Genomic DNA, 113,946 nt, shown 5'->3' on the forward strand with positions numbered 1-113,946 from the left:
CAGGTCGCGCAGCAGCGCGCCGCCGCCGGTCAGGGCGATGCCCTTGTCGGTGATGTCGGCGCCCAGTTCGGGAGGCGTCTGCTCCAGCGCGATCTTCACGGCCGAAACGATCTGGTTCAGCGGATCGGTCAGCGATTCCAGGATTTCGTTGGAGGAAACCGTGAAGCTGCGCGGCACGCCTTCGGCCAGGTTGCGGCCCTTGACCTCGATCTCGCGGACTTCGGAACCCGGGAACGCCGAGCCGATTTCCTTCTTGATGAGTTCGGCGGTGGGCTCGCCGATCAGCATGCCGTAGTTGCGGCGGATGTAGTTGACGATGGCTTCGTCGAACTTGTCGCCGCCCACCCGCACGGAACCCTTGTAGACCATGCCGCCCAGCGAAATCACCGCCACCTCGGTGGTGCCGCCGCCGATGTCGACCACCATGGAGCCGCTGGCGTCGGAGACGGCCAGGCCGGCGCCGATGGCCGCGGCCATCGGTTCCTCGATCAGGAAGACGTGGGACGCGCCCGCGCCCAGGGCCGATTCGCGGATGGCGCGGCGCTCGACCTGGGTGGATCCGCAAGGCACGCAGACGATGATCCGGGGGCTGGGCGCCAGCATGTTGCGGGGGTGCACCATGCGGATGAACTGCTTGAGCATCTGCTCGGTGACCGTGAAATCGGCGATCACGCCGTCCTTCATCGGCCGGATGGCCTCGATATTGCCGGGAACGCGGCCGAGCATCTGCTTGGCCTCGTGGCCGACGGCCTGGATGATCTTCTTGCCGTGAGGCCCGCCTTCATGACGGATTGCGACCACGGAGGGCTCATCGAGCACGATGCCCTTGCCGCGGACGTAAATCAGCGTATTGGCGGTACCGAGGTCGATCGCCATATCGCTGGAAAAATAACTGCGCAGGAATCCGAACATGGGAGCTCAGCTAAATTCTGGGGGAATTGGGTTCATGCCGCGGGGCGTAGGGCCCGGTAAAGGACGGGTCCGCCTGTCATCACGGCGATTAAACCGTGAATCATAACTTATAATTTCCCCGGAAATAGCGCATAAATGCAGGCTATTCAAGCTTTGTAACGGGTTCGGCATATGCATACTGCCTTGTCCCGCCCTTCAGCCTCCGCTTATCGATTTTGCAATCCCCATGGCGCTCAACGACACAGATGTGGCCCGCATTGCCCGGCTGGCCAGAATCGAACTGACCCCCGAACAGCGCGCGCTCGCGCAAGCCGAACTCAACGGCATCCTCCACCTGATCGAACGGCTCCAGTCGGTCGACACCCAGGGCGTCGACCCCCTGGCCCACCCTCTGTCCGCCCACGAGGACATTGTGCTGCGCCTGCGTGAAGACGCCGTGACCGAAACCAGCTCGGAAGCGCGCCGCCAGGAACTCCTGGCCAACGCCCCCGACGCCCGGGACGGCCTGTTCCTGGTTCCCAAGGTCCTGGACTAAGCCATGACGAAACCCGCCCTGCACACCCAATTCGAAGGGATCGCCGGCCTGCGCGCGGCCCTTGCGCAACGCCAGGTCAGCGCCGTCGAACTCGCCCAAAGCGCCCTGGCCGCAGCCGAAGCGGCCAGCGGCCTGAACAGCTTTTTACATATTGACGCCGAATTGACGCTGGCCCAGGCCCGCGCCGCCGACGCGGCGCTGGCCGCCGGCTCGGCCGGCCCGCTGGCCGGCATCCCGATCGCCCACAAGGACGCCTTCGTCACCCGCGGCTGGCGCACCACCGCCGGCAGCAAGATGCTCGACGGCTACGTCAGCCCCTTCGACGCCACCGTCGTCGAACGGCTGGAACAGGCCGGCGCCGTGTCGCTGGGCAAGCTGAACTGCGACGAATTCGCCATGGGTTCCGGCAACGAGAACTCCGCTTACGGCGCCGTGAAGAACCCCTGGGACCACGCCGCCGTGCCCGGCGGCTCCTCGGGCGGCTCGGCCGCCGCCGTGGCGGCCCGCCTGGTGGCCGCCGCCACCGGCACCGACACCGGCGGCTCGGTGCGCCAGCCCGCCGCGCTGTGCGGCGTCAGCGGCATCAAGCCCACCTACGGCACGGTATCGCGCTACGGCATGGTCGCCTTCGGCTCCAGCCTGGACCAGGCCGGCCCGCTGGCCCCCAGCAGCCGCGACCTGCTCGAACTGCTCGATCCCATGAGCGGATTCGACCCGCGCGACGCCACCAGCCTCGAAAAATGCGATGGCACCGTGAACGAACCCGGCCGCGTCCGGCGCGATTTCGACGCCGCGCAGGGCCGTTTCGACGCCGCGGGCAGCCAGCCGCTCCAGGGCCTGCGCATCGGCGTGCCCGACGAATACTTCGGCGCCGGCCTGGCGCCGGACGTGGCCGCCGCGGTCGAGGCCGCGCTGGCCCAGTTCGAAGCGCTGGGCGCCGTGCGCGTGCCGGTATCGCTGCCGCGCACCGAACTGGCCATTCCGGCCTATTACGTGATCGCCCCCGCCGAAGCGTCCAGCAACCTAGCCCGCTACGACGGCGTGCGCTACGGCCACCGCGCCGCGCAGTACGGCGACCTGAACGAAATGATCAGCCGCTCTCGGGCCGAAGGCTTCGGCGACGAGGTCAAGCGCCGCATCCTGATCGGCACCTACGTGCTGTCCCACGGCTACTACGACGCCTACTACCTGCAAGCCCAGCGCCTGCGCCGCCTGATCGCCCAGGACTTCCAGCGCGCCTACGCCGGCCAGTGCGACGTGATCATGGGGCCGGTGACCCCCACGGTCGCCAAGAACATCGGCGACAACCGCGACGATCCCACGGCCGACTGGCTGGCCGACGTCTACACGCTGGGCGTGAGCCTGGCCGGCCTGCCGGCCATGTCGATCCCCTGCGGCTTTGGTGGAGCGGGCAACCAGCGCCCCGTCGGCCTGCAAATCATCGGCAACTACTTCGACGAAGGCCGCCTGCTGGCCATCGCCGACCGCTACCAACAAGCGACGGATTGGCATACGCGGTGCCCGCTTTGATGAAGCCCCCACGCTCGCTTCGCTCGCTGCCCCCCAAGGGGGCTGCCAGCGCCTTGGGGCGGCCCGGCGGCGCTGGCGCCGCTCCGCTGCGCACTACTGATTGGAACTACAGATAATGAACTGGGAAATCGTCATCGGCCTGGAAACGCACACCCAGCTTTCCACCGGCTCCAAGATCTTCTCGGGCAGCAGCACCCAATTCGGCGCCGCGCCCAACACGCAAGCCAACGAAGTCGACCTGGCGCTGCCGGGCAGCCTGCCGGTCATGAACCGCGGCGCCGCGGAACGCGCCATCCGTTTCGGCCTGGCGGTGGGCGCCGAAATCGCGCCGCGTTCGGTCTTCGCCCGCAAGAACTACTTCTACCCCGACCTGCCCAAGGGCTACCAGATCAGCCAGTACGAGTTGCCGGTGGTCGTGGGCGGCACGCTGTCGTTCTTCGTCGGCGAGGAAGAAAAAACCGTCAACCTGACCCGCGCCCACCTGGAAGAAGACGCCGGCAAGTCCCTGCACGACGACTTCAACCTGGCCAACGGCGCCCCCGCCAGCGGTATCGACCTGAACCGCGCCGGCACGCCCCTGCTGGAAATCGTGACGGAACCCGAAATGCGCTCGGCCGCCGAGGCCGTGGCCTATGCCCGCGCCCTGCACAGCCTGGTCGTGTGGCTGGGCATCTGCGACGGCAACATGCAGGAAGGCTCGTTCCGCTGCGACGCCAACGTGTCGGTCCGCCCGGTGGGCCAGAAGGAATTCGGCACCCGCACCGAGATCAAGAACGTCAACTCGTTCCGCTTCCTCGAACGCGCCATCACCTATGAAGCGCGCCGCCAGATCGAGCTGATCGAAGACGGCGGCACCGTGGTCCAGGAAACCCGCCTGTACGACGCCGACCGCGACGAAACCCGCAGCATGCGCAGCAAGGAAGACGCGCACGACTACCGCTACTTCCCGGATCCCGACCTGCCCACGCTGGTGATCTCCAGCGCCTGGGTGGACGAAGTGCGCGCCGCCATGCCCGAACTGCCGGCCGCGCTGCGCGTCCGCTTCGAGTCCGACTACGGCCTGACCGCCTACGACGCGGCCCAGCTCAGCGCCAGCCGCGGCCTGGCCGCCTACTTCGAGGCGGTGGCCCAGGCCCTGCCCGCCGGCCAGGCCAAGCTGGCCGCCAACTGGATCATGGGCGAAGTGGCCGCGACGCTGAACAAGGAAGAAAAGGACATCGCCGACTCGCCCGTGCAGGCGCCCGCCCTGGCCGCCTTGATCGGCCGCATCATCGACGGCACCATCTCCAACAAGATCGCCCGCGAAGTCTTCGGCGCCATGTGGGCCGGCGAAAACGGCGGCCAGCCCGACGCCATCATCGAGGCCCGCGGCCTGAAACAGATCAGCGACACGGGCGCCATCGGCGCCATGATCGACGAGGTGCTGGCGGCCAACCCGGCCATCGTGGAAGAGTACCGGGCCGGCAAGCAGAAGGCGTTCAACTCGCTGGTCGGCCAGATCATGAAGGCCGCGCGCGGCAAGGCCAACCCGCAGCAGGTGAACGACCTGTTGAAGCAGAAGCTGGACGGCTGATCATCTGCGGAGCGCGCCCTTCAACGGCTGCGCTCACGAGGTATCAGACGAAACGAAGGGCCGCGGCATCTTGCCGCGGCCTTTTGTTTGGCCAAGAATGATTTGTTCGACTCTCGATCAGAGGCTTGGCCATGAATTACCTCGAAATCAGCAGCAGCGACCTCCTGCACCGGTTTTCCGACCACCTGCAAGCCGTCCGCCAGGGGCAGCACTTCATCATTTCGGTTGACGGCGTGCCCTGCGCCAGGCTGACCCCCGCCCTGCCCACGACGTCGCTGGATGCCCACAATGCGCTCGAAGCGATGAAATGCTTCACGCCAGCGCCGGCCGTTTCCCACGAAGTCATCCGATCCTGGATCGAAGAAGGCCGGGAATGAATCCAATCCGCCTGATACCGGATGCATCGGTCGTCCTGGCCTGGCTGCTGGGCCGCGTCGACGCCCACGAGTCGCTGCTGGCCCGGCATCTGCTGGAAGTCGCCCATGGGTCGAACAACACCGTGCCGCACATCTGGCGGGTCGAAGTCGCCAACGGCATATTGCGCGCCGAACGCAGCCAACGCGTCTCCGAAGACCAGCGGTCCTCGTTCAACCAGCTTCTCGAACGGCTGCCCATTTTCCCGGATCCACGCCACCCGTCTTCCAGCATTCCCCGCAGCTATCAACTGGCTCGCACTCACGGATTGACCGTCTACGATGCCAGCTACCTGGAACTCGCCCAGAGAAGCAAGGCGTATCTGGCCACCTTTGATCGCAAGCTGGCGGATGCGGCCCGGGCCAGTGGCGTTGCCGTCTTCGGCCAGCCCCACGGCATCGCCGAGCCCGCGGCAAGCTACGGCTAAAAGGGCGGCACCAGGCCGCCCTCTGTCCGCGCCGCTGTGAACGGGCGTTTGCTACACCCCGTACTTCGTCCGGTAGGCCAGCACCGCGTCGCGGTGTTCGGCAAACGACGCGTCGTCCTGCAGCAGGGCCAGGATGTCCGACAGCGAAGCGATCGACACCACCGGGATGCCGTAGGTCTTCGCCACGTCCTGCACGGCGGAATGGGCCGACAGGGCGTCGTCCGGGCCCGCGCGTTCCATGCGGTCCATGGCGATCAGCACGGCGGCCGGCTCGGCGCCCGCGGCGCGGATGATTTCCACCGACTCGCGCACCGAGGTGCCCGCCGTTATCACGTCGTCGATGATGACGACCTTGCCTTGCAGCGGCGCGCCCACCAGCGTGCCGCCTTCCCCGTGGTCCTTGGCTTCCTTGCGGTTGTACGCGAACGGCACGTCCCCGCGGCCCTGCATGCCGGGATGGACGGCCAGGGCGACGGCCGTCGCCGTGGCCAGCGGGATGCCCTTGTAGGCCGGCCCGAACAGCATATCGAAGGCCACGCCGGAATCCAGCAGCGCCTGGGCGTAAAACTGCGCCAGCTTGCCGACCGAACCGCCGCTGTTGAACAGGCCCGCGTTGAAGAAATAGGGACTGATGCGACCCGACTTGACCTTGAAGCTGCCGAAGCGCAGCACGCCTTCGTTCAAGGCGAAGCGGACGAAATCGAGGGCGGTGGCGGAGGAATGGGCGGCGGTCATGCGAGAGGATCCGGTAGGTGGCAAACGCTGGCATTTTATCCGTTGTCAGGGCTATTCCCGGGCATCGGCGCCGAGTCGGTTAAATTCCTGGCATTGTCCGGCCCCTCAAGGCCGCCCTACAGGAGTTTCGCTTTGCTGCGCATTACGTCGCTCAATCTCAATGGCATCCGGTCCGCCTTCCGCAAGGGCCTGCAACCCTGGATGGAGAAGCACGCCGCCGACGTGCTTTGCCTGCAGGAAATCAAGGTCTCGCACGACGACCTGACCGAGGACCTGCGCCATCCGCCGGGCTACACCGGCCATTTCCACCATGCCGTGAAGAAAGGCTACAGCGGCGTCGGCATCTACCTGCGCAACGCGGCCGAACGCGTGCACACCGGCCTGGGCTGCGAGGAATTCGACCCCGAGGGCCGCATCATCCGCGCGGACTGGAAGAACCTGTCGGTGATCAGCGCCTACCTGCCGTCGGGCTCCAGCGGCGACGAACGCCAGCAGGCGAAGTACCGCTTCCTGGACCGCTTCGGCCCCTGGATCGACAGCCTGATGCACGAGCACCGGACCACCGGCCGCGAGTTCGTCATCTGCGGCGACTGGAACATCGCGCACAAGGAAATCGACCTGAAGAACTGGAAGGGCAACATGAAGAATTCGGGCTTCCTGCCCGAAGAGCGCGCCTGGCTGACGGACGTCTTCGACAAGCGCGGCTTCGTGGACGTGTTCCGCACCATCGACGACCGGCCCGACCAATACACCTGGTGGAGCAACCGCGGCCAGGCCTGGGCCAAGAACGTCGGGTGGCGCATCGACTACCAGATCGCGACGCCGGGCATCGCGGCGCGCGCCCGCAACGTAGCCATCTACAAGGACGAGCGCTTCTCGGACCACGCTCCGCTGACGATCGACTACGACACCACGCTCTGATCCGGGCCGGCGCCGGCGGCCCCTGCTTCCCGCAGCGATGCCGCCGCCTCCCGCCGCAGCCAGCCCAGGAACGCCGCCGCCCGGGGATCCTCGGCGCAGGGCCGCGGCGACAACAGGAAATAGGCCGAACCGTCGCGCACGAAACCGCAGGGCGCCGCCAGCCGGCGGTCGCGCACGGCGTCGCACGCCATCAGCGCGGACCCGATCGCCACCCCCAGCCCCGCGGCGGCGGCTTGCAGGCTCAGGTAGAAATGTTCATAGACCGGCCCCGCGCGCCTCGGGGGCTTCATGCCCGAGGCCTGGGACCATTGCCGCCAGGCCTGCGGCCGCGTCGCGCTGCCCAGCGCCGGCGCACCGCCCCAGGCATCGCCGGCCGGGTCGGCGGTTGCGGCCTCGGACAGGCCCGGGCGGCATACCGGCCCCGTCCATTCCTCGCACACGCGCTCGGCATGCAGCGCGGCATCCCACTCGAAGTCATTGCGGCGCAGCGCCACGTCCACGCCCTGGGCGGCGAAATCCAGGGGGCCGCCCGCCGCGTACAGGTGCACCTGCACGCCAGGGTGGATCCGCTGGAATTCGGGCAGCCGCGGAATCAGCCACATCATGGCGATCGTCGGTTCGCAGGACAGCACCAGCGGCGCGTCGGCCGCGGGCGGGCTCAGCTTCGCCAGGCCCACCGCCAACTGTTCGAACAGGGCGCGGGTGAGGTCGAATAGCTGCCTGCCCGGATCGGTCAGGAAAACACCCCGGTTCCGGCGTTCGAACAAGGCCAGCCCCAGGCTGTCCTCAAGCAGCCTGACCTGGCGGCTGACCGCGCCATGGGTCACGTGCAGTTCTTCCGCCGCCTTGCCGAACGCCTGGTGGCGGGCGGCGGCATCGAAGACGCGCAAGGCATTGAGCGGCGGCAGCTTCATGGCAATCGGTGATTTTTTCTGACGGATAGCCGGCATTAAAAATCGTTTTTGCGATACGCGCCAGCGCCGCACAATGCCGGCTCCGTTCACCGCCAGTCCCGCCCCGCCATGACCGAACTGATCGCCGTCGCCCTCATCACTATTCTCGCCGTCGTCAGCCCGGGACCGGATTTCGCCATGGTCACGCGGTACAGCTACCTGTACGGCCGGCGCATCGGCCTGATCTGCGCCGCCGGCATCGCGCTGGGCGTGCAGGTGCACGTGTTCTATACGATGTTCGGCGTGAGCCTGCTGGCCCGCCACGCGCAATCCGTGCTGCAGGGCGTCAAACTGGCGGGCGCCTGCTATCTGGCCTACATGGGCTGGAAGACCTTCTTCAACCGCACGCCGGTCGACCGCGACCTTTCCGCCCGCCCGGCGCTCTCGGGCCGGCAGGCGCTGTACAGTGGCTTCCTGACCAACGCGCTCAATCCCAAGACCACCTTGTTCGTCGTCAGCACCTATACCCAGCTTGTGTCGCCCGGCACGCCGCTGGCCTGGCAGTTCGGCTATGGGCTCTTCATGTCGTTCGCGCATTGGCTCTGGTTCAGCGCCGTGGCGTGGTCGATCTCCTCGCCGCTGCTGCGCCAGACCCTGCTGGACCACCAAAGGACGGCCGACCGTGTGGTGGGGGCCGTTCTGATGGCGCTGGGCGGCGCCCTGGCCGTCGCGCAGATATGAACTGTCTCCGGGGCGTGATCTTTCTCAAATAAATAAATGGGGACGTATAATTTAGAATTGCCGGCTCGACCAGTGCCCCGAAGGCCTCCCCCAACCCGATTTCGACCTTGGCGGTCACCTGGCGAGCCAATTCTCCATAGGAGAATTAATTGGGGACAAATTAATTTCCCCAGTAAATTCAAGCCAATTCATGAAAAACCCATGGCTTTCAGACGCCAAGGCGTTTTTCGCACATAAATATGTCCCTAATTATCAGACTGCAAAAAGAGCTTTGATATCAAGGTGATGGCGCAATTTCCGCCTTTGCGCAGAGCAACAATTTAGCCCTACAATTCCGCACCATACAGGTGCGACCTTGCACCAAAACCGTGTCTTTCGCGCCCCAATACGGCGCAGCCCGCACCTATTCGAAGCACCCCCAAGGAGATCATGTTGAAAGTGCAGAGTCTGGACGACTTCCTGCGTGGCGTCGCCGCGCGCGACCCGCAACAGCCTGAATTCATGCAAGCCGTCCAGGAGGTGATGCTGAGCCTGTGGCCTTTCATCGAACAGCACCCCCATTACGCCGAGCACGCCCTGCTGGAGCGCCTGGTGGAACCGGAACGCGTGATCCAGTTCCGCGTGTGCTGGACCGATGACCAGGGCCGCGCCCAGGTCAACCGCGCTTTCCGCATCCAGCACAGCTCGGCCATCGGCCCGTTCAAGGGCGGCATGCGCTTCCACCCCTCGGTGAACCTGTCCATCCTGAAGTTCCTGGCCTTCGAACAGACCCTCAAGAACTCGCTGACCACGCTGCCCATGGGCGGCGGCAAGGGCGGTTCCGATTTCGATCCCAAGGGCAAGTCCGACGCTGAAGTCATGCGTTTCTGCCAGGCCCTGATGATCGAGCTGTACCGCCACCTGGGCCCGGACACCGACGTGCCGGCCGGCGACATCGGCGTGGGCGCGCGCGAAGTCGGCTTCATGGCCGGCATGATGAAAAAGCTGTCCAACTCCACCGCCAGCGTGTTCACCGGCAAGGGCCTGACTTTCGGCGGCAGCCTGATCCGCCCCGAAGCCACCGGCTACGGCACGGTGTACTTCGCCGAAGAAATGCTCAAGCGCGTGGGCCGCTCCTTCGATGGCCTGCGCGTGTCCGTGTCGGGCTCGGGCAACGTCGCGCAATACGCGATCGAAAAAGCCATGGCGCTGGGCGCCAAGGTCGTCACCGTGTCGGACTCGAACGGCACCGTCGTGGACGAAGCCGGCTTCACGCATGAGAAGCTGGTTGCGCTGATGCACATCAAGAACGACCTGCGCGGCCGCCTGGACACGTACGCCCGCCAATTCGGCCTGAAGTACGAAGAAGGCAAGCGTCCGTGGCACGTGCCCGTGGACGTGGCCCTGCCCTGCGCCACCCAGAACGAACTGGAACTGGACGATGCGCAGACGCTGATCAAGAACGGCGTGATCTGCGTCGCCGAAGGCGCCAACATGCCGGCCACGCTGGAAGCCGCCAAGGCCTTCATCGCCGCCCGCGTGCTGTACGCCCCGGGCAAGGCCAGCAACGCCGGCGGCGTGGCCGTATCCGGGCTGGAAATGGCCCAGAACTCGGCCCGCCTGTCCTGGACGCGCGAAGAGGTCGACACCCGCCTGCATGCCATCATGCGCGACATCCACGAAAACTGCGTGCGCCACGGCCACACGGAGCGCGAATACGTCAACTACCTGGACGGCGCCAACATCGCCGGTTTCGTGAAGGTGGCCGACGCCATGCGCCAGCAAGGGCTGTACTAGTCCCCCCCCGAAGCGCTGCGCGCTTCCCCCCCAGGGGGGCGCCGCTGCGGACCGGCGGAGCCCGGCTCCGCGCGGCCCCGATCGGGGCAGGTCTTGCCTCGTGGGTAGATGCCGGTCAAAGCGGGCGATCTAGCCCGGTGTCTGCCAGGTGTCTGACACCCATGTGAGACATGGCTTCAGCATGCGCGGGCGTGCCCTGGGTGTCAGACACCACCCGATAACGCCGACAACGCAGCGGCAGCCTAGTGCTTCATCATGCCGTGGTCCATGCCGCCGTGGCCCATGCCCGGATTGTGCGACGCGGGCTTGACCTTGAACTGCACGGCCACTTCGCCCGCCTTTTCGAACTTCAGCGTGGCCGGCACCGTCGCGCCCTCGGCGAACGGGGCCTTCAGCTTGATGAACATGACGTGGTAGCCGCCGGGGCTCAGCTTGACCTCGGTATCGGCCGGCAAGGCGATGCCGCCTTCCACCTGGCGCATCTTCGACACACCGTTTTCGGTCTGCACCGTATGCAATTCGACGCGCTCGGCGGCATCCGACGCGACCGACAGCAGGCGATCCGCGGCCTTGGCGTCGTTGTCGATATCCATATACCCCGCGCCGTTGGACTGGCCCGGCGCGGAGGCGCGAACCCAGAGGTCGTCGATCTCGACCTCGCCAACCTTGTAGTCCTTCGCCCAGGCCGTCCCGGCCGTGCACAGGCCCAGGGCGGCGATGACAGCGAGCTTGCGGATGTTCATGGGTTGTTCTCCTAAGGGGTTAACGCCGCCGGACCAGGCTGCGGGCGGCTGACAGAACCGAATCGGTCAGGGCTTCCATCGCTTCGGAGTTTACCCGCCAATGCTGCCAATACAGCGGCACGTCTTCCCATGCGCGCCCCCGAAGCAGCATCAACTGACCTGCGTCAAGATGCTCCTGCACCAGCGGCAGGGGATTCATGGTCCAGCCCAGGCCGCCCAGCGTGGCCTGCACGAACGCGCGGGTGGACGGCACCCACCAGACCGGCGGCTGCCAGGGCGCGGGATCCGCGATCTTGTGCGCGAAGCGGGCCTGCAGGGCGTCCTTGCGGTTGAATACCAGCACCGGCGCCTGCGCCAGCGTTTGCGCGTTCACGCCCTGCGAGAAATAGCGCTTGTGGAACGCCGGCGTGCACGTCGCCACGTAGCGCATGCTGCCCAGCGCGTGGATGCGGCAGCCCTGGACCGGCTCCGCCAGCGCGGTCACGGCGCCCAGCACCGAACCGTTGCGCAGCAACGCGGCCGTGTGGTCCTGGTCTTCCGACTGCATGTCCAGCGTGGCCCGGGTGCGCGCCGAGAACTGCACGGCCGCCTCGACGAACCAGGTCTCCAGGCTGTCGTGGTTGACCGCCACAGGGATGCTGGCGTAGGGCACGTCGTCGTCCGCGACCCCCAGCCGGTTCAGGGCGTCGTGTTCCAGCAGCGCCGTCTGCTCCGCCAGCCGGACCAGCACCTGCCCGTCCGACGTGGCCGCCGCCGGCACCGTGCGCTGCACCAGCAGGCGGCCCATGCGGTCTTCCAGCGCCTTGATCCGCTGCGACACGGCGGACGGCGTGACGCTGAGGGCCAGCGCGGCCCGCTCGAAACTGCCTTCGCGCACCACCGCGGCCAGGGCCCGCAGGTTCCCGTGATCGATTTTCATAAGATTAGTTTTACTTAATATAGTGAAGAAAAATTAGCTTTATTTCATTCACTTGGCAAGGGAAAATAGCGCATCGCCGGTACTCCTCCCGTGGCCGGCGCGATTATCGAAGCGCCGCCACAGGCGCAGCAGTCATAGGTGTTTGCATCATGTTCGCCACGTTGTCCTCCCCCCTTTTCTTCACTGCCTGGGCCAGCGGAACGGCCACCGGGCTGGGCCTGTTCGCCGTCGTGGGCGCGCAAAGCGCATTCATCCTGCGCCAGGGGCTGATGCGGGCGCATCTGCTGAGCGTGGTCGCCATTTGCGCGCTGATCGACGCCGTCTTCATCTTCGCCAGCGTCTCCGGGCTGCAGGCCCTCACGTCCTGGTTCCCCTGGCTGACGACCGCCGTGCTGTGGTTCGGGGTCGCCTTCCTGTCCTGGTACGCCCTGCAATCGGCGCGCCGCGCCTGGACCGCCACGGGCGGGCTGGCCGCCGCGCGCGACGTGGTCCCCTCGCGCCGCGCCGCGATGCTGGGCGCCCTGGGTTTCTCGCTGCTGAACCCGCACTTCTGGCTGGACATGGTGGTGGTCGGCTCGCTGGCGCACGGCTTCGAGGACGCCCGCATGGCGTTCGCCGCCGGCGCGTTCACGGCCAGCCTGCTGTGGCTGGCGGTGCTCGGCATCGGCTCGCGCGTGTTCGCGCCGTTCTTCGCCAGCGCTTCCGCCTGGCGCGTGCTGGACGGCGTCATCGCCGCGGTCATGGCCGCGCTGGCGGTCAGCCTGGCCTTGAAGGGCGTGTAAGCGCGCGAGGCCCCGATCCGGCGTTCCGCCCGCCTGGCGCCCGCGTCCTTATAATCGGTCCGTTGCCACTTTTTCGTCGGGCGCAGCCGGCCCTCCAGACGATCATGCGCGGACCTTCCCCCAAAGACGTGCGCCTGCCACCGCTGGCCGCCATCCAGGCGTTCGAAGCGGCCGCGCGCCTGGGCTCCTTCGAACGCGCCAGCGAAGAACTCTTCGTCACCGCCAGCGCCATCGGCAAGCGCATCGCCGCGCTGGAAGCCTTGCTGGACGTCTCCCTCTTCATCCGCAGCAGCCGGGGCGCGACGCTGAGTTCGGCCGGGCGCGAATACCTAGAACAGGTGCGCACCGCGCTGGACCTGCTGTCGGACGCCTCGCTGCACAAGCGCGGCGAGCCCAAGCCCGAACCGCTGCGCGTGGTGTCCACGCCGACCTTCGCCCGGCAGGTCCTGATCCCCTACCTGCCGGGCTTCACCGCCGCGCACCCCGACGTAGAGCTGGAGATCATGCTGTCCATTCCCTACCTGGACATCATGCCGCCCAACGCGGACGTCTGGATCCGCTTCGGCAGCGGCAAGCACCCCGGGCTGCATGCGCGCCCGCTCACCCAGGACCCGGTATTCGCGGTCTGCGCGCCGGGCTACCGCGATGCGCGCGGCCCCTTCAGGCGGCCCGCGGACCTGGCCCGGGCGCAGTTGCTGCGCTGCCCGATGGAGCCCTGGCGCCCCTGGCTGGACGCCGCGGGGCTGGACTGGCCGGAACCCTCCCGCGGCGTGTGGCTGGTCGACCTGGGCATGATGCTGGCGGCCGCGCGCGCCGGCCAGGGCATCGCGCTCACGCGCCGCACGCTGGCCGCGGAGTGGCTGGACGAAGGCAAGCTGGTGCGCGTGCTGGACATCGAAATCCCCGGCGAATCCCAGTACTACTTGTGCACCGAAGCCTCGCGCCCGCCTGGCGGCGCGCGCCAAGCGTTTTCCCTATGGCTGGAAGATGTCTGCAAACGGGCATCCCAATGGCCATGCGGCCTGCGGGCCGGTCAGGAATAAATTTCCAGCCCGGGGCGGAACGAAATTCCGCGCAGCGCGCCGCCACGCTGGCTAGGATGCGGCCAACGCAACTGTCCCATTGCCCCCACGGCGCGCTCCGGGCCCATACCTTTCGTTCCACCCCGATGCTGCATTGCAGCGCATGACCGGGGACCCCGTGCGCCCGTACTAGGTATTTACGCGGAAAAACCCCGCCGGGTCAGATTCGCGTAAGCGATTGGGCAGACAGTCACGACACGCAGCACAGGAGAAGCGCCGCCACACCCCGGCGCAGGCATAAGGTTTTCCACGCAGTTCTACCAATTACAACGGAGACATCCATGGATTTTCGTTTGAAGGTGCTAGCAGGAGCCCTCGCATTTGCCGCAATGGCCGCAAGCCACGCCGCCGACCCGATCAAGATCGGCGTGGCCGGCCCCTACACCGGAGGCTCGTCCTCCATGGGCGTCAGCATGCGCGACGGCGTGCGCCTGGCCATTGAAGAAATCAACAAGAACGGCGGGGTGCTGGGCCGGCAACTGGTCGCCGTGGAACGCGACGACGAAGCCAAGAACGAGCGCGGCGTGCAGATCGCCCAGGAACTGATCAACAAGGAACAGGTCGCGGCCACCGTCGGCTACATCAACACCGGCGTGGCGCTGGCCTCGCAACGCTTCTACCAGGACGCCAAGATCCCGGTGTTCAACAACGTGGCCACGGGCAGCGTCATCACGCACCAGTTCAAGGCCCCCGAATACCCGGACAACTACGTGTTCCGCAATGCGGCGCACGACAGCATCCAGGCCCCGATGATCGTCGAGGAAGCGATCACGCGCCGCGGCTACAAGAAGGTCGCCATCCTGGCCGATTCCACCAACTACGGCCAACTGGGCCGCGAGGATCTGGAAAAAGCCCTGGACAGCAAGGGCATCAAGCCCGTGGCGGTGGAGAAGTTCAACATCAAGGACGTCGACATGACGGCCCAGTTGCTGAAGGCCAAGTCCGCCGGCGCCGAAGCCGTGCTGACCTATGGCATCGGCCCCGAACTGGCCCAGATCGCCAACGGCATGACCAAGCTGGGCTGGAAGGTGCCGATCATCGGTAGCTGGACGCTCTCCATGGCCAACTACATCGACAACTCCGGCGCCAACGGAGAAGGCGCGCGCATGCCGCAAACCTTCATCCAGGACCCGGACACGCCCAAGCGCAAGGCGTTCATCGATGCCTACCTGGCCAAGTTCAAGCCCAAGAACAACCGCATCGACTCTCCGGTGTCGGCGGCCCAGGGCTATGACTCGATCTTCCTGCTGGCGGCCGCCTTCAAGCAGGCCAACTCCACCGACGGCCCGAAGGTCCGCGAAGCGCTGGAAAACCTGCAAACGCCCGTCGAAGGCGTGGTGATGACCTACAACAAGCCGTTCAACCACGACAACCACGACGCGATCACGGCGAAGGAAGTGGTGATCGGCGAGGTCAAGGGCGGCCGTGTAGTCAAGGCCAACTAGGTCCCGCAGCGCACTTGGCGGCGGCTGCCCGGCCGCCGCCGTCCGCGTCCTGCCCGCCAGGACGCGGGCATGCCGCCGCCTGAAAACAGCGTTCTGCCCACGGGGGTTGGGACGGAACCACAGCGCTTCAAGACACACACCATGATTCTTCTACAGCTCATCTATAGCGGTATCGCGCTGGGCATGATCTATGCCGTCATCGCGTTCGGATACCAGCTCACCTTCTCCACGTCGGGCACGCTGAACTTCGGCCAGGGCGAAGCCCTGATGCTGGGCGCGCTGGTCGGCCTCACCCTGGTCGGACTGGGCGTGAACTACTGGGTGATGATTCCCATCGTCTGCATCTTCGGCTTCGCTCAGGGCGCGCTGGTCGAGCGCGTGGGCGTTCGGCCCGCCATCAAGACCCGCTCCGAATTCGGCTGGATCATGGCCACCATCGCGCTGGGCATCATCTTCAAGAACGTGGCCGAGAACATCTGGGGCCGCGACGACCTGCGCTTTCCCTCGCCGCTGCCCGAAGCGCCGATCCAGGTGCTGGGCGCCAACGTCCTGCCGATGGAGCTGCTGGTGGTGTTCGGCGCGCTGGCGATGATGCTGCTGGTGGAAATCTTCAACCGCAAGTCCATCTACGGCAAGGCCTTCGTCGCCACCTCGAACGACCGCGACGCCGCCGGCCTGATGGGCATCAACACCGGCATGGTGATCACGTTTTCCTATGCCCTGTCGTCGCTGACCGCCGCATTCGCCGGCGTGCTGGTGGCGCCGCTGACGCTGACCGGCGCCACCATGGGCGCGGTGCTGGGCCTGAAGGCCTTCGCGGTCGCCATCATCGGCGGCCTGTCCAGCGGCATGGGCGTCGTGGTGGGCGGGCTCATCCTGGGCATCGCCGAAACGACCACCGGTTTCTATCTTTCCACGGGATACAAAGACGTGCCTGGATTGGTCCTGCTGCTGCTCGTCCTGACCTTCAAACCCGCCGGCCTGTTCGGCAAGACCGCGATCAAGAAGGTGTGACGATGAAACCCCTGCACCTCCTGCTCTCCATCCTGGCCGTGGCCTGCCTGGCCGCGGTGCCGCTGGGCGTCACCAACACGTATTACCTGCACCTGATCGAAACCATCATGATCTACGCGATCCTGCTGTTCGGGCTCGATATCGTGGTGGGCTACACCGGCCAGGTCTCGCTGGGCCACGCCGGCCTGTTCGGCATTGGTTCCTATGTGGCCGGCGTGCTGTTCTTCCATCTGCAGATGCCGATCTGGATCATCCTCCCGGCCGCGATCCTGATCGCCGCGGCCTTCGGGGCGGTGCTGGCGCTGCCGGCGCTGCGGGTCACGGGCCCGTACCTGGCCATGGTGACGCTGGCGTTCGGCACCATCATCCAGATCCTGATCAACGAGATGACCTTCCTGACCGAAGGCCCCCTGGGCATCAAGATCAACAAGCCGTCCATCGCCGGCCACATCCTCACCAAGAGCGAGTACTTCTGGCTGGTGGGCGCGCTGCTGGTGCTCTCCCTGATCGTGGTGCACCGCATCCTGAAGTCGCACCTGGGACGCTCGTTCGAGGCCTTGCGCGACAGCCCGATCGCGTCGGACTGCATGGGCGTGTCGGTGTACCGGCACAAGGTGTTCGCCTTCGTCATCAGCGCCGGCTTCGCCGGCCTGGCGGGCGCGCTGTATTCGTACTCGGAACAGTACATCTCGCCCAATACCTACAACTTCGAACTGACCATCCTGTTCCTGCTGGCCATCATCATGGGCGGGCGCAAGAGCCGCACGGGCGCGCTGCTGGGCGCCTCCATCATCGTGCTGCTGCCCAAGATGCTGGACGACATTTCGACTTTCAGGCTGATCGCGCTGGGCGTGGCAATCCTGGTGACGGCGGGCAGCGCGGTCGCCGTGTCCAAGGGCCGCGCCGACCCCCGCCGGGTCGCCGTGCCCGTCGTCGGCACCATCCTCCTGGCGATCTTCTCGTTCTGGCTGGAAGCCGTGACCGACTGGCGCCTGACGATCTTCGGGGTCATGATCCTCTTCGTCGTGTACTACCTGCCCGACGGCATCGTGGGTTTCGTGCGCAACCTGTTCTTCTCCAGCCGCCGCACCGCGCTCGCGGTCAAGTCGGACCTGGTGAAGGCGCAGGAGGCGGTGCCCGACGCGGCCAAGGGCAAGGGCGAGACCCTGCTGGCGGCCAAGGGCGTGCTGATGCAGTTCGGCGGCCTGAAGGCGTTGAACGAGGTGGACCTGACCGTGAAGCGCGGCACCATCCATGGCCTGATCGGACCCAACGGCTCCGGCAAGAGCACCATGATGAACGTGCTGACGGGCATCTACGTGCCGACCGCCGGCGCGGTGGAGTTCTCGGGCAAGTCGCTGGTGGGCCTGGCGCCGGCGGACATCGCCGAGGCGGGCATTGCGCGGACCTTCCAGAACGTGCAGCTCTTCGGCGAAATGACCGCGCTGGAGAACGTGCTGGTCGGCCTGCACCACACCTTCACCACGGGGCTGGCCGGCATCGCGCTGCGCACGCCCAAGTGGAAGGGCGAGGAACAGGGCGCCCGCGCGCGCGCCATGGCGCTGCTGGAATTCGTGGGCCTGGAATCGCTGGCCAGCGAAGAAGCCCGCAACCTGCCCTACGGCAAGCAGCGGCTGCTTGAAATCGCCCGCGCCCTGGCCCTGGACCCGCAACTGCTGTTGCTGGACGAACCCGCGGCCGGCCTGACCGCGCCCGACATCGTCGAGCTGCTGGCCATCATCCGCAAGGTGCGCGACCACGGCATCACGCTGATTCTCATCGAGCACCACATGGACGTGGTGATGGGGGTCTGCGACACCGTGTCGGTGCTGGACTTCGGCCAGAAGATCGCCGAGGGCCTGCCCAACGAAGTGCAAAGCAACGCCAAGGTCATCGAGGCGTATCTGGGCGGCGCGCCCGCCTGACGCCAAGGGGACGACAAGATGCTATCGATCAAGAATCTGGAAGCGGGCTACGGCAAAGTCAAAGTGCTGCACGGTATCAGCATGGAGGTGCCCAAGGCCAAGGTGGTGACGCTGATCGGCTCCAACGGCGCCGGCAAGACCACCACCATGCGGGCGCTGTCGGGCATGATCCGCCCCACCGCGGGCGAGATCACGCTGGGCGGCAAGCGCATAGACGGGCTCGAATCCCACCGCATCGCGCGGCTGGGGCTGGCGCACTCGCCCGAGGGACGGCGGGTGTTCCCGACCCTGTCGGTGACCGACAACCTGCTGCTGGGCGCCTTTCCGCGCCTGACGGGCAGCCGGCCCAAAGGCGACGTGCAGGCCGACCTGGGCCGCGCCATGGACCTGTTCCCGCGCCTGAAGGAACGCCGCGACCAATTGGCCGGCACGCTGTCCGGCGGCGAACAGCAGATGCTGGCCATGGCCCGCGCCGTGATGCTGAATCCTGAACTGGTGCTGCTGGACGAGCCGTCGATGGGCCTGGCGCCGATCCTGGTGGAAGAAGTGTTCAGGATCATCGCGCGGCTGAAGGACGAAGGGGTCACGATGCTGCTGGTGGAGCAGTTCGCGGCCGCCGCGCTGAACGTGGCGGATTATGGATACGTGCTGGAGAACGGCCGGATTTCCGTGCATGGCAGCGCGGATAAGCTGAAGCACGATCCCGCCGTGGTCGCGGCGTATCTGGGCGGATCGCACTGAAGGCAACCGGCAATAAGCAGGTGTCAGACACCCGTCGCCGGAGCAAGTGTCTGACACCCGTACGAGTTGGCCGTCCGTCTGAGGCGGAACTTCCCGGGTGTCAGACACCCACGCGTTGCATGCTTTCGTTGGTGTCAGACACCCGGGCAGCGTCGGAGCAAGATGGAGAACGTCTCGTACGGGTGTCAGACACTTAGAGCCGCATCCCGTACCGGTGTCAGACACTGGAACGGGCGCTCCGCAGGCGCCTGACACCGAAGCCGCCCCTCAGACTATCGTCAACGTCACATCGATGTTGCCGCGCGTCGCGTTCGAGTACGGGCATACGATATGCGCGGCCGCGACCAGTTTTTCGGCCTCGGCGCGCTCCATGCCCGGCAGCGAGATCTTCAGTTCCACTTCGATGCCGAAGCCGGTCGGAATGGGGCCGATGCCCACCGAACCGTCGATCGCCGCATTCGTCGGCATGGCGATCTTGTCGCGGCCTGCGACGAACTTCATGGCGCCCATGAAGCACGCCGAGTAGCCCACGGCAAACAACTGCTCGGGGTTGGTGCCGGCCGCGCCGGCGCCGCCCAGTTCCTTGGGCGTGGTCAGCTTGACGTTCAGGTTGCCGTCGTCGGTGGCGCCCGTGCCTTCACGGCCGCCGGTGACATGCGCGTGGGCGCGGTACAGCACTTTTTCGATAGACATGATGCGTTTCCTTGGAAAGATAAAGGGGAACTGCCGGGCCTGGCGGGATCCTTCCCGTTTCGGCCTTACCAACAAAGTAGTACACAACTATATCGTGCACTACTTAAATGACCGGACGATGGCAGGCGCCAACGTCCGCCTCAAAGACTGGCGACCAGCTTCTCGCGCAGCGCGTGCAGGGCCTTCATGGTGTCCTGCGCCTCGTCCAGCGTGCATTGCGCGGCCGTGGCGACGGCCTGCGGCACGGCCTGCGCCTTGCCGCGCAAATCGCGCCCCTGCCGGGTCAAGGCCACGATCACCTGGCGCTCGTCGTCCTGGGCGCGCTGCCGCGTCACCAGTCCGGCCGCTTCCAGGCGCTTGAGCAACGGCGTCAGCGTGGCCGAATCCAGGAACAGGCGCTCGCCGATGTCCGTCACCGTGATTTCGTCGCCTTCCCACAGCACCAGCATCACCAGATACTGCGGATAGGTCAAGTCCAGGCCGCGCAGCAGCTTGCGGTACACCTTGTTCATCGCCAGCGAGGTCGAGTACAGGGCGAAGCAAAGCTGGCTGTCCAGCAGCAGCGGGTTGAAAGCGCCTTTGGGTTTGGATCTGGATTTCATTGCGCAATATTAAATAGCGCACTATTTATCGTCAAGCTTTTTTTTCGGCACGGCACGCGCTAGGCGCCCGCCTGCTCCCCTTCTCCCGTGGCGCGATCCGACCCGTATTGCTTCAGCCCTTCCAGGTCCAGCACCCGGACCGCGCCGTACTCCACGTTCAGCAATCCGGCTTCTTCCAGCTTGCGCAGCGCCTGGTTGGCCCGCTGGCGCGACACCCGGGCCAGATAGCCGACTTCTTCCTGCGTAATCGTCAGGCGCATGCCCATGCCGGGATACAGCAAAGGATTGAACAGCTCGGCCAGACAGCGGGCCACGCGCGCATCCGGGTCCAGCAGACGGTCGTACTCCGCCTTGCCGATGAACTGCGCCACGCGCTCGTTCAATTGGTGGAGCAGATAGCGGTTGAACGGGATGCTGGTGTCCAGCAGCCAGTCGAAGGTGGCGCTGGGCAGGCGCGCCACCACGGAATCCCGCAATGCCACGATGTCGTACTTGCGGATTTCGCTCTTGAGCAGCGACCCCTCGCCGATCCATCCGCCGGCGGGCACGCCGGTCAGCGACGCCACTTTGCCTTCGGCGTTGCCCACCGATACTTTGACCAGCCCGGCCAGCACGCCGATCCAAGCCTGTGCGAGTTCGCCTTTGCGCTCTATGATCGATCCGGCGGCCACCTGCTGCACGGTGAGGTCCCGCTCGACGCGCATTTGCTGTTCGCGGTCGAGCACGCGAAACCAGGCCGCGGCAAGTTGCAGGGAATCGGATAGCTGCATCGGGAATACCCTAAAAGGTCCTTGAATGTCGCGATGGTGACAGTTGGTAGCAACCCAACCTTATACCTTAACTCCTGCCGTAAATCTAAAACCAACTGGTCAAGCACCTCATCGCCATCGCCGCCCGCGCGGACTCCTGGCCCGAAGCGCCCAAACCGGAGGAGACAACGTGGCACATACATCGCCCGCATCCGCACGGATGCCGGCTGCGTCGGACACCTTTCCGGCGCTGCTGTTCACGCATGCCAAGGTTCGTGGGTCGCGGCCCGCGATACGCGAGAAAGATCTGGGGATCTGGCAAACCCTTACGTGGTCCGAAGTCGCGGAGCACGTCCGCCACGTCGCCCACGGCCTGGCCGCGCTGGGCATCCAGCCCGGCATGCACGTGGCCGTGGTCGGCGAGAACCGTCCCCGCCTGTACATGGCCATGATGGCCGCGCAATCGCTGGGCGCGATTCCCGTGCCGCTCTACCAGGACGCCGTCGCCCAGGAAATGGTCTACGTGCTGCAGGATGCCGAGATCAGCGTGGCCATCGTCGAGGACCAGGAACAGGTCGACAAGATGCTCGAGATCAGCGAACAATGCCCCGCCCTGAAGCGCGTGGTGTTCGACGATCCGCGCGGCCTGCGCCACTACACCGACGCGATGCTGATGTCCTATGAAAAGCTGGAAGAGCTGGGCGCCGAATACGCCGCGCAGCACCCCGGCTTCCTGGATGGCGCCATCGCCGCCGTGCAGCCGCAGGACGCGGCCGCCATGTTCTATACGTCGGGCACGACCGGCAAGCCCAAGGGCGTCGTGCTGACGCACCACGCGCTGATCGACCGCGCGCGTGCCGTGTCCGAACTGGAAAACCTCACCGACCGGGAAGACGTGCTGGCCTACCTGCCGCCCGCCTGGATCGGCCAGAACATGTTCTCGTACACGCAGTTGCTGGTCACCGGCTTCACCGTGAACCATCCCGAATCGCCCGACACCGTGGCGATCGACATGCGCGACATCGGCCCCACCTATTACTTCGCGCCGCCGCGCGTGCTGGAAGGCCTGCTGACCCACGTGATGATCCGCATGGAAGACGCGGGATTCATCAAGCGCAAGCTGTTTGCCGGCTGCATGAAACTGGCGCGCCGCGTCGGCACGAAGATCCTGGACGGCGAATCGGTCGGCGCCTGGGACCGCCTGCGCTACGCGCTGGGCAACGCGCTGATCTACGGCCCGCTGCGCAATGCGCTGGGCATGAGCCGGGTGCGGGTGGCCTATACGGCGGGCGAGGCCATCGGGCCCGACCTGTTCGTGTTCTACCGCTCGATCGGCATCAACCTGAAGCAACTGTACGGTTCCACCGAAACCTCCGTGTTCGTTTGCGTTCAGCCGGACGGCCACGTGCGCGACGACACCGTGGGCCCGCCCGTCGAGGGCGTGGAGATCCGCGTGGCCGACAACGGCGAGATCCTGGTCAAGAGCCCCGGTCTTTTCAAGGAGTACTACCGCAACCCCGAAGCGACTGCCGAGGCGCGCAGCGCCGACGGCTGGTTCCATACGGGCGACGCGGGCTATCTCGACACCGACGGCCAACTGAAGATCATCGACCGCGCCAAGGACGTGGGCAAGCTCGCCAACGGCAGCCTGTTCGCGCCGAAGTACATCGAGAACAAGCTCAAGTTCTTCCAGCACATCAAGGAAGCGGTCGCCTTCGGCGCCGACCGCGACGACGTGTGCGCCTTCATCAACATCGACCTGGAAGCGGTGGGCAACTGGGCCGAGCGGCGCGGCATGCCCTACGCCGGCTATACCGACCTCGCCTCCAAGGACGAGGTCTACCAACTGATCGCGGAATGCGTGGAGCAGGTCAACGCCGACCTGGCCACGGATCCCAAGCTGTCGGCCTCGCAGATCAGCCGCTTCCTGATCCTGCACAAGGAACTCGATCCCGACGACGACGAGCTGACCCGCACCCGCAAGGTGCGCCGCGCCTTCATCGCGCAGAAGTACGGTGTGCTGATCGACGCCCTCTACGGCGGAAAGCAATCGCAGTACATCGAGACCGAAGTGAAATTCGAAGACGGACGCACCGGCAAGATTTCGGCGGACCTGAAGATCCGACCGGTAAAGACGTTTCCCGCCATAACCGCCCGAGCCGCGTAGAGACCATGAGCCACAACGACCGCGACCAGCGCATCGGCGACGTCATGCTGGACATGCAGAACATTTCGCTGTCCTTCGGCGGCGTCAAGGCGCTGACGGATATTTCCTTCAACGTGCGCGAACACGAGATCCGCGCCATCATCGGCCCCAACGGCGCGGGCAAGAGCTCGATGCTCAACGTCATCAACGGGGTCTATACGCCCCAGCAAGGCGGCATCGCATTCCGCGGCGAGCGCTTCTCGCGCATGAACCCCCGCCGCGCCGCCGAGATGGGCATCGCGCGCACGTTCCAGAACCTGGCGCTGTTCAAGGGCATGAGCGTGCTGGACAACATCATGACCGGCCGCAACCTGCGCATGAAATGCGGGCTGCTGTCGCAGGCGTTCCGCCTGGGCCGGGCCGAGCGCGAAGAGATCCAACATCGCGAATTCGTCGAGAACATCATCGACTTCCTGGAGATCCAGGCCTATCGCAAAACGCCGGTCGGCCGCCTGCCCTACGGCCTGCAAAAGCGCGTGGACCTGGGCCGCGCGCTGGCGATGGAGCCGCGCCTGCTGCTGCTGGACGAGCCGATGGCGGGCATGAACATCGAAGAGAAGCAGGACATGAGCCGCTTCATCCTGGATGTGAACGACGAATTCGGAACCACCATCGTGCTGATCGAGCACGACATGGGCGTGGTCATGGACATCTCCGACCGCGTGGTGGTGCTGGACTACGGCAAGAAGATCGGCGACGGCAAGCCGGACGAAGTCCGCGCCAACGAAGACGTCGTAAAAGCCTATCTAGGCGTGTCGCACTAAGGCGGACAGACATGGGATTTTTTCTAGAGACCTTATTCGGCGGCCTGATGAGCGGCATGCTGTATGCCCTGATCGGCCTGGGCTTCGTCCTGATCTTCAAGGCGTCCGGCGTCTTCAACTTCGCGCAGGGCGCGATGGTGCTGGTGGCCGCGCTGTCCATGGCGCGCTTCTCGGAGTGGCTGCCGCGCTGGTTCGGCTTCGACAACATGATCCTGGCCAACGTGCTGGCGTTCATCGTCAGCGCGGCCGTGATGTTCGTGCTGGCGGTCGCCATCGAACGGTTCGTGCTGCGCCACCTGGTCAACCAGGAGGCCACCACCTTGCTGATGGCCACGCTGGGCATCAGCTACTTCCTGGACGGCCTGGGCCAGATCACGTTCGGCAGTTCGGTGTATTCCATCAACGTGGGCATGCCCAAGGATCCGCTGATGATCCTGGAGTCCGTCTTCGAAGGCGGGCTGCTGATCAACCTGGAGGACCTGACCGCGGCGGTCATCGCCGCCCTGCTGGTGGCGGCGCTGGCCCTCTTCTTCCAGTACACCTCGACCGGCCGCGCCCTGCGCGCGGTGGCCGACGACCACCAGGCCGCGCAATCCATCGGCATCCCGCTCAACCGGATCTGGGTGATCGTCTGGAGCGTGGCGGGCCTGGTGGCGCTGGTGGCCGGCATCATCTGGGGGTCGAAGTTCGGCGTGCAGTTCACGCTGTCCACCGCGGCGCTGCGGGCGCTGCCGGTGGTGATCCTGGGCGGCCTGACCTCGGTGCCGGGCGCCATCCTGGGCGGCCTGATCATCGGCGTCGGGGAAAAACTGTCCGAGGTCTACCTGGGGTCGCTCGTGGGCGGCGGTATCGAAATCTGGTTCGCCTATGTGCTGGCGCTGGTGTTCCTGCTGTTCCGTCCGCAAGGGCTGTTCGGCGAGAAGATCATCGACCGGGTCTGAGGAATAAAACATGTTCTATCGCGAAAACGGCCAATTCAAGACCAGCTATCGCGCTGACCAGCAGATCTTCCCGATCCGCCAGGACCGCATCTTCATCTGGCTGCTGCTGGCGGTGGCGTTCGTCGCCATCCCGGCGATGGCCAGCGACTACCTGCTGCGCGCCATCCTGATCCCCTTCCTGATCCTGGCGCTGGCCGCCGTGGGCCTGAACATCCTGGTGGGCTATTGCGGCCAGATCTCGCTGGGCACAGGCGCCTTCATGGCCGTCGGCGCCTACGCGGCCTGGAACTTCGGCGTGCGCTTTCCCGGCATGCCGCTGATCGTCCAGATCCTGCTGGGCGGCTTCTTCGCCACCATCGTCGGCGTGATATTCGGCATTCCCAGCCTGCGGATACGGGGCCTGTACCTGGCGGTGGCCACGCTGGCCGCGCAGTTCTTCGTGGACTGGGCGTTCCTGCGCATCCCCTTCTTCACGAACTACTCCTCGTCCGGCAGCGTGTCGGTGCCGCCGCTGACCGCCTTCGGCCTGCCCGTCCAGAGCGCCCTGGAAAAGTACCTGTTCGTGCTGATCCTGGTGGTGGTGTTCAGCCTCCTGGCCAAGAACCTGGTGCGCGGCGCGATCGGCCGCCAGTGGATGGCGATCCGCGACATGGACGTGGCGGCCTCCGTCATCGGCATCCGCCCCATGTACGCCAAACTGACGGCATTCGCGGTCAGCTCGTTCATCGTCGGCGTCGCCGGCGCCTTGTGGGGCTACATCCACCTGGGCTCCTGGGAACCGCTGGCGTTCGACCTGACGCGTTCGTTCCAGTTGTTGTTCATGGTGATCATCGGCGGCCTGGGATCGATCATCGGCAGCTTCTTCGGCGCGGCCTTCATCGTGCTGGTGCCGGTGGCGCTCACCAACATTCCGCACATGCTGGGGCTGCCGCTGTCGGTGGACACGGCGGCGCACGTGGAACACATGGTGTTCGGCGCGCTGATCGTGTTCTTCCTGATCGCCGAACCGCATGGGCTGGCCAGGCTGTGGAGCATCGGCAAGGAGAAGCTCCGCATCTGGCCGTTCCCTCACTGATTTCGCATTGATTTCCGCGGTCCGGAGCGGCACGAGCGTTCCGGATCCGCCCTGAATACCCGGCTCAAGACCGGGCCAATCCCGGTGTCCCAGGGTTTATAGACCCAAGCACCACGCAGGAGGTAAATGGAGATGAAGCGTCTTAACCTGAAGTTGGCGGCAGCCCTGGTGGCCGCAGCGGGCGCCGCCGGCGCCGTGGCCACGCCGGCGATGGCGGCCGAAGAGCAGTTCGTTCCGTTGCTGGTGTACCGCACCGGATCCTTCGCTCCCCTGGGCATCCCCTGGGCAGATGGCAAGCTGGACTACCTGAAGCTGGTCAACGAACGCGATGGCGGCGTCAACGGCGTCAAGATCACGTACGAGGAATGCGAAACCGCCTACGCCACCGACCGCGGCGTGGAATGCTACGAACGCCTGAAGGGCAAGGGCACCGGCGCATCGGGCTTCGACACCCAGTCCACCGGCATCACCTTCGCCGTCAGCGACAAGGCCATGGTCGACAAGGTGCCGGTCGAGACGATGGGCTACGGCCTGTCCCAATCGGTCGACGGCAGCGTGTTCGAATGGAACTTCCCGTTGCTCGGCACGTACTGGACCGCGGCCGACGTGATGATCCAGGACATCGCCAAGAAAGAAGGCGGCATGGACAAGCTCAAGGGCAAGAAGATCGCCCTGGTCTACCACGACTCGCCTTATGGCAAGGAGCCCATCCCGCTGCTGCAGAAGCGCGCGGCCAAGGAAGGCTTCGAGCTGCTGCTGTATCCCGTGACCGCCCCCGGCGTCGAACAGAAGTCCACCTGGCTGCAGATCCGCCAGGCGCGCCCGGCCTACGTGCTGCTGTGGAGCGCGGGCATCATGACGCCCACCGCCGTCCGCGAAGCGCAGGCCAGCGGCTATCCGCGAGACAAGATGTACGCCATCTGGTGGGCCGGCTCCGAAGGCGACGTGAAAGACCTTGGCGACGTCGCCAAGGGCTACAACGCCATCACCGTGCACAACAGCGGCGCCGAGCACGACAAGGTCTACGACGACCTGAAGAAGTTCGTCTACGACAAGGGCCAGGGCGCGGACAAGACGGGCAAGACCACGCTGGGCACCGTCGCCTATACCCGCGGCCTGATGATCTCGATGCTGCAGGTGGAAGCGATCCGCACCGCGCAGGAAAAGTTCGGCAAGGGCAAGGCGCTGACGCCGGAGCAAGTGCGCTGGGGCTTCGAAAACCTGGACCTGACCCAGGAGAAGCTGGACAAGCTGGGCTTCGGCCAGATCATGCGCCCGGTCAAGACGGCTTGCGGCAACCACATGGGCGACGACTGGGCCCGCATCGTGCAGTGGGACGGCGCGAAGTTCAAGGTCGCCTCCGACTGGTACCAGTCGGACAAGACCATTCTCGATCCCATGGTCAAGGAAGCCGCGGCCAAGTACGCGAAGGAGAAGAACATCACTCCTCGAACGTGCAATTGATCCCCCCGAAGCGCCTTTGGCGCTTCCCCCCCAGGGGGGCGCCGCTGGGGACCGGCGTAGCCGGATCCGCCGCGGCCCCGCTTGGGGAGCGTCGGCTGCATGCGGCGCGGGTGCCGTAGGCGAGCCAAGGATGTTGATATGAACCGGCGATCGGCCCAGGGGGCCGGTCGCCACCACGCAGCAGGAACGATCATGACCGCCACTACTACCGCCGCCGCCGCGGACACGCCCAAGGTGCTGCTCGACGTGAACGGCATCGAGGTGATCTACAACCACGTGATCCTCGTGCTCAAGGGCGTGTCCCTGCAAGTTCCGGAAGGAAAGATCGTGGCGCTGCTGGGCGCCAACGGCGCCGGCAAGACCACCACGCTGCGCGCCATCTCGAACCTGCTCAAGGGCGAGCGCGGCGACGTGACCAAGGGCTACATCCAGTACCGCGACCAGCGCATCGAAAGGCTGTCGCCCGCCGAACTGGTCAAGCGCGGCGTGGTGCAGGTGATGGAAGGGCGCCATTGTTTCGCGCACCTGACCATCGAGGAAAACCTGCTGACCGGCGCCTATACGCGCAACATGGGCCGCGGCGACACCGCCTCGGCCCTGGACCGGGTCTACCAGTACTTTCCGCGCCTGAAGCAGCGCCGGACCAGCCAGGCCGGCTACACCTCGGGCGGCGAGCAGCAGATGACCGCCATCGGCCGCGCGCTGATGGCCAATCCCAACATGATCCTGCTGGACGAACCCTCCATGGGGCTGGCGCCGCAGATCGTCGAGGAGATCTTCGAGATCGTGCGCGACCTGAACCAGCGCGAACGCGTCAGCTTCCTGCTAGCGGAGCAGAACACCAACATCGCGCTGCGCTATGCCGACTACGGCTACATCCTGGAAAACGGGCGCGTGATGATGGACGGCGCGGCCTCGGACCTCGCCGAGAACGAGGACGTGAAGGAGTTCTACCTGGGCATTTCCAGCGGCGAACGCAAGAGTTTCCGCGACAACAAGTTCTACCGCCGCCGCAAACGCTGGCTGGCCTGATTCCTGGAGCGGCGAAGCCGGCGCGGTCCGGCCTGCCGCCGGCAACGACACCGCAGTACGGCACACGAGAGGGTGCGATCCCATGTCCGAGTTTTTCGATGTTCTGGAAACCCGCGCGCCCGAGCAGCGCGAGCGCGACCTGATGGCCGCCCTGCCCGGCGCGATCGCCCGGGCGATGGCCCGCGCGCCGGCCATCGCCGAGCAATTGCGCGGCATCGACCCCGCGGCCATCGCGTCCCGCGAGGCCCTGGCGCGCCTGCCCGTGCTGCGCAAGCATGAACTGCTGGAACGGCAGCAGCACAGCCGCGACGACGCCGCCGCGCCCGCCGGGCCGCGCAAGGCGTTCGGCGGCTTCTCGGCCATCGGCTGGGGAGAGGCGATGCGCGTCTTCGCCTCTCCGGGCCCCATCTATGAACCGGAAAGCGCGCGCGCCGACTACTGGCGCTTCGCCCGCGCGCTGCACGCGGCGGGTTTCCGCGCCGGCGAACTGGCCTACAACTGCTTTTCCTACCACTTCACGCCCGCCGGCTCCATGATGGAGACTGCCGCGCACGCCGTCGGATGCACCGTGTTCCCGGGCGGCACCGGACAGACCGAGCAGCAGGTCCGCGCCATCCAGGACCTGGCGCCCACCGGCTACACGGGCACGCCCAGCTTCCTGAAGATCATCCTGGAGAAGGCCGACGAACTGGGCGTGAAACTGGATTCGCTGCGCCGCGCGCTGGTGTCCGGCGAAGCCTTCCCGCCGTCCCTGCGCGACTGGCTTGCCGCGCGCGGCATCGAAGGCTACCAGGCCTACGGCAGCGCCGACCTCGGCATGGTGGCCTTCGAAACGCCCGCCCGCGAGGGGCTGGTGCTGGGCGAGGACATCATCGTCGAAATCGTCCGGCCCGGCACCGGCGAACCCGTGCCGGACGGAGAAGTCGGCGAAGTCGTGGTCACCACCCTGAATCCGGACTACCCGCTGGTGCGCTTCGGCACCGGCGACCTGTCGGCCGTCATGCCCGGCCTCTCGCCCTGCGGGCGCACCAATACCCGCATCAAGGGCTGGATGGGGCGCGCGGACCAGACCACCAAGGTGCGCGGCATGTTCGTGCATCCGTCGCAGGTCGCCGACGTGGCGCGCCGCCATCCGGAAATCCTGCGCGCGCGGCTGGTGATCAGCGGCAGCATGGGCTCGGACCGCATGGTGCTCAAGGTGGAATCGCAGGCGCGCAGCGACGAACTTGCCAAGCGCATCGCGGAATCGGTGCGCGACGTGACCAAACTGCGCAGCGACGTGGAATGGGTGGACGCCGGCAGCCTGCCGAACGACGGCAAGGTCATCGACGACGTGCGCACCTACGAATGAACGTCGCGGCCGCCCGCCGCGTCGAGACCGCGTCGGCCTTGTTCCACGCGCGTGCGTGCCCGCGGGCCGGCCTACCGGCTTCTGGCTCTTTCCAGGATTGAAAATACCGCCATGCCGGCAAGCATGGCGGCCACGAACACCAGCGCCTGGGACACGCCGGCGGACGCCGCCACCAGCGCCGGGCCCGGGCAGAAGCCGGCCAGCCCCCAACCGGCGCCGAACGCCAGGCTGCCGAGCGCCAGGCGCGCGTCGATGCCGGCCGCGGCAGGCCAGCGCAAAGGCTCGCCCGACAGGCTGGTTCGGCGCCGCCGCAACACGGCGAAACCCGCGGACGCGGCCAGCACGGCGCCCCCCATCACGAACGCGAGCGACGGATCCCAGTCGCCGGCGAGGTCCAGGAAGCCCAGCACCTTGGCTGGGTTGGCCATGCCGGAGACGATCAGCCCCAACCCGAACACCAGGCCCGACGCGAAGGCGAACAATGCGTTCATGTCAGCCCGCCGCCAGATGCCGCATGGCGTAGACGACGCCGAAGCCCGCGGCCATGAACAGCGCCGTCGCCGCCAGCGAGCGGGGCGAGCCGCGCGCCACGCCGCAGACACCGTGGCCGCTGGTGCAGCCCGATGCATAGCGCGTGCCGATGCCCACCAGCAGGCCCGCGGCGATCAGGCGGGCCGTGCCGGCCTCGACCGCGATGACGGGCAGCGCGGCGCCGATGCGGTACAGCCAGGGCGCCGCGAACAGACCCAGCAGAAAGGCCGGCCGCCACGAACCGCCGCGCTCCATCGGCCACAGGCCGCCCAGGATGCCGCTGATGCCCGCGATGCGGCCCGCGCCGGCCATCAGCAGCACGGCCGCCGCGCCGATCAACAAGCCGCCCAGGGCGGACGGCGCGGGAGTGAAGGCGGACCAGTCCAGATTCACTTGAGTGACTCCATCGCGCGGCCGCAGTACAAACTCGATAGCGTCTTCATGACCTGGCTGACCTCGAAGCTGGCCATCTGGTAGTAGACGTACTTGCCCTCGCGCCGCGTCGCCACCAGCCCTTCATCGCGCAACACCCCCAACTGCTGGGACAGCGTCGGCTGGCGGATGCCGGTCAGGGCTTCGAGTTCACCCACGTTGCGTTCGTTCTGCACCAGTTGGCAAAGCAGCAGCAGGCGGTCTTCGTTGGCCAGCGCCTTGAGCAGGGCGCAGGCCTGGGAGGCGGATTCGCGCAGGACGGCGGCCTCGCACTCGGTCAGGACTTCGTTCATTTGGGCAGCATCGATCAGCCTAGGAAAGATTGATCATTATATTGACCAATAGAATATTCAACAATATTATTGAAATATATATATTGTTTTGAGCGCGCAGCGATGCGCCGCCAGGCGAGCGTCCATGTCCCCCCAGATCCAAGGCTTTTTCGATCCCGTCACCGCCACGATCACCTACGTGGTCCATGAACCGGCGCCGGGCGGCGCTTGCGCCATCATCGATTCGGTCCTGGACTACGACCCCAAGTCCGGCCGCAGCGGCACCGGCAGCGCCGACCGCGTGGCCGACTACGTGCGCCAGCATGGCTTGAAGACCGAATGGCTGCTGGAAACCCACGCCCACGCCGACCACCTGTCGGCCGCGCCCTACCTGCAGCGGCAGTTGGGCGGAGTCATCGCCATCGGTCAAAGCATCCAGACCGTGCAGGGCGTGTTCAAGAAGATCTTCAACCTGGAACCTGAGTTCCAGTTGGACGGATCCCAATTCGGCCATCTGTTCGCCGACGGCGAAACCTTCCGCATCGGCGGACTGACGGCGCGGGCCCTCCACGTGCCGGGGCACACGCCGGCCGACATGGCCTACCTGATCGGCGACGCCGCCTTCGTGGGCGACACGCTGTTCATGCCCGACGTGGGCACCGCGCGCTGCGACTTCCCCGGCGGCGACGCCCATCAGCTATACCGCTCCATCCAGCGCCTGCTGAGCCTGCCCGCCGGCACCCGGCTGTACATGTGCCACGACTATCCGCCCGCCAGCCGCGACGCGTCCTGGCAGACCACGGTGGCCGAACAGCGCCGCGCCAACATCCATGTGCGCGACGGCATCGGCGAAGACGATTTCGTCGCCATGCGCACGCGGCGCGACGCCACGCTCGCCATGCCCACCCTCATCCTGCCCGCCATCCAGGTGAACATCCGCGCGGGCCACTTCCCGCCGGCCGAAGACAACGGCGTGCGCTACCTGAAGATACCCGTCGACGCGCTCTGACCCCCGGGGCCGCCCCCGCCCGGACCGCATGTGCCGGGCTTGCGTGCCCCGCCCTTATCCCGCAAGATCGTCCGATCGCAGAATTGCCGACCAGACGGATCTCTCCATGTTCGCCGAAGCCGAAGCCGACCCCAGCCTCTCCAAGGAAGAATTCAAACCGCTGGAGGCGCGGCTGCGCGTCGCCCTGCTGAACGCGCAATACCAGCGCCTTGCCAGCGCCGAGAAGACGCTGCTGGTGGTCGTGGCCGGGATCGACGGCGCCGGCAAGGGCGCCACGGTCAACCTGCTCAACGAATGGATGGACCCGCGCCACATCAAGACGCTGGCCTATGGCCCGCGCGAAGGCGAAGCGCTGGAACGCCCGCCGCTGTGGCGCTACTGGAAGGACCTGCCGCCCAAGGGCAGCACCGGCATCGTGTTCGGTTCCTGGTACGCGCCGCTGATCCTCGAAGCCACGCGCAAGAAGCCCAACCAGGACAGCCTCGAGGCGCAGGCCGCGGTGATCCGGCGCTTCGAGGCGATGCTGGCCGCCGAAGGCGTGCAGATCGTCAAGCTCTGGTTCCACTTGTCGGCCGACGCCCAGAAGGCGCGTGCCAAGCGTCTCCTGGCCAGCCCGGAAACGTCATGGCAGGTCAGCCCCGTCGACCTGAAGGTCTACAAGAAATACGACCGCATCCGCGCCGCCGGGCAGTCGGTGCTGAACCGCACGGACAGCGGCCACGCGCCCTGGGTCGTGATCCCCAGCGCCGACGAGAACATGCGCGCCGCCCGCACCGCGGAGGCGGTGCTGGCCGCCATGCGCCAGCGCGGCGTGCCCCGCATCCCGCCCTCGTTCGTGGCCCATTCCCGGCCCATGCGCGTGGTCGACCGCCTGGGGCAACTGGACTACGACGCCAAGATCGACAAAGACGATTACGAATCCGAACTGGGCCTGCTGCAGGGCCGGCTGGCGCGCGCCGCGCGTTCCCGGAAGTTCCTGGACCGGTCCCTGGTGCTGGTCTTCGAAGGCCAGGACGCGGCCGGCAAGGGCGGCGCCATCCGGCGCGTGACGCATGCGCTGGACGCCCGCCAATTCGACATCACCCCCGTCGCGGCGCCCAACAGCGAAGCGCTGGCCCGCCCCTACCTGTGGCGGTTCTGGCGCCAGGTGCCGCGCCACGGCCGCATCGCCATCTTCGACCGTTCCTGGTACGGCCGCGTGCTGGTCGAACGCGTCGAGAAGCTGGCCGCGCCCGCCAACTGGCGCCGGGCCTACGCCGAAATCAACGACTTCGAGGAACAGTTGGCGGCCAGCGGCGCGCTGGTGCTGAAATTCTGGCTGGCGGTCACGGCGGACGTGCAATTGGAACGGTTCAAGGAACGCGAGAAATCGCCGTTCAAGAACTTCAAGATCACGGACGAAGACTGGCGCAACCGCGACAAATGGAAAGACTACGCGGCGGCGGCCAACGAAATGCTGACCCGGACCGACGTCGCCCATGCGCCCTGGCATCTGGTGTCCGCCAACGACAAGCGTTACGCTCGACTGCAAGTGCTGCGGCATATCGTCGAAGCCATGGAAGACCAACTCTGAAACGCCCGGGAGGCTGCAAGCCATGAGTACCGTAGAAATCCGTCCCATCGTCGCCGCCGACTTCGAAGCCTGGCTGCCGCTATGGAAAGGCTACCAGGACTTCTACCGCGTCGACATCGACGACGCCGTGACGCGCAATACCTGGGCGCGCTTCCTGGACGCGGCCGAACCCATGCACGCCGCGCTGGCCTACGACAGCGGCCGCGCCATCGGCCTGGTGCACTGGATCTTCCACCGGTCCACCTGGACCGCCGGCGACTACTGCTACCTGCAGGACCTGTTCGTGGCCCCGGACGTGCGCGGCACCGGCGCCGGCCGCAAGCTGATCGAACACGTATACGCGCAAGCCGCCGCGGCCAACTGCGCGCGTGTGTACTGGCTCACGCATGAAACCAACGCCACCGCCATCCAGCTCTACGACCGCATCGCCGACCGCTCCGGCTTCATCCAGTACCGCAAGGTGATGCCGTGAGCGCGCGCGACCCCAACTGTCCCCTGTGCCAGGAAGACGGCGGCACGCTGCTGTGGCGGGGGCCGCACTTGCGCATCATCGAGGTGGAAGATGCGGACTACCCCGGCTTCACGCGCGTGATCTGGAACGGTCACCTGGCTGAAATGACCAGCCTGTCCACGCACGGGCGCGAGCTGCTGATGCGGGCCGTGTACGTCGTGGAAGAGGCGCAGCAGGCCATCCTGGCGCCCGACAAGATCAACCTGGCCTCGCTGGGCAACATGGTCCCGCACCTGCATTGGCACGTGATCCCGCGCTGGCGCGGCGACCGCCACTTCCCCGATCCGATCTGGGCGCCGCCGCGGGTGCCGGCAGGCGCGGAATCCAGCGAATGGAAGGAACGGCAGGCGCGCGTGCAAGCCCAACTGCCGCGCTACCGCAACCGGCTGGTCGAGGCCATGAACGCCCTGCTCTGGCACTGACCCCGGCAGGCGCCGCGGCCCGCCGTCCTTTATTCAGCTAGAATTCAGGATCGCGCCGGACACGATCCCGCGGCACTCAAGGACGCCCAGACAGTGACAACGCCGGCTTCGGCCCGCCTCAAATCCCCCTCGTTCCTCCAGTCGTTCCTCCGCTCCGAAGCGCTGGGCGGCTACGTTCTCATGCTGGCCGCCCTGGTCGCGCTGGCGGTCGCCAACAGCCCCGCCGCCCCGTATTACTTCGGCGCGCTCGGAACCAAGCTGGGCTTCCAGGCGGGCCCGATCGTGCTCAAGGAAACCGTGCTGCACTGGATCAACGACGGCCTGATGGCCGTGTTTTTCCTGCTGGTCGGGCTGGAGATCAAGCGCGAAGTGCTGGACGGCCAGTTGCGCGGCGCCGCCCGCATCGTCCTGCCGGGCATCGCCGCGCTGGGCGGCATGGCGCTGCCCGCGCTGATCTACGTGCTGGTCAACGCCGGCAGCCCCGGCACGCTGCGCGGCTGGGCCATCCCCGCCGCGACCGACATCGCGTTCGCGCTGGGCATCCTGGCGCTGCTGGGCAGCCGCGTGCCGACATCGCTGAAGATCTTCCTGACCGCGCTGGCTATCCTGGACGACCTGGGCGCCATCGTCATCATCGCGCTGTTCTATACGTCGACGCTCAACACGTTCGCCCTGGGCATGTCGGGCGCCCTGCTGGCCTGCCTGTTCTGCCTGAACCGCGCGGGCGTATTGCGCCTGGCGCCCTATCTGCTGATCGGCGCGGTGCTGTGGTATTTCGTGTTCAAGTCCGGCGTGCATGCCACGCTGGCCGGCGTGGCGCTGGCGCTGGCCATCCCGCTGCGCCCGCAGAACCAGGGGCAGCCCGGCGCGCATTCTCCGCTACACGCGCTGGAACATGCCTTGCACAAGCCGGTTGCCCTGTTGATCGTCCCGCTGTTCGGCTTTGCCAACGCGGGCGTGTCCTTCGCCGGCCTGGGCCTGGGGAGCCTGGCGCAGCCCGTGCCGCTGGGCGTGGCCCTGGGCCTGTTCCTGGGCAAGCAGGTGGGCGTGTTCGGCTTTGCCTGGCTGGCCATCAAGAGCGGCATCGCCAGCCTGCCGCGGCATGCCACCTTTCCGCAACTGTACGGGGTCGCCCTGCTGTGCGGCATCGGATTCACGATGAGCCTGTTCATCGGGGCCCTGGCCTTCACCGACCCGGCCGCCGTGGACGCCACCAAGATCGGCGTCCTGACGGGGTCGCTGGCGTCCGCCATCGCCGGTTTCGCGCTGCTGCGCGCCTGCGGCGCGTCCCCCGGCCGCCCGGAAAAGCCGTGAAATGGCGCGGCGGGCGCTAAAGTAGGCGGGGTCAGCCGCCACGATCCCGAGGAGCCGCCATGAAACCGCCCGTCATCACCCTGCAGCGCGTCTACGAAGGCACCGGCCCGGCGGGCAGCTACCGGGCGCTCGTGGACCGCGTCTGGCCGCGCGGGCTGCGCCGGGCCGACCTGGGGCTGGACGAATGGGCCCGCGACCTCGCGCCCACCGCCGAACTGCGAAAGTGGTTCAACCACGTCGAGGAACGCTGGGAAGAATTTCGCCGCAAGTATCTGGCCGAGTTGGCCGCGCCCGAACAGCAGGACCGCATGGCCGCCCTGCTGGAGGCCGCCGGCAAACGGCCGCTGACCCTGCTGTACGGCGCCCACGACGCCGAACACAACCAGGCGGTCGTGCTGCGCGACGCCCTGCTGGACTACGCCCGCCATCACGGCAAACGGTCCGCCTGAGCCCTCCGGCGCGGCGCGGGCCCCCCCGCGCCGCCCGCGTTCAGCCTGCTCTCATGCTGAAGCGCTACCATCGAACCATGCTCCCTGCATCCGTGGGCGACGCGGCCCAGCCCGGCCCACAGTCAATCCCAACCTGGAGGTAACAGCATGCAGCATGACCTGAACGGAAAAACCGCCGTCGTCACCGGCGCCGCCAGCGGCATCGGCAAGGAAATCGCCCTGACGCTCGCGCGCGCGGGCGCGGCGGTCGCGATCGCCGACCTGAACCAGGCGGGCGCCGAGGCCGTCGCCCGGGAAATCGAGCAGGCTGGCGGCAAGGCCATGGGCGTCGCGATGGACGTCACCAGCGAAGAGGCCGTGAACCAGGGCATCGACCGCGTGGCCGCCGCCTATGGCGGCATCGACATCCTGGTCTCGAACGCCGGCATCCAGATCGTGAACCCCATCGAGAACTTCGCCTACGCCGACTGGAAGAAGATGCAGGCGATCCACGTCGACGGCGCCTTCCTCACAACCAAGGCGGCGCTCAAGCATATGTACAAGGGCGATCGGGGCGGCGTCGTCATCTACATGGGTTCGGTCCATTCGCACGAAGCCTCGCCACTGAAATCCGCCTATGTCGCCGCCAAGCACGCGCTGCTGGGCCTGGCCCGCGTGCTCGCCAAGGAGGGCGCGGCCCACAACGTGCGCTCGCACGTGATCTGCCCGGGCTTCGTGCGCACGCCCCTGGTGGAAAAACAGATCCCGGAACAGGCCAAAGAGCTGGGCATCAGCGAGGAAGACGTCGTCAAGAAAGTCATGCTGGGCGACACAGTGGACGGGGTGTTCACGACCGTCGAGGACGTGGCGCGGACCGCCCTGTTCCTGGCCGCCTTTCCCAGCGCCGCGCTCACCGGCCAGTCGTTCGTGGTCAGCCACGGCTGGTACATGCAATAGGACGGCAGGCCCCTGCGCCGTCTTTGGTACCCTAGCCCCTTACGGGCCGGCGCGTTCTTGCGCGCCGGCGGGCCTGTCTTGAGGAAACCCCATGTCTTTCAGTTCCGACGCCTGGGCGCGCAACGCCGCGCTGTACGAAAAAACGCGCACCATGCCGTTCAACCAGGAACTGGCCAGCGGCCAGCTCGATGAGAACGCCTTTCGCCACTACATGATCCAGGACGCCCACTACCTGGTCGCGTTCGGGCGCGCCCTGGCCATCGCGGCGGCCAAGGCCGACCACGCCGACGGCGTGGTGCAGTTCGCGGACGCGGCCAAGGGTGCCGTCATCGTCGAGCGCAGCCTGCACGCCGGCTTCATGAAGCAGTTCGGCATCGACGCGGCCACCTTCGAAGCCACGCCGCTGTCGCCCGCCAGCCACCACTACACCAGCTTCCTGATCGCCACCGCCTGGAGCGCCCCCTACCCGGTGGCGCTTGCGGCGCTGCTGCCGTGCTTCTGGATCTATGCCGAGATCGGCCGCGACATCCAGGCGCGCGCGGCCAAACCCAACCCCTACGCAGCGTGGATCGACGCCTACGCCGGCGAGGAATTCCACGCGCTGGTGCGCGCCGTCATCGCCACCGTGGACCGCAGCGCGGAAGCCGCGTCGGCGGAAACGCGCGAGGCCATGCATCAGGCCTACACGCATGCCGCGCAGTTGGAATGGATGTTCTGGGATTCGGCCTACCGCCAGGCCGGCTGGCCCGTCTGAGGCCCTGGCACGGCGGGCGCGCGCGTCCTGCCGCGCGCGCCCGATCCCATCTAGAACTGATAGCGCGTGGTCAGCAGGAAACTGCGCGGCGTGCCGTAGTAGTTGCCGCCGTTGTTGCCCTGCAGCGAATCGAAGTAGCGCTTGTCGAACAGGTTGTTCACATTCAACTGGACATCCAGTTGGCGGTTCACGCTGTAGCCGGCGACCAGGTCGACCACCGCGTAGGGCGACTGCTTCACGACATAGCCGGCGCTGCCGGTCAAGGATTGGGTCGTGATCTTGCTTTGCGCGCGCACGGCGCCGCCGACCCGCCATTTCTCGTACCCGCCGGGCAGGTGATACATCGCCGCCAGCTTGAACTGGTGCTGCGGGATGTAGCTGGCGTAGGGCTGGCCGGCCGCGCCGTCCACGCCGCCGCTTGAAACCTTGGCGCGGGTGTAGGAATAGCCGATCCCCACGTTCAGGCGCGGCAGCAATTCACCATTGATGTCGATCTCCACGCCCTCGCTCTTCACCTCGCCCACCGCGCGGTAGCAGTTGGTGGCGACGAAGCACGACGCGATGTCCGTAACCGCCTGCGGCAAGTTGGTCTGCGTGGTCGAAAACAGCGCGATGGCGGCGTTGACGCGCTCGTCCAGATAGCTGCCTTTCAAGCCGATCTCGTAGTTGGTGCCCTCCACCGGCTTGATCACGGTGCCGGAGGTGTCCAGGTAGTACTGCGGCTTGAAGATGCTGGAATAGCTGGCGTAGACCGAGTGGTTGTCGTTCAGGTCATAGATCAGCGCGGCGTAGGGCGTGAAATGCGCGTCTTCGCCGAACTTGCGATGGCTGCTCCAACTGCCCTGGGTCTGCTTGTTGTCGAAGTCGAACCAATCCAGGCGCGCGCCCAGGATCATGTTCAGCGGATCGGCCAGGCGGAAGCGGCCCGTGGCATAGGCCGACGTCAGTTCGGAGCGCTGGTCGCGCCGCCACATCGTGTCTTTGACGAAGTCCTGGCGGCGCAGGGAATCCGGGTCCCAGGTGTAGGGGTTGACGCCGGCGACCATCAGGTAGCCGTCCGGCTCGTCCAGATAGCTGTAGCCGTTGTCCAGCCAGCGGTCGTTGCGGTAGCTTGCGCCCACCGCGATCTCGTGCTCGCGGCCGAACAGCGTAATCGGGCCTTGCGCGGACAGGTCGAAGCTGCGCTGCTTCTTGTCGTAGTCGTAGCGGCCGCCCATCACGTCGTACATCACGCCGTCCTGCCCGTCGTAGCCGCCGTTGACGAAGTACGCGCCGTCCAGCGACGACTTGGCGTTGACGCCGCGGGCCGCCGCCCGCGCGATCCAGCCGTTCTCGAAGGTGTGCTTCAGTTCGGCGAAGAGACTGTATTCGCTTTTGTCCCAATAGCTCCACGACGGCGAGAACCGGCGCGACCGCCGGATGTCCAGCGGCGAGCCGTCCAGCGCGGTCGGCACGCCCATCCATTCGGAACCCGGGTTGTCCTCGCGGTTGGAGTACCCGCCCAGGGTCAAGGTGGTATGGGCGGCCAGGTCGATATCGACCACGCCGTAGTACAACTGCTTGCGGCTGCTGTAGCCATCGGTGAAGTAGTCCCGCGACTGCTGCGACGTCACGAAGCGGCCGCGCACGGAGCCGCTGTCGTTCAGCGGGCCGCCCGCATCGAGTTCGCCCGAGAAATTGTCCCAGTTGCCCGCGCGCGCGGTGGCGATGAACTGCGCGGAATCCGTCGGCTGCTTGCGCACGAAATTGATGGTGCCGGAAGGGTCGCCCATGCCGGTCATCAGGCCCGTGGGGCCCCGCACCACTTCCACGTGGTCGTACATGGCCGTCGTGCTGTAGGTGGACGTGTCCGTCTCATAGGAAACGGGCAGGCCGTCCAGCAGGAAAGTGTTGATCGTGAAACCGCGCGAGAAATAGCGCGACCGGTCGTTGCTCCAGTGGTTGACGGTGATGCCCGTGGTGCTGTTGGCCACGTCGTCGATCGTCTGCATGGCGAAGTCGTCCAGCTTCTGCCGCGTGACCACGCTGACGGATTGCGGTGTTTCCTGGATGGTCAGCGGCAGCTTGGTGGCCGTGCTCATGGCGCCGGTGGTGTAGGACCCCGTGCCCTCGGTGATCGAGTTGCCCTTGCCCACGACGGTGATGGTGTTCATCATCACGCTCGACGAATCCGCCTCGCGCGATAGGGATACGTTGCGGCCCGATCGTTCGAACGCGAGCCCCGAACCGGCCAGCAAGGCCCGCAACGCCTGATCGGGCGTCAGGCTGCCGGACACGGCGGGCGCGTTCAGCCCGCGGACCGTGTCGGGCGCGTAAGCCAGTTCCAGCGACGCCTGCGTCGCCAACTGCGTCAATGCGCCCTCCAGCGATTGCGCGGGAATATTGAGCGACAGCGGCGCCTCCTGCGCCCGGGCCGAGTGCGGCGGCAAGGCCAGCGCCAGCAGCAGGGACATGGCCAACACAGTCAGCCCGCGCGCCGGCGCCGGGCCACGCGGCCGGAGGCGCGCCGGGGTTTGGCGCGCAGCGCGAGAAAGGAATCCAGAGGGTTTACGGTTCACGGAACAAGCTTTCCAGAAGGGATCTTGGATCAACGCGCGCCAGTGGGCCGGTTGCGGCGAATCCTGACGGCGGGCAGCGGCATCGGAGCGATGCCCTTGGGAGACAGGACGCCTGTCGCCAACAAATCCCTGATGGAAAATCGCGGGTAATTAGTAATTATTTGTATCTTCAGTTGGCGTTTGCCTGACCCGGGCGGGCAGCCGCCGCGCGGGCCGCTACCGGCGCACGATCAGGGCCGCGCCATCCGCGCCGGTTTGCACGCGCACCGGCGCAATGGCCGGCAGCAGCGCCAGGAAGGCTTGGGGATTGTCGACGCTGAACACGCCGGAAATCCGGATCCCGGCCACGTCGGCGCCGGACACGCGGATCGGGGCGTGGCCGTACCGGTTCATTTCCGCCACCGCGTCCGACAGCGGCAAATCGCGGAAAACCGCCCTGCCCGCGTGCCAGGCCAAGAGGTTCCCGACGTCCAGCTTCCCGGGCGGCGCCAGCCCCCCGTCGGCCACGGTCCGAGTGCCCTGGCCCACACCGAGCAAAACCTGGCTGCGATTCCACCAGTGGCCGGCCTGAACCTCCACCCGGCCGGAATCCACCGCCACGCTCACCGCGTCGCCGTCGCGCCGCACGTTGAATCGCGTGCCCGTCACGCGGACGGTCGCCCCGCCGGCTTCGACGTAGAACGGCCGGCTCGGGTCGGGGGTGACGGAAAACGTGGCTTCGCCCGCCGCAAGCTCCACCACGCGCCGATCCGCATACAGCTTGACCGAAAGTTGCGTGCCGGTATTCAAGTCCACCACGGACGCATCCGGCAGGGACACCTGCTGGCGCTGCCCCGGCTGCGTGGCGTATTGCGCGGCGTAACCCGGGTCGCCCGCGAGCCAGCGGGGCAGTATCGCGGCCACGGCGGCGGCAGAGGCCAGGGCCAACCCCGCCATCAGCCGGCGGCGCGCCAGTGCGGGCCGGCGCGCTACCGCGGGCGGTTCCTGGACCAGGGCGCGCAGCCGGTCGGCGCCCAACCGTCCGCTGGCGTTCCAGATACCGCACGCGCGCCGGTACTCCCGGTCATGCGCAGGATCGGCCCGCCGCCACGCGTCGAATTTCCGGCGTTCGGCCTCGTCCATCCGCGCCGAATGCGCGCGGGCGAACCAATACGCGGCCGCGTCGCGCGGATCAAGCAAGGTGTCGGGGTCGATGGGGGTGGGGGTTGTCATTGCGCGGCAGGTCAATCCGGGCAAAAGTGTTGGAGCTGTTCGCGGACTTCCCGCGTGGCGTCCATGATATAGCGTTCAACCGTGTTGAGCGCCAAGCCCATGCGCTGCGCGACTTCGGGCTGCGTATAGCCTTCGAGGCGGCACCAGACGTAGGCCTGCCGCTTCTTCAGCGGCAGGCTGGCCAGCGCGCGCTCCAACGCGTCGGCCAGCTCGCTGGCCCGCACATTGGCCTCCGGATCGTACAGCAGCGCAAGATCGTCGTCCGCCAGCGCCTCCAGCGAGATCTCGTCGTGGCGCGTCTGCCGCCTGATCTCGCTGATCAGGCGGTTCCGCGTCGCCCGGTACAAATAGGACTTGCCGTTCAATACGCCGGAGCCGCCGCCGCTCAGCAGACCGGCCATGACGTCCTGCGCGGCATCCTCGGCGTCGCAGGGCCGCGAGTTGCGCTTGGCCCACGAGCCCACCAGCTCGCCGTAGTAGGCGAGCCATCCTTTCAGGTGGCGGGGAGGACGGGACATGGCGGTGGAAGCGGCAAATGCGTGAGTGCCGCAATATTAACAATGATTCTCAATTAGAAAACCATTGCCCCTTGCCTTTGCCCAACGCGGGCCCCTTGCTCCTGCGCCACGCCGCAGGGATCGACGGCGATGTGCCGACGAGGAATGCCGGCAAGGTGCCAGACTACAACCTTGCGGGCCGTCCACGCGGCCTGGGCGCGGATGGATTTATCCCTATCCGATCCCGATGATTGGGGTGGATGGAAAACGGGGGCTGATGCCCTGTCCCATGGAAAAACGCCATGCCTGCTTATTTCGCCGCCACCGGTTCGGAAAAGCGGAAAATCTCGGTATAGAGCGGCTCGCTCCAATAGTTCAACTTGGCGCTCAACTCTTCCCGCGCGCCCTGATAATCGCCAAGCAAACCCGCGTACGTCATGAAGGTTTTGTCCGACTCGCCGTAATACCGCGTGAACGACCGCGACATGAGCGCCTTGCCGTCGGCGTCCTTCAAGGCGTACTCGATGATCGTCACCGGCTTGTAGGTATCCGTGGCCGAGGTGGCGCCATAACCGGCGCTCAAGCGCAACAGCAACTGCATATACCCTTCCGTGGGCACCAGGTCCTCGGACATGCTCAGCGCCAAATCCTCGTTTCCACCCGGCCGCGTCACTTTCGTCACTTTGACCTGCCGCCCTTCTTGTTCCAGCAGATCGCCGACCTTCCGCGCAAAGTCCCGGTTAATGCTCTGATCGGGCAGGTTATCGGCAATCAGCTTGGAAAATTCTTCCGACCGCCGCACGGTGCGCGCCTTTGAATCCAGCGAGTGCGCCACATTGGCGGTCATACCCGCCAACAGGCCAATCGGCCCCAGAATGCCCAGCAAACCCGCCGATTTCGAACCGCCAAGATCCACCACGGCATAGTCGTCGGCATGGTAGAAGATCTCGACCTGCCGGCCCGACTGTATAGCCGCCCGATTGGCCTGCTTATCCAGTTCGAATTTAGGCGTGGGCTGCTGGACCGCGCAGCCGCCCAGAACAATCACTGCAATCGACAGTAGCTTCTTCATCTTTCATTCCATGCTCAGCCGCGGCTGCGGCGGTCCGGGGCGACAAGGTGGGACGGTCGGATGTCCGTCTATTTTTTTGAGCGGCATCCAAAAGCAAACGGCGTCCTGCCTCGGAAGGGCCCGGGGTTCCGGCCAATCGCTTCTGTGGAGAAAGGGGACCAATTGCCAACGGCAATGGGCGGGGATATCAAGAGTGGGATGGATGCCGTAGTGCTTAAGCCGTTGCTTGGAATTTAGAGTGCCGGCAGCACATTTCCAATCAGACTTGTCTGAATTCTGTGATTTCGTCGACTCGTCTTCTCTATCGAACGCTCAAATCCGTGGAACAAAAATCCCTATCAGCTTCTCAATAGACTTTGAGCTTGAAAAGAGCCTTCTTGGTATCTCTGGAGACAAATGCATCTTCTACACCCCTTCTCTCGATAAGTTGGGAATTTTGATATTTCCTCACGCTTTACTTCCACAAGAATGTTGCCTTTACGATCGACCATACCCGCCTTCTTCCGGGCTCGTTGGAAATAAGGCGTCAGACAGACGCCTGATCTGTGACACCTTATCTGTGAAATCCACTGGCATCAAATGACGTCTTGCCCGCCGCGCGGCATCGGTTGTGGGGGCATCGGTGGCCGATCACATGCATCAGCCTTGGGCAGATCCTTCAGTATCTTCCCGCCGGTGACCTTTCCGTCAACCACAATCAGTTCACGGACAACGGGGCGGCGCTGATAGCTCCACAATTCATAGTCTTTGCCAGCCTCGAATACGACTGTCACCGGATAATGCCATGGTGTTGTATAGGACTGCATATTGCCTCCAGGTACGGTTCCGCCCCCTCTCTGACTCAATGTAATCGGCATGTTGGCCGGCATGACAAACTCAGAATACGCGCCCATATCAATAAGATCCGATTCCGGCATGCCTATAGAGCGGCTTAGCACCTGGGTCATGCCTCGAGCCGTGATGCTTGTGAGCTGGGCACGCTGCCAATCATCATCGTAGCAATCCTGATTGAAATAGATGCCGACACTGACCCAATCTATGCCAACGCGCAAGCGCGCATGCTGGCTTGGATCATATTTTTCAGGCATTAAAGGATGTTTGACCGCACAACCAGACAACAGGAGCACGATAACGGGGACTAGATATTTTATATACATGGAATTTATTCGATTGGTTATTTTTAAAGATAGCGCCGTCATCAGAACGTTTCGCCTATCTAAAAATCAAAGCGTCTCAAGCGCGCTGATTGATGCCGCCACATCCGGCTTTGCAGGCTGATCCCCCTGGTTTCGTACGCGCAGCTCATCCCACCAATGCCGCAATAGCCGCTCTCGATACTCCACAGCCTTAGGATCAGGCTTACTCAACATGATCCCGTCATGCAGCCGCTGCTGCGCAAGGTAATCCTGGATTTGCAACGTCGCGTTGTTGCCGATGTAGAGCGCCACATAGTAAACATAGGCGGCATCGCGAAACACCTTGTCCTCGATCTTTCCTGGATCGATGCCATCCTGCTTGGCCATTCTAGCAATGGCCTGCTCCGTGGCGGACAAGAACTGCTTGCGTATATCACGGTTTTTCGAGCCGCCGAAGGTAAGCCACGCAATCCCTGCCGCATACTCCTGTGCGAAGAACCATTCCACTTCCTCATCGCGCGGAAAGATATCCAGGGCGCGCTCATAAACGGTGGTCGAGGCAGGTATCCCAGTGACATGCCCCCGGTGCTGGACCACGGCAGGCACCAAGTTGATCATGTCGTTTTCGGTCATATAAACGATATATGAGCATTGGCGCAATTTTCTTGGACGACGTTCGACGATCAGATATTGTCCGTTGCGAATCACACTGACATGCCGCTTTTTGTCCATGTCAGCAGCCCGTGCCTTGTAGGCCTGCATAGCGGCATCATCTGGAAGTTGAGCAATGACTTCCTTCGTAAGCAGCACGTCCCCCACTTGCAGACTGTCCATCTTGATCGTGTAGGGAGCCACCCAATTTATCTGGCTAAAGAGCCATTTCGCTTCGCCCTTGTCCAACTGCATGCTGACGCCGGAGAAAGCCGTGGTGCCATCAGTATCATGGTCACTCAATCCACCGAAGCAGACTGGCGCCGCAGCGATAGATAGCTTTTCCGATATGGAGAATGACCAGTTGAGCCTGGATCTGGCAAATACATGATTACCCCTAGCTTGTACTCTCAAGGGCGGAGCCATGTCGGGGAACCATTCGCGCAACGGCGAGGGATCCACGGCTGCAGCGGCCGCCCGCGCAACGGGGGCATCATACGGTTTACTCATCAAGTCACGACCCACACGGTTCAGTTGCGAACAACCGGTGAGCACCAGGACGGACAGCGCCAGGCCGCAGGGCAAGGATAAGCGCGGAAGAAAGCGGGAAAATTTTCTTGAAAACGACATAGGCCAAATATTCTCTCGACGTAGTGACATGCCGAAACCGATATGCGACTACTCGGCAGATATCTCCCCCATATCTGGGCGACACTGGCGAAATAGCCACCATCTCATTTATTTCAGAGTAGGGAAATTCGCACCATGCGAAGCACAGAAAATTGATTAGTTTTCAATATAATTGGAAAATTTAGAAAGAGCCTAGCGCCCCCTGCCAGGCAGTAAAATAAGGCTTCAGACCAAATTAAGGCCGGTCTCTCTCGGGTGCATGCCACGTTCCACATGGCTGCTGTCGTCGGCGCTCGTCCCAATCCCCATATCCGCGCTCTTTACGCGCGGCTGTTGCACCAACGCCTAGCGCGGCCATGAGAAAGTTGGCGCATCTATGCTGCGGCGTACTTAAAACCCGCACGCCATACCAACCTAACTATGTCTGAGAGCTTGGCGCCCAAGACGGCATCCTATTCTTGGAACTATTTCAAGAACATACCAATGTCGTCCAACGCATCCTCGACCCTCCCCGAAATCGGATCATCGTTAAGATGCTCACGAAGTGCGGAGAGAACCTTCTCCTTTTCAAGTTGACGATGAACCCTTGCAATATGGCCTAAGCAAGTAGCTGCGAGCCCTCGGATCTCAGAACTCTTATTTTCAAGAAAGTATAGACATTGATTCTGCGCCCATCGCCAATCCGGATCGTTTAGAGCAACTGACACTAATGCCTCACAAATATTCTTGGCATCTCGGGAGGCAAATGCATCTTCCGCAACCTTTCTGTCAATAGGTTGGCAATCTTGATATTTCCTCATCGGTTTACCTCGTAAGAATTTTTCCTTTACGATCGACCATACCCGCCTGCTGTAGGGCTCGTTGCATATCCGGGTGCAAATCATCCCAAGCGCGAACGTGACCGTGATATGTCATATCCTGGGTATTGTCAAAGACCACGAATTCTTTTGTTTCATAGTCGATTCCGATTCGTCTGGGAGATGTAGATTTGACTTGGATTGACGAATTTAACGCCTCCTGACCGTTTGCGGGGGCTCGACTCTTAATGGCGTTATCATATGTTCCATGATAAGGAGCAGCTTCGTAGTTGAACGAATCTGCGCTGTTCTTCGGTGCGGTTGGTGTTTCTCTTTCTCCCTGTCCGGCCGATCCTCCTTTTACATTTTTAGAGCCAACCGCCCCAACCGCCGCCGCCGCCCCTGCCGCACCGGCCTTCGCTATTTCGTCCCACACAAGCTGCTTGGTCTCATCACCTCCCATCACAATGAAGTTCTTGATTGCAGCGTTGCGATCCGCGTCAAGCAGCACCGGCGCGTGAATCTTTAGAAGGGCCCACTCCTCCTGCTCAGAGGCACTGAGACTACCCTCGGCCCGCAGCTTTTCTTCCAAATCCGCAACGCGGCTCGCATACTGCTCAAGCAACATCGTTGCTTCTTCGATTTTTTCACGGCATGCGTCAGGAGTCGCACATTCCCTCAACGCCTGCCGCTTCCGATCGTCGATCTCCTTGTATTTCTTTGTAACTTCTAGTTCGCATACCGTATTACGATTGCACAGTGCCATTTCCTGGATTCGCGCCTGATGTTCCGGTACGCTCAAGGCATTGTTTTCCGTTTCGTTAACTGCGGCGAAAGCGGCGTCCACCACGCTAGTGCCAGCAGCTAGCGCAATACCTGCCACAAGAGACTCAACGAGGTTACGACGAGCCTCCTTCTCCTCTGGATTCAACTTCTTTTGATCGCTGCTCAGCAGGGCATTGATTACCGAACCGGCACCGGCGCCTAAAGCACCGGCCGAACAATTCCCTCCTTTGCCCGCCGCGCCCGCGCAACCCACGATTGCGTGCATGGCGGCTCGCGCTGCCTCGGCTTCGACGCCATCTCCCAGGTTCGCGGTGATGCGCTTAACTTCCGACGCCGCCAGTCCCTGCAAGTAGTTGACGGCGGCGGCTTGAACCATGTCGCCCATGGCGCCGGTCACGTTGCCAGTTATCGCTGCGGATATAGCCGTCAGCCACCGGCGCATCTCTCCACCTGGTTGCCAGACTTTTGCTTTTCCGAGCGCCAGCTTCAATTGGTCTCGGCGCGGACCTGGTGGCTCATTCTCTAGTGCCTGCTCAAGCTCCCTCGCCTCTTTCGCCCGATTCGCCAAGAATTGGCCCGCTTGCTGCTGAAATTCGGAAGCAATATCGAACCCCGCCTCAATCTTCTCCTTGTCAAAGATCGGCTTGAGCGCGTTCAACGTATCCGAAGCCGTGTCCCGATTCAGCGACGCGATCGTCTCCGCCGCCGTCATCCCCGTCAGGTTCTGCTGCGCGACTTCGTCGCGGATCACGACCGTCCCGCCGCTGATCGCGCTGTGCGTGGTCGAACTGCCCTTGCCGCTGGCCGCCGCGACTGTCGGCACGCCCATGCCCAGGCCGCCTGGCGTTTGCGCCACGCTGGTGCCCGGTACGGCCTTCGAGCCGCCGGCCACGTTACCCTTGGCGTCCGTGCCCAGGCCGCCGGATCCACCCCAGTCGGATCCGCCGCTGATCCCGACCTGGCTGGCTTTGTAGCTGGCGTTGTTCTCGAGGTCCTGGGTGACCAGCGTGCCGGTGGACAGCTTGTTCAGGCCATCGGCCACCGCCTTGTCGCTGCTGGCGATGACGCCGCCGACGAGCGTGGTGTTGTTCTTGACGTCGACGATGAAGCCGCCGTCTCCGGCCTTCAGGCCTGCCTGCTCCGTGGCGGACTTGAAGTCGCTCTTCATCTGGCCTTGCGACACGTTGGCCGATATGCTGCTTGAGCAATAGCCGTAGCAAAGGCTGCCGGCGATGCCCGCGCTTTGCTGCTTGGACTCGTAGTGGCTAGTGTCTTGCAGGGTCTCGATACGCAGGTTGTTGCCCACCGACGCCACGATCTGTCTGGCCTGGCCTATGGCGCCGATCAGCGACGTATTGCCGCCCGATTGCAGGCCCAGCACGTTGCCCGCTGTCACGGTGCTGGTAGTCCAACTGGTGTCCTTGCCGTCGGCTTTGCCGCGCGCGGCACTGGCTGCGACGTTCAGGGTGAAGCCCACGCCTTGCGAACCGAGGGTGACGCCCACCCCAACGCTGGCATTGCTGCTCTTGTTCGTGCTGTGCTGCTCGAACGTGTTCTGCGCCGCTTGCAGCAGGATGTCGCCTTCGGCCTTGATCGCCGCGTTGTTGCCCGCGGACAGGTTCGACCCCGTCACCGTCACGTTGGACGCCCTCCCCCCGCCCTGCGCAACAATGGTCAGGTCGCGCCCCGCGGCCACGGTGGAACCGCTGACCGACGAGGACTCGCGCTTCGTGGCACTCTGGCTCTTGCTCGAACCCAGGTTGATACTGATGTTGAGGCCGCCTGCTGCCCGGGGATCGGCCTGGATCGCGTCATACGCGTTGGATGCCGCAAGACCCGTGGTCGCCAGCGCCAACCCCTGCATGACCTTGTTGTCAGTCTTGCCCGCAGCCTCGCCCATACGGCCGGCAGTCCGCATGGCGCTGACCAGCGGCGTGCTGGCGCTGACACTCAGCCCGCTCTGCTTGACTTCGTGGAACTCCTTTTCGCGCGCGGTATCCATCAGCGCGCCGATATTCACTTCGCGACCGATCAAGGTCAGGTCGCCCTGACGCGCCAGGACATTGCTGCCCATGATGTTCAGCGCGCCGCCCGCGTTGATCAGGGTGTCGCCGGCGACGCTGCCCACGGTGCTGCCCGAGTGGAATACTTTGGACCCTTCCACTGAATCCGTCTGCTGCCGGCTGCCATAGCTGAACCCGCCCAATGCACCGAAGCCCGACTTCTTCACCTTCTCGTACTGGTATTCGTCGGACTTGTTCTGCACCGCGACGATGTTGACGTTACGGTCGGCCGACATGACCAGGTCATTCTGCGCCGCGACGTTGGAGCCCGCCACGTTCAGGTCCCGCCCAGCCATCATCACCACGCTGTCGCCCGTGAACGTGGACGAGGCCGAGCTCGTCCAATCGGATTCCGTCTTGCGGTGCTCGCTCTTGCTGGACAGGAAGCCGCGCTGCTTGTAGTAGGTCTCGTTGTACGCGTAGTGGCTGTCGGTGCCGGCGGCCACATTGATGTCGCGCCCCGCGCCTACCGCAAGCTGCTTGTCGGACATGACTTCCGCGGCGCGCGCGTTGACGTCCCGGCCGGCGACCAGTGTCAGGTTGCCGCCGGCCGCGATACTCGAACCCACTTCGGTGGACGAGTGCATCTCGGCGCGGTTCTTCTTGCCGTAGTTGTAAGACTCCGCGTACCGCTCTTCGGCGGTGGTCAGATTGATGTTGTTGCCGGCCTGGATGCGGGCGTCGCCGCTGGCGACGATGGCCGCCGCCTGGGCGTTGAAGTCGCGCCCGGCCTGCGCGTTCAGGGTGCCCGCGTCGATGCGGGCCACGCCGTCGATGCGCGTGCTGCTGACGCCGCCGCTGGCATTGGATTGGGTGGTGGCCGTCAGATTGATATCGCGCCCGGCGCTGAGGGCGACTGCGTCGCCCTTGAGCAGACCCGCGATGTTGTCGATGTCGTTGCGGGCGGCCAGGTTCACGGTCTGGCCCTGCATGGAACCGACGGTGTTGCGGATGTTCTGCGCCTCGACCACCAGCGCGTTGCGCGCGCCGATGGTGCCGCTGTTCTTGACGTCGCCCGCGGTCTTGATCTGCGTGTCGCGGCCGGCGATCAGCGTGCCGTCGCCGCGCAGGTCGCCCGGCTGGACAGCCAGGTAGACCTGCGGCGCCAGCACCTTCTGCTGGGTGCCGTCGGGCAGCATGATGGTCTGCTCGACCAGCCATACGATATCGCTGGTCAGATGCCGCATCTGCTCTTCGGACAAGGCCGTGCCGACGGTCAGGCCGAATTTGCCGGCGAAGTCCGCGCCGGCGCTCAGCAGCGCCTTGTACTGCGATTCGTTGTCGGTGTAGTCGCCGACGAAGCGCTGGCCGGTGGCCAGCATGATCTGCTCGGCGACCAGCTTCTGCTCATAGAAGCCGTCGCCCAGGCGCTTGAGGAAGTGGCCGCTGTCTTCGTTGAGCTTCTGCAGCAGGAAGTCGCTGGACACGGGCTGGAGCTGCCCCAGGAACCGGCTGTCGGTGGCGACCAGATAGCGCTCGTTCAGCCCCGGCATGATGCGGTAGAGCGAGCTGGTGGGGATCGTCGGCGGCAACGTGACCACGCGGATGATGCCCCTGCCGGGCAGGCCGACTTCCATCACCCGCGCCGGCGCCAACGCGCCCGCCACGGCGCTGGCGCCCGGCTTCTGGTTGCCCGTGGCGGGCGGCGCGGTGTTGCCGTCGGAACTGGCGACCGCCAGGTCGATGCGCTGGGGCGCGGCGACGTCCCGGTAGTCGGACCAGCTTTCCTTGCGCCCGCCGCCTTTGGCCACGGTGCGGACTTCGGAGCCCACGCGCTCGATCGAGCGGATTCCCTGCGCACCGATGTTGTTGATCGCCGGGCCGTCCACGGACAGCGTGCCGCCCGCGATGATGCGGCTTTTGTCGTTGGTGACGGCGCCAGTGAACCTGGCCGCGCCGCCGACGATGATCTTGGCCGGATCGGTAGAAACCGTGCGGCTTTCCATGACGACTTCCTCGACCTTGTAGTAGAAGAAGTTCGTGACCAGGCGGTTGTTGAAATCGGCGTTGAAGGCGTAGATCTTGCTGCCCAGCTCGTCGTGGCGGGCCTTGTTGACCGCCAGCGCCTGGTCGCGCTCCGGCGTCGATACGAGGCAGGTCTCGTTGACGTTGCATTTCACCGCGACCATGGGCGGCACGGGCCCCGGCTCGGTGACGCCGAACACGCTCCAGATCCGATCGCCCACTTTGTAGCGCGGCCCGCCCACTTCGGTGACGCACGAGCCGCCGGCGTCTCCGCCGGGGCCGTCGCATACTTGCCGATCGGGCAGCCATGCAGGCGGAATGGGCGCGGCGACGCCGGCCTTGCCTTTTTCGCCCTTGACGTAGTCGAACGGCGGACCGTAGCGCGACTCCGGATACGTCGTGGACGGCAGCAACAGGCGCCGCTCGGAATCGTCGTCCAGGAAAGTCACGGGATCGCGGCCGCACAGTTCGGTCACCGCGTCGCACAGCCAGAGCTTGGACCCATCCAGGAACTCGGTGGAGTTTTCCAGGCGGTAGTAGAGCTTCGGCCCCCGGCTGACCTCGACGGTTTCGCTGGCGAAATGCATGTTGCGGTTGTGCAGCGCCGCCGCCGCGATATCCGCGTTGCCCGCGACCTCGATGGTGGCCGATTCATTGGACAACAGCGCGGCCTGGCCCGCGGCGCGGCCCGCGGCGTCCAGCGCGCCGCCCACGCGCAGGTCGGCGCCGGCATAGATCAGGGCGTGCTCGCGGTTGGTCAGCGTGCCCACGCCCAGGTCCATGTCGCCGCGCGAGGCGATGACGGCATCGGCATCGTTCAGCAGCGCGGGCGTCTGGATGCTGATGCGGTCGCCATAGATGCGGCTGGTGTTGGTGACGCTGCCCGCGTCGATGCGGGTATGGCCGCCGTCGATCAGGCCGGCGTTCGACAGCGCTCCCGACACGTTGAGGGTGTTGTCGCGCGCGGCGACGATCTCGCCGCTGGCGCGGTTGGTCAGGCTGCCGGCGGTGATGGTCAGGTCCTGCGCCGAATGGATCTTGCCGGTGTTGTCCAGCGCGCCGGCGACGAGGTCCAGCGACGTGCCGGCCGCGATGGCTCCGGCGTCGTTGACGAGGCTGCTGAAGGCCAGGCTAGCGCTGGCGTCCGAGGACACGTTGCCGCGCGCGTTGTTCAGTACGCCGGTGGCGACGCCCAGGGTCTGGCCGGCGCCGATGCGTCCGGCCTGGTTGTCGATGGAGCCGGCGTTCAGCGTGACGTCTCCGCCCATTACGCCCAGCGGGCCGCTGGCGCCGTCGGCCAGCGTGTCGCGGTTGACGAGCGCGGCGGCGGCCAGGTCCAACGCGCCGTCGGCCTGGATCAGGCCTGCCGCGTTGTCCAGCGTGCCCAGGGTCCGCAGGGTCAGGCCAGCCGCGGCGATCAGGCCGCCCGTGTTGGCCAGGCTTTGCGCCTGGATGCCGGCGGCGCCCTGCGCCGCCACCGTGCCGCCGGTATTGTCGGCATGGCCCGCCGTATTCACGTCCAGCGCGCCGCCGCTGACCAGCTTGCCGGCCTGGTTCTCCAGGCTGGCGGCCTTGATGCTGACCTTGTCGCCGGCCGACCCGCCGTACAAGCCGCCGTCCTGGTTGTTCACCGCGCCCGCGCTGTCCACGGCAAGCCTGCCGTCGGCGTGCGCCACGCCCTTGCGGTTGTCCAGGCTGGCGGCCTTGATGTCGACCGACCCGCCCAGCAGCTTGCCGTCCCGGTTGTCGAGCGCGCCGCCCTCGATGGAGAGCGCGCCGGCGGCCTGCACCGCGCCGCCCTGGTTGTCGATGCCGCCCGACGCGCGCAGCGCCACGCTGTCGCCCGACACCACGCCGCCGCTCGCATTCGACAGGGACTGCGCCCGCAAGTCGAGCCCGCCCGCCGCCGCCAGCGTGCCGCCCGCGTTGTCCACGGCGCCGTCGATCAGGGCGGTCAAGGCGCCGCCGCTGGTCAGCTTGCCTGCGGCGTTGTCCAGGCTGCCCGCCTTCAGGTCCACCGACGCGCCATACAACTGGCCGTCCGCGTTCCGCACCGCGCCGCGGGCCTCCACCGCCAGGGCGCCGCCGGCGGCGAAACGGCCGCCGGACAGGTTCAGCGCGTCGGCCGTGACGCGAGCGTCCCCGCCCGCGACCAGGGTTCCGCTGTTGCGCAACGATTGCACCTGGGCGGAGAACGCGCCCAAGGGGCTGACCGATCCATCGGCCTGCAGGCCGGCGGTGAGGACGCCGCTGTTGTCCAGTTGGCGCGCCGCCAGGTCCACATTGCCCGAGGCCGACAGGCCGCCGCTATTGACCACGCTGCCGTCGGCGCTCAGCGCCAGCCCGCCGCCGGCGGTGGCGGCGCCTTCGTTGACGATCTGGCCCGCGCTGCGCACGGACAGGCCGGCGGCCGCCTGCAGGCGGCCCGGCGACAGGTTCCGGACGTCGCCGGCGGCGCCGATCTGCAGGGCGCCGCCCCGGGACACGATGGTGCCGCCATTGCCGAGCTGGCCGCCCGCGATGCTGACGCCGCTGCCGCCGGAAATCTCGCCAGTGTTCTCGATCCTGCCGGCCGCGTTCAGCGCGATGGCGCCGCCCGCCGTGACCACCCCCTGGTTGGCCAGGCCGCGCCCGCTCTGCACGGACAGGTCCGTGGCCGCCTGCATGCGGCCCGACGGCAGAATCTTGACGTCGCCGTTGGCGCTGACAGACAGGCTGCCGGTCAGGGCGGCCACGTTGCCTCCCACGTTCACGCCCACCCCGGCCTCGGTGCCGACCAGCCGGATGCTGTTGGCGTACATGCCGCCCAGCGCCGCCACGTCCAGCGCCACGGCCGGCGCGCCGCCCTGCGCCGCCAGCGCGTCCACCGACACGCCGTCATAGCCCACGCGCGCGCCGCCGGCCACCAGGTTCAGCCGGTCGGCCCAGACCTTGGCGTTGATCTCCAGCGTGCGCGCCATCAGGTCCACCTGGCTCAGGTTCGCGCCATTCAGGCCCGCGCCTTCGATGCTCAACCCGCCGCCCGCGATCTCGAAGCTCAGCCCGTTCGGCCCGATCACGGGCTTGCCGGTGGTCAGCGTGGCGCGGTCGGCGTTCAGGAAGCCGCAGCCGTTGCAGGTGATGCCGGCCGGATTGGCGACGATGACGTTGGCGCGGTTGCCGGCGACTTCCAGCATGCCCATCAACTGCGACGGGTTGGGCGCGGTGACCTGGTTCAGGATGGTGGCCGCGCGCTGGTTGCCCAGCATGGCGTTGCCGGCGATCTGCCCGGCAAGCTGCGTGCGGCTGGCGGCGCCGCTGTTGTTCAGCACCACGCCGGACGGGCCGACGTTGAATTGGGTAAAGCGGTTATTCGACACGCCGCCGGCCGACGGCGGCGCGATATTCACGACCGGCACGCCATTGCTGACACCGACGACGGGCCGCTGGCCCCCCGCGCTCTTGTCCACGGAAATGGGCAGCGTCTGCGCCAGGACCGGGGTCCAGACCTGGGTGTAGAGCACGAGCCAGACGATGACGGAACGGATCTTGGACATAATGCGTTGACTCTCGGTAATCGGTTCGGATGGTTCGCCGCGGCGCGGAAGGACCGGCCGCGCCGCGCGCTAGAACTCGAACATCAGCGACAGGGCGAACACGGTGTTGCTGGTCTTGAGGTTTTCGGGTTTTTTCAGCGGCCAGCCCGCCGACAGGTCGTAGCTGGCGTTCACATAGGGCATGGCGACGCGGCCGCGCAGGCCGGCGACGGCGCCGGCCAGCGTGCGGCCGGACAGGAATTCGGCGGACGGGCCGCCTACGCGGCCCATATCCAGGCCGGCATAGAGCTGCTGGCCCAGGTCGCCGAGATTCAGCGACAGGTCGTTGCGCAGGCTCCAGCCGTCTTCGGAAGCCAGCGTCATCTGGCCGTCGAAGCCGCGCACGGCGTAGCGGTTGCCGATGGTGAAGTAGTCGGCCGGCACCACGGCGGTCTTCGCGTGCTGGATCTGCCAGTTGGCCTGGTAGGCCAGTTGCTGCCCCGCCACCTTGAAAGGCAGGTACAGGCCGGCGTTGGCGGAAAGTATGGTGCTGCGCCCGTTCCAGTCCGGGTCGCCATAGACGTAGCCGGGCTGGTCGGAAAACTGCGGCAGGGTGCCGCGCACGCCGCCGCCCACGTCCAGCACGGCCTGGCCCAGGTACTGGCGATGCCCGTAGCCGAATTCGTAGCCGGCAACGTCGCGGCGCTGCACTTCGATGTCGATGTCGTTGATGGTGCTGTTGACGCGCTTGCGCAGGAACTTCAGCGTGGCGGTGCCCTTGTAGTTGCTGCCGCGGTAGGGCACCACGGACACGCCCAGGTCCACCTGCCGGGTGGTGCCGCCATAGACGATGGGCTCTTCGAAGCCCGCCACGGTCTGGCGGTAGCGCGACTTGCTGGCGCCGGCGAACAGGGTCCAGTAGCCGAAGGGAATGCTGTAATTGATGGACGCCGCGCGCGACAGCGCGTCGTCGCGGCGCAGGCTGGCGTTGCTGTTCCACGACACCGAAAGCTGGTCGTACAGAAACAGCGGCGAATCCAGCGTCAAGCCCGCGTTGACCTGGTTCTTGCCGGTGGCTTCCATACCGGCGTTGTCGCCGCCCACATAGGCGTGCCAGCGCTTGCCGGTGCCCGGCTTGATGAGAATGTCGGAATCGCCCAGCTCGGGGCCCGGCGCCACGTCGATGGTGGCGTCGGCCTGGCTGCCCAGGCGCCGGATGTTTTCCAGCGCCTGGTCCAGGTCGCGCTGATTGAGATCTCCGCCGGGCCAGGTCGGCAGCGCGGTGCGCCACCAACCGGCCGCGCCCTCGCTCTTGACCGCCGAAATACGGCCGGGCACGTAGCGCAGCGTCAGCGTGCCGCCGGCGAGCGATTGCTCGGGCACCAGCACGCGGGCGGTGATGAGGCCCTGGTCGATCAGGCGGGCGTGCAGATGCTCCTGCAAGGCCTTCAGGCCCTGGCCGCCCACGCAGGGGCCGATGGCGCCCGCGGCCACGCGGCGCAGTTCCACCGGGGGCTCGGGGCCGTCCCACAGGACGTCGCGCAAGGCGAAGCAGGGGGTTTCCTGGGGAAACACCAGGGGCCCCTCGCCCGCCGCCGGCGCCTCGGGCGCGGACAGCACGTCCGGGCGCTGGGCGGCGCGGGCGCGCTGGGCCTCGAGCTCCTGCTCCTGGCGGCGCTGGATCTCGCCGGCACGGGCGGCGGCCTCTGCCTGCGCCGGCTGCGCGGCCACGGAGGATGCGAAGAGCGCCGTCAGTCCCACCGACAGCGACAGGCGGCGCAAACCCTTATGCCGGAGGATTCGCCGCCAGGAAAGGCTGGCTCGCACTTGTTTCTTGTTGAAATTAAAAATTACTATATTTCGGTTGACGGAACTATGCGGGCAAAACTTAAGATTTGATTTAATTGATAAATAGAGACAAATTTATGCAAATTTGCCGACATTACCGATAATTAGATATTTTTCATTGATATTTATTAATGCGTGCACGACTTTCACACGTTTGAATTAGTTACACGCTACGCGTTGGACGGCCGCGGCTCCATCAGACGAGTCTGAAAAATTTCCCGGGGAAAACCCTGTACAGGCGCCTCCGTCGACGCCGCTCCGCCACCCGCCCGGGCTATGCCAAAATCGCGCCCATGCCGATCGACAACCGCCTGACTCCCCACGCCCTCGCCGCCCAGACGGCGCAACTGCCCGCTGCCTGGCGCGCGGCCTTCGCCGACCCGCAAGTGGCCGACGCCCTGGCGGCAGTGACCGCCCACGTCGAAAAGCGCCTGGGCGAAGGCGCCACCGTCTACCCCGCCACGCCTTTCCGCGCCCTGCAAGGACTGGCGCCGTCGGACGTGCGGGTGGTGATCCTGGGGCAGGACCCCTACCATGGCCCGGGCCAGGCCCAGGGCCTGGCCTTCTCGGTGCCGGACGATTGCAAGCGGCCGCCCAGCCTGCGCAACATCTTCAATGAGATCGCCCAGGAATTTCCGGGCACGCCCGTCCCCGCCGGCAATGACCTGAGCAGTTGGGCCGGGCAGGGCGTGCTGCTGCTGAACACAGCGCTGACGGTGGAAGACGGCCTGCCGGCCTCCCACGCCAAGCGCGGCTGGGAAACGGTGACCGACGCATTGATCGCACTGGTCGCCCGCGACCCCTCGCCCAAGGTCTTCATGCTTTGGGGCGCGCATGCCCAGGCCAAACGTTCGTTGCTGCCTGACAACAGCGGCCACCTGGTCCTGATGTCCAATCACCCCTCGCCGCTCTCCGCGAGGCGGCCGCCGGTGCCGTTCCTGGGTTGCGGCCACTTCCGGGCGACCAATGAATGGCTGGCCGACCAAGGGAAAAACCCTATTGATTGGGGACTGGACAAAAAAACAATTCCCATGCAAGGCGAATTCAGGTTATGATCGCCGCACTGCACAAAACGAGTTCGGCATTTACCGCTTTGATTTAGCGGAAGTTTTCGCAGTCCGCCGGGCAGCAGCCCCGGCCTCTGCCGAACCATCATCGATTCCTGACCCCTTTCCTTTCGCCCTGCGTTCCAATCTGTACAAGTGAACGCGCCACGCGCATGGTTGATCCGGTCGGCACGATGCTCCATCAACCGTCGCCTGGATCCGGCCGCCTAATCCCCTGGCCCGACCAAGCACTGCGTCGCATTGATTGCGGCAAGGGAAAGTAATGTCTTTCGAAAACCTGGGTCTTGCGCCCGCTCTGTTGTCGGCCGTTCAAGACGCTGGCTTCAACACCCCCACCGCCGTCCAAGCCGCCGCCATCCCGCAGGCGCTGGCCGGCCACGACCTGATGGTCTCCTCGCAAACGGGCAGCGGCAAGACCGCCGCCTTCATGCTGCCGGCGCTGCACCGCATCGCCCAGATGCCCGCCAACAAGGGCGTCGGCGTGCAAGTGCTGGTGCTGACCCCGACCCGCGAACTGGCCCTGCAAGTCACCGAAGCCACCGCGACCTACGGCCGCAAGCTGGCCGACCTGCGCACCGCCACCGTCGTGGGCGGCATGCCCTACGGCGCGCAATTGAAGGCGCTGTCGCGCCGCGTGGACGTGCTGGTCGCCACCCCAGGCCGCCTGATCGACCACCTGCAATCGGGCCGCGTCAAGCTGAACACCGTGCACACGCTGGTGCTGGACGAAGCCGACCGCATGCTGGACATGGGCTTCATCGAGGATATCGAGACCATCGTCGGCCGCCTGCCGCAAGACCGTCAGACGCTGCTGTTCTCGGCCACGCTGGACGGCACCATCGCCAAGCTGGCGGCGCGCATGATGCGCGACCCGCAACGCATCGAAATGGCCGGCGCGAAGGAAAAGCACACCAACATCACGCAAAGCCTGCTGTACGCGGACGACGCCAGCCACAAGATGCAGCTCCTGGACCACGTGCTGCGCGACGCCTCGCTGGACCAGGCCATCGTCTTCACGTCGACCAAGCGCGGCGCCGACGACCTGGCCGACCGCCTGGCCGACCAGGGCTTCGCCGCCGCCGCCCTGCACGGCGACATGAACCAGCGCCAGCGCACCCGCACCCTGTCGCAACTGCAACGCGGCCAACTGCGCATCCTGGTCGCCACCGACGTGGCCGCCCGCGGCATCGACGTCCAAGGCATCAGCCACGCGGTCAACTTCGACCTGCCGATGCAGGCCGAAGACTACGTGCACCGCATCGGCCGCACCGGCCGCGCCGGCCGCAACGGCCTGGCCTTCACGCTGGCCACGCATTCCGAGCGCCACAAGGTGCGCCGCATCGAGCACTACATCGGCCAGTCGATCAATCCTGAAGTGATCGCCGGCCTGGAACCCAAGCGCACCCCGCGTCCGTCGACCGGCGGCGCCCCGCGTGGCGGCAAGCCGTTCGGCAAGCGTCCCGGCGGCGGCTACCAGGGCCAGCGCGAAGGCCGTTCCTTCGGCGGCCCGCGCGGCGAGTTCAAGCCGCGTGAAGGCGGTTACCAGGGCAACCGCGAGGGCGCCCCCCGTGAAGGCGGCTACCAAGGCAATCGCCCGTTCGGCGATCGTCCGGCCCGCTCTTTCAGCGATCGCCCCAGCTTCGGCGACCGCCCGCAGCGTGAAGGCGGCTACCAGGGCAACCGCCCCTTCGGCGACCGTCCTCAACGCGAAGGCGGCTTCCGCGGCGGCGACCGCGATTCGCGTCCCAGCTTCGGCGACCGCCCCAGCTATGGCGACCGTCCCCAGCGCGACGCCCGTCCGTTCAGCGAACGCGGCCCCCGCGAAGGCGGTTTCCGCGGCGGCGACCGTGACGCCCGCCCCAGCTTCAGCGACCGCCCCAGCTTCGGCGACCGTCCTCAGCGCGAAGGCGGCTTCCGTGGCGGCGACCGTCCCGAAGGCGGTTTCCGCGGCAAGCCCACGTTCGACAAGCGCCCCGGCGGCCCCGCCAAGCGCTTCGCCAAGCCGGCCGGCGCGCGCCGCGACTGATCCCGGTCCCAGCGGTTCGACAAGAACCGCGCCGGCGATCTGACCGCACCCCAGGCATCGGACGATAATCCGATCCCTGGGGTGTTTTGCATTCTCCGCCGGCAATCCGCCTGGCGCGGATCTCGGGCTACGTGCTTCTCGCGCCCAGCAGCATGCTGATCTTGCGGGCGACGTTCTGCACGAGCGGAATGATCTCGTGCATGCGGGCTTCGTCGGTATAGGCGTCCGTGCTCGTCACGCTGATAGACGCGACGATCTCTCCGCTGGCATCGCGCACAGGCGTGCCGACGCAACGGATCCCGTCGACGTTTTCGCCCAGGTCAAAGGTGTATCCCTTCGAGGCATAGGTCGCCATGGCTTCCAGCCACTGCTCCAGCGACAGCGGTCCGGCCAGCCCTTTTGCCGCCTCTTGTTCGTAGCGCTTCGTCCAGGCGGCGCGCCCCTGGTCGAGAATCAACGCCTTGCCCACGCTGGTGCAGCACACGGGCTTGCGCCCGCCTATGCGCGTGTTGACTTCGATGGGGCGTTTGCCGCCGATCTTGTCGAGATAGATGATGCCTTCGTCTTCATCCAGCGCGGCCAGATGCACCGTGTCTTGCGTCTGCGCGGCCAGTTCCTCCAGCAAGGGACGGGCCGTCGTGGTGATGGCCGATTCGCGATAGGCCAGGAAGCCCAGCTCGACCAGCCGGCTGCCCAGGCGATATCCCTTGCGGGGCTCGAAATGCAGGTAGCGGATCTGCACCAGCGCCGAAGCCAGCCGGTGCGTGGTGCTGAAGGCAATGCCGGTTCTGTCCGAGATGTCCTTCACGCTGCGGCAGCCTTCGGCCACCGCGCTCACCACGTCGAGTCCGCGAAAGAGGGTCTGGCTGGCGAGCGGTTTGGCTACCTTGGCGGTCTTGGTGTCGGGCTTTTCGGTCATTTCGTGGGCAGTGAGTGACGGATCGTGAAGCATCGGACAGCCATCGGCGCCGCGGCGCCGATGCCTCACGCACTCGCTGCATCACGCATCCAGCGGTTGTCCGGTACGATCCTTGGTGAAGCTGATCGCGATCAGCGATACCAAAGCGCACAGGGCAATGAAGATCGCAACCGGGACATAGCTGCCATGATACCGGGCCAGCAAGGCCGTGGCGATGAGCGGCATCGGGCCGCCGACCAGCGCGGCCCCCACCTGGTAGCCGAGCGAAATGCCGGTGTAGCGCACATTCGGCGGGAAGCTCTCGGCGAAGAAGGTGCCCAGGACCGAACCGTAGGTGGACCAGATGATGGAAAAGCCCACCACCACCGCCGCCGTGGAAATCAGCGCCGAGCCCTGGTTGAGCAGCCAGAAGTAAGGCAGCGCATAGACCACGATCGCGACCGTGCCCCACACAAAGACTTTCTTGCGGCCGATCCGGTCGGACAACGCGCCAAAATACAGCATGACCGGCACGGCGATCAGCGCGGCGACCAGCACCACGTTCAGCGCCGCGACACGCTCATAGCCCAGGCCCACCAAATACGAAATGGTGAACGTGGCGAAGAGAAAGAAGGTGCTGGTCTCCACGAACTTGGCGCCAATGGCGATCAGCACGGCGCGCCAATGCCGGGTCAGCGTTTCCACCAGCGGCATCCGCTTGTGTTCGGCGCTCTTGGGATTCGCCCGCGCCTCTGCGGCCACCTTGCGGAAAGACGGCGTCTCTTCCACCTTGTTGCGGATCCACATGCCGATCAGCACCAGCACGATGGACAGCACGAACGGAATGCGCCAGCCGTAGGACAGGAAGGCTTCTTCCGAAAACAGCGCGCTCAGGCCCGAGGTGACGAAGTTGCCCAGCGCCAGGCCGAACAGCGCGCCGGTTTGCGGCACCGCGCCGTAGAAGCCCCGCTTTTCGGCGGGCGAGTATTCCACCGCCAGCAATACACCGCCTCCCCATTCGCCGCCCAGCGCCAGCCCCTGCAACAAGCGCAGCAGGGTCAGCAGGATGGGCGACCATACGCCGATGCTCGCATAGGTCGGCGTCAGCCCGATCAGCACCGTGGAAATCCCCATGATGGACAGCGTTATCACCAGCGTCTTCTTGCGGCCGACGCGGTCGCCCACGTGCGCGAAGACGATGCCGCCTATGGGACGTATCAGGAACGCCAGCGCGAACGAGGCGAGCGCCAGCAACTGGCTGGTCACGGGGTCGTCCGAGGGAAAGAACAGCCTGCCGAAGACGATGGACGACATGGTTCCGTAGAGGAAATAGTCATACCACTCGATGGTGCTGCCCACCGCGCTGCCAAACAGCGCGCGCCGGCGGTCGGCCGGGCTGATGGCGGCGGTTGCCGAAGCGGCGTTGTTGCCCGCCGGCCTGTTGCCCGCGGTCGGGGCCAGTTGTGTTGCGCTCATGGTCTTGTTTGTCTCGTGAGTGTTCGATCGGACATCCGCGGGGAATTCCCCGCATGAAATGGATGCCGTGCTTTTTTTGTACTTGCGCCGGCAAACCGCCGGCTCGGACCCAGCCCGCCTCAAGCCTGCCGGCTGCCCACGCGGGAGCGGCCGGCAGCGGGCTTGGCTCCCCGCGGCTCAGGCGCGCTGCTTGAGGATGTCCAACGCCACGTCGACGATCATGTCTTCCTGGCCGCCCACCATGCGGCGCTTGCCCAGCTCGACCAGGATGTCCACCGTCTTCAACTGATACTTCGCCGCCGCCGCCTCGGCATGGCGCAAGAACGAGCTGTACACGCCCGCATAGCCCAGCGCCAGCGTCTCGCGGTCCACCCGCACCGGACGGTCCTGCAACGGGCGCACGATGTCGTCGGCCGCGTCCATGAGCTTGTAGAGATCGGTGCCATGGTTCCAACCCATGCGGTCGATGGCGGCGATGAAGGCCTCCAACGGGGCATTGCCCGCGCCGGCGCCCATGCCGGCCAGACTCGCGTCCACGCGGTCGCAGCCTTCTTCCACCGCGACGATGGAATTGGCCACCCCCAGGCTCAGGTTGTGGTGGGCATGCATGCCGGTCTGCGTTTCGGGCTTGAGCACGTCCTTGAACGCGCGGAAGCGGTCCCGCACGTCCTGCATGCCCAGCGCGCCGCCGGAGTCCACCACGTAGCAGCAGGTCGCGCCGTAGCTCTCCATGAGCTTGGCCTGCCGCGCGAGCGCCTGCGGTTCGGTCATGTGGCTCATCATCAGAAAGCCCACGGCCTCCATGCCGAGATGGCGGGCATATTCGATATGCTGCCGGGACACATCGGCCTCGGTGCAGTGCGTGGCCACGCGCACCACGCGCACGCCCGCGTCATAGGCGTTCTTCAGGTCGTGCACGGTGCCGATGCCGGGCAGCAGCAGCGTCGCGATCCTGGCGTGCTTGACCACGCTGGCCACGGCCTCGATCCATTCCAGGTCGGTGTGCGCGCCAAAACCGTAGTTGAAACTCGATCCCTGCAGGCCGTCGCCATGCGCGACCTCGATGGAGTCCACTTTGGCGTCATCGAGCGCCTGGGCGATCTGCTTGGCGTTTTCAACGCTGTATTGATGACGGATGGCGTGGCTGCCATCGCGCAGCGTCACGTCGGAAATGTAGATTTTCTTGGCTTGATTCATGGTGTGTTGCCGCTCTCAAACAGCCACGGTGGTTGCCAGCATGCGCTTGGCCATGTGTTCCGCGGTGCGCAGACCCGCGCTGGTCATGATGTCCAGGTTGCCGGCGTAGGCCGGCAGATAGTGGGCCGCGCCTTCAACTTCCAGGAAGATCGAGGTCTTCAGCCCCGTGAGCGCATCGCCCACGCCAGGCAGGCGCACCGGCGTGTCGATACGGTCGAACTGCACCCGCTGCTTCATGCGGTAGCCGGGCACGTAGGCCTGCACGGCGGCCGCCATCTCCTCGATCGAACGGGCGATCGCGTCTTCGTCGGCCAGCTCGCTCAGCGTATAGACGGTGTCGCGCATGATCAGCGGCGGCTCGGCCGGGTTCAGCACAATGATGGCCTTGCCCTTGGTGGCGCCGCCCACCGCTTCGATCGCCCTGGACGTGGTCTCGGTGAACTCGTCGATGTTGGCGCGCGTGCCGGGGCCCGCGCTCTTGCTGGAGATCGACGCCACGATTTCGCCATAGTGCACTTTGGCGACGCGCGACACGGCCGCCACCATCGGAATCGTCGCCTGGCCGCCGCACGTCACCATGTTCACGTTCAGCGCGTCCAGGTACGCCTCGCCATTGACCACGGGAATGCAATACGGGCCGATCGCGGCGGGCGTGAGATCCACCATGCGGATTCCGGGCTTGAGGGCGCGCAGGAATGCATCGTTCTTCACATGCGCGCCGGCGCTGGTGGCATCGAACACAAAATCAATGTCTTGGAAGACCGGCAGCCGCGCCAGGCCTTCGACGCCCTCGTGCGTGGTGGCCACGCCAAGGCGCGCCGCGCGGGCCAGGCCGTCCGATTGCGGGTCGATGCCGACCATCGCCCCCATTTCGATGTGTTGCCCATGGCGCAGGATCTTGATCATCAGATCCGTGCCGATGTTGCCGCTGCCAATGATGGCGGCCTTGAGTTTGCGTTGAGCGTTTGACACGTGGCTCCTTCCTCTTTCCTGACATCGTTCTGTGCTTCGACGTGGGAGCGAGTGTAGGGAGGTTTTTTCAAATTATCAATATATAAGTATCAATCTCATATAGTGAGTAGAAAGGTCGGCGCCAGCGGGCGCTGGGCTGTGCGCGCGCGTCGCCGGAACCCGGCGCGCATCCGCGGCCCGGCTAAAATTCCCCGATTCTTCAAATAGCCGCTCCATGCAACGCCCCTCTCCCGCCAATCTCCCGCCTCTGGACCCCGCCGCCCAGGAACACAGCGCCGCCACGGCCGCCCACCTGCGCGATGCCATCGCGGCCAACGGCGGCTGGCTGCCGTTCGACCGCTGGATGGCCCAGGCCCTGTATGCGCCCGGCCTGGGCTACTACGCGGCGGGCAACATCAAGCTGGCGCGGGCCGATGACGGCGGCAAGAACCCCGAGGGCGACTTCGTCACGGCCCCCCAACTGACGCCGCTGTTCGCGCGCACGCTGGCCCGCCAGGCCGCCCAGGTGCTGCGCCAGACGCGGACGGACACCGTGCTGGAGTTCGGCGCCGGCACCGGCGCCCTGGCCGAGGGCGTGCTGGGCGAACTGGATGCGCTGGGGCTGGAGCAGACCCGCTACCTGATCCTGGAAGTGTCCGCCGACCTGCGCGCGCGCCAGGCCGAAAGGCTGGCGGCGTTCGGCGACCGCGTGCAATGGCTGGACGCGCTGCCCGATGCCTTCTCAGGCTGCGTACTGGCCAACGAGGTCCTGGACGCGATGCCGGTGTCGATCTTCCGCTGGAGCGAGGACGGCACGGTGCTGGAACGCGGCGTGGCGCTGGACGCCGCCCGGGACTTCATCTGGGAAGACCGGCCGGCGCCGCCGGCGCTGGCCGATGCCGTGGCTGGCCGCATGCCGGCGCTGCCCGGCTACGTTTCCGAAATCAATCCGCAGGCCGAAGCCTGGGTCGCCGCAATGGGCCGCTGGCTCGAACGCGGCGCGGCGCTGCTGGTGGACTATGGTTTTCCCCGCGGCGAGTACTACCATCCGCAGCGCGCGGGCGGCACGCTCATGTGCCATCTGCGCCATCGCGCGCACGGCGATCCGTTCACCGCGCCGGGCCTGCAGGACATCACCGCGCACGTCGATTTCACGGCGATGGCGGACGCCGCGCAGGACGCCGGCCTGCAGGTCCTGGGCTATACCTCGCAGGCCCGCTTCCTGATGAACGCCGGGCTGATGGACCTGCTGGCGCAACTGGATCCATCGGACGCGCAAGACTATGCGAAGACGGTCGCGCCCGTGCAGAAGCTGCTGTCCGAAGCGGAAATGGGAGAACTGTTCAAGGTGCTGGCGGTAGGGCGTGGCATGACGGAGCCGCTGACGGGCTTCGCGCGCGGCGACCGGCTGGGCAAGCTATAGCCTAGAGGCGTCCGCCCGCAGGCGTTCCAGCCGGGCCTCGCGCACGCGCTCTTTGATGCGCGCCGGATCCCCGGCGCAGGCTTTCGCGATCGCCCCCGCGTCCACCCCGCGTACCGCGGCCACGCGCAAGCGCCACGCCGCCCGGTCCACCGGCCGCAGCACCGACGCCGCCTCCAGCAGATCGAAAAAGCGTTCGGGCTTGCGCAAGGCGTCGGCGCGCTCCATCAGCGCCAGTTGCGCCTCGACGGCGTCCGCGTCGCGCTGCGAGGCGTCCAGGCCGGCCAGCACGTCGGGCAGCAGGCGCGCGTAGTCGTTGCATTCGGTGGGCACGCGCAGCCGGCGGCCCAGCGCGTCGCGCTCGGGCGTCAAGCGGCACAGCAAGGCGTAGCGGCCCGGCAGGGACAGGCCCTGGGCAGCCGCGCGATCCACGTCCGCGCCCACCTCGTCCACGCCTTGCAGTTCCGGCATCACGCGCGCCAGCGCCCCGCAGGCCTGCATGACGCCCAGCATGCGCGAAGGCGCGGCCGCCATCAGGCCGCGCGACAGTTCCTTCCAGACCCGCTCGGCCACCAGCGCGTCGGCCTCGCCGGCCTCGACCATGCGGCGACACAATTCCAGAGTTTCGGGCGCGACGGTGAAGTCGCCGAAGCGCGCCGCGAAGCGGCCCAGCCGCAGGATGCGCACGGGATCCTCTTCGAAGGCTTCGCCCACGTGGCGCAAGACCCGGGCCCGCACGTCGGCCTCGCCGCCCAGGGGATCGACCAGGCCGCCCTCGGGCGTCTGGGCGATGGCGTTGACGGTCAGGTCGCGGCGGCGCAGGTCTTCTTCGAGCGTGACGTCGGCCCCGGTGTAGAACGTGAAGCCCTTGTAGCCCCGCCCCGACTTGCGCTCGGTGCGCGCCAGCGCGTATTCCTCTTTGCTGCGGGGATGCAGGAAAACGGGAAAATCGCCGCCCACCGGGATGAAGCCGCGCCGCGCCATGTCTTCCGGGGTGGCGCCCACGACGACCCAGTCGTGGTCGCCGGGCGGCAGGCCGAGCAGCGCGTCGCGCACCGCCCCGCCCACGATGTAGGCCCGCAGGCCCTCCGTGGCCGGATCCCGGCTCATGGAATCGAAGTGCTTTCGGCGCCCAGCGGCACGACGTTGCCCAGGCGCTCTTTCAGGGACTGGGGCTGGCCGCTGAACATGGCTGCGTAATACACCGAATTGGACATCACGTTCTTCACGTAGGTGCGCGTTTCGTTGAACGGGATGGTCTCGGCGAAGATGGCGCCTTCCACCGGATGCGAGAAGGTCGAGCGCCAGTTGTGCGGACGCCGCGGGCCGGCGTTGTAGCCCGCGCTGGCCAGCATCTGCGAACCGTTCAGGTCTCGCAGCACCATGTTCAGGTAGTTGGTGCCCAGCTCGGTGTTGGTGTCGAAGTCGTTGACGCTGTCGGGCGTGAAGTTGCTCATGCCGATCTTGCCCGCCACCCACTTGGCGGTGGCCGGCATCAACTGCATCAGGCCCGAGGCGCCCACGTGCGAACGCGCGTCCATGATGAAGCGGGATTCCTGGCGGATCAGGCCGTAGACCCAGGCCGGATCCAGCGCGATGGCGTTGGCCTTGGCGGTGACGCGGCCTTCGAAGGGCGCGATGAAGCGCTGGCTGAAGTCGAATTCCTTTTCGGTGCGGTCGGACGTGTTGACCACGCGGTCGTAGATGTTCTCGGCGCGGGCCAGTTCGGCGGCGGCCAGGAGCTGGCGGTCGCTCATGCCGCGCAGGCTGAAATTCCATTCGGGCACGGCCTCGGCGCGCCAGCCCAGGCGGAAGAGCTGGACCGCGCGGCGCAAGCCGGGATTGGCGCGGGCTTCGGCGATTTCCTGGTCGCTGACGGGCGCGGGACGCGGCGGCACGTTGATGCGGCGGCCCAGTTCCTCGGCGGCCAATTGGCCGTAGAAGTCGAAGCGGTCGGCGATGCTGGCGTAGGCGGCCGCGGCCTGTTCCTTGTTGCCGCGGGCGGCTTGCCCGCGCGCCTTCCAGTACACCCAGGATGGTTCGGCCTGCTGCGCGGCGGGCATCTGCTCGATGGAATCGATGACCCACTTCCAGTCGATCCTGGGCTGGCGCAAGGCGGCGCGCACCTTCCAGCCGGCGTTGTATTCCGTCATGCGGATGTGCCCGGCTTCCCGGTACCAGTCGTCCGCGCGGCTGTCCAGGTTCAGCGCGGCCACCAGCGCGTACTGCCCGCGCACCCAGGCCAGGTTCGACTTGGCCATGGACTTGGACCATTCCGCGGACTTGGCCCATTCGCGGCGCAGGTAGGAATCGGCCACGCTGACGTCGGAACGCGCCAGGCGGGCAAGCGCGATGGTCACCAGTTCTTTCTCGTTGCGGCCCACGGGCAGACGGTCCTGGCGCGTCAGCCACTTCATGGGATCCTTCATGAGAAGGTCATAGGTTTTCAGGTCGCGGGGCTCGAACATGTATTGCGCGAACTTGCGCGCATCGGCCGTCTTGTTGGCCTCGATGGCGTCGCGCAGTTGGGGCTCCAGTTGTTCCCACCCCAGCACGCCGTCGGCGACGAGCTGGTCGTACAGCGCCCAGCAGGCGCCCCCCGGCGCGAACGCCGCCGTGGCCTGCGCGGCCGTGGCGCGCTGCCCGGTCATGTGCCTGGCGTCCAGGATGGCGCATTCGATCTGGGCGTTGCTGTTCTTCACCGGCGCCAGCTTGCGCACGGTTTCGAAGTCTCCGCTGCGGGCGGCCGCCAGCAGCCAGTCGCCGCGCAGGCGGTCGGCCAGGTAGGCGTCGGCGTTGCTGCCGATGAACTGTTGCAGCGCCGCGGTGGGCCGGCCAGTGGTGGGCGGGGTCCACAACTGGTAGCGCAGCAGCCAGTATTCGGGGTACATGCCCAGCGTGTCCGGCTTGGCCTGGGGCACCAGCGCGCCCAGGATGGACCATTGCTTGCGGTTCATGGCCTCGCGCGCCGCGACCACGGCGGCCAGCGCGGGCGTTTCGGCGGTGGGCGGCAGGCCCGCCAGCACCGCCGGCGGCACCGAGATGGCGGGCTGGGCGGCCTGGACGGCGGGCTGGGGCTGCGTGTTGAGCGCCGCGCTGCGCTGTTGCGCGTCCACCGGCGCACAGGCCGCGGTGAAGAGCGCCACCAGCGGCAGCCAGCGGCGCAGGCCGGACCCGGCCTGGGCGGCGGCACGCGCGGTTTTCTGATACCGTCCGGATTGCAGAGTCTGTGTCATGCCCCGTCCCTTATACACGGGCCCAGCAGCAAGCCCGCTTGCCGACCATCCGCATATCCGCCATCTTCGTCCACCCCCATCACAGCCACCGCATGACTACGCAAAATACTCCAGAGGATACCGCAGTCCAGCTACGCACGCGATTGCGGAAAATGCGCGCCGAACTGCCGGAAGACCAGCGCAGCCGCGGCGGTCTGCTGATGCGCGCGCGGCTGTTCACCTGGCTGAACGTGGCGCGCGACGAAGCCGTCCGCGCCGGCCGTCCGGCGCCCGCCACCGTGGCCGCCTTCTGGCCCATGGCGGACGAACCCGATCTGCGTCCCCTGCTGCAGCAATGGACCGACGGCGGCGTGGCGGTGGCGCTGCCCGTGATGCGCGAACGCAACGCGCCGCTGGCCTTCCTGCCCTGGACGCCGGACGCCGAGCTGCGCGCGGGCCCCTACGGCATCCAGGAACCGGTCCATGGCCCGGAATTGCTTCCCGACGTGGTGCTGGTGCCCACCCTGGGCTATACCGAGCAAGGCGACCGCCTGGGCTACGGCGGCGGCTATTACGACCGCAGCCTGGCCGCCCTGCGCGACCGCGGCCATTCGTTCATCGCGATCGGCATCGCCTGGAGCTGCGGCGAACTGGACGCGGACTATGCCCCAGCCGCGCACGATTTCCGGCTGGACGCGGTGCTGACCCAGGACGGCTGGGTCCCCCAGGCGCCGCTGGAACAAGGCGGCGCAAGCGGCACGACGCTGCATAGCTACCGGATGAACTGACGCACCAGTATCGCCCCGGCAGCTTGCACCAAAACGGTGCAAGCTGTAACATACAGGGCTTCGCCTCGGATCGAGGCGCCCCGCAGCACCCCCACCCCGCAACGCCCCGCCCGCGGCCTTCCCTTGGCAACGCCCGCCGGGATCCGCACCATTTCCGCACTTCGCCGCGCCCTTTCGCGGCCCCCCAGCAGCGCAGGCATGTCCGCGCCGCGCCCGGCCCCTGCGCCATCCACCCCCTCCCCGCGCGTCGACCGCCATGGGGATGGCGTTCCAACGCCCTTGGGAGGATATTGTTCCCAAGGGGCCCGCCCGCCCCGGCAAAGCTGGCACGCGGGTTGCTTAATTCATCAGGGCCGCGCGCAAAGCCGGCCGCAAGCACCAGTACCGGAGGAGCCATGAAGGACAGAACATCCCGTCCCGCCGCCTATGACGAAATGCGCGACAGCGCCGGCGGCATACGCTCCCACTACCAGGCCTTCGAGCGCTGGCACGGCGAGCAATCGGCGGAAGCCATGGCCGTGCGCCGGCTGGAGGCGGACCTGAGCTTCCGCCGCGTCGGCATCACTTTCTCGGTCGCGGGCGACGCCGCCGGCACCGAGCGCCTGATTCCCTTCGACCTGATCCCGCGGATCATTCCCGCCGACGAATGGCGCCACCTGGAGGCGGGCCTGAAGCAGCGCGTGCGCGCGCTGAATATGTTCATCCACGACATCTACCACGGGCACGACATCGTGCGCGCCGGCGTGGTGCCCGCCGAACAGGTGTTCCTCAACGCCCAGTACCGCCCCGAGATGCAGGACGTGGACGTGGCCGAGGACATCTACTGCCACATCGCCGGCGTGGACATCGTGCGCGCCGGCGCGGGCGAATTCTATGTGCTGGAAGACAACCTGCGCGTGCCTTCCGGCGTGTCCTACATGCTGGAGAACCGCAAAATGTCGATGCGGCTGATGCCGGACGCCTTCGGCCGCATCAAGGTGGAGCCGGTGGCGCATTATCCCGACCTGCTGCTGGACAACCTGCGCGAGGTCGCCCCGCATGGCGGAGACGATCCCACCGTGGTGGTGCTGACCCCGGGCATGTACAACTCGGCCTACTTCGAACACGCCTTCCTGGCCCAGCAGATGGGCGTGGAGCTGGTCGAGGGCCAGGACCTGTTCGTCGAGCAGAACACCGTCTACATGCGCACCACGCAAGGGCCGCGGAAGGTGGACGTGATCTACCGCCGGCTGGACGACGACTTCCTGGACCCGCTGTCGTTCCGCGCCGATTCCGCGCTGGGCGTGCCCGGCCTGCTGTCGGTGTACCGCGCCGGCCGCGTCACGCTGGCCAACGCCATCGGCACCGGCATCGCGGACGACAAGTCCACCTACCTGCACGTGCCGGACATGATCCGCTTCTATCTCGGCGAGGAACCGGTGCTGTCCAACGTGCCGACCTGGCGCTGCGGCCGGCCGGACGAGCTGTCGCACGTGCTGGCCCACATGCACGAACTGGTGGTGAAGGAGGTCCACGGCTCGGGCGGCTACGGCATGCTCGTGGGCCCGTCCGCCTCCCGCGCGGAAGTCGACGCGTTCCGCGAGCGCGTGCGCGCCAACCCCGCCAACTACATCGCGCAGCCCACGCTGGCGCTGTCCACCGTGCCGACCTACGTCGAGTCCGGCGTGGCGCCCCGCCACGTGGACCTGCGCCCCTATGTGCTGTGCGGCAAGGATATCCGGACCGTGCCGGGCGGCCTGTGCCGCGTGGCGCTAACCGAGGGTTCGCTGGTGGTCAACAGCAGCCAGGGCGGCGGCACCAAGGACACGTGGGTGCTGGAGGAGAACTGAACATGCTGAGCCGAACCGCCGACAGCCTGTTCTGGATGTGCCGCTACACCGAGCGCGCCGAGAACACCGCCCGCATGCTGGACGTGAACCTGCAGATGTCGCTGCTGCCGCAGGACGCGCAGACGCGCGAAGGCTCGTGGCTGGGCGTGCTGCGCATTTCCGAACTGCAGGGCCTGTACCAGCAGAAGTACGCGTCCATCTCGCCGCACGACGTGCTTCAGTACATGGTGCGGGATCCCGAGAATCCGTCGTCCATCTTTTCCTGCATGCGCGCCGCCCGCGAGAACGCGCGCGCCGTGCGCGGCAGCCTCACCACCGAGGTCTGGGAAACCTACAACACCACTTGGCTCGAATTGCTGAAGCACCTGCACACCGGCCTGCTGGAGCGCAACCCGGGCGAGTTCTTCGAATGGGTGAAGTTCCGCTCGCACCTGGCGCGCGGCGTCACCACCGGCACCATGCTGCAGGACGAGGCCCTGTACTTCCTGCGCATCGGCATGCACCTGGAACGCGCCGACAACACCGCGCGCATGCTGGACGTGAAGTTCCACGAACGCGAGGGGAACGGACAGGAGGGCCGCAGCGAGCCCGCCGGCGCCGCGGCGCTGCAAAGCGAGTTCTACCGCTGGTCGGCGCTGCTCAGCTCGGTATCGGGACTGGAGATCTACCGCAAGGTGTACCGCGACGTCATCACCCCGGACCGCGTGGCCGAGCTGCTGATCCTGCACGGCGACATGCCGCGCTCGCTGCTGGCCACGATGCGGGCGGTGGCCGACGATCTGGCGCGCGTCTCCAACCAGCGCTCGACCGAGACCGAACGGCGAGCGGGCATGCTATGTGCGGAACTGCAATACGGCCGAGTCGAAGACATCCTGGCCAGCGGACTGCACCAGTACCTGGACCATTTCCTCGACCGCATCAACGACCTGGGCAACCGGATCAGCCAGGACTTCCTGGTGCCGCTGTCCTGACACGGAGACAGGAATGAAACAGATCATCACGCATCTCACGCACTACCGCTACACGGCGCCTGTCACCTACAGCATCCAGACCCTGCGCCTGACGCCGCGCGACGACGAACACCAGCGCGTCCTGCGCTGGCACATCGAGGCGCCCGGCGCGCTGGAAAAGCAGGTGGACGCCTACGGCAACATCACGCACACACTGACGCTGAACCACCCGCACACCGACATCGAACTGCGCGTGACCGGACAGGTGGTGGTGGCGCCGCTGGCGCGCGGCCTGCTGGGCGGCGAAGACAGCCGGCTGCCGGTGCACGCCTATTGCGTGCAGACGCCGCTGACCCAGGCCGACGACACCGTCATGGCGTTCGCGCGCGCGGCGCTGCCCGGCGGCCTGAATACGCCGGACGACATCCTGGCCCTGGCCACCGCCATCAGCGACCGCGTCGCCTACGAACCCGGCACCACCGACGTCACCACGGCCGCGGCGCAGGTGCTGACCCTGGGCCACGGCGTCTGCCAGGACCACGCCCACCTGTTCCTGGCCTGCGTGCGCGGCCTGGGCGTGCCCGCCCGCTATGTCAGCGGCTATCTCTACACCACGGCCGAGCACGCGGCCAGCCACGCCTGGGCCGACGTCTGGCTGGACGGCGTCGGCTGGACCAGCGTGGACATCACCAACCGCCAGTTCGCCTCGGACTGCCATTGCCGGCTGGCGGTGGCGCGGGACTACGACTCGGCCTCGCCGGTGCGCGGCGTGCGCAGCGGCGGCGGCAAGGAATCCATGGAAGTCAGCGTGCAGGTCCAGACGAGCCCCCAGCAGTAACATTCGCGCGGCCGGGCCGCAATACAATGCGGCGTGGTTTTTCCAATTTCCGATCATGACCTACTGCGTAGCAGCCCGCCTTGATTCCGGCCTGGTCTTCCTGGCCGATTCCCGCACCAACGCCGGAGTCGACCAGATCAGCGTCTTCCGCAAAATGACCGTCTTCGAGCGCCCCGGCGAGCGCGTGATGGCGCTGATGACTTCCGGCAACCTGGCGGTCAGCCAGGCCGTGCTGAACGCGCTGACGCGCCAGCGCGGCGAAAGCGGCGACACGCTCTGGAACGCGCCCGACATGTTCGAGGCCGCGCACCGCGTCGGCGCGGCGGTGCGCGACGTCTTTCACCGCGAGGCCCCGGTCCTGCACGAGCAGGGCGTGGACTTCAACGTCAACCTGATCTTCGGCGGCCAGATCGGCACCGAGCGCTGCCGGCTGTTCCAGGTGTACTCGGCCGGCAATTTCATCGAGGCGGGACAGGAATGCCCGTACTTCCAGATCGGCGAAGCCAAGTACGGCAAGCCCATCCTGGACCGCGTGCTGCGTCCCGACACCTCGCTGGACGAAGCCGCGAAGTGCGCGCTGATCTCCATGGACTCCACGCTGCGCTCGAACATCTCGGTGGGCCTGCCGCTGGACCTGCTGGTCTACGACGCGGATGCGCTGCGCGTCACGCATTTCGCCAGCATCGACGAACACAACGAATACTTCCGCATGATCCGCGGCACCTGGGGCGAACGCCTGCGGCAGGTGTTCGCCGAAATCCCGGATCCCCTGTGGACCAGCCCGGAGGATCCCGTCTCGCTCGTGCCCTCCAGCCGCGTGCACCAGCCGCTGCGCGCCGAGCCCATGGACGAGCCCAGGGCGAGCTACCCCTCGCCGCAGGTGCTGGCCGAAGATCCGGGCAAGGACCAGGCCAATTAGGGACGGATTTTGAGACCAGGATTCCCGCCGTTCTGAGCAGGGATTCCGTCTGATACGGAGTCTCGGTGCCGCCTAGCCCCTTACATCGAGGCTCGCTTCGCGTTAAAGTTTCTTCAACGCATATGCATGCCATATGCCCACCTTCCGAGGCCCGCCGCAATCCATCGCGGCGGGCCTTCGTGTTTTTTCCCGGCGGGATTCACTGCGTGGCGCGCGGCGTGACGTTTCCATGCACTCAGGGAAAATTCACCTTCCCCCGCCCCCTACACTGCATCGGATCGCATGCAAGCCAGGTGTAGGGAAGGATTCCGCCATGCATTACGTCATGTATCTGGACGAGTTCGGCCACATCGGCCCTTTTGTCTCCCGTGATCATGGAAAGCACAAAACAAGTCCAGTCTTCGGATTTGGCGGGCTTGTCTTGCCGGTAGAAGCAGTACGCGAATTCGCAATCTACTTCTACAAGCTGAAATGCCGCCTCTTGAAGTTCGAACTGGAACGACAAGCGGAACCTGCGTACCGGTGGGAAAAGAAAGGCGCCCAACTCTATACCGTCGGAAATGTGGAGAAATACCGACAGCTACGGACCGCCACGGGCCGATTGCTCAATCAGATCAAACAGATCGGCGGGCATGTGATCTATAGCGGCGAATGGAAATCAGCGGACACGGCATCGCATCGGCCAGCGGAGGTTTTCAAGCATCATCTGCTGCGTATTGTTCGGCTCACGGATCGGTTTTTCTCGGCACGGCAGGCGACTTTCATGCTCTTGATCGACGAACAACAGGCGGGCAGCGGTTGGCGCGAGATGAACGTGGAGGCCTGCACGCTGGCGATGTTCGAAGATGCTGCCCACAGATGCAGAACGCTGATAGAGCCGCTGATTCAGGGCGAGAGCTATCTGTTTCAGACGCTTCAGTGCGCTGATTGGATCTGCGGCTTGGTCGGCCGACTGTGCGCCTACCAGGTAGCGTCCAGCCAATACCAGGATTGGGAGATATTTCACCGCTATTTTTACGACCGCCTGCAGGCGGCAGCGCTCCCATGCAGTGGACTGGAGCGGCGGAAACATTCCACGGATCCTTCTGCCACCCCGCCTTCCGTATAAACCCTCCTTTCCGTCAACCGAAACCCGGCTTGCAGAACGACGAATTCTCATTCCTGTCCCGACGGCCGACACTAAGGCCCTGGCCCGCGATGTCTCGTCGCGCGGGCCGCAATACAACCACAGGAGTGAGACATGCCCCCTATTTTCGCGCGCGCGGCGACGCGCGCCGCCTGGCCCGTGCTGGCCCTGTCGTGCCTTGCTTCGGGCAACGCGGCCGCGCAAGGCGCCTATCCCAACCATCCCATTTCGCTGGTCGTGCCCTTTGCGGCGGGCGGTCCCACCGACGTCGTGGCGCGCAGCCTGGGCGCTTCCATGTCGAAGACGCTGGGCCAGAGCATCGTCGTCGAGAACCGCACCGGCGCGGGCGGCACCCTGGCCTCCACGCACGTGGCGCGCGCCGCGCCCGACGGCTACACCTTCCTGATCCACCACAACGGGATGGCCACCGCGCCGGCGCTCTACCGCAAGCTGCCGTTCAATCCGCTTACCGATTTCGCCTACGTCGGCCAGGTGGCGGACGTGCCCATGACGCTGCTGGGCCGCAAGGACCTGCCCCCCGCGGACATGCCGGCCTTCATCAAGTACGCCCGCGAGAACGGCGACAAGGTCAACCTGGCCAACGCGGGCCTGGGCGCGGTGTCGCAGCTTTGCGGCATGCTGCTGCAGGAATCGCTGGGCACGCAGTTCACGACGGTGCCCTACGCGGGCACGGCGCCCGCACTGACCGCGCTGCTGGGCGGGCAGGTGGACGTGCTGTGCGACCAGACCACGCAGACCATTCCCCACATCAAGGCCGACCGCGTGAAGCTCTACGGCGTGACCACGCTGGACCGCATCAAGGCGCTGCCCGACGCGCCCACCCTGCAGGAAAACGGCCTGAAGGGCTTCGAGGTGAAGGTGTGGCACGGCGTCTACGCCCCCAAGGGCACGCCGCCCGAGGCCGTCGCCAAGTTCAACGCGGCCCTGCGCGCCGCGCTCAAGGACCCCGCCTTCACCCAGAAAATGGCGGAGCTGGGCGCCGAGATCGTGCCGGAATCGAAGCAGACGCCCGAGGGCCTGCAAACCTGGCTGCAGACCGAAATCGACAAATGGGGCGGCATTATCCGCAAGGCGGGGGTGTACGCGGACTGACGCACGGAGGGCGGCGGCGGTTGCCGCTGCCTGTTCATGAATATATATTCCCGTGCATGAGTACGAACGACGTAAAAAGCGCCAGGCGCGTGCTGGACATCCTGCAGTTCTTCGCGAATACGCGGGCTCCCGCCACCCTGTCGCAGATCTCGGCCGGGCTGGGCATCCCCAAGTCCAGTTGCCTGGCCTTGCTGGACACCCTGGAAGGCGACGGCTATGCCCACCAGACAGCGGGGCGGTATTACCTGACGCGGCGCTGGCTGAACGAAGCCAGCACCGTTGCCGAACATGACCAACTGACCACGCGCATCCGGCCCACGCTGGAGGCGCTGCGCGACGAGCTGGGCGAAACGCTGATCCTCGCGCAGCGGTCCGGCGACCACGTGGTCTACCTCGACGTGGCCGAACCCGACCGCATCGTGCGCTTCACGGCCCGCGTGGGCCAGACCAAGCCGCTGCACGCGTCCGCCTCCGGACGCGCGCTGCTGGGCGCCATGGCGCCCGCCGACCGGGAGGCGCTGGCCTCCCGCCTCAGCCTGGACCGCTACACCGGCCAGACCGTCAAGACCCACAAGCAACTGCTGCGGCTGATCGAGGCCGAGGCCAGCCGGGGCTGGCACGTGAACCTCGCCGAGCACCAGGCCGATACCCTGTCGGTCGCCGCGCCGCTGGTGCTGTACAGCACCGTGCTGGCGCTCGTCGTGGGCGCCCCGCTGGACCGTTCGGCCGCCAAGGCCGACGCCATCGGCCAGACCCTGCTGGCCGCCAGCCGCCAGTTGGCCCAACGCATCGACGGCCCCGCGGCCGCCACGCCCGCGAAGTAACCCCCCTCCCGGCCAGCGCGCCCCGGCCCGCTGGCCAGTTCCCCCCTTCCTTCCCCGCTCCGCCCGCCGGCGAGGCGGCGCCCCCGCGCGCGCCGTCCGTCCGGCCGCGGGCGCTTGCGGGTTTACGCCAAAGCAAAAATCATTGCCGAGTTTCGTTCATGAATATAAACTTTTGTTCAAGAGTGAGAACTCAATGGCAGTATTGGCCATCGCGGCCGCTCCCGGTCCGGGCTCCGCCCCGGGCGCTCTCCCCTGAAGGAAGGAACATGGCTGGCCTCTATTACGAACAGTTTTCCGCCGGGCAGGCTTTCGATCACGCCTGGACCCGCACCCTGACCGAGATGGACAACGTGCTGTTCAGCTCGCTGACGATGAACGTGCAGCCCCTGCACCTGGACGCGCATTTCGCCGCGCAGACCGAATTCGGCAAGCCCCTGGTCAACAGCCTGTTCACGCTGGGCCTGCTGATCGGCATGACGGTGAACGACACCACGCTGGGCACCACGGTGGCCAACCTGGGCATGACCGACGTGGCCTTCCCCAAGCCGGTGTTCGCCGGCGACACCCTGCACGTGCGCACGCGCGTGCTGTCGATGCGCGAAAGCAAGTCCCGGCCCGACGCGGGCATCGTCGAGTTCGAGCACACCGCGCTGAACCACCGCGACGAAGTGGTCGCCGTCTGCAAGCGCTCGGCCCTGATGCGCAAGCGGCCCGCCTAGGATTCCCGCCATGACCCGATCCCTGCTGTTCGTGCCCGGCGATTCCGGGCGCAAGTTCGACCACGCCGCCGCCAGCGACGCCGATGCGCTGATCCTGGACCTGGAGGATTCGGTCGCGCCCGACCAGAAACCCGCGGCCCGGGCGCAGGTCCGCGCCATGCTGGAACGCGGCGCGCCCGGCAAGCAATTGTGGGTGCGCATCAATGCGCTGGACGGCGGCGACGCCCTGGCCGACCTGGCCGCCGCGATGCCGGCCGCCCCCTATGGCATCGTGCTGCCCAAGTGCGCCGGCCGCGAAGACATGCGGCAACTGGCGCACTACCTCGATGCCTTCGAAGCCGCGGCGGGCGCCGTCCCGGGCGCCACCCGCATCCTGGCCATCGTCACCGAAACGGCGCAGTCGCTGTTCGGGCTGCATGACTACCGCGATGCCACGCCCCGCCTGTGGGGCCTGTCCTGGGGCGGGGAGGACCTGGCGGCGGACGTCGGCGCGCTGCGCAACCGCGACGCCGGCCGCTATACCGAACCCTTCCGCCTGGCGCGCTCGCTGTGCCTGATGGCGGCGGCGGCCGCCGGCGTCCGCGCCATCGACACGGTCTGCGTCGACCTGGACGCCCCCGAGGCGCTGGCCGACGAGGCCCGCGAAGCGTATCGCGACGGATTCGTCGGCAAGATGGCGATCCACCCCCGCCACATCGGCGCCATCAACGCGGCGTTGAGCCCCGACGAGGGCCAGTTGCAATGGGCGCGGGCCGTCATCGCCGCGTTCGCCGCGCACCCCGGCGCGGGCACGCTGCGGCTGGACGGCAAGATGATCGACCGGCCGCACCTGCGCCTGGCGCGCCGGCTGCTGGGAGAGGACTGACCATGCCCGGACCGCTGCACGGCATACGCGTCATCGACATGACCAGCGTCGGCATGGGGCCCATGGCCACCCAGATGCTGGGCGACATGGGCGCGGACGTGATCAAGATCGAATCCGCGGAAGGCGACGTGTTCCGCCACGTCACCCCCCAGCGCCATGCCGCCATGAGCCACACCCACCTGAACCTGAACCGCAACAAGCGCAGCGCGGTGATCGACGCGAAGACCGCCGAGGGCCGGGCGCAGCTCGACGCGCTGATCGGCGGGGCCGACGTGTTCATCTCGAACATGCGCGCCCCGGCGATGCGCCGCCTGGGCCTGGACTACGCCACGCTGGCGGCGCGCTTTCCCGACCTGGTCTATTGCGCCTGCTACGGCTATTCGGAAGCCGGCCCCTACGCGGGCCGGGCGGCCATCGACGACACCATCCAGGCCGCCTCCGGCATGGCCTGGCTGCAAGGCGGCGCGGGCGCCGGCGCTCCCTGCTACGTCAACTCGGTGGTCGCCGACAAAGTGGTGGCCCTGTACGTGGCCAACGCCGTCACCAGCGCGCTGCTGGCGCGCGAACGCGGCGCCGGCGGCCAGGCGGTCGAAGTGCCGATGTTCGAATGCATGGTGGCCTTCCTGGCGCCGGAACACCTGGCCGGCCTGACCTTCGTGCCGCCGGAAGGTCCGGCGGGCTATGCGCGCCTGCTCAACGAGTACCGCCGCCCGTTCCGCACGCGCGACGGCTACATGAGCGTGGTGCCCTACACCACGCCGCAATGGCAGCGGTTCTTCGCCCTGGCCGGCCATCCCGGCATGGCGCAGGATCCGCGCTACCAGACGCTCAACAGCCGCAGCCGGCATTTCCCGGAGCTGTACCGCTACGTGGAAACGGTGCTGGCCGAGCGCACCACCGCGCAATGGACCGAACTGCTGGCAACCGCCGACATTCCCTTCGCCCCGGTCAACGGCTTCGAGGAACTGCTGGCCGACCCCCACCTGCGGGCCACCGGCTTCTGGCACGAATCGGAACACCCCACGGAAGGCCGCCTGGTCCAGGCCGGCCTGCCCGTCAGGTTCAGCCGCACGCCGGGCGACATCCGGCGGCATCCGCCGGGGCTGGGCGAACACACCGCCGAGATCCTGGCGGAAGCCGGCGCCGCAAAGACGGACTGACGCCACGAAACAAGCACGAGGAGACAACCCATGAACACAACGACCCGATCCGCCCTGATCGCCGCCGCGCTCTGCCTGCCCGCGCTGGCCGGCGCCGCCGGCTCCGGCTATCCGCAAGCGGACAAGCCCATCCACTTCGTCGTCGGTTTTCCCGCCGGCAGCACCATCGACAACGTCTCGCGCGTGGTGGTGGACGATATCCGCGCCCGCACCGGCGCGCAGATCATCGTCGAGAACAAGCCGGGCGCCCTCGGCGTGCTGGGCGTGGACACCGTGGCGCGGGCCGCGCCCGACGGCTACACCATGATGCCGAGTTCCAGCGCCACCAGTTCGTCCGGCCCCTACCTGTCCAAGGCGTTCCAGCGCTACGACGCCATCAAGGACTTCACCCAGGTGGGCCGCGTGGTCCGGTTCGACGTCGTGATCGTCACGCGCGCCGCCGGCAGGCACGGCGACGCCCGCCAACTGGTGGCGGCGGCGAAGGAAAAGCCGAACGCCGTGACGAGCGGCTACGGCTCGGGCACGGGGCAGGTCGTGGCGGCCGCCTTCAGCCGCGCCGCCGGCGCCGAAGTGCTGGGCGTGCCGTACAAGGGCCAGCCGGCCGCCGTGACGGACCTGCTGGGCGGCCGCATCGATTTCGTGGCGGCCGACCTGGGCGCGGTGCTGCCGCAGATCCGCGCGCAGAACCTGAACGCCGTGGCCCTGGTGTCCAGCAAGCGCTCGACCATCCTGCCGGCGGTGCCCACCGCCCAGGAGCTGGGCATGGGCAGCCTGGACCTGACCGGCTGGATCGGCGTGGCCGGCCCCGCGGGCCTGGCGCCCGAGGCCGCGAAGTGGTGGTCCGACCAACTGACGGCGACGATGCGCGATTCCGCCGTGCAAGACCGGCTGCGCGCCATGGGCATGGAGCCCGACCTGGCCGTCGGCGACCCCCTGCAGCAATTCGTCAGGGCGCAATACGACGCCTGGGGCCAGCAGATCCGCCAGGCCGGCATCCAGCCGGAGTAGGCCGCCCGCCGGCGGACAGCAAAAAGCCCACCCGCGAGGGTGGGCTTCGGGCCGCGCGACAGGCCGGCGCTTGAGGCCTAGTCCAGCAGCGACAGATCCTTCCACACCGCCAGCGGCGCTTCCGCATGGTTCAAGGTGTAGAAATGCAGGCCCGGCGCGCCGTTGTCCAGCAGCGTCTGGCACAGTTCGGTCACCACGTCCACGCCGAAGGCGCGGATGGAGGCCTTGTCGTCGCCGAACTCGGCCAGGCGCAAGCGGATCCAGCGCGGCACTTCCGCGCCGCACATTTCCGAGAAGCGCAGGAGCTGCGTGTGGTTCGTGATGGGCATGATGCCCGGCACGATGGGCACATCGACGCCCTTGGCCTGGGCCCGGTCGACGAAGTCGAAGTAGGCGTCGGCATTGAAGAAGTACTGCGTGATGGCCGCATCGGCGCCGGCCTTCACCTTGGCCACGAAATGATCCAGGTCGGCCGAGGGATTGGCCGCCTGGGGATGCATTTCGGGATAGGCGGCCACTTCGATGTGAAACCAGTCGCCCGTTTCCTCGCGGATGAACGACACCAGCTCGTTGGCGTAGCGCAGTTCGCCCGCGTCGCCGCCCATGCCCGAGGGCAGGTCGCCGCGCAGGGCGACCACGCGCCGCACGCCTTCGTTCCTGTAGGCCTGAAGAATGTCCCGCAAGTCCTGGCGGGTGGCGCCGACGCACGACAGGTGCGGCGCCGCATCGCAGCCCAGGTTGCGCAGCGTGCGCACGGCGTCGGCCGTGCCGGCGCGCGTGGAACCGCCCGCGCCGAACGTCACGCTGACGTACTTGGGCTGAATGGCCAGCATCTGCTTGGCCGCGCGCACCAGCCGTTCTTGACCGGCCAGGTCGCGCGGGGGGAAAAATTCCAGACTGAATGCGGGAGAAATCGAATCGGACATTAGGGGATCAGCTTGGTAAGCAGGCCGGAGATAATGCTGTACAGGATCGCACCGCCCACGGCCCACCAGAACCCGTTGACCTGGAAGCCCTTCAGCACGGAGCCGACGAACCAGAACAACAAGGCGTTGATGACGATGAGGAAGAGACCGAGAGTGACGATCGTGATGGGCAGCGTCAGCAGCACCAGCACCGGCTTGACCAGCATGTTCACCAGGCCCAGCACCAGCGCGGCGATGAGCGCCGATCCGAAACTGGCCACCGTGATGCCCGGCAGCAGGTAGGCAACGGCCAGCAAGGCCACCGCGTTCAGGATCCAGACGAGTATCAATGCCATGTTCGACCTCCTGTTTTGGGTCCGGCGGCCCCGCGGCCGCAAGGCGATCGCGAGGAAGCTCCGCGGACCGGAAAGCCCGCGCCGACATGGCGCGGCACTTTCCTATTTTGCTATCAACCGATCAATAGCGGTAGTGATTCGGCTTGTAGGGGCCCTCGACCGGCACGCTGATGTAGTCGGCCTGGTCCTTGCGAAGCGTGGTCAGCTTCACGCCCAGCTTCTTCAGGTGCAGGCGCGCGACCTTCTCGTCCAGGTGCTTGGGCAGCACGTAGACTTCGCCGGACTTGTAGGCTTCGTTGCGCGTGAACAGTTCGATCTGGGCGATCGTCTGGTTGGCGAACGAGGACGACATCACGAACGACGGGTGGCCGGTGGCGCAGCCGAGGTTCACCAGGCGGCCCTGGGCCAGCAGGATGATGCGCTTGCCGTCCGGGAAGATGACGTGGTCGACCTGCGGCTTGATCTCTTCCCACTGGCAGTCGGCCAGGCCGGCGACGTCGATTTCGTTGTCGAAGTGGCCGATGTTGCACACGATGGCCTGGTCCTTCATGGCGTTCATGTGCTCGCGCGTGATGACGTGGTAGTTGCCGGTGGCGGTGACGAAGATGTCGCCGTGGGCGGCGGCTTCTTCCATGGTCACGACCTTGAAGCCTTCCATGGCGGCCTGCAAGGCGCAGATCGGGTCGATTTCGGTGACCCAGACTTGCGCGCGCAGGGCGACCAGCGCCTGGGCGCAGCCCTTGCCCACGTCGCCGTAGCCGGCCACGACGGCGATCTTGCCGGCGACCATGACGTCGGTGGCGCGCTTGATGCCGTCGACCAGCGATTCGCGGCAGCCGTACAGGTTGTCGAACTTCGACTTGGTGACCGAGTCGTTGACGTTGATGGCGGCGAAGGCCAGTTCACCCTTCTGCGACATCTGGTACAGACGGTGCACGCCGGTGGTGGTTTCTTCCGTCACGCCCTTGATCAGGGCCAGGCGGGTCGAATACCACTTGGGATCGCGCTTGAGCGTTTCCTTGATGGCGGCGAACAGGATGCGCTCTTCGTCGCTGCCCGGGTTGGCCAGCACCGAGATGTCCTTCTCGGCCTTGGTGCCCAGGTGCAGCATCAAGGTGGCGTCGCCGCCGTCGTCGAGGATCATGTTGGCGTTTTCGCCATTGGGCCATTCGAAGATCTTGTGCGTGTACTGCCAGTATTCTTCCAGCGTCTCGCCCTTGACGGCGAAGACCGGCGTGCCGGACTCGGCGATCGCGGCGGCGGCGTGGTCCTGCGTGGAGAAGATGTTGCACGAGGCCCAGCGCACTTCGGCGCCCAGGGCCACCAGCGTCTCGATCAGGACGCCGGTCTGGATGGTCATGTGCAGGCTGCCGGCGATGCGCGCGCCCTTGAGCGGCTGCTGGGCGGCGAATTCCTCGCGGATGGCCATCAGGCCGGGCATTTCGGTTTCGGCGATGGCGAGCTCGCGGCGGCCCCAGCCGGCCAGCGACATGTCGGCGACGAGGTAGTCGGAAAAGGATTTGTCAGTCACAGCGTTCATGGTGTGTAGGCTCCACGTGAAATACGAACGGCGCGCAGAATGGCCGGACAACGCGAAAACACCACGACAGTCGAGTGCTCGCCTTTTCCGCCATATGCGATAAAGGTGAGCGCCGTTGCTGTAGCGCCGCGCAAGGCGCGCCGCTTGAACAAGGATTCCTGAGCCTGGCGAGCCGGGTTCCGCTTGTCGTCAACGCAGACGGGAACCGCAGGGTCGTCGCAACGCTCCTCAGGATTGCCGGGCATTGTACCCGGGAACCCGCCGGCGGGCAGCCCCCCTGGCGCCCTGGCGGCCATTACCGCGCCACGCGGCCCGCCCCCTCCGGCACGCAGGACACCTCGGCGTCGGGCGCGCCCAGGGCGCTCCCGTCCAGCGGCACCAGCGCCGCCAGCAAGTCGGATGCCACCGCGTCCCAGCCGCGGGTCAGCGCGTGCTCGCGCACCGCGTGGCGGTCCAGCGACATCGCGGCGCGGCAGGCGTGGGCCAGGTCGTCGTCCAGGAAGCCGGTCACGCCCTGGGCCACCACCGCCAGCGGCGCCTCGCTGCGGAACGCGGCCACCGGCGTGCCGCAGGCCATGGCCTCCAGCATGACCAGGCCGAACGTGTCCGTCAGGCTGGGAAACACGAATACGTCGGCGCCGCCGTACAGCGCCGGCAGCGCGCCATCCTGCTGCATGCCGGTGAAGACCGCGCCGGGGAAGCGCTTCTTCAGGCGCGCCTCGTCCGGCCCCGCGCCGACGACCACTTTGCTGCCCGGCAGGTCCAGCGACAGGAAGGCGTCCAGGTTCTTTTCCCGCGCCACGCGTCCGACGCTCAGGAAGATGGGGCGGGGCAGGTCCTCGAAGGCCGCGCCGGGGCCGGGCTGGAATTTTCGCGGGTCCACGCCACGCGACCAGATCCGCAGGTTCGCCAGCCCGCGCCGCGCCAGGATGTCGCGCACCGTGGGCGTAGGCACCAGCACGCGCTGCGAGGGCCGGTGGAACCAGCGGAGGTAGCGCCAGGGCAAGGCCGCCGGAATGCCCATGCGCGCCTGCAGGTAGTCGGGGAACAGCGTGTGGAACGAGGTGGTGAAGCGCCAGCCGCGCGCCAGCGCCATGCGGCGCGCGGCCAGGCCCAGCGGGCCTTCGGTGGCGATGTGCAGCGCGTCGGGCACGGTGTCGCCCAGGATGCGGCGCAGTTGCCGGCCCGGCCGCAGGCAAAGGCGCAGATCCGGTTCGGACGGCGCCGGCACCGTCCGGCTGCCCTGGGGGTTCACCACGATCAGTTCGTGGCCCCATTCGCCGAGGATCTGCTGCATGGTCGTCCAGGTTCGGACGACGCCGTTGACTTGCGGATGCCAGGCATCCGTGACCAGAACGATGCGCATGATGGAGCCGGAGGTGGGCGACAGCGCGATTTAGCCCGCGCCATGTGACACGCCCAAGACGGCCCGTCTAGTTGTTGCGCCGGGGATACCCTTGCGACTTGATGCGCACCCAGACTTCGCGCTTTTCCTCTTCCGTCATGAAGACCCAGTTGGCCACTTCCATGGCCGTCCGGCCGCAGCCGCGGCAGATGTCGTCGAACAACGTGGAGCAGACCGCGACGCAGGGGGAATCCGTGGCTTTGGAGACGCTTTGCGCGTCTTCGGCAGCGGGCAACTCGGACAGGTCGGCGAAATAGCGGTTCATGGGGCGAAGGTTAACACCAGGGGTGCGTCCCTTTTTGGATGGCCCTACTGCGCGTCCAGGCTTGATTGACAGCTCCGTCCCCGAGGCTCTAGCGGCCCGTCCCGCCGTCCCAGCCGAAGAACTCCCGGGCCTGCGCCAGCAAGGCTTCGGGACATTCCTCCGCCAGATAGTGCGCCCCCGGCAGGGCCCCTCCCGATACCTCGTCCGCCACCGCCCGCCACAGGGCCAGCACGTCGAAATTCCTGCCCACGGCGCCCCGTTCGCCCCACAGCGCCCGCAGGGGCTGGCGCACGCGCTCGCCCGCGGCGCGACCGGCCCGGTCGTGCTCCAGGTCCAGCGTGGCGGACGCGCGATAGTCCTCGCAGATGCCCGTGGCCCAGCCCGGCTGCCGGGCCGCGCGCTCGTATTCGGCCATGGCCGCGTCGGAAAAATGCGCCAGCCCGCCGGGCCGCCCGCCCATCACCGAACGCAGGTAGAACACGGGGTCGCGCTCGATCATGGTTTCCGGCAGGGGCGCGGGCTGGATCAGCCAGAACCAGTGGTAATAGGCCTGAGCGAAGGCGCGCGTCGTGCCTTCGTACATGTCCAGGGTCGGCGCGATGTCCAACAGCATCAGGCGGGTGACGGCGCCGGCGTGGTCCAGCGCCAGCCGGTGCGCCACGCGCGCGCCGCGGTCGTGCGCCAGCACCTCGAAACTCGCATGGCCCAGGGCCCGCATCAGATCGGCCATGTCGGCGGCCATCTCGCGCTTGGAGTGCGCCGAGTGGTCCGCGCTCGCCGCCGGCTTGTCGCTGTCGCCGTAACCGCGCAGGTCCGCCGCCACGCAGGTCCGGTGCCGCGTCAGTTCCGGCCACACGCGATGCCAGATGGCGTGGGTCTGCGGATGCCCGTGAAGCAGCAGCAGCGGCGGGCCGGAGCCGTCGACGCGCGCGGCGATTCGGATGCCGTTGGCCTCGATGCGGCGCACGGGAAGGTCGAAGAAATCGGTCATGAAGCCTCTCGGTCTGCGTTGCCGGCGTCCAGGCGGTCGCGCACCTGGCGCGCCACGTCCTTCATCCACGGATGGCGCGCCCAATGGCGGGCCTCGAAGCGTTCCACCTCGTCCAGCCGCTGCAACGACGCGCCCACCATGTCCAGCCCCTGGGCATACATGCGGCGATGGCGCTCGGGCAGGGTGAAGTGCGCGGCCCAGCCGTCCGCCGCGCTGACGCGTCCGGCCGCCACGTCGATGCCCACGCGGTTCGTGGCCGTATTGGACACCCGGGCGAGCAGGGCGTCGACCTCGGCCGGCGCCAGGCTGACCAGCAGCAGTCCGTTGTTCACCGCGTTGAAGTAGAAGATCTCGCCGAAACTGGGCGCGATCACGGCGCGGATGCCGAATTGCTGCAAGCCCCACACGGCGTGCTCGCGGCTGGAACCGCAGCCGAAATTCGGTCCCGCCACCAGGATGGACGCGCCGGCATAGGCCGGCCGGTTCAGCACGAAATCGGGCCGGGGCGCGCCACCGGCATCGAAGCGCAGATCATGCAGCAGGCCCCGGTCCAGCCCCGACTTGTCGATGATGCGCAGGAACTGCTTGGGCATGATCTGGTCGGTGTCCAGATTGGAAAAGGGCAAGGGCGCGGCCACGCCTTCCATCATCGGATTCATGCGCGCTGCTCCCATTCGCGGACGTCGACGATGCGGCCGGCCAGCGCGGCGGCGGCGGCCATCGCCGGGCTCATCAGGTGGGTGCGTCCCGCCCGCCCCTGCCTGCCCTCGAAGTTCCGGTTGGTAGTGGACGCGCAGCGCTCGCCCGGACTCAACACGTCGTCGTTCATGGCCAGGCACATCGAACAGCCCGGCTGGCGCCATTCGAAGCCCGCCGCTATCAATTGCGCGGCGACGCCCTCGGCCTCGGCCTGGGCGCGCACCGCGCCCGATCCGGGCACCACCATGGCCCGCACACCGGCCGCGACCTTGCGGCCGCGCGCGATGCTCGCCGCGGCGCGCAGGTCCTCGATGCGCCCGTTGGTGCAGGACCCGATGAACACGCGGTCTATCGGCAGGCCCGCGATCGGCGTGCCCGGCGCCAGGCCGATGTAGTCCATCGCCTTCTCCAGCGCCAGGCGGGCCAGCGCGTCGGTCTCGGCCCGCGGGTCCGGCACGACGCCGTCTATCGGCATGGCCTGGTCGGGGCTGGTGCCCCAGGTGACGAAAGGCGCGATCGACGCGGCGTCCAGCACGTGCTCCGCGTCGAAGACGGCGTCGCCGTCCGAGCGCAGCGCGGCCCAGCAGGCGCGCGCCTGCGCCAGGGCCTCGCCCCGCAATTGCGGGGCGCGCGCGGTGACGTAGGCGTCGGTCGTGGCGTCCGGCGCGATCAGCGCGGCGCGCGCGCCGGCCTCTACCGTCATGTTGCACAGGGTCATGCGGGCCTCGGCGGACAGCGCGGCTATCGCCTCGCCGCAGAATTCCACCGCATGCCCGCGCGCGCCCTGCGCGCCGATGCGGTGCACGACGCAGATCACCAGGTCTTTCGCCGTGACGCCGCGGGGCAGCACGCCATCGACGCGGATGCGCATGTTGCGCGCCACTCGATAGGTCAGCGTCTGCGTGGCCAGGATGTGCTCGACTTCCGAGGTGCCGATGCCGAAGCCCAGCGCGCCCAGCGCGCCGTAGGTCGTGGTGTGGCTGTCGCCGCACAGGACCACCATGCCCGGCAGCACCATGCCGTGCTCCGGCGCGATCACGTGCTCGATGCCTTGCAGCGGATCGGTCGTATCGAACAGCGCAATGCGCTGCGCTTCGCAATTGCGCTTGAGGTTGACCGCCTGCCGGGACGAAGCCTCGTCGGCGATCACGCGCAGCGCCGCCGGAACCGGATGGGTGGGGATGATGTGGTCCACCACCGCCATCTGCTGCCCGGGGCGCAGCACCTCGCGCCCACGCGCGGCCAGGCCGCTGAAGGCCTGCGGGCTGGTGTATTCGTTCATGATGTGCAGGTCGACGTAGAGCAGGATGTGCTCGTCGTCGATCCGGGCCACCTCATGGCTGGCCACCAGTTTGTCGTACAGCGTCATGCCGGGCATGTCTTGCATCCTAAAGTTGCGCCCGCGGAGGGCGCTTATCGAGGGCCGTTCAGTTGGCCTGGATTCCGGCGTCCTTGACGATGCCGGCCCAGCGCGCCATCTCCTCGGCCACCATGGCGTCCGTCTTGCCGGGGGTGGAGATCAGGGGATCGAAGCCTTCCTTGCCCATGCGCTGCGCGAGTTCCGGAGAACGCAGGGCCTGCTCCAGCCTGGCGTTCAGGGTGTCGATCACCGGCTGCGGCGTGCCCGCCGGCGCGCTGATGACGAACCAGGTATTGAACTCGTAGCCCGGCAAGCCGGATTCCGCGATGGTGGGCACGTCCGGCAACAGCGGCGACCGCGTCGAGCCGGTCACGCCCAGCGCGCGCAATTTCTGGCCGTCCACTTGCGGCTTGGCCGCGGACAGCACCGGGAAACTCATCTGCACCTGGCCGCTGATGGTGTCCAGCATGGCGGGGCCGCCGCCCTTGTACGGCACGTGCAGGATCTGCGTGCGCGATACGGACTTGAACAATTCCGCGGCCATGTGGAACGTGCTGCCGGTGCCCGCCGAGCCGAAGCTCAGATCGTTGGCCGGCCGGGCTCGCACGTAGGCCAGGAGTTCGCCGACGTTGGCCACCGGCAGGCTGTTGGTCACCGTCAGCACGTGCTGGGACGTCCCGACCGTGCCCACGGAACGCAGGTCCTTCTTCGTGTCGAACGGCATATTCTGGAAGAGCGCGGGGTTGATGGCCAGCGACATGGTGTTGATGGCGAGCGTGTAGCCGTTGGGTTCGGCGCGCGCCACCGCGGCCATGCCGATGTTGCCGGAGGCGCCGGCGCGGTTTTCCACGATCACGCTTTGCCCCAGCGCGCGGCCCCATGCGTCGGAAATCAGCCGCGCGGCGATGTCCACGCTGCCGCCGGGCGCGAACGGCACGACGAGCGTCACCGCGCGTTCCGGAAAGGCGCCGGCGGCCGCGGCCGGCTGGGTCCAACAGGATGCGACAAGGGCCGCGCACAGGGCGCCGGCCGCGGTATTGATCTTCATTCCTGGTCTCCTCGTGTGGCCGCGCTTGGCGGCTCTATGTGGTGAGTCCAGTGTATAAGCCTATTGAATTCTTATAATTAGCAATCCATCTAAAGCTTTATTAAATTTGATTTATAAATAAGCCCATGGACGCCCTATCGGACCTCGCCTTCTTCTCGCTGGTGGTCAAGCACGGCAATCTGTCCGCCGCCGCGCGCGAGCTGGGCCTGACGCCGCCCGCGGTCAGCACGCGGCTGGCCAAGCTGGAGCAGCGCCTGGGCGTGCGGCTGCTGAACCGCACCACGCGCCGGGTCAGCGTTACGCAGGAAGGCGAGCTGTACCTGGCCGAAGGCGGACGCATCCTGGCGGACCTGGAAGCCCTGGAACGCTCGGTGTCCAGCGCCCGGGCGCAGCCCCAGGGCCTGCTGCGGCTGAACGCCACGTTCGGCTTCGGGCGGGCCCACATCGTGCCCGCCGTGTCGGACTTCGCCCGCCAGTACCCCGAGGTGGAAGTGCAGATGCGGCTGACCGACAGGCCGCTGAACCTGATCGAGGAAGGCTTCGACGTGGCGGTGCGCTTCGGCGACCTGCCGGACGCGCGCCTGACCGCCCGCAAGATCGCCTCGAACCGGCGGCTGCTCTGCGCGTCGCCGCGCTACCTGGAAACTTACGGCGAACCGCGGGCGCCGGGCGACCTGCAACGCCACCGCTGCATCGTGGTGCGCGAGAACGACGTGGCCTACGGCACCTGGCGCCTGGAATCGGGCCTGCGCGCCGAAACCGTCAAGGTGCGCGGCCCGGTCAGCTCCAACGATGGCCAGAGCGCCCTGGAATGGGCGCTGGACGGGCATGGCATCGTGATGCGGTCGGAATGGGAAACGGCCGCCCACCTGCGCGCCGGCCGCTTGCGCGAAGTGCTGCCTGACTGGCGCACGCCGCCCGCCGACATCCACGCGCTGTATCCGGAACGCCTGAACCTGCCGGCCAAGACGCTGGCCTTCGTGGAATTCCTGTCGCAGCGCTTCGCCCGCCACCTGCGGGCGCCGGGGTCGGACGGCGCGGTCTGGTGACGCCCCGCCCCGGCCTGGGGGCTGTGACGGCGTTGCCCAAATAAAAAACGCCCCGCGGGGCGTTTTTTATCGAAGCAAGGCGCGCTTACACGGCCTTCTTCAGTTCCAGCACCTTGTCCGTGGCTTCCCACGAGAATTCCGGTTCCGAACGGCCGAAGTGGCCATAGGCGGCGGTCTTCGTGTAGATCGGGCGCAGCAGGTCCAGCATGTTCACGATGCCCTTCGGACGCAGGTCGAAGTGCTCGCGCACCAGCTTGGCGATCTGGTCGTCGGGGATGACGCCGGTGCCTTCGGTGTAGACGGTGATGTTGATGGGCTCGGCCACGCCGATGGCGTAGCTGACCTGCACCTGGCACTGGCGCGCCAGGCCGGCGGCCACGATGTTCTTGGCCACGTAGCGGGCGGCATAGGCGGCCGAACGGTCCACCTTGGACGGATCCTTGCCCGAGAACGCGCCGCCGCCGTGCGGGCATGCGCCGCCGTAGGTGTCGACGATGATCTTGCGGCCGGTCAGGCCGCAATCGCCTTGCGGGCCGCCGATGACGAAGCGGCCGGTCGGGTTGACCAGGAACTTCGTCTTGGGCGTGATCAGGCCTTCGGGGAAGCTGGGCTTGATGATGTCTTCGATCACCGCTTCGCGGATGGTCTCTTGCGAGACCTCGGGCGAATGCTGGGTCGACAGCACCACCGTGTCGACTTCGGCCGGGCGGCCGTCGATGTAGCGGAACGTCACCTGCGACTTGGCGTCGGGGCGCAGCCACGGCAGGCGGCCGTCCTTGCGCAGTTCGCTCTGGCGCTGCACCAGGCGGTGCGCGTACCAGATCGGGGCCGGCATCAGATCGGGCGTTTCGTCGCACGCGTAGCCGAACATCAGGCCCTGGTCGCCGGCGCCCTGGTTCAGATAGTCTTCCGAGCTGCGGTCCACGCCTTGGGCGATGTCGGGCGATTGCTTGTCGTAGGCGACCAGCACCCCGCAACCCTTGTAGTCGATGCCGTATTCGGTGTTGTCGTAGCCGATGCGGCGGATCGTGTCGCGCGCGACCTGGATGTAGTCGACGTTGGCGGTCGTGGTGATTTCGCCGGCCAGCACGACCAGGCCCGTGTTGCACAGCGTCTCGGCTGCGACGCGCGCGTTGGGATCCTGCGTGAAGATGGCGTCCAGAATGGCGTCGGAAACCTGGTCGGCAACCTTGTCGGGGTGCCCCTCGGAGACGGATTCGGAAGTGAAGAGAAAGTCGTTGTTGGCCACAGATGCGTCCTTACGTGTCCGGCTCGGCCGGCGCATAGGTTCACGAGGCGCGTAGCACCTCGGACCGCATGCCTTGCGACATACACTGATCTGGGCGCGACGCTTTAGCGGATTTGGCAAAGGACGCGCAACGCGCTACACCCTTGCCGTCGCCCCGCAAGTTGTCGGTTAACTCGGCGACTGCGCTATTTTAAGCGAAAATGCCGTTCTGCTGCTCATGCCGGGGCGCCTGCCCGTTCCCCGGCCCGGACGCGACCCTGCCAGCCTCACCCCTTCGCCGCATGCTGCTCTTCCTGTTCAGACTATTCGCCGCCCTCCCGCTCCCCGTCGCGCACGCCCTGGGCCGCTTCGCCGGGCGCGCGATCTACGCCTGGCCCGGCAAGTACCGGCGGCGGCTCCAGGCCAACGCCGCCCAGGCCGGCTATCCCTCTCCCGCCTTCGCGCGCCGCGCGGCGGGCGAGATCGGCGCCATGATCCTCGAAAGCCCGCGGGTCTGGTTCCGCAATGAAGACAGCCTGGCCCGGGTGGTGTCGGACGACAACGACGTGGTCAGCGCGGCCCGCGCCGAGAACCGGGGCATTCTCTTCCTGACGCCCCACCTGGGCTGCTTCGAGATCACCGCGCGGTACCTGGCCCGCCAGATGCCCATGACGGTCATGTTCCGGCCGCCGCGCAAGGACATCCTGGCCCCGCTGCTGGAAACCGCGCGCAACAGCTCGGCCGTCAACGCCGTGCCGGCCAATATGCAGGGCGTGCGCGAATTCGTGCGCGCGCTGCGCCGGGGCGAATCCGTGGGCATGCTGCCCGACCAGGCGCCCGGGGTGGGCGACGGCGTGTGGGCCCCGTTCTTCGGACGCATGGCCTACACCATGACGCTGCCGGGCAAGCTGGCCACGCAGACCGGCGTTCCCATCATCCTGACCGCCGGCGAACGGCTGCCCAAGGGGCGGGGCTGGCGCATCCACTACGTGCGGGTGCCCGAGCCGCTGCCCGCCGACGCCGAATCGCAGGCCGCGCTGCTCAACGCCGCCATGGAAACGCTGATCCGCCGCTGCCCCGACCAATACCTCTGGAGCTACAACCGCTACAAGACGCCGCGCGGGGCGCCCCCGGCGCCGGCCGCCTCCACGGCCTCCACGGCGGGCTGAACCCCGCCGCGCCCCGCCCGTACCCCTGCTGACACTATGACTGATTTCAAAACGCGCGCGCTGGTCTCCCTGTTGAAATGGTTCGGCCGCGTCAAGCCGTCGACCCGGCTGCGCATCGGCGCCTGCCTGGGCTGGCTGGCCCCGCGCCTGGCCAGGTCGCGCGCGCACATCGTCCGGCGCAACCTGGAACTGTGCTTTCCCGACCAGCCCGAGTCCGTGCGCGAACGCTGGCTGGCCGAGCACTTCCGCGCCCTGGCGCAATCCATCGTGGACCGCGGCGTGCTCTGGTACGGCCCGCTGGAAGCCGTCGAGGAAATAGTGACGCAGACCGGCGGCGAACGGATCAACGAACTGATCGCCCAGGGCCGCCCCGTCATCCTGCTGGCGCCGCATTTCATCGGGCTGGACGCGGCCGCCACCCGGCTGACGCTGGAGATACCCAGCGCCGCCACCATGTACACCCCGCAAAGCGACCCCCAAGTCGATGCCATCGTGGCGGCCGGACGGGCCCGTTTCAACGAGGTTTTCCTGGTCAGCCGCAAGGACGGCGTGCGCGAACTGCTGCGCCACCTGCGCGCGCCCCGTCCCGTCTACTACCTGCCCGACATGGACTTCGGCCGCCAGGGCGCCGTCTTCGTGCCGTTCTTCGGCGTGCCGGCCGCGACCCTGGTCGCCACCGCGCAGTTGGCCAGGAAGTGGAATGCCGCCGTCATGCCCATCCTGGGTTTCTGGAACCCGGAAACCGGCCGCTACCACGTGGACATCCTGCCGCCGCTGGCGGACTTCCCGGGCGAGGACTCGCTGGAAGACGCCACCGCCCGCCTGAACCGCGAACTGGAATCCTGGGTGCGCCGCTGCCCCAGCCAGTACTACTGGGTCCATCGCCGTTTCAAGACGCGGCCGCCGGGCGAGCCCAAACTGTACTGAGCCCCGCCCGCGCCCCGATAATGGGCGATAATCCAGCAATGAACTGGAACTTCACCAAAATGCATGGCGCGGGCAACGATTTCGTCGTGCTCGACGGGGTTCGCCAAACCATCGAAATGACGCCCGAGCGCGCGCGCGCCCTGGGCGACCGGCATTTCGGCATCGGCGCCGACCAGATCCTCCTGGTCGAACGGTCCACCCGGCCGGACGCCGACTTCCGCTACCGCATTTTCAATTCCGACGGCAGCGAAGTCGAACATTGCGGCAACGGCGCCCGCTGCTTCGTGCGTTTCGTGCACGAGCAGGGCCTGTCCGACCGCAACCCGCTGCGCGCCGAGATCGCCACCGGCATCCTCGTCCTGGACGAAGGCGACGACGAACAGGTCACCGTCGACATGGGCAGCACCCGCTTCGATCCCGCCGCCCTGCCGTTCGACACCGCCGGCCTGGCTTCCCGGGCCCAGGGCGACGATACCCTGTGGGAATTGCAGCTCGACGCGCCCCCCGGCCAGCCGAGCGCCGTCTGGGTCTCGGCGGTGGCGATCTCCAACCCGCACGCCGTGCAGGTCGTGGAAGACGTCGACACCGCCCCCGTCCCGGTCCTCGGCCCGCTGATCGAGACCCACCCGCGCTTCCCGCGCCGCGTCAACGCCGGCTTCATGCAAGTCGTGGACCGGAACAACATCCGCCTGCGCGTCTTCGAACGGGGCGTGGGCGAAACCCTGGCCTGCGGCACCGGCGCCTGCGCCGCCGTCGCGGCGGGCATCCGCCGCGGCCTGCTCGACTCCCCGGTGCGCGTGCAGGCGCGCGGCGGCGTGCTGACGGTCGCCTGGAACGGCGAACAGCTACGCATGACCGGCCCGGCGGAATCCGTGTTCACGGGGCAGGTCGACATCGACAAGCTCGTCTTCTCCATGGGGCTGAACCGATAACCTATGACTGATACCGCATTTACCGCCCACGACGTCGCGGGCTTCCTGCAAGAGAACCCCGGTTTCTTCGACGAACACGCCGACGTCTTCGCCACGCTGCAGGTGCCCCACCCGCATGGCTCGCGCGCCATTTCGCTGGGCGAACGCCAGATCATGACGCTGCGCGAACGCAACCGCGAACTGGAATGGCGCCTGAACGAACTGGTGCGCAACGCCAACGCCAACGAATCCATCGGCACGCACGTGGCCAAGTGGTGCAGCCGCCTGCTGTCCGAATGCGACCCGCAGCGGGTGCCCGGCGAGATCGCCCTGGGGCTGGCCGAACAGTTCGACCTGAACCACGTGGCCCTGCGCCTGTGGAACCTGTCCGAACTGCCCGCCACCGGCTACGGCGAACCCGTCACGCAGGACGTGCGCACGTTCACCGACAGCCTGAAGGCCCCGTACTGCGGCACCGACACCGGCTTCGAAGCCGCGGGCTGGCTGGACGCCAAGCCCAAGTCGCTGGCGCTGGTGCCCCTGCGCCTGGAAGCGGACGGCCCGGCCGTCGGCCTGCTGGTGCTGGGCTCGGACGACGCCGAACGCTTCACCCCCGAAATGGGCACCACGTTCCTGGAATCCATCGCCCAACTGGCTTCGGCGGCGCTGCATCGCCTGAACCCGGCAACCCCCAAGGCCTGACGGCGGGCGCGGGCGGACACGGAGCACGCCATGCAGAATCCTTCGCACGGCGCAGACCCGCCCGAAGCGCCCCTGCCCGACGCGATGGACGCCTGGCTGCGCCATCTGGAAACGAACCGCCGCTATTCGCCCCATACGCTGGACGGCTACCGCCGCGAACTGCGCTTCCTGCGCGCGCTGGCCGACAAGGCCGGCTTGCCGCTGGACAAGGTCGGCAACGGCCACATCCGCCATTTCGTGGCGCGCCTGCATGCCGAGGGCCGAGGCCCGCGCAGCCTGGCGCGCACGCTGGCGGCCTGGCGCGGCTTCTATCAATGGTGGGCGCCGGCGATCGAACTGGCCGGCAACCCCGTGACGGGCGTGCGCGCGCCCAAGGCGCCCCGCGGCCTGCCCAAGGCCCTGTCGGTGGAACAGACCCAGGCCTTGCTGGACCGCGCCCCGGCGCAGGTGGCGACCGAACCCGCGGCGCTGCGCGACCAGGCCATGTTCGAACTGCTGTATTCCAGCGGCCTGCGGCTGTCGGAACTGGTCGGGCTGGACCTGCGCTATGAGCGCGCCAAGGACTACGAATCGCGCGGCTGGCTGAACCTGGACGAAGCCGAGGTCGTGGTGCTGGGCAAGGGCGGCAAGCGCCGGTCCGTGCCCGTCGGCCACGCGGCCGTGGAAGCCTTGCGCAAATGGATCGCGGCGCGCCCGCAGTTGGCGCCCTTCGCCGCGCGGCCGGAAGACGCCGCCGCCCTGTTCCTGGGCGCGCGCGGGCGCCGCATCTCGCCGCGCGTGGTGCAGTTGCAGTTGGCGCGCGTCGCGCAGGCGGCCGGCGTGCCCACCCACGTGCATCCGCACGTGCTGCGCCACAGCTTCGCCAGCCACGTCCTGCAATCCGCGCAAGACCTGCGCGCCGTGCAGGAAATGCTGGGGCACGCCAACATCTCCACCACCCAGGTCTATACCCGGCTGGACTTCCAGCATCTGGCCCGCGCCTACGACCAGGCGCACCCGCGCGCCGGCCGCAAGTCCTGACCGCCGGCGGCCCTAGCCGCCCCCGGCCGCCACGCCGCCCAGCAGCGTCGCGCCCAGCAACAGCACCGCGAACGCCGCCAGCGCTTCCACACCATAGCGCAGTCGCGCCGCGCCCGCGCCCGACAGCCGGCGGCCCAGGCGGCTGGCCGCGCCGCCGGCGGCCACGGCCAGGCAAGCCAGGGCCGCGACGGTCAGCCCGGTGCCCAGGCCCATCGCCAAGGCCGACGCCACGCCGGCCAGGAAGAAGCCTTGGGACAAGGCGAACACCAGCACGATCAAGGCGCCGCTGCACGGGCGCAGGCCCACGGCCAGGATGGCCGACCCCGCGCGCCGCCAGTTCAGCGGGCCGGCCACCTGTTCGGGCGCGGGCGCATGCGCGTGTCCGCAACCGCAATCGTCATCGTGCCCCGCGTGGCCGTGAGCATGGACATGGACCGGCGCGGCCACCGCGATCGCCCGCAGGGCCGCGGCCCCCTTCAAGGCGGGAGCCCGCGCCGGACGGCGCAGCAAGGGCCGGATCGCCTTGATCCAGACCAGCCACGCGCCCAGCAGCGTCACCAGCGCGTAGGACGCCAGCTCCAGCCAGCGCGTAGCGCTGTTCATCGTGGCCGCGGTGGCGTTGAACGCCACCGCCAGCACCGCCACCATCGCGATCGCCACCAGCGCCTGGATCAGCGCGGACAGCAGCGCCAGCAACGCGCCATTGCGCGCGGTCTGACGGTTGGCCAGCACATACGAAGAAATCACCGCCTTGCCATGGCCCGGGCCCAGCGCATGGAAAACGCCATAGGCGAACGACAGGCCGATCAGGGCCCAGGCCGCGCCGCCTTCGGCCTGCCAGGCGCGCACCGCCCCCGTCAACTGCCGGTAAAAATGGGATTGCCAGACGGAGACCTGGCCGAAGAAACCGGCCAGCCAGCCCGGTCCGCCCGCGCCGCCGCTTTCCGGCACGCCGAAAGGATGCGCGCCCTGGGCCGCCGCCGCCGTCGCCCAGGCCGCGGCGGCCAGCGTCAGCAGCAGGGCAAGCATCGCCGCGGCGGACCGCGGCCGCCGCGCTACGGGCACTGCACCTCGATGCGATGCGTCAGCCCCTTGGTGATGGCGAAGAGTTCGTCGGGCAATGCGTCCGGATCGGCCGGAATCGCGGCCAATTGCTGCATGGTTTTCCAATCCAGTTCCTTGGGCTTGCGGTACGCGGACGTGCACGCCGCGCCTTGCGGACCGCCAAGCGACACCGCGCCTTTCGCGTCGAACGCATAGGCGACGAAATAAGTCGGGTCGTAGATATCCACCTGCGCGCCGGCCGCGCCCGGCGCGGCCGGCTCGGCCAGGGGCAGCGTGAAGGACAGCGTCAGGCGCGCGGTCTTCGGGTTCCAGTCGACGCGGGCATCGCGCGGCGCCGCGAAGGCGGCGGTCTTGCCGCCCACGGTGACGCGGGTGAAGTAGTGCGAAATGGGTTCGCCCAAGGCCTTCATCCAGTCCTGCGCCATGCCCTGCAACACCTCCGCGGGCAAGGAGCCGTCCTTGGCCTTCTTCAGGCCCTGCGTGGCATAGGCGCCGAACATCTCGTCAAACAGCCAGACCTGCCGGACAGCCGCGATGCGCCGCTGCCCATCGATATCGATGGCCGCGCGGGCATCGATCCACATGTGCGGGTGCGCGCTGGCGGCCCCCGCCGCCAGCAGCGCCGCCGCGGCGCTCAGGGCTGCAAGGCCGCGGCAAGCTGACGTACGTTCCATTCAAACATTTCCAGATAGGTGGCGCCGGGCTGTCCGGGCTTGGACAGCGCATCGGAATAAAGCGTACCACCCACCTTGGCGCCGGTTTCGCGCGCGATCTGCTGGACCAGCCTGGGGCTGCTGATGTTCTCCACGAACACCGCCGGCACGCGCTCGCGCTTGACCTGCTCGATGATGCGCGCCACCTCGCCCGCCGACGGCTCGGCATCCGTCGACACTCCCATCGCCGGGATAAACGCCACGCCGTAGGCGTCGCCGAAATAGCCGAAGGCATCGTGCGAAGTCACCACCTTGCGGCGATCGGCGGGAATGGCGGAGAAAGTCGCGCGGACGCTGGCGTCCAGCGCCTGCAGGCGCGCGATGTAGGCCTGGGCGCGCTGGCGGTAGGCCTGGGCGCGCGCCGGATCGGCGGCGGCCAGCCCCTCCGCCACGTTGCGGGCGTAGATGACGCCGTTGGCCAGGTTCTGCCACGCGTGCGGATCGGCGTCGCCATGATGGTGGCCGTGATCGTGGTCGTGGTCATGGTCGTCGTCGTGATCGTGATCGTGATCGTGGTCGCCGTCATCGTGGCCATGCCCGCCGGCATGTGCCGCGAACTTGCGCGGCGTCACGCCCTTGGAGGCCACGACGGTCAGGCCCGAAAACCCCGACGATTTCGCCAGGCGCGACATCCAGGTTTCGAAATCCAGCCCGTTCACGAACAGCACGCTGGCGGCGGACAGTTTTTTCGCATCGCCCGGCGTGGGCTCGTATTCGTGCGCATCGCCATCGGGCCCGACCAGCGTGGCCAGGCTGATGTCGCTGCCGCCCACTTCGCGGACGATGTCGCCCAGGATGGAAAAGCTGGCCACGGCCTTCAGCGGTTCGGCCGCATGCGCGGCGCCAAGAACGGCCGACAGGCACAGGCCGGCCGCGGCCAGCAGCACGCGGCGACGTGCCGGGGGAATGGAACGCATAGCGAATCTCCTTTGAAGTCAGGCCCGGCGCTGGCGGCGCGCCGTCCGCAGCAGCCCGCCCTGCGGGCCGCCCACGATGGAAAACAGGTAGCAGGCGCCGGCCGCCAGGATGATGGCGGGCGAGGCCGGCACATTGAAGTGGTACGACACGAGCAGGCCGGCCACCGAGGCCGCCACGCCCAGGCCCGCGGCCAGCGGAATCTGGCTGGCCGCCGAACGGACCCAGAACCGGGCCGCGGCGGCGGGCAGCATCATGATGCCGACCACCATGAGGGTGCCCAGCACCTGGAACCCCGCCACCAGGTTCACCACCACCAGCACCAGGAAACCCATGTGCACCCAGCCTCCCGCGCCGCCGCTGGCGCGCAGGAAGCCCGGGTCCAGGCATTCGGCCACCAGCAGCCGGTAGATCGCGGCCAGGGCAAGCAGGGTCGCGCTGGCGACCGCGGTCACCAGCAGAAGCGCCGAATCGTCCAATCCCAGCACCGTGCCGAACAGCACGTGCAGCAGGTCCATGTTGGAGCCCCGCAGCGACACCAGCAGCACGCCCAGCCCCAGCGAAATCAGATAGAACGCGGCAAAGCTGGCGTCCTCGCGCAGCGGCGTCAGCCGCGCCACCAGGCCCGCCAGCAGGGCCACGGCCAAACCCGTGGCGATGCCGCCCAGCATCATCGCGCCCAGCGACAGCCCCGCCAGCAGGAAGCCCGCCGCCACGCCTGGCAGGATCGCGTGCGACATGGCGTCGCCCATCAGGCTCATGCGCCGCAGCACCAGGAACACCCCGAGCGGCGCCGCGCCCAGCGACAAGGCGCAGGCGCCCGCGAGCGCCCGCCGCATGAATCCGTAGTCCAGGAAGGGCGACACCGCCCATTGCGCCAGAGTCATGCCCGGGCCCTCGCGTGCCATTGCCGCGCCGCCTTCAGGTGCGCGTCGTCCAGGGTGCTGGCGGTATCGCCCCAGGCCACCACCGAGCCCGACAGGAGCAGGCATTCGGGAAAATGGTCGCGCACCAGGTCCAGGTCGTGCAGTACGGCGATCACGGTCCGGCCCTGGCCGTGCAGGCCGCAAAGCAGGGCCATCAGCTCGTCCGCGGTGTGGCTGTCCACGGCGGCGAAGGGCTCGTCCAGGAGCAATACCGGCGCGTCCTGCACCAGCATCCGCGCAAACAGCGCGCGCTGCATCTGCCCGCCCGACAGCGTGCCCACGCCGCGCCCGGCCGCGTCGGCCAGGCCCACGGTTTCCAATGCGTGCATGCAGCGCGCCAATTCGTCGTCGCCGACCTTGCGCCATCCGCCCACGCGGCGCCAGGCGCCCATGGCCACCAGCTCCAGCACCGACACCGGAAACGACCGGTCCAGTTCGGCGGCCTGGGGCAGCCACGCCAGCCCGGCGCGGCCCGCCCCGGTCACGCGCACGCTGCCGGCCATGGGGCGCAGCACGCCCATGATGCCCTTGATCAGCGTGGACTTGCCCGCGCCGTTCGGCCCCACCACGGCGGTCATGCCGCCCGCGGCGAAGCGTCCCGATACCGACCGGAGCGCCGGATGGCCATGCCAGCCGAAGGACGCATCCGACAGTTCGATGGTGATGGGCTCGCTCATCGGGGCCACCAGTCCATCGCCCAGCCGGTCAAGGCCCACAGCATGGCGGCCGCGGCCAGCGCGGCCGCCATGCGGCGCCAGGCGGAAACGAGGAAAGCGGTGCGCGGCGGCGGGCTTTGCCTTGGCGCGGCGCCGGGCCGCGGAGGCAAAAGCGTGAAATGCGACATGGGGAACGGGCGAAAGGGAAACGCGGAAGTGAATGTGGATTTTATTATGTTATATCATAACTAAAAAGCTTGATTGCGCGGGTTTCGCCCGCATCTGGGTGTTTTCTGCTACCTTCCTGGCATCTCGCGCGCAACGCGCGCGTTACCTATACACATGAAGCCAGCCATGCCCGCAACGCCCCGCTCCCCTCGCAGCGACACCGTGGACGCCCAGCTCGGCGTCGCCGAGACGCTGTGCGAGCAGCGCGGACGCCGCCTTACGCCCATCCGCCGCAAGGTGCTGGAACTGCTGCTGCGCCACGGCCGCAGCCTGAAGGCCTATGAATTGCTGGACGCCATGCGCGCCGTGCACCCGGGCGCCGCGCCCCCCACGGTGTACCGCGCGCTGGATTTCCTGATGGACGAAGGCCTGATCCACCGCCTGGACGCGGTCAACGCCTGGAGCGCCTGCCATGACGCCGGCGGCGCCCCCCACGACCTGCTGGTGGTCTGTACGGGCTGCGGCGCGGTCGCGGAAGTGTCCGATCCCGCCATGAGCCGGCAATTGGCCGAGCGCGTCGCCCAGACCGGCTATGCCCTGGCCACGCACGAAACCGAAATCCGCGCGCTGTGCCCCCAGTGCCAAAAGAAGCAGCCCGCGGACGACGCCGGACACCATCACCACCATCACTGAACGGCGGCGCGGCGGGCGGGCCTCGTGCGTCCGGCCTCCTCCCGCCGACGGGGCATCGCGGCAGCCCTCATCCGCTCGGACTCGTCCGCTCTTGAAATGCGGGAAACCGCCCCAAAATAGTGGTATCGCCCGATACTTGACGGCGTACGGCAGCGATCCCGGCGGGCCAAAGGCCCAGGGTTGACCCTGGGTTTGCCCCCTGCCCCCGACTGTGCTGTAATCCTGCGTCCGGCCGCTGTCGGCGGCCTTCGCCGCCTGTGGCAAACATCCTCCGGCAAAGATAGGGAACCCCCGTTTCAGCATGTAAGGCGGGGTTGCAGATCCCCATGCCAGGAGTTCCTGTTTAACGCCTTGACTTCACGCTAGCAGCTTCGCCATGAACACCCCGCGCAGTTTGGACAAAATGGTTCCCGTCACCATCCTCACCGGCTTTCTCGGTGCGGGCAAGACCACCCTGCTCAAACGCATCCTGACCGAATTCCACGGCCGCCGCGTCGCGGTCATCGAAAACGAATTCGGGCCGGAAAGCATCGACAACGACCTGCTGGTGCAGGACAGCGACGAAGAAATCATCGAACTGTCCAACGGCTGCGTCTGCTGCACGGTGCGCGGCGACCTGATGCGCACGCTGTCTGAGCTGCGCGCCAAGCGCGAAGCCGGCGAACTGAATTTCGAACGCGTCATCCTCGAAACGACCGGCATGGCCAACCCCGGCCCCGTCTGCCAGACGTTCTTCATGGATGACGATATCGCCGAGTACTACCGCCTGGACGCGGTGGTCACCGTGGTCGACGCCAAGCACGGCATGTCGACGCTGGACGAACAGCCCGAAGCCCAGAAGCAGGTCGGTTTCGCCGACCGCATCCTGATCTCGAAGAAAGACCTGGTCAACGAAGTCGACTACGAAGCGCTGCGCCACCGCCTGGTTCACATGAACCCGCGCGCGCCGATCACCGCCGTCAACTTCGGCGAGGTCGACCTGAAGTCCATCATCGACATCAGCGGCTTCAACCTGAATTCCATTCTGGACATCGACCCGGAATTCCTGGCCGATGAGCACCCCGACGCCGCCCACGCCCATGGGCACGATCACGGCCACGGACATGACCATGGCCACGATCACGATCATGACCACGAAGGCGACTGCGGGGCGCACTGCAATCATGCCCACCATCATCACCACCAGCACGACGACGAAATCGGCGCGTTCGTGTTCCGTTCCAACAAGCCGTTCGATCCCGCGCGGCTCGAGGAATTCCTGGGTGGCGTCGTGCAGGTCTATGGTCCCGACCTGATGCGCTACAAGGGCATCCTGTACATGAAGGGCATCAACCGCCGCATGTTGTTCCAGGGTGTGCACATGATGATGGGCGCCGAACCCGGCAAGCCGTGGACCGCGGCCGAGAAACCGTCCACCAAGATGGTATTCATCGGACGTAAGCTGCCCCAGGAGATTTTTACCCGGGGCTTGGAGCAGTGCCTGGCGGGGTAATCCCCCTTCCTGACGTGACGCGATGCGACGAAGGCAGTACTGTGAGGTACGGATAGCGTAGGCAACAAGTAACACGGACCGGGAATGGACGCCCGCGCCAGGATCGATTCATAGTGGAGTGTTTTCATGGCTACCAAGGCAGCAACCAAGAAACCAAGCAAGTCGACGAGCGATACGGCGATTGATCTGCCCAGCGAAAAAGAATTGCTGGCCATGCCCGAGTCCGACTACATGAACGAACGCCAACTGGCCTTCTTCAAGGAACGGCTCAAACAACTCGAACAGGACATCCTGGCCAACGCCGGCGAAACCACCGAGCACCTGCGCGAAACGCAGTTCGTGCCCGATCCCGCCGACCGCGCCACGATCGAGGAAGAGCACGCCCTGGAGCTGCGCACCCGCGACCGCGAACGCAAGCTGCTGAAGAAGGTGCAACAGTCCATCGCCCGCATCGACAGCGGCGAATACGGCTGGTGCGAAGAAACCGGCGAACCCATCGGCATTCCGCGCCTGCTGGCCCGCCCCACGGCCACCCTGTCGCTGGAAGCCCAGGAACGCCGCGAAATGCGCCAGAAGCTCTACGGCGACTGATCCGTCCCGTATTGGCGTCCGGCCCTGAAAGGCTATGCTGGTTACCGGCATGGCCTTTTTTATTGGATGAGGCTCAGTGTCTGACACCCGTACGGGCTATCCGTCAGGCTGAAACCGGCCTTCCCGGGTGTCTGACACCAAAGTGGGCCTTGGGTCGGTCTGACACCCGGGAGGCATCCGGGCAGGCCCTAGGGCATCCCATACGGGTGTCAGACACTGGGCCCCTCCCCGCATTCCCTTGATTTCCCCCGAACCGCCCCCAGCTATTCCCTTCAAAGGAAGGAACGCATGGAACAATTTCACGCCACCACCATCGTGTGCGTGCGCCGCGGGAACCGCGTCGCACTGGGCGGCGATGGCCAGGTCACCCTGGGCAACATCGTCATCAAGGGCACGGCCCGCAAGATCCGCCGCCTGTACCACGACAAGATCCTGGCCGGGTTCGCCGGCGCCACCGCCGACGCGTTCACCCTGCAGGAACGCTTCGAAGCCAAGCTGGAAAAGCACCAGGGCAACCTGATGCGCGCCGCGGTCGAGCTGACCCGCGACTGGCGCACCGACCGCGTCCTGCGCCGCCTGGAAGCCATGCTGATCGTGGCCGACGCCGAGCACACGCTGGTCCTGACCGGCAACGGCGACGTGCTGGAACCGGAACACGGCCTGGCCGCCATCGGCTCCGGCGGCGCCTACGCCCAGGCGGCGGCGCTGGGCCTGCTGCGCAATACCGAACTGGCGCCCGAGACCATCGTCAAGCAGTCGCTGGAAATCGCTGGCGACCTCTGCATCTACACCAACCAGAACCACGTCATCGAAACGCTGGGCGAGTGACGCCCGCCACGCGGCGCCCCCGGCGCCGCGCCGCCACCCCAGCCTGTCCCAGCTTCAAGGATCCGCCCTCATGTCCGCATCCAACATGACGCCCGGAGAGATCGTCTCCGAACTCGACAAATACATCATCGGCCAAAACCGCGCCAAGCGCGCCGTGGCCGTGGCGCTGCGCAACCGCTGGCGCCGCCAGCAGGTCGCCGACCCGCTGCGCCACGAAATCCATCCCAAGAACATCCTGATGATCGGCCCCACCGGCGTGGGCAAGACCGAAATCGCGCGCCGCCTGGCCAAGCTGGCCAACGCGCCCTTCATCAAGATCGAGGCCACCAAGTTCACCGAAGTGGGCTACGTGGGCCGCGACGTCGACACCATCATCCGCGACCTGACCGAATACTCGATCAAGCAGACGCGCGAACTCGAAATGCGCCGCGTGCGCACGCAGGCGGAAGACGCCGCCGAGGACCGCATCCTGGACGCCCTGGTGCCGCCGGCGCGCGGCGCCTCGGGCGAACCCGAGCGCGGCGAGGACAACAGCGCCCGCCAGACCTTCCGCAAGCGCCTGCGCGAAGGCAAGATCGACGATCTGGAAATCGAGATCGAAGTGGCCCAGGCCGTCCCGCAGATGGACGTCATGACGCCTCCGGGCATGGAAGAAATGGCCGAGCAGTTGCGCGGCATGTTCGCCGGCCTGGCCCGCGACAAGAAAAAACCCAAGAAAATGAAGGTGCGCGAAGCCTTCAAGCTGATCGTCGAAGAAGAAGCCGCCAAGCGCGTCAACGAAGAAGACCTGCGCACCGTGGCGATCAACAACGTCGAACAGAACGGCATCGTCTTCCTGGACGAAATCGACAAGATCGCGGCCCGCCAGGAAACCGGCGGCGCGGACGTGTCGCGCCAGGGCGTGCAGCGCGACCTGCTGCCGCTGGTCGAAGGCACCACCGTCAACACGCGCTACGGCATGGTCCGCACCGACCACATCCTGTTCATCGCGTCCGGCGCGTTCCACCTGTCGCGCCCGTCCGACCTGATCCCCGAGCTGCAAGGCCGCTTCCCGATCCGCGTCGAACTGGAATCGCTGACCGCCGAGGACTTCGTGCGCATCCTGTCCGATACGGACGCGTCGCTGACCAAGCAGTACACGGCCCTCATGGCCACCGAAGACCTCGAACTCGAATTCACCGAAGAAGGCGTGCGCCGCTTGGCGGAACTGGCTTTCGAGGTCAACGAAACCACCGAGAACATCGGCGCCCGCCGCCTGTACACGGTGATGGAAAAGCTGTTGGAGGAATTGTCGTTCGACGCCACGTCCAGCCAGGACAAGCACGTGAAGATCGACGCCGCCTACGTCAATTCGCAACTGGCGGAAGCCGCCAGCAGCCAGGACCTGGCGCGCTACGTGCTGTAACCAAATAGGTGCGGAATGTGAATTCCGCACCTATTTTCTAAAAATCCACGCATGGTAAAACCCTCAATTGTGATGAATATGGTGGTCAGGCATTCTGCATCCAAGGCCCTACCTTGAGCCTGCAAAGTCAGAGTATCGCAACGATATCCAACTGAGAGAAAAATTGACAGACAATCAAAAGAATGCCTTCACTAGCGGCGGAGAGGGCGACAGATTTTTCGAACGAAATAAAAGCGCTTATCAGAAAATGGCCTCCTCTTCCGAATTGGGGCCCGCTAGTCGCTTATATCAACCCTATCTGAAAGCGGGTCACCGAATTCTTGAAATCGGCAGCTCGTCCGGCACCAATCTGTCCCTTTTGACTCGGGGCATTGGTATCGACGCGTACGGGATTGATCCGTCCGAGACCGCCGTGATAAAAGGACACATCGAATTTCCGGAACTGCACCTGAGCGTCGGCACCGCCGACCAACTCGATTTTCCCGACGGATATTTCGATTTCATCCTCTTCGGGTTCTGCCTCTATCTAGTCGACAGAACACTGCTCACGAAAACTATCGCGGAAGCGGACCGATGCCTGAAAGACGGCGGTCACATCGCCATCACTGACTTTCGGCCCGATGTGCCCACGACACGCCCATACAAGCATTTTGAAGGCCTGATCTCGTATAAGTATCCGTACGAGCAGATTTTTTTGGCATTCCCGCATTTTCAACTGGTTGAGTCCCGCACATTCAGTCATTCCGAGGACGCGTATCATGCCGATCCTCAGGAACGCGTGTCGGCAAGCGTCATCCGCAAAAGTCTGCAAGAAGGCTATCAACAGCTTTGACGGTAGCGACGGCCGTAGCTCGCCGCGCTTCTTCCTCCCCCTATTTCGCGATCGCCGTCACGACGTACTTGCCGTCCTTGCGCGTGGCGGTGAAGCGCACCTTGTCGCCCGCCTTGATGTTGGCCAGCAATGCCGGATCGGCCTCATAGACCAGCGTCATGGCGGGAAGGTCCAGTTGCTTGATGGCGTCGTGCTTGATGGTGACCTTGCCCGCCGCCGGGTCCACCCGCCGCACTTCGCCGCTGGCCTCGGCCTGCTGCGCGAACGCCAGCGGCGCGGCCGCCGCCACGACGGCCACGGCGGCGACGGCCATGGGGATTGCGTATTTGCGGTCAAAAACCATGCAGATATCCTCCGATTGCGGCGAAAGCGCGGGGCGGCAAACGGAGCCGCCCCGGCGTTCCATAGTGCTAGGATACCGCCCTTGTGCAACAGTCGGCCCACGGGAACGCAACAATCCTGACCATTGGTTGCGCCGCGCGCGGCGAACGCCCGCCGCCTCCCCGGGGCTGGACACAATACCCACACCATTCGTCACTCTTTCAGGAATTCCCATGGCCAACCGCTTATCTGTCATTGCCACGCGCACGGGGGACGACGGCACCACCGGCCTTGGGGACGGATCCCGCGCGCCCAAGGACGCGCCCCGCATCGCCGCGCTCGGCGACGTGGACGAACTGAACAGCGCCATCGGCCTGCTGCTGACCGAAGCCCTGCCCGCCGAGGTGTCCGCCGACCTGTCCGCCATCCAGCACGACCTGTTCGACATGGGCGCGGAACTCTGCATCCCCGGCCACGTGGCCCTGACGGACGAACAGGTCGCGCGCCTGGACGCGCGCCTGGCCCACTACAACGCCACGCTGCCCCCCCTGCGCGAATTCATCCTTCCGGGCGGGTCGCGCGGCGCGGCGCAGGCGCACGTGGCGCGCACCGTCTGCCGCCGCGCGGAACGGGCGGTCGTGTCGCTGGCCAGGGTCGATCCGGTGAACCCGCCCGTCAGGCAGTACCTGAACCGGCTGTCCGACCTGATGTTCGTGCTGGCGCGTTGTATAAACCAGCATGCGGGACAGAAAGACACGTTCTGGGCGGGCGCCCAGGCGCGCCGATAGCCCCGCGCCAAGGACGCGCCTGGCGCCTCGCGGCCCACAGGGTTTGACCAACATGAGCATCGTCGTCACCGGCGGAGCCGGCTTCATCGGCTCCAATTTCGTACTGGATTGCCTTGCCCAGCGCGACGAGCCCGTCGTTACGCTGGACAAGCTCACGTACGCCGGCAACCCCGGCAACCTCGCCTCCCTGCGCGGCGACGCAAGGCATACCCTGGTCCAGGGCGACATCGGCGATCCCGCAACGGTCTCGCGGCTGCTGGCCGCGCATGCGCCCCGCGCGGTGATCAACTTCGCCGCGGAAACCCACGTCGACCGCTCCATCGCCGACCCCGACGCCTTCGTCCAGGCCAACATCGTCGGGACCTCGCGCCTGCTGACGGCCGTGCGCGACTACTGGGCCGGGCTGGAGCCCGTCGCCCGCGCCGGCTTCCGGTTCCTGCACGTTTCCACCGACGAGGTGTACGGTTCGCTGGAAGCCGGGGCCCCGGCCTTCACCGAAACGGCGCGCTACGCGCCGAACAGCCCCTATTCCGCCAGCAAGGCGGCAAGCGACCATCTGGTCCGGGCCTTCCACACGACCTACGGCCTGCCGGTGCTGACGTCGAACTGCTCGAACAACTACGGCCCCTACCAGTTCCCGGAAAAGCTCATCCCCCTGGTCATCCACAACGCGCTCGCCGGCAAGCCGCTGCCGATCTACGGAGACGGCCTGCAGATCCGGGACTGGCTATACGTGGCCGACCATTGCGACGCGATCCGCAAGATACTGGAGGCAGGCGAGCCGGGCACGACTTTCAACGTGGGCGGCTGGAACGAAAAAACCAATCTTGAAGTCGTGCGGCAACTGTGCGCGCTGCTCGATGAACTCAGCCCCCGGCCCGACGGCCGGCCCTACGCGGCCCAGATCGTGCACGTCGCGGACCGCCCCGGACACGACCGCCGCTACGCGGTCGACGCCGGCCGCCTGCAACGCGCGCTGGGCTGGACGCCCGCCGAAACGTTCGAAACCGGTCTGCGAAAAACGGTACTCTGGTACCTGAGCCATCCGCGGTGGGTGGCGGACGTCACCAGTGGCGCCTATCGCGACTGGGCAAGAGAACAGTACGAGACTTAGCAAGGGCCGCGTGAAGATCCTACTGCTGGGCAAGAACGGCCAGGTGGGCCGGGAACTGCGCCGCGCACTGGCCCCGTTGGGGGAACTGGTGGCGCCGGGCCGTGATGCCGCCGACCTGCGCGACCAGGACGGCCTGCGCGCGGTCCTGTCGGCGTGCCGGCCCGATGCGATCGTGAACGCCGCGGCCTATACGGCCGTGGACCGGGCCGAAACCGACGGCGAGGCGGCTTCCCAGGTCAATGCCCTGGCGGTCTCCACCCTCGCCCGCCATGCCCGGGCCACGAACGCCTTGCTCGTCCATTATTCGACCGACTATGTCTTCGACGGCACGGCCGCGCAACCCTATGCGGAAACCGATATCCCCAACCCCCGGAACGTCTACGGCGCCACCAAGCTCGCGGGCGAACAGGCCATCCGGGACGCCGGCTGCGACGCCCTGGTGTTCCGGACCAGTTGGGTCTATTCGGCGCACGGCCAGAACTTCCTGAAGGCCATCCTGCGCCTGGCACAGGCCCGGCAAAGCCTGGATGTCGTGTCGGACCAGCACGGCGCGCCGACGTCGGCCGAACTGGTCGCCGACACGACGGCGCTGGCGGTGCGGCGGCATATCGAAGGGCGGCTGGCCGCGGGAACCTACCACCTGGCCGCCGCCGGCTCGACCAACTGGCATGGTTACGCGCAATATATCGTGGCGGGCGCCGCGGCCCGCGGCGCGGCCCTGGCGCTCGCCCCGGAGCGCATCCGGGCGATCGCCGCCGGGGACTACCCGGCGGCGGCGCAACGGCCCCTCAATTCCAGGCTGGACACGGCCATGCTGTCGCGCGCGCTGGACTTGCGGCTACCCGATTGGACCGCGCACGTCGATCGCGTCCTGGACCAGCTCATCGAACCCGGAGATTCCGCATGGCGCGCAAAGGCATAGTTCTGGCAGGCGGTTCGGGCGCCCGGCTGCACCCGGCGACGCTGGCCATCAGCAAACAGCTATTGCCGGTTTTCGACAAGCCGATGATCTACTACCCGCTCACCACGCTGATGCTGGCGGGCATCCGCGACATCCTGGTGATCTCCACGCCGCAGGACACGCCGCGGTTCCGGCAATTGCTGGGCGACGGTTCGCAGTGGGGCCTGAACATCGAATACGCCGTCCAGCCCTCGCCCGACGGCCTGGCGCAAGCGTTCCTCATCGGCGCGCCCTTCATCGGCCAGGGCGCCTCGGCGCTCGTGCTGGGCGACAACATCTTCTATGGCCATGAACTGCCCAGGCTGCTGCAACGCGCCAACGCGCGCGCGGACGGCGCAACCGTCTTCACCTATCACGTCCAGGACCCGGAACGCTACGGCGTGGCGGAATTCGACCGGCGCGGCAAGGTGCTGTCCATCGAGGAAAAGCCGGCGCGGCCGCGCTCCGGCTATGCGGTGACCGGGCTGTATTTCTACGACAACGACGTCATCGACATCGCCCGGAGCATCCGCCCGTCCGCGCGCGGCGAACTCGAGATCACCGACGTCAACCAGCGCTATCTGGAACAGGGCAGGCTGGCCGTGGAAATCATGGGCCGCGGCTACGCCTGGCTGGACACCGGCACGCACGAGTCGCTGCTCGAGGCCAGCCAGTTCATCGCCACGCTGGAACACCGCCAGGGCCTGAAGGTGGCCTGCCCCGAGGAAATCGCCTTCCGCCAGGGGTGGATCACCGCCGACGCGCTTGAACGGCTGGCGCAGCCTCTGTCCAAGAGCGGCTACGGCAAATACCTCATGCGTGTCCTGGTGGACAAGGTGTTCTGATGAAAGTCATCCCGCAAGCCATTCCCGACGTGCTGGTCCTGGAGCCCCGCGTCCTCGCCGATGAACGCGGCTTCTTTTTCGAGAGCTTCAACCAGGGGGTTTTCGAGGCCGCCACCGGCCTGCGGCGCAGCTTCGTGCAGGACAATCACTCGCGCTCGGCCCAGGGCGTCCTGCGCGGCCTGCACTATCAGGTCGCGCAGATGCAGGGCAAGCTCGTGCGCGTGTGCGCGGGCGAGATCTTCGACGTGGCGGTGGACCTGCGGCGCGCGTCGCCGACGTTCGGGAAATGGGTGGGCGCCGTGCTGAGCGCCGAGAACAAGCGCCAGTTGTGGATACCCGAAGGCTTCGCCCACGGCTTCCTGGCGTTGTCCGATTCCGCCGAGGTGCTGTACAAGGCCACGGACTATTACGCGCAGCAGCACGAGCGCTGCATCCGCTGGGACGACCCGGCGCTGGCCATCGCGTGGCCCTGCCGGCAGGCGCCGCTGCTCTCCGCGAGGGACCGCAACGGCGCCTCGCTGGAAGACGCCGAAACCTGCTGAATCAGTTCACGCCGGCCGCGTGCGCCTGCTCGTCCGCGTGGTACGAGGACCGCACCATGGCGCCCACCGCCGCATGCGAGAAGCCCATGGCGTAGGCTTCGCGCTCGAACATGGCGAAGGTGTCCGGATGCACGTAGCGCAGCACGGGCAGGTGGTGCTCCGACGGTTGCAGGTACTGCCCGATGGTCAGCATGTCCACGTTGTGCTCGCGCATGTCGCGCATCACTTGCAGGATTTCCTCGTCGGTCTCGCCCAGGCCCAGCATCAGGCCGGACTTGGTGGGGACCTCGGGGTGCAGCTTCTTGAATTCGGCCAGCAGCTTCAGCGAGTGCAGGTAGTCCGAACCCGGGCGAGCCTGCTTGTACAGGCGCGGCACGGTTTCCAGGTTGTGGTTCATCACGTCCGGAGGGCCGGCGTTCAGGATGGTCAGCGCGCGGTCCAGGCGGCCGCGGAAGTCGGGCACCAGCACTTCGATGCGGGTCGTGGGCGACAGTTCGCGGATGTGCGTGATGCAATCCACGAAGTGGCCGGCGCCGCCGTCGCGCAGGTCGTCGCGGTCCACCGAGGTGATCACGACGTAGGACAGCTTCATCGCGGCGATGGTGCGCGCAAGGTTTTCGGGCTCGTTGGTGTCCAGCGGATCCGGACGGCCGTGGCCCACGTCACAGAACGGGCAGCGGCGCGTGCACTTGTCGCCCATGATCATGAAAGTGGCCGTGCCCTTGCCGAAGCATTCGCCGATGTTCGGGCAGGAGGCCTCTTCGCACACCGTGTGCAGGTTGTGTTCCCGCAGGATGCGCTTGATGTCGTAGAAGCGCGAGCCCGGCGCGGCGGCCTTCACGCGGATCCATTCAGGCTTCTTCAGGCGCTCGGCCGGAATGATCTTGATGGGAATGCGCGCCGTCTTGGCCTGCGATTTCTGCTTTTGCGTCGGATCGTAGGCCGTGTCCGCGGGCGCGGGCGCAGCGGCGGATTCGTTCGAGGGAACAGGAGACTCGGCGAGCGTAGACATGGGGCACCTTCATGACCGGCGCGCGGACGGGCCGGGTCTGGAACAAAAACGGCATTTTACCCCCCGCCGCCCGGATCCGCCCCGAACGGGGCCGCCCGCGGCGCGGACCGCGGCCCGCCTGGGTTATCGTCACGCCTGACGAATCCGCTGGTTTTCCCCCATGGCTTCCCTGCCCCCGCCCCGCCCCATCGCCCTGATCGCGCCCCGACTGGACACCGCCCCCGCCGCCCGCGCCATCCAGGCGTGCGCCGAACTGCTTGCGCCCGCCGGCTATTACCTGGCCGCCGCGCCCTGGCAGGACGCGCCCGGCCCGTCCCTGCTGGGCGAACTGCGCCCGGCGGCGGCGCTCGTCATCGGCCCGCTGGACGACCCCGGCCTTCGGTCCGCGGTCGCCTCGCTGGAAATCCCGCTGGTCGAAACCTGGAGCGCTTCCGCCCAGCCGCTGGACGGCGCCATCGTGATCGACAACATGGAAGCGGGACGCATGGCGGCGCGGCACCTCGCCGCCAAGGGCCATGCGCGGGTCGCCTGCGTCAGCGCCGACAACCCATGGGAGCGCGGGCGGCGGGAGGGCTTCATCGCCAGCGCCGCCGCGCTGGGGCTGGAACAGGTGGCGGACATCGTGCAGCCCGAGATCCAGCACATGAACGACGGCCGCGTGGCTTTCCTGCGCCTGCTGGCCACCAACACGATCTTCGACGCGGTGTTCTGCAGTTCCGACCTGCTGGCCGCCGCCGCGGTCTCCGAGGCGCACAACCGCGACCTGCACGTGCCGCAGGACCTGGCGGTGCTGGGCTTCACGGACGACGGTAGCGCGGCGCAATGGGCGCAAGGGCTGACCACGCTGGGCGTGGACGCCGCCGCCCTGGGCCGGCGCGCCGGCCAGTTCCTGCTCGACCGCCTGCAAGGCGAACGCGGCGCCCGCGAGCGCGTAACCGTCGAGGTGGTGTTCGAGGAACGGCTGAGCACGTAGGATGGGTGGAGCGCGAGAGTTCTTAAGGAAGAACTCAGGTATCCAGCGCGCGCAACCCATGCTGTCGTGGGCAGACAGTGCCTGGCATCGGCTGGAAAACAAGCGATTGCGGCCGCATGGGTTGCGCGCGTTCAGCCTCTGATTTCTAGCTTAAGAACTCTCGCGCTCCACCCATCCTTGTATGGTTCTGTAGCCCCCACCGAAATGTGTTCAGTGGGAGCTGGGGATCGGGACACACCCATCCA

At 66.8% G+C, this 113,946-nt stretch carries 104 protein-coding genes and 1 riboswitch (1 of these 105 only partly in view); of the genes, 62 read left to right on the forward strand and 42 right to left on the reverse strand.

Annotated features, from left to right (window positions below; translation table 11 throughout):
• A protein-coding gene (locus tag AVE30378_RS08220; RefSeq protein ID WP_006216320.1) for a rod shape-determining protein crosses the window boundary here: on the reverse strand, positions 1–912 show its 5' portion. The gene continues 132 nt to the left of window position 1, outside the view; 912 of the gene's 1,044 nt are visible here — the first part of the coding sequence; it begins with the start codon at positions 910–912; its stop codon lies off the left edge, out of view.
• A 226-nt stretch (positions 913–1,138) separates the two neighbouring features.
• Between AVE30378_RS08220 and gatC the strand changes: the two genes are divergently transcribed.
• From gatC to AVE30378_RS08245, 5 genes are all read left to right on the forward strand, one after another.
• Positions 1,139–1,447, forward strand: coding sequence for an Asp-tRNA(Asn)/Glu-tRNA(Gln) amidotransferase subunit GatC (gatC, locus tag AVE30378_RS08225; RefSeq protein ID WP_129240351.1), 309 nt, complete (start codon positions 1,139–1,141; stop codon positions 1,445–1,447).
• Between the two features lie 3 nt (positions 1,448–1,450).
• On the forward strand, positions 1,451–2,977 hold the full coding sequence (gene gatA, locus AVE30378_RS08230; RefSeq protein ID WP_129240352.1) for an Asp-tRNA(Asn)/Glu-tRNA(Gln) amidotransferase subunit GatA: 1,527 nt from the start codon (positions 1,451–1,453) through the stop codon (positions 2,975–2,977).
• Between the two features lie 115 nt (positions 2,978–3,092).
• Positions 3,093–4,550, forward strand: a complete 1,458-nt coding sequence (gene gatB, locus AVE30378_RS08235) for an Asp-tRNA(Asn)/Glu-tRNA(Gln) amidotransferase subunit GatB (protein ID WP_129240354.1) — start codon at positions 3,093–3,095, stop codon at positions 4,548–4,550.
• Between the two features lie 131 nt (positions 4,551–4,681).
• Positions 4,682–4,927 (forward strand): type II toxin-antitoxin system Phd/YefM family antitoxin, encoded by a 246-nt coding sequence (locus AVE30378_RS08240; protein WP_062683294.1) that lies wholly within the window; start codon positions 4,682–4,684, stop codon positions 4,925–4,927.
• Positions 4,924–5,391 carry a type II toxin-antitoxin system VapC family toxin gene (locus AVE30378_RS08245; protein WP_129240356.1) on the forward strand — a complete coding sequence of 156 codons (468 nt, stop codon included), beginning with the start codon at positions 4,924–4,926 and terminating at the stop codon, positions 5,389–5,391. Before AVE30378_RS08240 ends, AVE30378_RS08245 begins: the two co-directional genes overlap by 4 nt.
• A 51-nt stretch (positions 5,392–5,442) precedes the next feature.
• On the opposite strand, the gene pyrE is transcribed toward AVE30378_RS08245, so the two are convergent.
• Positions 5,443–6,126, reverse strand: coding sequence for an orotate phosphoribosyltransferase (gene pyrE / locus AVE30378_RS08250; protein ID WP_129240358.1), 684 nt, complete (start codon positions 6,124–6,126; stop codon positions 5,443–5,445).
• A gap of 132 nt (positions 6,127–6,258) precedes the next feature.
• Between pyrE and AVE30378_RS08255 the strand changes: the two genes are divergently transcribed.
• Positions 6,259–7,047 (forward strand): exodeoxyribonuclease III, encoded by a 789-nt coding sequence (locus tag AVE30378_RS08255; RefSeq protein ID WP_129240360.1) that lies wholly within the window; start codon positions 6,259–6,261, stop codon positions 7,045–7,047.
• On the opposite strand, the gene AVE30378_RS08260 is transcribed toward AVE30378_RS08255, so the two are convergent.
• Positions 7,029–7,961: a LysR substrate-binding domain-containing protein gene (locus tag AVE30378_RS08260; RefSeq protein ID WP_129240362.1), complete on the reverse strand. Its 933-nt coding sequence runs from the start codon at positions 7,959–7,961 to the stop codon at positions 7,029–7,031. The genes AVE30378_RS08255 and AVE30378_RS08260 overlap by 19 nt on opposite strands.
• Before the next feature lie 108 nt (positions 7,962–8,069).
• Here AVE30378_RS08260 and AVE30378_RS08265 point away from each other — a divergent pair, with 108 nt between their 5' ends.
• Together AVE30378_RS08265 and gdhA are read left to right on the forward strand one after the other, a co-directional pair.
• Positions 8,070–8,681, forward strand: coding sequence for a LysE family translocator (locus AVE30378_RS08265; protein WP_129240365.1), 612 nt, complete (start codon positions 8,070–8,072; stop codon positions 8,679–8,681).
• A 429-nt stretch (positions 8,682–9,110) separates the two neighbouring features.
• Entirely contained in the window at positions 9,111–10,457 is a 1,347-nt protein-coding gene (gene gdhA, locus AVE30378_RS08270; RefSeq protein WP_129240367.1) for an NADP-specific glutamate dehydrogenase, read from the forward strand.
• A 242-nt stretch (positions 10,458–10,699) separates the two neighbouring features.
• Here the strand turns inward: gdhA and AVE30378_RS08275 are convergent, their stop codons facing one another.
• Together AVE30378_RS08275 and AVE30378_RS08280 are read right to left on the reverse strand one after the other, a co-directional pair.
• Complete coding sequence (locus AVE30378_RS08275) at positions 10,700–11,200, reverse strand: copper chaperone PCu(A)C (protein ID WP_129240370.1); 501 nt, start codon at positions 11,198–11,200, stop codon at positions 10,700–10,702.
• Positions 11,201–11,219: 19 nt separating this feature from the next.
• On the reverse strand, positions 11,220–12,119 hold the full coding sequence (locus AVE30378_RS08280; protein WP_129240373.1) for a LysR family transcriptional regulator ArgP: 900 nt from the start codon (positions 12,117–12,119) through the stop codon (positions 11,220–11,222).
• 149 nt (positions 12,120–12,268) lie between these two features.
• Between AVE30378_RS08280 and AVE30378_RS08285 the strand changes: the two genes are divergently transcribed.
• The 6 genes from AVE30378_RS08285 (at position 12,269) to AVE30378_RS08310 (ending at position 19,108) form a co-directional block, all read left to right on the forward strand.
• A complete protein-coding gene (locus AVE30378_RS08285; protein WP_129240376.1) occupies positions 12,269–12,901 on the forward strand; it encodes a LysE/ArgO family amino acid transporter in 633 nt (210 codons plus the stop codon).
• 104 nt (positions 12,902–13,005) lie between these two features.
• Positions 13,006–13,944: a LysR substrate-binding domain-containing protein gene (locus AVE30378_RS08290; RefSeq protein WP_165360125.1), complete on the forward strand. Its 939-nt coding sequence runs from the start codon at positions 13,006–13,008 to the stop codon at positions 13,942–13,944.
• 320 nt (positions 13,945–14,264) lie between these two features.
• On the forward strand, positions 14,265–15,428 hold the full coding sequence (locus AVE30378_RS08295) for an ABC transporter substrate-binding protein (RefSeq protein WP_129240378.1): 1,164 nt from the start codon (positions 14,265–14,267) through the stop codon (positions 15,426–15,428).
• A gap of 141 nt (positions 15,429–15,569) precedes the next feature.
• Positions 15,570–16,442 (forward strand): branched-chain amino acid ABC transporter permease, encoded by an 873-nt coding sequence (locus AVE30378_RS08300; RefSeq protein ID WP_129240380.1) that lies wholly within the window; start codon positions 15,570–15,572, stop codon positions 16,440–16,442.
• 2 nt (positions 16,443–16,444) lie between these two features.
• On the forward strand, positions 16,445–18,367 hold the full coding sequence (locus AVE30378_RS08305; protein WP_129240382.1) for a branched-chain amino acid ABC transporter ATP-binding protein/permease: 1,923 nt from the start codon (positions 16,445–16,447) through the stop codon (positions 18,365–18,367).
• Positions 18,368–18,385: 18 nt separating this feature from the next.
• The gene (locus AVE30378_RS08310) at positions 18,386–19,108 is read left to right on the forward strand and encodes an ABC transporter ATP-binding protein (RefSeq protein WP_129240383.1); all 723 of its coding nucleotides are present in this window, start codon (positions 18,386–18,388) and stop codon (positions 19,106–19,108) included.
• A 267-nt stretch (positions 19,109–19,375) separates the two neighbouring features.
• Here AVE30378_RS08310 and AVE30378_RS08315 read toward each other — a convergent pair whose 3' ends face one another.
• The 3 genes from AVE30378_RS08315 to AVE30378_RS08325 all read right to left on the reverse strand — a co-directional run bounded on the left by AVE30378_RS08315 (position 19,376) and on the right by AVE30378_RS08325 (position 21,173).
• On the reverse strand, positions 19,376–19,801 hold the full coding sequence (locus tag AVE30378_RS08315; RefSeq protein ID WP_129240384.1) for an organic hydroperoxide resistance protein: 426 nt from the start codon (positions 19,799–19,801) through the stop codon (positions 19,376–19,378).
• 140 nt (positions 19,802–19,941) lie between these two features.
• Positions 19,942–20,403 carry a MarR family winged helix-turn-helix transcriptional regulator gene (locus AVE30378_RS08320; RefSeq protein ID WP_129240385.1) on the reverse strand — a complete coding sequence of 154 codons (462 nt, stop codon included), beginning with the start codon at positions 20,401–20,403 and terminating at the stop codon, positions 19,942–19,944.
• Between the two features lie 59 nt (positions 20,404–20,462).
• Positions 20,463–21,173 carry a Crp/Fnr family transcriptional regulator gene (locus AVE30378_RS08325; RefSeq protein WP_129240386.1) on the reverse strand — a complete coding sequence of 237 codons (711 nt, stop codon included), beginning with the start codon at positions 21,171–21,173 and terminating at the stop codon, positions 20,463–20,465.
• A 169-nt stretch (positions 21,174–21,342) separates the two neighbouring features.
• Here AVE30378_RS08325 and AVE30378_RS08330 point away from each other — a divergent pair, with 169 nt between their 5' ends.
• The 7 genes from AVE30378_RS08330 (at position 21,343) to AVE30378_RS08360 (ending at position 29,985) form a co-directional block, all read left to right on the forward strand.
• The gene (locus AVE30378_RS08330) at positions 21,343–23,319 is read left to right on the forward strand and encodes an AMP-dependent synthetase/ligase (RefSeq protein ID WP_129240387.1); all 1,977 of its coding nucleotides are present in this window, start codon (positions 21,343–21,345) and stop codon (positions 23,317–23,319) included.
• Positions 23,320–23,324: 5 nt separating this feature from the next.
• Complete coding sequence (locus AVE30378_RS08335) at positions 23,325–24,122, forward strand: ABC transporter ATP-binding protein (protein WP_129240388.1); 798 nt, start codon at positions 23,325–23,327, stop codon at positions 24,120–24,122.
• Between the two features lie 11 nt (positions 24,123–24,133).
• A complete protein-coding gene (locus AVE30378_RS08340) occupies positions 24,134–25,063 on the forward strand; it encodes a branched-chain amino acid ABC transporter permease (protein ID WP_129240389.1) in 930 nt (309 codons plus the stop codon).
• Between the two features lie 10 nt (positions 25,064–25,073).
• Positions 25,074–26,138 carry a branched-chain amino acid ABC transporter permease gene (locus AVE30378_RS08345; RefSeq protein WP_129240390.1) on the forward strand — a complete coding sequence of 355 codons (1,065 nt, stop codon included), beginning with the start codon at positions 25,074–25,076 and terminating at the stop codon, positions 26,136–26,138.
• Positions 26,139–26,264: 126 nt separating this feature from the next.
• Positions 26,265–27,602, forward strand: coding sequence for an ABC transporter substrate-binding protein (locus AVE30378_RS08350; protein ID WP_129240391.1), 1,338 nt, complete (start codon positions 26,265–26,267; stop codon positions 27,600–27,602).
• A gap of 192 nt (positions 27,603–27,794) precedes the next feature.
• Complete coding sequence (locus AVE30378_RS08355) at positions 27,795–28,634, forward strand: ABC transporter ATP-binding protein (protein ID WP_129240392.1); 840 nt, start codon at positions 27,795–27,797, stop codon at positions 28,632–28,634.
• An 82-nt stretch (positions 28,635–28,716) separates the two neighbouring features.
• Positions 28,717–29,985 (forward strand): phenylacetate--CoA ligase family protein, encoded by a 1,269-nt coding sequence (locus AVE30378_RS08360; protein WP_129240393.1) that lies wholly within the window; start codon positions 28,717–28,719, stop codon positions 29,983–29,985.
• Between the two features lie 71 nt (positions 29,986–30,056).
• Here AVE30378_RS08360 and AVE30378_RS08365 read toward each other — a convergent pair whose 3' ends face one another.
• The 3 genes from AVE30378_RS08365 to AVE30378_RS08375 are packed head-to-tail and all read right to left on the reverse strand — an operon-like array spanning position 30,057 to position 31,241.
• Positions 30,057–30,476, reverse strand: a complete 420-nt coding sequence (locus AVE30378_RS08365) for a DUF6691 family protein (protein WP_129240394.1) — start codon at positions 30,474–30,476, stop codon at positions 30,057–30,059.
• A gap of 1 nt (position 30,477) precedes the next feature.
• Positions 30,478–30,909, reverse strand: a complete 432-nt coding sequence (locus AVE30378_RS08370; RefSeq protein WP_129240395.1) for a YeeE/YedE family protein — start codon at positions 30,907–30,909, stop codon at positions 30,478–30,480.
• The gene (locus AVE30378_RS08375; protein WP_129240396.1) at positions 30,906–31,241 is read right to left on the reverse strand and encodes an ArsR/SmtB family transcription factor; all 336 of its coding nucleotides are present in this window, start codon (positions 31,239–31,241) and stop codon (positions 30,906–30,908) included. The genes AVE30378_RS08370 and AVE30378_RS08375 overlap by 4 nt, the downstream gene beginning before the upstream one ends.
• Before the next feature lie 124 nt (positions 31,242–31,365).
• Between AVE30378_RS08375 and AVE30378_RS08380 the strand changes: the two genes are divergently transcribed.
• From AVE30378_RS08380 to tenA, 8 genes are all read left to right on the forward strand, one after another.
• Positions 31,366–32,229: an MBL fold metallo-hydrolase gene (locus AVE30378_RS08380; RefSeq protein ID WP_129240397.1), complete on the forward strand. Its 864-nt coding sequence runs from the start codon at positions 31,366–31,368 to the stop codon at positions 32,227–32,229.
• Between the two features lie 106 nt (positions 32,230–32,335).
• Positions 32,336–33,802 carry a polyphosphate:AMP phosphotransferase gene (gene pap, locus AVE30378_RS08385; protein ID WP_129240398.1) on the forward strand — a complete coding sequence of 489 codons (1,467 nt, stop codon included), beginning with the start codon at positions 32,336–32,338 and terminating at the stop codon, positions 33,800–33,802.
• 22 nt (positions 33,803–33,824) lie between these two features.
• Positions 33,825–34,274, forward strand: coding sequence for a GNAT family N-acetyltransferase (locus AVE30378_RS08390; RefSeq protein WP_129240399.1), 450 nt, complete (start codon positions 33,825–33,827; stop codon positions 34,272–34,274).
• On the forward strand, positions 34,271–34,735 hold the full coding sequence (locus AVE30378_RS08395; RefSeq protein ID WP_129240400.1) for an HIT family protein: 465 nt from the start codon (positions 34,271–34,273) through the stop codon (positions 34,733–34,735). Before AVE30378_RS08390 ends, AVE30378_RS08395 begins: the two co-directional genes overlap by 4 nt.
• Positions 34,736–34,828: 93 nt before the next feature.
• The gene (gene nhaA / locus AVE30378_RS08400; RefSeq protein WP_129240401.1) at positions 34,829–36,049 is read left to right on the forward strand and encodes a Na+/H+ antiporter NhaA; all 1,221 of its coding nucleotides are present in this window, start codon (positions 34,829–34,831) and stop codon (positions 36,047–36,049) included.
• A gap of 59 nt (positions 36,050–36,108) precedes the next feature.
• A complete protein-coding gene (locus AVE30378_RS08405; protein ID WP_129240402.1) occupies positions 36,109–36,498 on the forward strand; it encodes a DUF488 domain-containing protein in 390 nt (129 codons plus the stop codon).
• Between the two features lie 147 nt (positions 36,499–36,645).
• Positions 36,646–37,434 carry a 3-hydroxybutyrate dehydrogenase gene (locus AVE30378_RS08410; protein WP_129240403.1) on the forward strand — a complete coding sequence of 263 codons (789 nt, stop codon included), beginning with the start codon at positions 36,646–36,648 and terminating at the stop codon, positions 37,432–37,434.
• A gap of 91 nt (positions 37,435–37,525) precedes the next feature.
• Positions 37,526–38,188: a thiaminase II gene (tenA, locus tag AVE30378_RS08415; protein WP_129240404.1), complete on the forward strand. Its 663-nt coding sequence runs from the start codon at positions 37,526–37,528 to the stop codon at positions 38,186–38,188.
• 50 nt (positions 38,189–38,238) lie between these two features.
• On the opposite strand, the gene AVE30378_RS08420 is transcribed toward tenA, so the two are convergent.
• The 8 genes from AVE30378_RS08420 to AVE30378_RS08460 form a co-directional block, all read right to left on the reverse strand.
• On the reverse strand, positions 38,239–40,641 hold the full coding sequence (locus tag AVE30378_RS08420) for a TonB-dependent siderophore receptor (RefSeq protein ID WP_244234991.1): 2,403 nt from the start codon (positions 40,639–40,641) through the stop codon (positions 38,239–38,241).
• A 321-nt stretch (positions 40,642–40,962) separates the two neighbouring features.
• The gene (locus AVE30378_RS08425; RefSeq protein WP_244234992.1) at positions 40,963–41,958 is read right to left on the reverse strand and encodes a FecR family protein; all 996 of its coding nucleotides are present in this window, start codon (positions 41,956–41,958) and stop codon (positions 40,963–40,965) included.
• An 11-nt stretch (positions 41,959–41,969) separates the two neighbouring features.
• Entirely contained in the window at positions 41,970–42,476 is a 507-nt protein-coding gene (locus AVE30378_RS08430) for an RNA polymerase sigma factor (RefSeq protein WP_129240405.1), read from the reverse strand.
• Positions 42,477–42,765: 289 nt separating this feature from the next.
• Complete coding sequence (locus tag AVE30378_RS08435) at positions 42,766–43,527, reverse strand: hypothetical protein (protein ID WP_129240406.1); 762 nt, start codon at positions 43,525–43,527, stop codon at positions 42,766–42,768.
• Between the two features lie 575 nt (positions 43,528–44,102).
• Positions 44,103–44,726 (reverse strand): hypothetical protein, encoded by a 624-nt coding sequence (locus tag AVE30378_RS08440; RefSeq protein ID WP_129240407.1) that lies wholly within the window; start codon positions 44,724–44,726, stop codon positions 44,103–44,105.
• A 24-nt stretch (positions 44,727–44,750) separates the two neighbouring features.
• A complete protein-coding gene (locus tag AVE30378_RS08445; RefSeq protein ID WP_129240408.1) occupies positions 44,751–45,944 on the reverse strand; it encodes a hypothetical protein in 1,194 nt (397 codons plus the stop codon).
• A gap of 804 nt (positions 45,945–46,748) precedes the next feature.
• Entirely contained in the window at positions 46,749–55,091 is an 8,343-nt protein-coding gene (locus tag AVE30378_RS08455) for a hemagglutinin repeat-containing protein (protein ID WP_129240409.1), read from the reverse strand.
• A 69-nt stretch (positions 55,092–55,160) separates the two neighbouring features.
• Complete coding sequence (locus AVE30378_RS08460) at positions 55,161–56,852, reverse strand: ShlB/FhaC/HecB family hemolysin secretion/activation protein (RefSeq protein ID WP_244234993.1); 1,692 nt, start codon at positions 56,850–56,852, stop codon at positions 55,161–55,163.
• Between the two features lie 359 nt (positions 56,853–57,211).
• Between AVE30378_RS08460 and AVE30378_RS08465 the strand changes: the two genes are divergently transcribed.
• On the forward strand, positions 57,212–57,973 hold the full coding sequence (locus tag AVE30378_RS08465) for a uracil-DNA glycosylase (protein WP_129240410.1): 762 nt from the start codon (positions 57,212–57,214) through the stop codon (positions 57,971–57,973).
• A 274-nt stretch (positions 57,974–58,247) separates the two neighbouring features.
• Positions 58,248–60,011, forward strand: coding sequence for a DEAD/DEAH box helicase (locus tag AVE30378_RS08470; RefSeq protein ID WP_129240411.1), 1,764 nt, complete (start codon positions 58,248–58,250; stop codon positions 60,009–60,011).
• Between the two features lie 127 nt (positions 60,012–60,138).
• Here the strand turns inward: AVE30378_RS08470 and AVE30378_RS08475 are convergent, their stop codons facing one another.
• From AVE30378_RS08475 to AVE30378_RS08490, 4 genes are all read right to left on the reverse strand, one after another.
• Positions 60,139–60,930 carry an IclR family transcriptional regulator gene (locus AVE30378_RS08475; protein ID WP_129240412.1) on the reverse strand — a complete coding sequence of 264 codons (792 nt, stop codon included), beginning with the start codon at positions 60,928–60,930 and terminating at the stop codon, positions 60,139–60,141.
• 81 nt (positions 60,931–61,011) lie between these two features.
• Positions 61,012–62,385, reverse strand: coding sequence for an MFS transporter (locus tag AVE30378_RS08480; protein ID WP_129240413.1), 1,374 nt, complete (start codon positions 62,383–62,385; stop codon positions 61,012–61,014).
• 177 nt (positions 62,386–62,562) lie between these two features.
• Positions 62,563–63,582, reverse strand: coding sequence for a 4-hydroxy-2-oxovalerate aldolase (dmpG, locus tag AVE30378_RS08485; RefSeq protein ID WP_129240414.1), 1,020 nt, complete (start codon positions 63,580–63,582; stop codon positions 62,563–62,565).
• A 15-nt stretch (positions 63,583–63,597) separates the two neighbouring features.
• Positions 63,598–64,554 (reverse strand): acetaldehyde dehydrogenase (acetylating), encoded by a 957-nt coding sequence (locus tag AVE30378_RS08490; protein ID WP_129240415.1) that lies wholly within the window; start codon positions 64,552–64,554, stop codon positions 63,598–63,600.
• 214 nt (positions 64,555–64,768) lie between these two features.
• Between AVE30378_RS08490 and AVE30378_RS08495 the strand changes: the two genes are divergently transcribed.
• Positions 64,769–65,956 carry a class I SAM-dependent methyltransferase gene (locus tag AVE30378_RS08495; RefSeq protein ID WP_129240416.1) on the forward strand — a complete coding sequence of 396 codons (1,188 nt, stop codon included), beginning with the start codon at positions 64,769–64,771 and terminating at the stop codon, positions 65,954–65,956.
• Here AVE30378_RS08495 and AVE30378_RS08500 read toward each other — a convergent pair.
• A complete protein-coding gene (locus AVE30378_RS08500; RefSeq protein ID WP_129240417.1) occupies positions 65,951–67,063 on the reverse strand; it encodes a tRNA nucleotidyltransferase/poly(A) polymerase-related protein in 1,113 nt (370 codons plus the stop codon). The genes AVE30378_RS08495 and AVE30378_RS08500 overlap by 6 nt on opposite strands.
• Positions 67,060–69,189: a lytic transglycosylase domain-containing protein gene (locus tag AVE30378_RS08505; RefSeq protein WP_129240418.1), complete on the reverse strand. Its 2,130-nt coding sequence runs from the start codon at positions 69,187–69,189 to the stop codon at positions 67,060–67,062. Before AVE30378_RS08505 ends, AVE30378_RS08500 begins: the two co-directional genes overlap by 4 nt.
• Before the next feature lie 92 nt (positions 69,190–69,281).
• Here AVE30378_RS08505 and AVE30378_RS08510 point away from each other — a divergent pair, with 92 nt between their 5' ends.
• From AVE30378_RS08510 to AVE30378_RS08565, 12 genes are all read left to right on the forward strand, one after another.
• Positions 69,282–69,956: a 5-formyltetrahydrofolate cyclo-ligase gene (locus AVE30378_RS08510; protein WP_129240419.1), complete on the forward strand. Its 675-nt coding sequence runs from the start codon at positions 69,282–69,284 to the stop codon at positions 69,954–69,956.
• Between the two features lie 395 nt (positions 69,957–70,351).
• The gene (locus AVE30378_RS08515; protein ID WP_129240420.1) at positions 70,352–71,785 is read left to right on the forward strand and encodes a circularly permuted type 2 ATP-grasp protein; all 1,434 of its coding nucleotides are present in this window, start codon (positions 70,352–70,354) and stop codon (positions 71,783–71,785) included.
• A 2-nt stretch (positions 71,786–71,787) separates the two neighbouring features.
• Entirely contained in the window at positions 71,788–72,756 is a 969-nt protein-coding gene (locus AVE30378_RS08520) for an alpha-E domain-containing protein (protein ID WP_129240421.1), read from the forward strand.
• Positions 72,757–72,769: 13 nt separating this feature from the next.
• On the forward strand, positions 72,770–73,573 hold the full coding sequence (locus tag AVE30378_RS08525; protein ID WP_129240422.1) for a transglutaminase family protein: 804 nt from the start codon (positions 72,770–72,772) through the stop codon (positions 73,571–73,573).
• 55 nt (positions 73,574–73,628) lie between these two features.
• A complete protein-coding gene (locus AVE30378_RS08530) occupies positions 73,629–74,492 on the forward strand; it encodes a proteasome-type protease (RefSeq protein ID WP_129240423.1) in 864 nt (287 codons plus the stop codon).
• Positions 74,493–74,805: 313 nt separating this feature from the next.
• Entirely contained in the window at positions 74,806–75,600 is a 795-nt protein-coding gene (locus AVE30378_RS08535; RefSeq protein ID WP_129240424.1) for a DUF3800 domain-containing protein, read from the forward strand.
• 132 nt (positions 75,601–75,732) lie between these two features.
• Positions 75,733–76,731 (forward strand): tripartite tricarboxylate transporter substrate-binding protein, encoded by a 999-nt coding sequence (locus AVE30378_RS08540; protein ID WP_129240425.1) that lies wholly within the window; start codon positions 75,733–75,735, stop codon positions 76,729–76,731.
• Positions 76,732–76,787: 56 nt separating this feature from the next.
• Entirely contained in the window at positions 76,788–77,555 is a 768-nt protein-coding gene (locus AVE30378_RS08545; protein ID WP_165360127.1) for an IclR family transcriptional regulator, read from the forward strand.
• Between the two features lie 266 nt (positions 77,556–77,821).
• Positions 77,822–78,274 (forward strand): MaoC family dehydratase, encoded by a 453-nt coding sequence (locus AVE30378_RS08550; protein ID WP_129240427.1) that lies wholly within the window; start codon positions 77,822–77,824, stop codon positions 78,272–78,274.
• Positions 78,275–78,284: 10 nt separating this feature from the next.
• The gene (locus AVE30378_RS08555) at positions 78,285–79,139 is read left to right on the forward strand and encodes an HpcH/HpaI aldolase/citrate lyase family protein (RefSeq protein ID WP_129240428.1); all 855 of its coding nucleotides are present in this window, start codon (positions 78,285–78,287) and stop codon (positions 79,137–79,139) included.
• 2 nt (positions 79,140–79,141) lie between these two features.
• On the forward strand, positions 79,142–80,299 hold the full coding sequence (locus AVE30378_RS08560) for a CaiB/BaiF CoA transferase family protein (RefSeq protein WP_129240429.1): 1,158 nt from the start codon (positions 79,142–79,144) through the stop codon (positions 80,297–80,299).
• 30 nt (positions 80,300–80,329) lie between these two features.
• Positions 80,330–81,307, forward strand: coding sequence for a Bug family tripartite tricarboxylate transporter substrate binding protein (locus tag AVE30378_RS08565; RefSeq protein ID WP_129240430.1), 978 nt, complete (start codon positions 80,330–80,332; stop codon positions 81,305–81,307).
• A 77-nt stretch (positions 81,308–81,384) separates the two neighbouring features.
• On the opposite strand, the gene metF is transcribed toward AVE30378_RS08565, so the two are convergent.
• From metF to AVE30378_RS08610, 9 genes are all read right to left on the reverse strand, one after another.
• Positions 81,385–82,233, reverse strand: a complete 849-nt coding sequence (gene metF, locus AVE30378_RS08570; RefSeq protein ID WP_129240431.1) for a methylenetetrahydrofolate reductase [NAD(P)H] — start codon at positions 82,231–82,233, stop codon at positions 81,385–81,387.
• Positions 82,233–82,568, reverse strand: coding sequence for a phage holin family protein (locus AVE30378_RS08575; protein ID WP_006389784.1), 336 nt, complete (start codon positions 82,566–82,568; stop codon positions 82,233–82,235). The genes metF and AVE30378_RS08575 overlap by 1 nt, the downstream gene beginning before the upstream one ends.
• Before the next feature lie 121 nt (positions 82,569–82,689).
• Positions 82,690–84,108, reverse strand: a complete 1,419-nt coding sequence (gene ahcY / locus AVE30378_RS08580; protein WP_129240432.1) for an adenosylhomocysteinase — start codon at positions 84,106–84,108, stop codon at positions 82,690–82,692.
• A 100-nt stretch (positions 84,109–84,208) separates the two neighbouring features.
• Positions 84,209–84,344, reverse strand: a riboswitch (S-adenosyl-L-homocysteine riboswitch).
• Between the two features lie 59 nt (positions 84,345–84,403).
• A complete protein-coding gene (locus tag AVE30378_RS08585) occupies positions 84,404–85,474 on the reverse strand; it encodes a glycosyltransferase family 4 protein (RefSeq protein ID WP_129240433.1) in 1,071 nt (356 codons plus the stop codon).
• A 67-nt stretch (positions 85,475–85,541) separates the two neighbouring features.
• Positions 85,542–85,778 carry a DUF1289 domain-containing protein gene (locus tag AVE30378_RS08590; RefSeq protein WP_129240434.1) on the reverse strand — a complete coding sequence of 79 codons (237 nt, stop codon included), beginning with the start codon at positions 85,776–85,778 and terminating at the stop codon, positions 85,542–85,544.
• A gap of 88 nt (positions 85,779–85,866) precedes the next feature.
• Complete coding sequence (locus AVE30378_RS08595) at positions 85,867–86,769, reverse strand: alpha/beta fold hydrolase (RefSeq protein ID WP_129240435.1); 903 nt, start codon at positions 86,767–86,769, stop codon at positions 85,867–85,869.
• Complete coding sequence (gene leuD / locus AVE30378_RS08600) at positions 86,766–87,428, reverse strand: 3-isopropylmalate dehydratase small subunit (protein WP_129240436.1); 663 nt, start codon at positions 87,426–87,428, stop codon at positions 86,766–86,768. Before leuD ends, AVE30378_RS08595 begins: the two co-directional genes overlap by 4 nt.
• Positions 87,425–88,846 carry a 3-isopropylmalate dehydratase large subunit gene (gene leuC / locus AVE30378_RS08605; protein WP_129240437.1) on the reverse strand — a complete coding sequence of 474 codons (1,422 nt, stop codon included), beginning with the start codon at positions 88,844–88,846 and terminating at the stop codon, positions 87,425–87,427. The genes leuD and leuC overlap by 4 nt, the downstream gene beginning before the upstream one ends.
• A gap of 49 nt (positions 88,847–88,895) precedes the next feature.
• Complete coding sequence (locus AVE30378_RS08610) at positions 88,896–89,876, reverse strand: Bug family tripartite tricarboxylate transporter substrate binding protein (RefSeq protein WP_129240438.1); 981 nt, start codon at positions 89,874–89,876, stop codon at positions 88,896–88,898.
• A gap of 125 nt (positions 89,877–90,001) precedes the next feature.
• On the opposite strand from AVE30378_RS08610, the gene AVE30378_RS08615 reads away from it, so the two are divergent.
• On the forward strand, positions 90,002–90,925 hold the full coding sequence (locus AVE30378_RS08615) for a LysR family transcriptional regulator (protein ID WP_129240439.1): 924 nt from the start codon (positions 90,002–90,004) through the stop codon (positions 90,923–90,925).
• Between the two features lie 85 nt (positions 90,926–91,010).
• On the opposite strand, the gene metK is transcribed toward AVE30378_RS08615, so the two are convergent.
• Positions 91,011–92,174 (reverse strand): methionine adenosyltransferase, encoded by a 1,164-nt coding sequence (metK, locus tag AVE30378_RS08620; protein WP_129240440.1) that lies wholly within the window; start codon positions 92,172–92,174, stop codon positions 91,011–91,013.
• Between the two features lie 281 nt (positions 92,175–92,455).
• Between metK and AVE30378_RS08625 the strand changes: the two genes are divergently transcribed.
• The 5 genes from AVE30378_RS08625 to xerC are packed head-to-tail and all read left to right on the forward strand — an operon-like array spanning position 92,456 to position 96,882.
• Entirely contained in the window at positions 92,456–93,322 is an 867-nt protein-coding gene (locus AVE30378_RS08625) for a lysophospholipid acyltransferase family protein (RefSeq protein ID WP_129240441.1), read from the forward strand.
• A gap of 36 nt (positions 93,323–93,358) precedes the next feature.
• Positions 93,359–94,249 (forward strand): lysophospholipid acyltransferase family protein, encoded by an 891-nt coding sequence (locus AVE30378_RS08630; RefSeq protein ID WP_129240442.1) that lies wholly within the window; start codon positions 93,359–93,361, stop codon positions 94,247–94,249.
• 20 nt (positions 94,250–94,269) lie between these two features.
• Positions 94,270–95,181, forward strand: a complete 912-nt coding sequence (gene dapF, locus AVE30378_RS08635) for a diaminopimelate epimerase (protein WP_129240443.1) — start codon at positions 94,270–94,272, stop codon at positions 95,179–95,181.
• Positions 95,182–95,184: 3 nt separating this feature from the next.
• Positions 95,185–95,862, forward strand: coding sequence for a DUF484 family protein (locus AVE30378_RS08640; protein WP_129240444.1), 678 nt, complete (start codon positions 95,185–95,187; stop codon positions 95,860–95,862).
• 30 nt (positions 95,863–95,892) lie between these two features.
• Positions 95,893–96,882, forward strand: coding sequence for a tyrosine recombinase XerC (xerC, locus tag AVE30378_RS08645; protein WP_129240445.1), 990 nt, complete (start codon positions 95,893–95,895; stop codon positions 96,880–96,882).
• Between the two features lie 12 nt (positions 96,883–96,894).
• Here xerC and AVE30378_RS08650 read toward each other — a convergent pair whose 3' ends face one another.
• The 5 genes from AVE30378_RS08650 to AVE30378_RS08670 are packed head-to-tail and all read right to left on the reverse strand — an operon-like array spanning position 96,895 to position 101,178.
• Complete coding sequence (locus AVE30378_RS08650; protein ID WP_129240446.1) at positions 96,895–97,911, reverse strand: nickel/cobalt transporter; 1,017 nt, start codon at positions 97,909–97,911, stop codon at positions 96,895–96,897.
• 26 nt (positions 97,912–97,937) lie between these two features.
• A complete protein-coding gene (locus tag AVE30378_RS08655) occupies positions 97,938–98,621 on the reverse strand; it encodes a DUF1007 family protein (protein ID WP_129240447.1) in 684 nt (227 codons plus the stop codon).
• Complete coding sequence (locus tag AVE30378_RS08660; protein WP_129240448.1) at positions 98,582–99,577, reverse strand: metal ABC transporter substrate-binding protein; 996 nt, start codon at positions 99,575–99,577, stop codon at positions 98,582–98,584. Before AVE30378_RS08660 ends, AVE30378_RS08655 begins: the two co-directional genes overlap by 40 nt.
• Before the next feature lie 18 nt (positions 99,578–99,595).
• Positions 99,596–100,462: a metal ABC transporter permease gene (locus tag AVE30378_RS08665; protein WP_129240449.1), complete on the reverse strand. Its 867-nt coding sequence runs from the start codon at positions 100,460–100,462 to the stop codon at positions 99,596–99,598.
• A complete protein-coding gene (locus tag AVE30378_RS08670) occupies positions 100,459–101,178 on the reverse strand; it encodes a metal ABC transporter ATP-binding protein (protein ID WP_129240450.1) in 720 nt (239 codons plus the stop codon). Before AVE30378_RS08670 ends, AVE30378_RS08665 begins: the two co-directional genes overlap by 4 nt.
• A 333-nt stretch (positions 101,179–101,511) precedes the next feature.
• Here AVE30378_RS08670 and AVE30378_RS08675 point away from each other — a divergent pair, with 333 nt between their 5' ends.
• The 6 genes from AVE30378_RS08675 to AVE30378_RS08700 all read left to right on the forward strand — a co-directional run bounded on the left by AVE30378_RS08675 (position 101,512) and on the right by AVE30378_RS08700 (position 107,166).
• Positions 101,512–102,018 (forward strand): Fur family transcriptional regulator, encoded by a 507-nt coding sequence (locus tag AVE30378_RS08675; protein WP_062683366.1) that lies wholly within the window; start codon positions 101,512–101,514, stop codon positions 102,016–102,018.
• 376 nt (positions 102,019–102,394) lie between these two features.
• Positions 102,395–103,510: a CobW family GTP-binding protein gene (locus AVE30378_RS08680; RefSeq protein ID WP_129240451.1), complete on the forward strand. Its 1,116-nt coding sequence runs from the start codon at positions 102,395–102,397 to the stop codon at positions 103,508–103,510.
• A gap of 126 nt (positions 103,511–103,636) precedes the next feature.
• On the forward strand, positions 103,637–104,101 hold the full coding sequence (gene dksA, locus AVE30378_RS08685) for an RNA polymerase-binding protein DksA (protein ID WP_043544572.1): 465 nt from the start codon (positions 103,637–103,639) through the stop codon (positions 104,099–104,101).
• Between the two features lie 288 nt (positions 104,102–104,389).
• On the forward strand, positions 104,390–104,929 hold the full coding sequence (gene hslV, locus AVE30378_RS08690; protein ID WP_129240452.1) for an ATP-dependent protease subunit HslV: 540 nt from the start codon (positions 104,390–104,392) through the stop codon (positions 104,927–104,929).
• A gap of 70 nt (positions 104,930–104,999) precedes the next feature.
• Positions 105,000–106,334 (forward strand): ATP-dependent protease ATPase subunit HslU, encoded by a 1,335-nt coding sequence (gene hslU, locus AVE30378_RS08695; protein ID WP_129240453.1) that lies wholly within the window; start codon positions 105,000–105,002, stop codon positions 106,332–106,334.
• A gap of 163 nt (positions 106,335–106,497) precedes the next feature.
• Positions 106,498–107,166, forward strand: coding sequence for a class I SAM-dependent methyltransferase (locus AVE30378_RS08700; protein WP_129240454.1), 669 nt, complete (start codon positions 106,498–106,500; stop codon positions 107,164–107,166).
• Between the two features lie 40 nt (positions 107,167–107,206).
• On the opposite strand, the gene AVE30378_RS08705 is transcribed toward AVE30378_RS08700, so the two are convergent.
• The gene (locus AVE30378_RS08705) at positions 107,207–107,509 is read right to left on the reverse strand and encodes a copper-binding protein (protein ID WP_129240455.1); all 303 of its coding nucleotides are present in this window, start codon (positions 107,507–107,509) and stop codon (positions 107,207–107,209) included.
• Positions 107,510–107,720: 211 nt separating this feature from the next.
• Between AVE30378_RS08705 and AVE30378_RS08710 the strand changes: the two genes are divergently transcribed.
• Genes AVE30378_RS08710 through rfbC form a run of 5 tightly spaced genes read left to right on the forward strand, consistent with a single transcriptional unit; the run spans position 107,721 to position 111,716 of the window.
• On the forward strand, positions 107,721–108,275 hold the full coding sequence (locus tag AVE30378_RS08710) for a cob(I)yrinic acid a,c-diamide adenosyltransferase (RefSeq protein WP_129240456.1): 555 nt from the start codon (positions 107,721–107,723) through the stop codon (positions 108,273–108,275).
• 52 nt (positions 108,276–108,327) lie between these two features.
• The gene (gene rfbB, locus AVE30378_RS08715) at positions 108,328–109,389 is read left to right on the forward strand and encodes a dTDP-glucose 4,6-dehydratase (protein WP_129240457.1); all 1,062 of its coding nucleotides are present in this window, start codon (positions 108,328–108,330) and stop codon (positions 109,387–109,389) included.
• 10 nt (positions 109,390–109,399) lie between these two features.
• Positions 109,400–110,311, forward strand: coding sequence for a dTDP-4-dehydrorhamnose reductase (rfbD, locus tag AVE30378_RS08720; RefSeq protein ID WP_129240458.1), 912 nt, complete (start codon positions 109,400–109,402; stop codon positions 110,309–110,311).
• On the forward strand, positions 110,293–111,174 hold the full coding sequence (gene rfbA / locus AVE30378_RS08725; RefSeq protein ID WP_129240459.1) for a glucose-1-phosphate thymidylyltransferase RfbA: 882 nt from the start codon (positions 110,293–110,295) through the stop codon (positions 111,172–111,174). Before rfbD ends, rfbA begins: the two co-directional genes overlap by 19 nt.
• The gene (gene rfbC, locus AVE30378_RS08730; RefSeq protein ID WP_129240460.1) at positions 111,174–111,716 is read left to right on the forward strand and encodes a dTDP-4-dehydrorhamnose 3,5-epimerase; all 543 of its coding nucleotides are present in this window, start codon (positions 111,174–111,176) and stop codon (positions 111,714–111,716) included. Before rfbA ends, rfbC begins: the two co-directional genes overlap by 1 nt.
• A 1-nt stretch (position 111,717) precedes the next feature.
• On the opposite strand, the gene lipA is transcribed toward rfbC, so the two are convergent.
• A complete protein-coding gene (gene lipA, locus AVE30378_RS08735; protein WP_129240461.1) occupies positions 111,718–112,728 on the reverse strand; it encodes a lipoyl synthase in 1,011 nt (336 codons plus the stop codon).
• 160 nt (positions 112,729–112,888) lie between these two features.
• On the opposite strand from lipA, the gene AVE30378_RS08740 reads away from it, so the two are divergent.
• Entirely contained in the window at positions 112,889–113,701 is an 813-nt protein-coding gene (locus AVE30378_RS08740; RefSeq protein WP_129240462.1) for a substrate-binding domain-containing protein, read from the forward strand.
• Positions 113,702–113,946: the final 245 nt, after the last annotated feature.

It is taken from the genome of Achromobacter veterisilvae (genome assembly GCF_900496975.1).
In the GTDB taxonomy this organism is placed as follows: domain Bacteria; phylum Pseudomonadota; class Gammaproteobacteria; order Burkholderiales; family Burkholderiaceae_B; genus Achromobacter; species Achromobacter veterisilvae.

Bases quoted from the DNA above. Each gene is read 5' to 3' on its own strand.
- gatC (WP_129240351.1), top strand. From the start codon at position 1,139: ATGGCGCTCAACGACACAGATGTGGCCCGCATTGCCCGGCTGGCCAGA.
- gatA (WP_129240352.1), top strand. From the start codon at position 1,451: ATGACGAAACCCGCCCTGCACACCCAATTCGAAGGGATCGCCGGCCTG.
- gatB (WP_129240354.1), top strand. From the start codon at position 3,093: ATGAACTGGGAAATCGTCATCGGCCTGGAAACGCACACCCAGCTTTCC.
- AVE30378_RS08240 (WP_062683294.1), top strand. From the start codon at position 4,682: ATGAATTACCTCGAAATCAGCAGCAGCGACCTCCTGCACCGGTTTTCC.
- AVE30378_RS08245 (WP_129240356.1), top strand. From the start codon at position 4,924: ATGAATCCAATCCGCCTGATACCGGATGCATCGGTCGTCCTGGCCTGG.
- pyrE (WP_129240358.1), bottom strand. From the start codon at position 6,126: ATGACCGCCGCCCATTCCTCCGCCACCGCCCTCGATTTCGTCCGCTTC.
- AVE30378_RS08260 (WP_129240362.1), bottom strand. From the start codon at position 7,961: ATGAAGCTGCCGCCGCTCAATGCCTTGCGCGTCTTCGATGCCGCCGCC.
- AVE30378_RS08265 (WP_129240365.1), top strand. From the start codon at position 8,070: ATGACCGAACTGATCGCCGTCGCCCTCATCACTATTCTCGCCGTCGTC.
- gdhA (WP_129240367.1), top strand. From the start codon at position 9,111: ATGTTGAAAGTGCAGAGTCTGGACGACTTCCTGCGTGGCGTCGCCGCG.
- AVE30378_RS08275 (WP_129240370.1), bottom strand. From the start codon at position 11,200: ATGAACATCCGCAAGCTCGCTGTCATCGCCGCCCTGGGCCTGTGCACG.
- AVE30378_RS08280 (WP_129240373.1), bottom strand. From the start codon at position 12,119: ATGAAAATCGATCACGGGAACCTGCGGGCCCTGGCCGCGGTGGTGCGC.
- AVE30378_RS08285 (WP_129240376.1), top strand. From the start codon at position 12,269: ATGTTCGCCACGTTGTCCTCCCCCCTTTTCTTCACTGCCTGGGCCAGC.
- AVE30378_RS08290 (WP_165360125.1), top strand. From the start codon at position 13,006: ATGCGCGGACCTTCCCCCAAAGACGTGCGCCTGCCACCGCTGGCCGCC.
- AVE30378_RS08295 (WP_129240378.1), top strand. From the start codon at position 14,265: ATGGATTTTCGTTTGAAGGTGCTAGCAGGAGCCCTCGCATTTGCCGCA.
- AVE30378_RS08300 (WP_129240380.1), top strand. From the start codon at position 15,570: ATGATTCTTCTACAGCTCATCTATAGCGGTATCGCGCTGGGCATGATC.
- AVE30378_RS08305 (WP_129240382.1), top strand. From the start codon at position 16,445: ATGAAACCCCTGCACCTCCTGCTCTCCATCCTGGCCGTGGCCTGCCTG.
- AVE30378_RS08310 (WP_129240383.1), top strand. From the start codon at position 18,386: ATGCTATCGATCAAGAATCTGGAAGCGGGCTACGGCAAAGTCAAAGTG.
- AVE30378_RS08315 (WP_129240384.1), bottom strand. From the start codon at position 19,801: ATGTCTATCGAAAAAGTGCTGTACCGCGCCCACGCGCATGTCACCGGC.
- AVE30378_RS08320 (WP_129240385.1), bottom strand. From the start codon at position 20,403: ATGAAATCCAGATCCAAACCCAAAGGCGCTTTCAACCCGCTGCTGCTG.
- AVE30378_RS08325 (WP_129240386.1), bottom strand. From the start codon at position 21,173: ATGCAGCTATCCGATTCCCTGCAACTTGCCGCGGCCTGGTTTCGCGTG.
- AVE30378_RS08335 (WP_129240388.1), top strand. From the start codon at position 23,325: ATGAGCCACAACGACCGCGACCAGCGCATCGGCGACGTCATGCTGGAC.
- AVE30378_RS08340 (WP_129240389.1), top strand. From the start codon at position 24,134: ATGGGATTTTTTCTAGAGACCTTATTCGGCGGCCTGATGAGCGGCATG.
- AVE30378_RS08345 (WP_129240390.1), top strand. From the start codon at position 25,074: ATGTTCTATCGCGAAAACGGCCAATTCAAGACCAGCTATCGCGCTGAC.
- AVE30378_RS08350 (WP_129240391.1), top strand. From the start codon at position 26,265: ATGGAGATGAAGCGTCTTAACCTGAAGTTGGCGGCAGCCCTGGTGGCC.
- AVE30378_RS08355 (WP_129240392.1), top strand. From the start codon at position 27,795: ATGACCGCCACTACTACCGCCGCCGCCGCGGACACGCCCAAGGTGCTG.
- AVE30378_RS08360 (WP_129240393.1), top strand. From the start codon at position 28,717: ATGTCCGAGTTTTTCGATGTTCTGGAAACCCGCGCGCCCGAGCAGCGC.
- AVE30378_RS08365 (WP_129240394.1), bottom strand. From the start codon at position 30,476: ATGAACGCATTGTTCGCCTTCGCGTCGGGCCTGGTGTTCGGGTTGGGG.
- AVE30378_RS08375 (WP_129240396.1), bottom strand. From the start codon at position 31,241: ATGAACGAAGTCCTGACCGAGTGCGAGGCCGCCGTCCTGCGCGAATCC.
- AVE30378_RS08380 (WP_129240397.1), top strand. From the start codon at position 31,366: ATGTCCCCCCAGATCCAAGGCTTTTTCGATCCCGTCACCGCCACGATC.
- pap (WP_129240398.1), top strand. From the start codon at position 32,336: ATGTTCGCCGAAGCCGAAGCCGACCCCAGCCTCTCCAAGGAAGAATTC.
- AVE30378_RS08390 (WP_129240399.1), top strand. From the start codon at position 33,825: ATGAGTACCGTAGAAATCCGTCCCATCGTCGCCGCCGACTTCGAAGCC.
- AVE30378_RS08405 (WP_129240402.1), top strand. From the start codon at position 36,109: ATGAAACCGCCCGTCATCACCCTGCAGCGCGTCTACGAAGGCACCGGC.
- AVE30378_RS08410 (WP_129240403.1), top strand. From the start codon at position 36,646: ATGCAGCATGACCTGAACGGAAAAACCGCCGTCGTCACCGGCGCCGCC.
- tenA (WP_129240404.1), top strand. From the start codon at position 37,526: ATGTCTTTCAGTTCCGACGCCTGGGCGCGCAACGCCGCGCTGTACGAA.
- AVE30378_RS08420 (WP_244234991.1), bottom strand. From the start codon at position 40,641: ATGTCCCTGCTGCTGGCGCTGGCCTTGCCGCCGCACTCGGCCCGGGCG.
- AVE30378_RS08425 (WP_244234992.1), bottom strand. From the start codon at position 41,958: ATGACAACCCCCACCCCCATCGACCCCGACACCTTGCTTGATCCGCGC.
- AVE30378_RS08430 (WP_129240405.1), bottom strand. From the start codon at position 42,476: ATGTCCCGTCCTCCCCGCCACCTGAAAGGATGGCTCGCCTACTACGGC.
- AVE30378_RS08435 (WP_129240406.1), bottom strand. From the start codon at position 43,527: ATGAAGAAGCTACTGTCGATTGCAGTGATTGTTCTGGGCGGCTGCGCG.
- AVE30378_RS08440 (WP_129240407.1), bottom strand. From the start codon at position 44,726: ATGACGGCGCTATCTTTAAAAATAACCAATCGAATAAATTCCATGTAT.
- AVE30378_RS08445 (WP_129240408.1), bottom strand. From the start codon at position 45,944: ATGTCGTTTTCAAGAAAATTTTCCCGCTTTCTTCCGCGCTTATCCTTG.
- AVE30378_RS08455 (WP_129240409.1), bottom strand. From the start codon at position 55,091: ATGTCCAAGATCCGTTCCGTCATCGTCTGGCTCGTGCTCTACACCCAG.
- AVE30378_RS08465 (WP_129240410.1), top strand. From the start codon at position 57,212: ATGCCGATCGACAACCGCCTGACTCCCCACGCCCTCGCCGCCCAGACG.
- AVE30378_RS08470 (WP_129240411.1), top strand. From the start codon at position 58,248: ATGTCTTTCGAAAACCTGGGTCTTGCGCCCGCTCTGTTGTCGGCCGTT.
- AVE30378_RS08475 (WP_129240412.1), bottom strand. From the start codon at position 60,930: ATGACCGAAAAGCCCGACACCAAGACCGCCAAGGTAGCCAAACCGCTC.
- AVE30378_RS08480 (WP_129240413.1), bottom strand. From the start codon at position 62,385: ATGAGCGCAACACAACTGGCCCCGACCGCGGGCAACAGGCCGGCGGGC.
- dmpG (WP_129240414.1), bottom strand. From the start codon at position 63,582: ATGAATCAAGCCAAGAAAATCTACATTTCCGACGTGACGCTGCGCGAT.
- AVE30378_RS08495 (WP_129240416.1), top strand. From the start codon at position 64,769: ATGCAACGCCCCTCTCCCGCCAATCTCCCGCCTCTGGACCCCGCCGCC.
- AVE30378_RS08500 (WP_129240417.1), bottom strand. From the start codon at position 67,063: ATGAGCCGGGATCCGGCCACGGAGGGCCTGCGGGCCTACATCGTGGGC.
- AVE30378_RS08505 (WP_129240418.1), bottom strand. From the start codon at position 69,189: ATGACACAGACTCTGCAATCCGGACGGTATCAGAAAACCGCGCGTGCC.
- AVE30378_RS08510 (WP_129240419.1), top strand. From the start codon at position 69,282: ATGACTACGCAAAATACTCCAGAGGATACCGCAGTCCAGCTACGCACG.
- AVE30378_RS08515 (WP_129240420.1), top strand. From the start codon at position 70,352: ATGAAGGACAGAACATCCCGTCCCGCCGCCTATGACGAAATGCGCGAC.
- AVE30378_RS08520 (WP_129240421.1), top strand. From the start codon at position 71,788: ATGCTGAGCCGAACCGCCGACAGCCTGTTCTGGATGTGCCGCTACACC.
- AVE30378_RS08525 (WP_129240422.1), top strand. From the start codon at position 72,770: ATGAAACAGATCATCACGCATCTCACGCACTACCGCTACACGGCGCCT.
- AVE30378_RS08530 (WP_129240423.1), top strand. From the start codon at position 73,629: ATGACCTACTGCGTAGCAGCCCGCCTTGATTCCGGCCTGGTCTTCCTG.
- AVE30378_RS08535 (WP_129240424.1), top strand. From the start codon at position 74,806: ATGCATTACGTCATGTATCTGGACGAGTTCGGCCACATCGGCCCTTTT.
- AVE30378_RS08540 (WP_129240425.1), top strand. From the start codon at position 75,733: ATGCCCCCTATTTTCGCGCGCGCGGCGACGCGCGCCGCCTGGCCCGTG.
- AVE30378_RS08545 (WP_165360127.1), top strand. From the start codon at position 76,788: ATGAGTACGAACGACGTAAAAAGCGCCAGGCGCGTGCTGGACATCCTG.
- AVE30378_RS08550 (WP_129240427.1), top strand. From the start codon at position 77,822: ATGGCTGGCCTCTATTACGAACAGTTTTCCGCCGGGCAGGCTTTCGAT.
- AVE30378_RS08555 (WP_129240428.1), top strand. From the start codon at position 78,285: ATGACCCGATCCCTGCTGTTCGTGCCCGGCGATTCCGGGCGCAAGTTC.
- AVE30378_RS08560 (WP_129240429.1), top strand. From the start codon at position 79,142: ATGCCCGGACCGCTGCACGGCATACGCGTCATCGACATGACCAGCGTC.
- AVE30378_RS08565 (WP_129240430.1), top strand. From the start codon at position 80,330: ATGAACACAACGACCCGATCCGCCCTGATCGCCGCCGCGCTCTGCCTG.
- metF (WP_129240431.1), bottom strand. From the start codon at position 82,233: ATGTCCGATTCGATTTCTCCCGCATTCAGTCTGGAATTTTTCCCCCCG.
- AVE30378_RS08575 (WP_006389784.1), bottom strand. From the start codon at position 82,568: ATGGCATTGATACTCGTCTGGATCCTGAACGCGGTGGCCTTGCTGGCC.
- ahcY (WP_129240432.1), bottom strand. From the start codon at position 84,108: ATGAACGCTGTGACTGACAAATCCTTTTCCGACTACCTCGTCGCCGAC.
- AVE30378_RS08585 (WP_129240433.1), bottom strand. From the start codon at position 85,474: ATGCGCATCGTTCTGGTCACGGATGCCTGGCATCCGCAAGTCAACGGC.
- AVE30378_RS08590 (WP_129240434.1), bottom strand. From the start codon at position 85,778: ATGAACCGCTATTTCGCCGACCTGTCCGAGTTGCCCGCTGCCGAAGAC.
- AVE30378_RS08595 (WP_129240435.1), bottom strand. From the start codon at position 86,769: ATGACCGATTTCTTCGACCTTCCCGTGCGCCGCATCGAGGCCAACGGC.
- leuD (WP_129240436.1), bottom strand. From the start codon at position 87,428: ATGAATCCGATGATGGAAGGCGTGGCCGCGCCCTTGCCCTTTTCCAAT.
- leuC (WP_129240437.1), bottom strand. From the start codon at position 88,846: ATGCCCGGCATGACGCTGTACGACAAACTGGTGGCCAGCCATGAGGTG.
- AVE30378_RS08610 (WP_129240438.1), bottom strand. From the start codon at position 89,876: ATGAAGATCAATACCGCGGCCGGCGCCCTGTGCGCGGCCCTTGTCGCA.
- AVE30378_RS08615 (WP_129240439.1), top strand. From the start codon at position 90,002: ATGGACGCCCTATCGGACCTCGCCTTCTTCTCGCTGGTGGTCAAGCAC.
- AVE30378_RS08625 (WP_129240441.1), top strand. From the start codon at position 92,456: ATGCTGCTCTTCCTGTTCAGACTATTCGCCGCCCTCCCGCTCCCCGTC.
- AVE30378_RS08630 (WP_129240442.1), top strand. From the start codon at position 93,359: ATGACTGATTTCAAAACGCGCGCGCTGGTCTCCCTGTTGAAATGGTTC.
- dapF (WP_129240443.1), top strand. From the start codon at position 94,270: ATGGGCGATAATCCAGCAATGAACTGGAACTTCACCAAAATGCATGGC.
- AVE30378_RS08640 (WP_129240444.1), top strand. From the start codon at position 95,185: ATGACTGATACCGCATTTACCGCCCACGACGTCGCGGGCTTCCTGCAA.
- xerC (WP_129240445.1), top strand. From the start codon at position 95,893: ATGCAGAATCCTTCGCACGGCGCAGACCCGCCCGAAGCGCCCCTGCCC.
- AVE30378_RS08650 (WP_129240446.1), bottom strand. From the start codon at position 97,911: ATGCTTGCCCTGCTGCTGACGCTGGCCGCCGCGGCCTGGGCGACGGCG.
- AVE30378_RS08655 (WP_129240447.1), bottom strand. From the start codon at position 98,621: ATGGAACGTACGTCAGCTTGCCGCGGCCTTGCAGCCCTGAGCGCCGCG.
- AVE30378_RS08660 (WP_129240448.1), bottom strand. From the start codon at position 99,577: ATGCGTTCCATTCCCCCGGCACGTCGCCGCGTGCTGCTGGCCGCGGCC.
- AVE30378_RS08665 (WP_129240449.1), bottom strand. From the start codon at position 100,462: ATGACTCTGGCGCAATGGGCGGTGTCGCCCTTCCTGGACTACGGATTC.
- AVE30378_RS08670 (WP_129240450.1), bottom strand. From the start codon at position 101,178: ATGAGCGAGCCCATCACCATCGAACTGTCGGATGCGTCCTTCGGCTGG.
- AVE30378_RS08675 (WP_062683366.1), top strand. From the start codon at position 101,512: ATGCCCGCAACGCCCCGCTCCCCTCGCAGCGACACCGTGGACGCCCAG.
- AVE30378_RS08680 (WP_129240451.1), top strand. From the start codon at position 102,395: ATGAACACCCCGCGCAGTTTGGACAAAATGGTTCCCGTCACCATCCTC.
- dksA (WP_043544572.1), top strand. From the start codon at position 103,637: ATGGCTACCAAGGCAGCAACCAAGAAACCAAGCAAGTCGACGAGCGAT.
- hslV (WP_129240452.1), top strand. From the start codon at position 104,390: ATGGAACAATTTCACGCCACCACCATCGTGTGCGTGCGCCGCGGGAAC.
- hslU (WP_129240453.1), top strand. From the start codon at position 105,000: ATGTCCGCATCCAACATGACGCCCGGAGAGATCGTCTCCGAACTCGAC.
- AVE30378_RS08705 (WP_129240455.1), bottom strand. From the start codon at position 107,509: ATGGTTTTTGACCGCAAATACGCAATCCCCATGGCCGTCGCCGCCGTG.
- AVE30378_RS08710 (WP_129240456.1), top strand. From the start codon at position 107,721: ATGGCCAACCGCTTATCTGTCATTGCCACGCGCACGGGGGACGACGGC.
- rfbB (WP_129240457.1), top strand. From the start codon at position 108,328: ATGAGCATCGTCGTCACCGGCGGAGCCGGCTTCATCGGCTCCAATTTC.
- rfbA (WP_129240459.1), top strand. From the start codon at position 110,293: ATGGCGCGCAAAGGCATAGTTCTGGCAGGCGGTTCGGGCGCCCGGCTG.
- rfbC (WP_129240460.1), top strand. From the start codon at position 111,174: ATGAAAGTCATCCCGCAAGCCATTCCCGACGTGCTGGTCCTGGAGCCC.
- lipA (WP_129240461.1), bottom strand. From the start codon at position 112,728: ATGTCTACGCTCGCCGAGTCTCCTGTTCCCTCGAACGAATCCGCCGCT.
- AVE30378_RS08740 (WP_129240462.1), top strand. From the start codon at position 112,889: ATGGCTTCCCTGCCCCCGCCCCGCCCCATCGCCCTGATCGCGCCCCGA.